At 60.9% G+C, this 114,834-nt stretch carries 112 protein-coding genes, 3 tRNA genes, 1 other RNA gene and 5 pseudogenes (2 of these 121 running past the window's edge); 61 read left to right on the top strand and 60 right to left on the bottom strand.

Annotation, left to right across the window (positions count from 1 at the left end):
* A protein-coding gene (locus tag F506_RS09850; RefSeq protein WP_083457726.1) for an indolepyruvate ferredoxin oxidoreductase family protein crosses the window boundary here: on the bottom strand, positions 1-2,865 show its 5' portion. 759 nt of this gene lie to the left of the window's left edge; 2,865 of the gene's 3,624 nt are visible here — the first part of the coding sequence; the start codon lies at positions 2,863-2,865; the stop codon falls past the left edge of the window.
* Between the two features lie 165 nt (positions 2,866-3,030).
* Between F506_RS09850 and F506_RS09845 the strand changes: the two genes are divergently transcribed.
* Complete coding sequence (locus F506_RS09845) at positions 3,031-3,498, top strand: Lrp/AsnC family transcriptional regulator (RefSeq protein WP_053201442.1); 468 nt, start codon at positions 3,031-3,033, stop codon at positions 3,496-3,498.
* 29 nt (positions 3,499-3,527) lie between these two features.
* Here the strand turns inward: F506_RS09845 and F506_RS09840 are convergent, their stop codons facing one another.
* From F506_RS09840 to F506_RS09810, 7 genes are all read right to left on the bottom strand, one after another.
* On the bottom strand, positions 3,528-5,111 hold the full coding sequence (locus F506_RS09840; RefSeq protein WP_053197027.1) for a methyl-accepting chemotaxis protein: 1,584 nt from the start codon (positions 5,109-5,111) through the stop codon (positions 3,528-3,530).
* Positions 5,112-5,161: 50 nt separating this feature from the next.
* Positions 5,162-5,935, bottom strand: a complete 774-nt coding sequence (locus F506_RS09835; RefSeq protein ID WP_053197025.1) for an ABC transporter ATP-binding protein — start codon at positions 5,933-5,935, stop codon at positions 5,162-5,164.
* Positions 5,935-7,737 carry a branched-chain amino acid ABC transporter ATP-binding protein/permease gene (locus F506_RS09830; RefSeq protein WP_083458250.1) on the bottom strand — a complete coding sequence of 601 codons (1,803 nt, stop codon included), beginning with the start codon at positions 7,735-7,737 and terminating at the stop codon, positions 5,935-5,937. Before F506_RS09830 ends, F506_RS09835 begins: the two co-directional genes overlap by 1 nt.
* A 10-nt stretch (positions 7,738-7,747) precedes the next feature.
* Entirely contained in the window at positions 7,748-8,800 is a 1,053-nt protein-coding gene (locus F506_RS09825; protein ID WP_053201440.1) for a branched-chain amino acid ABC transporter permease, read from the bottom strand.
* Positions 8,801-8,990: 190 nt separating this feature from the next.
* Positions 8,991-11,045 (bottom strand): phenylacetic acid degradation bifunctional protein PaaZ, encoded by a 2,055-nt coding sequence (gene paaZ, locus F506_RS09820; protein WP_053197021.1) that lies wholly within the window; start codon positions 11,043-11,045, stop codon positions 8,991-8,993.
* A gap of 136 nt (positions 11,046-11,181) precedes the next feature.
* Positions 11,182-12,294, bottom strand: a complete 1,113-nt coding sequence (locus F506_RS09815) for an ABC transporter substrate-binding protein (RefSeq protein ID WP_053201438.1) — start codon at positions 12,292-12,294, stop codon at positions 11,182-11,184.
* A gap of 161 nt (positions 12,295-12,455) precedes the next feature.
* On the bottom strand, positions 12,456-13,097 hold the full coding sequence (locus tag F506_RS09810; protein ID WP_053197019.1) for a TetR/AcrR family transcriptional regulator: 642 nt from the start codon (positions 13,095-13,097) through the stop codon (positions 12,456-12,458).
* Positions 13,098-13,491: 394 nt separating this feature from the next.
* Here F506_RS09810 and F506_RS09805 point away from each other — a divergent pair, with 394 nt between their 5' ends.
* From F506_RS09805 to F506_RS09750, 13 genes and pseudogenes are all read left to right on the top strand, one after another.
* Positions 13,492-14,094, top strand: coding sequence for a phenylacetic acid degradation protein PaaY (locus tag F506_RS09805; protein WP_053197016.1), 603 nt, complete (start codon positions 13,492-13,494; stop codon positions 14,092-14,094).
* A gap of 105 nt (positions 14,095-14,199) precedes the next feature.
* A complete protein-coding gene (gene paaA, locus F506_RS09800) occupies positions 14,200-15,189 on the top strand; it encodes a 1,2-phenylacetyl-CoA epoxidase subunit PaaA (protein ID WP_053201436.1) in 990 nt (329 codons plus the stop codon).
* A gap of 97 nt (positions 15,190-15,286) precedes the next feature.
* On the top strand, positions 15,287-15,571 hold the full coding sequence (gene paaB, locus F506_RS09795) for a 1,2-phenylacetyl-CoA epoxidase subunit PaaB (RefSeq protein ID WP_016836359.1): 285 nt from the start codon (positions 15,287-15,289) through the stop codon (positions 15,569-15,571).
* 22 nt (positions 15,572-15,593) lie between these two features.
* Entirely contained in the window at positions 15,594-16,346 is a 753-nt protein-coding gene (gene paaC, locus F506_RS09790) for a 1,2-phenylacetyl-CoA epoxidase subunit PaaC (RefSeq protein WP_053197014.1), read from the top strand.
* The gene (gene paaD / locus F506_RS09785) at positions 16,343-16,882 is read left to right on the top strand and encodes a 1,2-phenylacetyl-CoA epoxidase subunit PaaD (protein WP_053197012.1); all 540 of its coding nucleotides are present in this window, start codon (positions 16,343-16,345) and stop codon (positions 16,880-16,882) included. The genes paaC and paaD overlap by 4 nt, the downstream gene beginning before the upstream one ends.
* A 41-nt stretch (positions 16,883-16,923) precedes the next feature.
* Positions 16,924-17,997, top strand: coding sequence for a 1,2-phenylacetyl-CoA epoxidase subunit PaaE (gene paaE / locus F506_RS09780; RefSeq protein WP_053197010.1), 1,074 nt, complete (start codon positions 16,924-16,926; stop codon positions 17,995-17,997).
* A gap of 41 nt (positions 17,998-18,038) precedes the next feature.
* On the top strand, positions 18,039-19,697 hold the full coding sequence (gene paaN, locus F506_RS09775) for a phenylacetic acid degradation protein PaaN (RefSeq protein ID WP_053197008.1): 1,659 nt from the start codon (positions 18,039-18,041) through the stop codon (positions 19,695-19,697).
* A 17-nt stretch (positions 19,698-19,714) separates the two neighbouring features.
* Complete coding sequence (paaG, locus tag F506_RS09770) at positions 19,715-20,506, top strand: 2-(1,2-epoxy-1,2-dihydrophenyl)acetyl-CoA isomerase PaaG (protein ID WP_053197006.1); 792 nt, start codon at positions 19,715-19,717, stop codon at positions 20,504-20,506.
* Between the two features lie 2 nt (positions 20,507-20,508).
* Positions 20,509-22,053 (top strand): 3-hydroxyacyl-CoA dehydrogenase PaaH, encoded by a 1,545-nt coding sequence (paaH, locus tag F506_RS09765; protein ID WP_053197004.1) that lies wholly within the window; start codon positions 20,509-20,511, stop codon positions 22,051-22,053.
* Positions 22,046-22,573, top strand: a complete 528-nt coding sequence (paaI, locus tag F506_RS09760) for a hydroxyphenylacetyl-CoA thioesterase PaaI (RefSeq protein WP_053197002.1) — start codon at positions 22,046-22,048, stop codon at positions 22,571-22,573. Before paaH ends, paaI begins: the two co-directional genes overlap by 8 nt.
* A gap of 98 nt (positions 22,574-22,671) precedes the next feature.
* Positions 22,672-25,167: a penicillin acylase family protein gene (locus F506_RS09755; RefSeq protein WP_053197000.1), complete on the top strand. Its 2,496-nt coding sequence runs from the start codon at positions 22,672-22,674 to the stop codon at positions 25,165-25,167.
* A gap of 34 nt (positions 25,168-25,201) precedes the next feature.
* Positions 25,202-25,579: pseudogene (locus F506_RS22660) on the top strand (phenylacetate--CoA ligase); the annotation flags it as partial.
* Positions 25,549-26,415, top strand: a complete 867-nt coding sequence (locus F506_RS09750; protein WP_053196998.1) for a hypothetical protein — start codon at positions 25,549-25,551, stop codon at positions 26,413-26,415. The pseudogene F506_RS22660 and the gene F506_RS09750, both read left to right, overlap by 31 nt.
* A 29-nt stretch (positions 26,416-26,444) precedes the next feature.
* On the opposite strand, the gene F506_RS09745 is transcribed toward F506_RS09750, so the two are convergent.
* On the bottom strand, positions 26,445-27,761 hold the full coding sequence (locus F506_RS09745) for a putative bifunctional diguanylate cyclase/phosphodiesterase (protein ID WP_235471464.1): 1,317 nt from the start codon (positions 27,759-27,761) through the stop codon (positions 26,445-26,447).
* Here F506_RS09745 and F506_RS09740 point away from each other — a divergent pair.
* The 32 genes from F506_RS09740 (at position 27,735) to F506_RS09585 (ending at position 56,464) form a co-directional block, all read left to right on the top strand.
* On the top strand, positions 27,735-29,285 hold the full coding sequence (locus F506_RS09740) for an FHIPEP family type III secretion protein (protein ID WP_235471462.1): 1,551 nt from the start codon (positions 27,735-27,737) through the stop codon (positions 29,283-29,285). The genes F506_RS09745 and F506_RS09740 overlap by 27 nt on opposite strands.
* A gap of 140 nt (positions 29,286-29,425) precedes the next feature.
* Positions 29,426-30,421 (top strand): hypothetical protein, encoded by a 996-nt coding sequence (locus tag F506_RS09735; RefSeq protein WP_144424034.1) that lies wholly within the window; start codon positions 29,426-29,428, stop codon positions 30,419-30,421.
* Positions 30,422-30,488: 67 nt separating this feature from the next.
* The gene (locus tag F506_RS09730) at positions 30,489-30,935 is read left to right on the top strand and encodes a hypothetical protein (protein WP_235471460.1); all 447 of its coding nucleotides are present in this window, start codon (positions 30,489-30,491) and stop codon (positions 30,933-30,935) included.
* Between the two features lie 174 nt (positions 30,936-31,109).
* On the top strand, positions 31,110-31,520 hold the full coding sequence (locus F506_RS09725; RefSeq protein ID WP_053196992.1) for a hypothetical protein: 411 nt from the start codon (positions 31,110-31,112) through the stop codon (positions 31,518-31,520).
* Positions 31,521-31,580: 60 nt separating this feature from the next.
* A complete protein-coding gene (locus F506_RS09720; RefSeq protein ID WP_235471459.1) occupies positions 31,581-32,057 on the top strand; it encodes a hypothetical protein in 477 nt (158 codons plus the stop codon).
* A 152-nt stretch (positions 32,058-32,209) separates the two neighbouring features.
* On the top strand, positions 32,210-33,367 hold the full coding sequence (locus F506_RS09715; RefSeq protein WP_053196989.1) for an FHA domain-containing protein: 1,158 nt from the start codon (positions 32,210-32,212) through the stop codon (positions 33,365-33,367).
* A complete protein-coding gene (locus F506_RS09710) occupies positions 33,361-34,749 on the top strand; it encodes a FliI/YscN family ATPase (protein ID WP_053196987.1) in 1,389 nt (462 codons plus the stop codon). Before F506_RS09715 ends, F506_RS09710 begins: the two co-directional genes overlap by 7 nt.
* Positions 34,746-35,246 (top strand): hypothetical protein, encoded by a 501-nt coding sequence (locus F506_RS09705; RefSeq protein WP_053196985.1) that lies wholly within the window; start codon positions 34,746-34,748, stop codon positions 35,244-35,246. Before F506_RS09710 ends, F506_RS09705 begins: the two co-directional genes overlap by 4 nt.
* A 76-nt stretch (positions 35,247-35,322) precedes the next feature.
* Positions 35,323-35,856, top strand: coding sequence for a hypothetical protein (locus F506_RS09700; RefSeq protein ID WP_144424033.1), 534 nt, complete (start codon positions 35,323-35,325; stop codon positions 35,854-35,856).
* Between the two features lie 50 nt (positions 35,857-35,906).
* The gene (sctQ, locus tag F506_RS09695) at positions 35,907-36,977 is read left to right on the top strand and encodes a type III secretion system cytoplasmic ring protein SctQ (RefSeq protein ID WP_053196981.1); all 1,071 of its coding nucleotides are present in this window, start codon (positions 35,907-35,909) and stop codon (positions 36,975-36,977) included.
* Positions 36,971-37,630, top strand: coding sequence for a type III secretion system export apparatus subunit SctR (gene sctR / locus F506_RS09690; RefSeq protein ID WP_053196979.1), 660 nt, complete (start codon positions 36,971-36,973; stop codon positions 37,628-37,630). Before sctQ ends, sctR begins: the two co-directional genes overlap by 7 nt.
* A gap of 24 nt (positions 37,631-37,654) precedes the next feature.
* Entirely contained in the window at positions 37,655-37,918 is a 264-nt protein-coding gene (sctS, locus tag F506_RS09685) for a type III secretion system export apparatus subunit SctS (protein WP_083457723.1), read from the top strand.
* A 22-nt stretch (positions 37,919-37,940) separates the two neighbouring features.
* Positions 37,941-38,732, top strand: a complete 792-nt coding sequence (locus F506_RS09680) for an EscT/YscT/HrcT family type III secretion system export apparatus protein (RefSeq protein ID WP_053196977.1) — start codon at positions 37,941-37,943, stop codon at positions 38,730-38,732.
* A 43-nt stretch (positions 38,733-38,775) separates the two neighbouring features.
* Positions 38,776-39,891, top strand: coding sequence for a type III secretion system export apparatus subunit SctU (sctU, locus tag F506_RS09675; RefSeq protein ID WP_053196975.1), 1,116 nt, complete (start codon positions 38,776-38,778; stop codon positions 39,889-39,891).
* Between the two features lie 16 nt (positions 39,892-39,907).
* The gene (locus F506_RS09670) at positions 39,908-40,549 is read left to right on the top strand and encodes a hypothetical protein (protein WP_053196973.1); all 642 of its coding nucleotides are present in this window, start codon (positions 39,908-39,910) and stop codon (positions 40,547-40,549) included.
* An 87-nt stretch (positions 40,550-40,636) separates the two neighbouring features.
* On the top strand, positions 40,637-41,041 hold the full coding sequence (locus tag F506_RS09665; protein ID WP_053196971.1) for an EscI/YscI/HrpB family type III secretion system inner rod protein: 405 nt from the start codon (positions 40,637-40,639) through the stop codon (positions 41,039-41,041).
* Between the two features lie 75 nt (positions 41,042-41,116).
* Positions 41,117-42,043 (top strand): type III secretion system inner membrane ring lipoprotein SctJ, encoded by a 927-nt coding sequence (gene sctJ / locus F506_RS09660; RefSeq protein ID WP_235471455.1) that lies wholly within the window; start codon positions 41,117-41,119, stop codon positions 42,041-42,043.
* Positions 42,040-42,669 (top strand): hypothetical protein, encoded by a 630-nt coding sequence (locus F506_RS09655; RefSeq protein WP_053196970.1) that lies wholly within the window; start codon positions 42,040-42,042, stop codon positions 42,667-42,669. The genes sctJ and F506_RS09655 overlap by 4 nt, the downstream gene beginning before the upstream one ends.
* A 48-nt stretch (positions 42,670-42,717) precedes the next feature.
* Positions 42,718-43,416: a FliH/SctL family protein gene (locus tag F506_RS09650; RefSeq protein WP_083457717.1), complete on the top strand. Its 699-nt coding sequence runs from the start codon at positions 42,718-42,720 to the stop codon at positions 43,414-43,416.
* A gap of 25 nt (positions 43,417-43,441) precedes the next feature.
* Positions 43,442-43,675, top strand: coding sequence for a hypothetical protein (locus F506_RS09645; protein ID WP_053196967.1), 234 nt, complete (start codon positions 43,442-43,444; stop codon positions 43,673-43,675).
* Positions 43,676-43,678: 3 nt separating this feature from the next.
* Positions 43,679-44,086, top strand: coding sequence for a hypothetical protein (locus F506_RS09640; protein WP_053196965.1), 408 nt, complete (start codon positions 43,679-43,681; stop codon positions 44,084-44,086).
* The gene (gene sctC, locus F506_RS09635) at positions 44,083-46,152 is read left to right on the top strand and encodes a type III secretion system outer membrane ring subunit SctC (protein WP_053196963.1); all 2,070 of its coding nucleotides are present in this window, start codon (positions 44,083-44,085) and stop codon (positions 46,150-46,152) included. The genes F506_RS09640 and sctC overlap by 4 nt, the downstream gene beginning before the upstream one ends.
* 460 nt (positions 46,153-46,612) lie before the next feature.
* Positions 46,613-47,251: a toxin co-regulated pilus biosynthesis Q family protein gene (locus tag F506_RS09630; RefSeq protein ID WP_235471450.1), complete on the top strand. Its 639-nt coding sequence runs from the start codon at positions 46,613-46,615 to the stop codon at positions 47,249-47,251.
* Positions 47,251-48,984, top strand: coding sequence for a PilN family type IVB pilus formation outer membrane protein (gene pilN / locus F506_RS09625; protein WP_053196961.1), 1,734 nt, complete (start codon positions 47,251-47,253; stop codon positions 48,982-48,984). The genes F506_RS09630 and pilN overlap by 1 nt, the downstream gene beginning before the upstream one ends.
* 15 nt (positions 48,985-48,999) lie before the next feature.
* Positions 49,000-50,289: a type 4b pilus protein PilO2 gene (pilO2, locus tag F506_RS09620; RefSeq protein ID WP_053196959.1), complete on the top strand. Its 1,290-nt coding sequence runs from the start codon at positions 49,000-49,002 to the stop codon at positions 50,287-50,289.
* Positions 50,279-50,782 (top strand): type IV pilus biogenesis protein PilP, encoded by a 504-nt coding sequence (gene pilP / locus F506_RS09615; protein WP_053196957.1) that lies wholly within the window; start codon positions 50,279-50,281, stop codon positions 50,780-50,782. The genes pilO2 and pilP overlap by 11 nt, the downstream gene beginning before the upstream one ends.
* Complete coding sequence (locus tag F506_RS09610) at positions 50,779-52,395, top strand: GspE/PulE family protein (RefSeq protein WP_053196955.1); 1,617 nt, start codon at positions 50,779-50,781, stop codon at positions 52,393-52,395. The genes pilP and F506_RS09610 overlap by 4 nt, the downstream gene beginning before the upstream one ends.
* Positions 52,385-53,461 (top strand): type II secretion system F family protein, encoded by a 1,077-nt coding sequence (locus F506_RS09605; protein ID WP_053196952.1) that lies wholly within the window; start codon positions 52,385-52,387, stop codon positions 53,459-53,461. Before F506_RS09610 ends, F506_RS09605 begins: the two co-directional genes overlap by 11 nt.
* Before the next feature lie 25 nt (positions 53,462-53,486).
* A complete protein-coding gene (locus tag F506_RS09600; RefSeq protein WP_053196950.1) occupies positions 53,487-54,047 on the top strand; it encodes a type 4 pilus major pilin in 561 nt (186 codons plus the stop codon).
* 29 nt (positions 54,048-54,076) lie between these two features.
* On the top strand, positions 54,077-54,574 hold the full coding sequence (locus F506_RS09595) for a hypothetical protein (protein WP_053196948.1): 498 nt from the start codon (positions 54,077-54,079) through the stop codon (positions 54,572-54,574).
* A 65-nt stretch (positions 54,575-54,639) separates the two neighbouring features.
* Complete coding sequence (pilV, locus tag F506_RS09590; RefSeq protein ID WP_235471449.1) at positions 54,640-56,010, top strand: shufflon system plasmid conjugative transfer pilus tip adhesin PilV; 1,371 nt, start codon at positions 54,640-54,642, stop codon at positions 56,008-56,010.
* Between the two features lie 40 nt (positions 56,011-56,050).
* Entirely contained in the window at positions 56,051-56,464 is a 414-nt protein-coding gene (locus F506_RS09585) for a lytic transglycosylase domain-containing protein (RefSeq protein ID WP_235471521.1), read from the top strand.
* A gap of 6 nt (positions 56,465-56,470) precedes the next feature.
* Here the strand turns inward: F506_RS09585 and F506_RS09580 are convergent, their stop codons facing one another.
* Positions 56,471-57,172, bottom strand: coding sequence for a response regulator transcription factor (locus tag F506_RS09580; protein WP_053201427.1), 702 nt, complete (start codon positions 57,170-57,172; stop codon positions 56,471-56,473).
* 238 nt (positions 57,173-57,410) lie between these two features.
* Here F506_RS09580 and F506_RS09575 point away from each other — a divergent pair, with 238 nt between their 5' ends.
* From F506_RS09575 to F506_RS09555, 5 genes are all read left to right on the top strand, one after another.
* The gene (locus F506_RS09575) at positions 57,411-58,505 is read left to right on the top strand and encodes a type IV pilus twitching motility protein PilT (protein WP_053196942.1); all 1,095 of its coding nucleotides are present in this window, start codon (positions 57,411-57,413) and stop codon (positions 58,503-58,505) included.
* 346 nt (positions 58,506-58,851) lie between these two features.
* Positions 58,852-59,313: a CesT family type III secretion system chaperone gene (locus tag F506_RS09570; protein WP_053196940.1), complete on the top strand. Its 462-nt coding sequence runs from the start codon at positions 58,852-58,854 to the stop codon at positions 59,311-59,313.
* Between the two features lie 99 nt (positions 59,314-59,412).
* Entirely contained in the window at positions 59,413-59,817 is a 405-nt protein-coding gene (locus F506_RS09565; RefSeq protein WP_053196937.1) for a CesT family type III secretion system chaperone, read from the top strand.
* Positions 59,784-61,769 carry a hypothetical protein gene (locus F506_RS09560; protein ID WP_144424031.1) on the top strand — a complete coding sequence of 662 codons (1,986 nt, stop codon included), beginning with the start codon at positions 59,784-59,786 and terminating at the stop codon, positions 61,767-61,769. Before F506_RS09565 ends, F506_RS09560 begins: the two co-directional genes overlap by 34 nt.
* Before the next feature lie 29 nt (positions 61,770-61,798).
* Positions 61,799-62,320, top strand: coding sequence for a phosphoribosyltransferase (locus F506_RS09555; protein ID WP_235471448.1), 522 nt, complete (start codon positions 61,799-61,801; stop codon positions 62,318-62,320).
* 428 nt (positions 62,321-62,748) lie between these two features.
* Here the strand turns inward: F506_RS09555 and F506_RS09550 are convergent, their stop codons facing one another.
* Entirely contained in the window at positions 62,749-64,269 is a 1,521-nt protein-coding gene (locus F506_RS09550) for a protein kinase domain-containing protein (RefSeq protein WP_053196933.1), read from the bottom strand.
* Positions 64,270-64,455: 186 nt separating this feature from the next.
* Here F506_RS09550 and F506_RS09545 point away from each other — a divergent pair, with 186 nt between their 5' ends.
* Together F506_RS09545 and F506_RS23635 are read left to right on the top strand one after the other, a co-directional pair.
* On the top strand, positions 64,456-68,286 hold the full coding sequence (locus F506_RS09545; protein WP_144424030.1) for a hypothetical protein: 3,831 nt from the start codon (positions 64,456-64,458) through the stop codon (positions 68,284-68,286).
* Positions 68,287-68,551: 265 nt separating this feature from the next.
* Positions 68,552-68,903: pseudogene (locus F506_RS23635) on the top strand (IS110 family transposase); the annotation flags it as partial.
* Between the two features lie 117 nt (positions 68,904-69,020).
* Here the strand turns inward: F506_RS23635 and ssrA are convergent.
* The 3 genes from ssrA to F506_RS09530 all read right to left on the bottom strand — a co-directional run bounded on the left by ssrA (position 69,021) and on the right by F506_RS09530 (position 70,773).
* Positions 69,021-69,358: a transfer-messenger RNA gene (gene ssrA, locus F506_RS22655) on the bottom strand.
* Positions 69,359-69,541: 183 nt separating this feature from the next.
* A complete protein-coding gene (locus F506_RS09535; RefSeq protein ID WP_053196927.1) occupies positions 69,542-69,772 on the bottom strand; it encodes a hypothetical protein in 231 nt (76 codons plus the stop codon).
* Positions 69,773-70,107: 335 nt separating this feature from the next.
* Positions 70,108-70,773, bottom strand: coding sequence for a GntR family transcriptional regulator (locus F506_RS09530; RefSeq protein ID WP_053196925.1), 666 nt, complete (start codon positions 70,771-70,773; stop codon positions 70,108-70,110).
* A 396-nt stretch (positions 70,774-71,169) separates the two neighbouring features.
* Here F506_RS09530 and F506_RS09520 point away from each other — a divergent pair, with 396 nt between their 5' ends.
* From F506_RS09520 to F506_RS09505, 4 genes are all read left to right on the top strand, one after another.
* Positions 71,170-72,252, top strand: coding sequence for a BMP family ABC transporter substrate-binding protein (locus F506_RS09520; protein ID WP_144424163.1), 1,083 nt, complete (start codon positions 71,170-71,172; stop codon positions 72,250-72,252).
* Between the two features lie 72 nt (positions 72,253-72,324).
* Positions 72,325-73,746 (top strand): amidase, encoded by a 1,422-nt coding sequence (locus tag F506_RS09515; RefSeq protein WP_053196921.1) that lies wholly within the window; start codon positions 72,325-72,327, stop codon positions 73,744-73,746.
* A 29-nt stretch (positions 73,747-73,775) separates the two neighbouring features.
* Entirely contained in the window at positions 73,776-74,915 is a 1,140-nt protein-coding gene (locus tag F506_RS09510; RefSeq protein ID WP_053196919.1) for an ABC transporter permease, read from the top strand.
* The gene (locus F506_RS09505; RefSeq protein WP_053196917.1) at positions 74,912-75,844 is read left to right on the top strand and encodes an ABC transporter permease; all 933 of its coding nucleotides are present in this window, start codon (positions 74,912-74,914) and stop codon (positions 75,842-75,844) included. Before F506_RS09510 ends, F506_RS09505 begins: the two co-directional genes overlap by 4 nt.
* An 82-nt stretch (positions 75,845-75,926) precedes the next feature.
* On the opposite strand, the gene F506_RS09500 is transcribed toward F506_RS09505, so the two are convergent.
* Positions 75,927-77,249 carry a gamma-glutamyl-gamma-aminobutyrate hydrolase family protein gene (locus F506_RS09500; protein ID WP_083457714.1) on the bottom strand — a complete coding sequence of 441 codons (1,323 nt, stop codon included), beginning with the start codon at positions 77,247-77,249 and terminating at the stop codon, positions 75,927-75,929.
* A 505-nt stretch (positions 77,250-77,754) separates the two neighbouring features.
* On the opposite strand from F506_RS09500, the gene F506_RS23460 reads away from it, so the two are divergent.
* Positions 77,755-78,261, top strand: coding sequence for an ATP-binding protein (locus tag F506_RS23460; protein ID WP_053196913.1), 507 nt, complete (start codon positions 77,755-77,757; stop codon positions 78,259-78,261).
* On the opposite strand, the pseudogene F506_RS22650 reads toward F506_RS23460, so the two are convergent.
* A pseudogene (locus F506_RS22650) lies at positions 78,229-78,624 on the bottom strand (helix-turn-helix domain-containing protein); the annotation flags it as partial. The gene F506_RS23460 and the pseudogene F506_RS22650 overlap by 33 nt on opposite strands.
* Positions 78,625-78,919: 295 nt before the next feature.
* A complete protein-coding gene (locus F506_RS09490) occupies positions 78,920-79,414 on the bottom strand; it encodes a hypothetical protein (RefSeq protein ID WP_200907723.1) in 495 nt (164 codons plus the stop codon).
* 264 nt (positions 79,415-79,678) lie between these two features.
* Here F506_RS09490 and F506_RS09485 point away from each other — a divergent pair, with 264 nt between their 5' ends.
* Positions 79,679-79,999: a hypothetical protein gene (locus F506_RS09485; RefSeq protein WP_053196911.1), complete on the top strand. Its 321-nt coding sequence runs from the start codon at positions 79,679-79,681 to the stop codon at positions 79,997-79,999.
* 95 nt (positions 80,000-80,094) lie between these two features.
* Here the strand turns inward: F506_RS09485 and F506_RS23790 are convergent.
* The 37 genes and pseudogenes from F506_RS23790 to F506_RS09305 all read right to left on the bottom strand — a co-directional run.
* Positions 80,095-80,178, bottom strand: a pseudogene (locus F506_RS23790) (precorrin-2 C(20)-methyltransferase); the annotation flags it as partial.
* 20 nt (positions 80,179-80,198) lie between these two features.
* A complete protein-coding gene (gene cbiD / locus F506_RS09480; protein WP_053196909.1) occupies positions 80,199-81,374 on the bottom strand; it encodes a cobalt-precorrin-5B (C(1))-methyltransferase CbiD in 1,176 nt (391 codons plus the stop codon).
* Positions 81,361-82,275 (bottom strand): annotated as a pseudogene (locus F506_RS09475) (precorrin-8X methylmutase); the annotation flags it as partial. The gene cbiD and the pseudogene F506_RS09475, both read right to left, overlap by 14 nt.
* A gap of 113 nt (positions 82,276-82,388) precedes the next feature.
* A complete protein-coding gene (locus F506_RS09470; RefSeq protein ID WP_053196907.1) occupies positions 82,389-82,772 on the bottom strand; it encodes a response regulator transcription factor in 384 nt (127 codons plus the stop codon).
* A gap of 70 nt (positions 82,773-82,842) precedes the next feature.
* Positions 82,843-83,022 carry a hypothetical protein gene (locus F506_RS09465; protein ID WP_053196905.1) on the bottom strand — a complete coding sequence of 60 codons (180 nt, stop codon included), beginning with the start codon at positions 83,020-83,022 and terminating at the stop codon, positions 82,843-82,845.
* A gap of 48 nt (positions 83,023-83,070) precedes the next feature.
* Positions 83,071-83,625: a histidine phosphatase family protein gene (locus tag F506_RS09460; RefSeq protein ID WP_053196903.1), complete on the bottom strand. Its 555-nt coding sequence runs from the start codon at positions 83,623-83,625 to the stop codon at positions 83,071-83,073.
* A gap of 15 nt (positions 83,626-83,640) precedes the next feature.
* Positions 83,641-84,459 carry an adenosylcobinamide-GDP ribazoletransferase gene (locus F506_RS09455; RefSeq protein ID WP_053196900.1) on the bottom strand — a complete coding sequence of 273 codons (819 nt, stop codon included), beginning with the start codon at positions 84,457-84,459 and terminating at the stop codon, positions 83,641-83,643.
* A 1-nt stretch (position 84,460) separates the two neighbouring features.
* Positions 84,461-85,501 (bottom strand): nicotinate-nucleotide--dimethylbenzimidazole phosphoribosyltransferase, encoded by a 1,041-nt coding sequence (cobT, locus tag F506_RS09450; protein WP_053196898.1) that lies wholly within the window; start codon positions 85,499-85,501, stop codon positions 84,461-84,463.
* A 317-nt stretch (positions 85,502-85,818) separates the two neighbouring features.
* Complete coding sequence (locus F506_RS09445) at positions 85,819-86,769, bottom strand: chemotaxis protein (RefSeq protein WP_053196896.1); 951 nt, start codon at positions 86,767-86,769, stop codon at positions 85,819-85,821.
* Between the two features lie 286 nt (positions 86,770-87,055).
* Positions 87,056-87,131 (bottom strand) — tRNA-Gly (locus tag F506_RS09440).
* A 10-nt stretch (positions 87,132-87,141) separates the two neighbouring features.
* Positions 87,142-87,215, bottom strand: a tRNA-Cys gene (locus F506_RS09435).
* A 125-nt stretch (positions 87,216-87,340) separates the two neighbouring features.
* Positions 87,341-87,416, bottom strand: a tRNA-Gly gene (locus F506_RS09430).
* Between the two features lie 41 nt (positions 87,417-87,457).
* Positions 87,458-88,048, bottom strand: coding sequence for a CDP-diacylglycerol--glycerol-3-phosphate 3-phosphatidyltransferase (pgsA, locus tag F506_RS09425; protein WP_053196894.1), 591 nt, complete (start codon positions 88,046-88,048; stop codon positions 87,458-87,460).
* Positions 88,049-88,186: 138 nt separating this feature from the next.
* Positions 88,187-90,052: an excinuclease ABC subunit UvrC gene (gene uvrC, locus F506_RS09420; RefSeq protein ID WP_053196892.1), complete on the bottom strand. Its 1,866-nt coding sequence runs from the start codon at positions 90,050-90,052 to the stop codon at positions 88,187-88,189.
* Positions 90,053-90,073: 21 nt separating this feature from the next.
* Positions 90,074-91,072: a beta-N-acetylhexosaminidase gene (nagZ, locus tag F506_RS09415; protein ID WP_053196890.1), complete on the bottom strand. Its 999-nt coding sequence runs from the start codon at positions 91,070-91,072 to the stop codon at positions 90,074-90,076.
* A 71-nt stretch (positions 91,073-91,143) separates the two neighbouring features.
* Entirely contained in the window at positions 91,144-91,536 is a 393-nt protein-coding gene (gene acpS / locus F506_RS09410) for a holo-ACP synthase (RefSeq protein ID WP_016833557.1), read from the bottom strand.
* A 2-nt stretch (positions 91,537-91,538) separates the two neighbouring features.
* A complete protein-coding gene (gene pdxJ / locus F506_RS09405; protein WP_053196888.1) occupies positions 91,539-92,309 on the bottom strand; it encodes a pyridoxine 5'-phosphate synthase in 771 nt (256 codons plus the stop codon).
* Between the two features lie 4 nt (positions 92,310-92,313).
* Positions 92,314-93,561: a benzoate/H(+) symporter BenE family transporter gene (locus F506_RS09400; protein WP_053196886.1), complete on the bottom strand. Its 1,248-nt coding sequence runs from the start codon at positions 93,559-93,561 to the stop codon at positions 92,314-92,316.
* A gap of 14 nt (positions 93,562-93,575) precedes the next feature.
* Positions 93,576-94,466 carry a DNA repair protein RecO gene (gene recO, locus F506_RS09395; RefSeq protein ID WP_144424029.1) on the bottom strand — a complete coding sequence of 297 codons (891 nt, stop codon included), beginning with the start codon at positions 94,464-94,466 and terminating at the stop codon, positions 93,576-93,578.
* A 14-nt stretch (positions 94,467-94,480) separates the two neighbouring features.
* Complete coding sequence (era, locus tag F506_RS09390; RefSeq protein WP_053196884.1) at positions 94,481-95,395, bottom strand: GTPase Era; 915 nt, start codon at positions 95,393-95,395, stop codon at positions 94,481-94,483.
* Positions 95,392-96,432, bottom strand: coding sequence for a ribonuclease III (gene rnc, locus F506_RS09385; RefSeq protein WP_053196882.1), 1,041 nt, complete (start codon positions 96,430-96,432; stop codon positions 95,392-95,394). Before rnc ends, era begins: the two co-directional genes overlap by 4 nt.
* A 206-nt stretch (positions 96,433-96,638) precedes the next feature.
* Complete coding sequence (gene lepB, locus F506_RS09380) at positions 96,639-97,550, bottom strand: signal peptidase I (protein ID WP_053196880.1); 912 nt, start codon at positions 97,548-97,550, stop codon at positions 96,639-96,641.
* Positions 97,547-99,346 carry a translation elongation factor 4 gene (gene lepA / locus F506_RS09375; protein WP_053196878.1) on the bottom strand — a complete coding sequence of 600 codons (1,800 nt, stop codon included), beginning with the start codon at positions 99,344-99,346 and terminating at the stop codon, positions 97,547-97,549. Before lepA ends, lepB begins: the two co-directional genes overlap by 4 nt.
* A gap of 192 nt (positions 99,347-99,538) precedes the next feature.
* Positions 99,539-99,802, bottom strand: a complete 264-nt coding sequence (locus F506_RS09370; protein ID WP_053196876.1) for a glutaredoxin family protein — start codon at positions 99,800-99,802, stop codon at positions 99,539-99,541.
* A 110-nt stretch (positions 99,803-99,912) separates the two neighbouring features.
* A complete protein-coding gene (locus F506_RS09365; RefSeq protein ID WP_053201419.1) occupies positions 99,913-101,400 on the bottom strand; it encodes a DegQ family serine endoprotease in 1,488 nt (495 codons plus the stop codon).
* Between the two features lie 17 nt (positions 101,401-101,417).
* A complete protein-coding gene (locus tag F506_RS09360) occupies positions 101,418-102,443 on the bottom strand; it encodes a MucB/RseB C-terminal domain-containing protein (RefSeq protein WP_053196874.1) in 1,026 nt (341 codons plus the stop codon).
* A gap of 1 nt (position 102,444) precedes the next feature.
* Positions 102,445-103,128, bottom strand: a complete 684-nt coding sequence (locus F506_RS09355) for a sigma-E factor negative regulatory protein (RefSeq protein ID WP_053196872.1) — start codon at positions 103,126-103,128, stop codon at positions 102,445-102,447.
* Between the two features lie 131 nt (positions 103,129-103,259).
* Positions 103,260-103,862, bottom strand: a complete 603-nt coding sequence (gene rpoE, locus F506_RS09350) for an RNA polymerase sigma factor RpoE (RefSeq protein WP_053196870.1) — start codon at positions 103,860-103,862, stop codon at positions 103,260-103,262.
* Positions 103,863-103,977: 115 nt separating this feature from the next.
* Entirely contained in the window at positions 103,978-104,460 is a 483-nt protein-coding gene (locus F506_RS09345) for a protein YgfX (protein ID WP_053196868.1), read from the bottom strand.
* A 58-nt stretch (positions 104,461-104,518) separates the two neighbouring features.
* Positions 104,519-105,760 (bottom strand): beta-ketoacyl-ACP synthase II, encoded by a 1,242-nt coding sequence (fabF, locus tag F506_RS09340; RefSeq protein ID WP_053196866.1) that lies wholly within the window; start codon positions 105,758-105,760, stop codon positions 104,519-104,521.
* A gap of 30 nt (positions 105,761-105,790) precedes the next feature.
* Positions 105,791-106,030: an acyl carrier protein gene (gene acpP / locus F506_RS09335; RefSeq protein ID WP_007881445.1), complete on the bottom strand. Its 240-nt coding sequence runs from the start codon at positions 106,028-106,030 to the stop codon at positions 105,791-105,793.
* Positions 106,031-106,153: 123 nt separating this feature from the next.
* Positions 106,154-106,918, bottom strand: coding sequence for a 3-oxoacyl-ACP reductase FabG (gene fabG / locus F506_RS09330; RefSeq protein ID WP_053196863.1), 765 nt, complete (start codon positions 106,916-106,918; stop codon positions 106,154-106,156).
* On the bottom strand, positions 106,915-107,847 hold the full coding sequence (fabD, locus tag F506_RS09325) for an ACP S-malonyltransferase (RefSeq protein ID WP_053196861.1): 933 nt from the start codon (positions 107,845-107,847) through the stop codon (positions 106,915-106,917). Before fabD ends, fabG begins: the two co-directional genes overlap by 4 nt.
* Positions 107,848-107,895: 48 nt before the next feature.
* Positions 107,896-108,882: a beta-ketoacyl-ACP synthase III gene (locus F506_RS09320; protein WP_053196859.1), complete on the bottom strand. Its 987-nt coding sequence runs from the start codon at positions 108,880-108,882 to the stop codon at positions 107,896-107,898.
* Positions 108,879-109,973, bottom strand: coding sequence for a phosphate acyltransferase PlsX (plsX, locus tag F506_RS09315; protein WP_053196857.1), 1,095 nt, complete (start codon positions 109,971-109,973; stop codon positions 108,879-108,881). Before plsX ends, F506_RS09320 begins: the two co-directional genes overlap by 4 nt.
* Positions 109,974-110,120: 147 nt before the next feature.
* On the bottom strand, positions 110,121-110,303 hold the full coding sequence (rpmF, locus tag F506_RS09310; RefSeq protein WP_006463510.1) for a 50S ribosomal protein L32: 183 nt from the start codon (positions 110,301-110,303) through the stop codon (positions 110,121-110,123).
* A gap of 106 nt (positions 110,304-110,409) precedes the next feature.
* Positions 110,410-110,916 (bottom strand): YceD family protein, encoded by a 507-nt coding sequence (locus F506_RS09305; RefSeq protein WP_200907722.1) that lies wholly within the window; start codon positions 110,914-110,916, stop codon positions 110,410-110,412.
* A gap of 104 nt (positions 110,917-111,020) precedes the next feature.
* Between F506_RS09305 and F506_RS09300 the strand changes: the two genes are divergently transcribed.
* Positions 111,021-111,635 carry a Maf-like protein gene (locus tag F506_RS09300; RefSeq protein ID WP_053196854.1) on the top strand — a complete coding sequence of 205 codons (615 nt, stop codon included), beginning with the start codon at positions 111,021-111,023 and terminating at the stop codon, positions 111,633-111,635.
* Here F506_RS09300 and F506_RS09295 read toward each other — a convergent pair.
* The 5 genes from F506_RS09295 to F506_RS09285 form a co-directional block, all read right to left on the bottom strand.
* Positions 111,628-111,939, bottom strand: a complete 312-nt coding sequence (locus F506_RS09295; RefSeq protein ID WP_053196852.1) for an isochorismatase family protein — start codon at positions 111,937-111,939, stop codon at positions 111,628-111,630. The two genes, F506_RS09300 and F506_RS09295, sit on opposite strands and share 8 nt — an antisense overlap.
* 20 nt (positions 111,940-111,959) lie before the next feature.
* Positions 111,960-112,280, bottom strand: coding sequence for an isochorismatase family protein (locus F506_RS23730; RefSeq protein WP_053196851.1), 321 nt, complete (start codon positions 112,278-112,280; stop codon positions 111,960-111,962).
* Positions 112,281-112,396: 116 nt separating this feature from the next.
* A complete protein-coding gene (locus tag F506_RS22645; RefSeq protein ID WP_083457708.1) occupies positions 112,397-112,588 on the bottom strand; it encodes a DUF1289 domain-containing protein in 192 nt (63 codons plus the stop codon).
* 227 nt (positions 112,589-112,815) lie between these two features.
* Positions 112,816-112,944, bottom strand: coding sequence for a hypothetical protein (locus F506_RS23725; protein ID WP_268762599.1), 129 nt, complete (start codon positions 112,942-112,944; stop codon positions 112,816-112,818).
* 86 nt (positions 112,945-113,030) lie between these two features.
* Positions 113,031-114,230, bottom strand: coding sequence for an HPP family protein (locus F506_RS09285; RefSeq protein WP_053196849.1), 1,200 nt, complete (start codon positions 114,228-114,230; stop codon positions 113,031-113,033).
* A gap of 132 nt (positions 114,231-114,362) precedes the next feature.
* On the opposite strand from F506_RS09285, the gene F506_RS09280 reads away from it, so the two are divergent.
* Positions 114,363-114,788 carry a MarR family winged helix-turn-helix transcriptional regulator gene (locus tag F506_RS09280; protein ID WP_053196847.1) on the top strand — a complete coding sequence of 142 codons (426 nt, stop codon included), beginning with the start codon at positions 114,363-114,365 and terminating at the stop codon, positions 114,786-114,788.
* Positions 114,789-114,802: 14 nt separating this feature from the next.
* Here F506_RS09280 and F506_RS09275 read toward each other — a convergent pair whose 3' ends face one another.
* Positions 114,803-114,834, bottom strand: partial view of a GGDEF domain-containing protein gene (locus tag F506_RS09275; RefSeq protein WP_053196845.1) — the end only. 1,696 nt of this gene lie beyond the right edge of the window; 32 of the gene's 1,728 nt are visible here — the last part of the coding sequence; its start codon lies off the right edge, out of view; its stop codon occupies positions 114,803-114,805.

Genomic DNA, 114,834 nt, shown 5'->3' with positions numbered 1-114,834 from the left:
GAAGGCGCGCTTGTTCATGTCGACGGCGACGCCGTTCAACTCGATGGCGCGCATCATTGCCGGCAGGCCTACCGGCACCAGGCCGCGTTGCCAGGCGTAACCCATCAGCAGGATGTTGCCGCCGATCGGGTCGCCGAGGAAACGCAGCGCCGTGTCCTGTGCGTCAATTTGCACGACGTTATCGGCGCCGGCCGAGGCGGCCAGCTTGTCGAGCAGGCCTTCCTTGTTGATCGAGGCATCTGGGTTGCGCGTGAAATCGGCAGTCGGGATTTCGCGGTCGTTGGCGATCACTTTGGTGTGGCCGCGGCGCATGACCGACAAGCCTTCCGGCATGGCCGAGACCACCAGGTCGCAGGCGAACACGGCGTCGGCTTGCTGCAGGTCGATGCGGACCTGATTGAGCGCCGATGGCGACGCGGCGATGCGCACGTGCGAGAGCACCGCGCCACCCTTCTGTGCGAAGCCCATGAAGTCGAGCGTGGAGGCGCCCTTGCCTTCCAGATGCGCGGCCATGGTGATCAGCGCGCCGACGGTGACGACGCCGGTGCCGCCGACGCCGGCTACGAGGATTTCAAACGGTTTGGCGAAACGGTGCGGCGCCGGCGCCGGATAGGCGGCCAGCGTGGCTTCCAGGTCGGCGAGGGTGAGCTTGACGCTTTCCGGTTTCTTCAGCGTGCCGCCCAGCACCGAGACGAAGCTCGGGCAAAAACCTTCGACGCAGGAGTAATCCTTGTTGCAGGAGGATTGCTCGATCTGGCGCTTGCGGCCGAGTTCGGTTTCCAGGGGCAGGATCGACAGGCAGTTGGATTGCACGCCGCAGTCGCCGCAACCTTCGCACACTGCCGGGTTGATCATCATGCGGCGCGCCGGATCGGGGAAGGCGACATGGCCGGGCTTGTTCTTCTTGCGGCGGCGGCGCTTCTCGGCGGCGCAGGTCTGGTCGTAGACCAGCACGGTCACGCCGGGGATGTCGCGCAGCATGCGCTGGATGACGTCGAGTTCGCTGCGGTGATGCACGGTGACGCCGGCCGGCAGCTTGATCAGCGCGTAGTTCTCGGGAGCGTCGGTGACGACCACGACTTTCTTTGCGCCTTCGCTGGTGACCTGCTGCACGATCTGCGGCACCGACAGCGAGCCGTCGACCGGCTGGCCGCCGGTCATGGCGACGGCGTCGTTGTAGAGAATCTTGTAGGTGATGTTGGTGCGCGCCGCGATGGCCTGGCGGATCGCCAGCGAACCGGAATGGTAATAGGTGCCGTCGCCCAGATTCTGGAACACGTGCTTCTCGTCGACGAAGCGCGAGGAGCCGACCCAGTTGATGCCTTCGCCGCCCATTTGCGCGAGGTAGTTCGTATCGCGCTTCATCCATGTCGCCATGAAGTGGCAGCCGATGCCGGCCATCGCGCGGCTGCCTTCCGGCACGCGGGTGGAGGTATTGTGCGGACAGCCGGAGCAGAAATACGGCGTGCGTTTGACACTGTCGGCGTCGTTGGACAACAACTCGGCGGCACAGAAATCGGGCAGGAAGCGTTGCAGGTTCAGCGTCGGGAACCGTGGTCCGAACCAGCGCACCAGCGCCGGTGCGATACGCGACGGCCGCAGCTCGCCGAGCGCCGACAGCAGCGCTTCGCCGTGGGCGTCGGTCTTGCCGATCACCGATGGGCGACGCTCTTGCGGCAGGTTGTAGAACAGGTTCTTGAGCTGCTGCTCGATGACGGCGCCCTTCTCTTCCACCACCAGGATTTCATCGAGACCTGCGGCGAAGGCCGACAGGCGCGTGCGTTCGAGCGGATAGGTCAGGCCCGGCTTGTACAGGCGCACGCCGAGGTCTTCCAGCTGTTGTTGCGACAGGCCGAGGCGCGCCAGCGCTTCCAACAGGTCGAGGTAAGCCTTGCCGGCGCTGATGATGCCGATGCGCGCGTGCGGCGCCGGTACGATCAGCTTGTCGATGGAATTGACGCCGGCGAATGCCTGCACCGCCTTGAGCTTATCGTCGACACGCTGTTCCAGCGCGAGGCCGGGCAAGTCGGGCCAGCGGTTGTGCAGGCCGTCGGCCGGCGGCGTGTAACCGGTCGGCGCGGTGTACTGCGGCAGCGGTGGAAGTTCAACCACGGCGCCGCCTTCCACGGTCTCCGAAATCGCCTTGAAGCCGACCCACGCGCCCGAGAAGCGCGACAGCGCCCAGCCGTACGGGCCGAACTCCATGTATTCCTGGATGTTGGCGGGATTGACCACCGGCATGCCCCAGGCGATCAGCGCCTGTTCGCTCTGGTGCGGCATCGACGACGACACGCAGCCGTGGTCGTCGCCGAGAATCGCCAGCACGCCGCCGTGCGGCGATGAGCCGTAGGCGTTGCCGTGCTTGAGCGCATCGCCGGAACGGTCGACGCCGGGTCCCTTGCCGTACCACATGGCGAACACGCCCTGCACCTTGCGCGTCGGGTCGGCTTCGACCTGCTGCGAGCCGAGCACGGCGGTGGCGCCGAGTTCTTCATTGATTGCCGGCAGGAACTCGATGTTGTGCGCACTCAGCAAGCGGGAGGCGCGCCACAGTTCCTGGTCCACCGCGCCCAGCGGCGAGCCGCGATAGCCGCTGATGAAGCCGCCGGTATTGAGGCCGTTGGCGGCGTCGGCGGCTTTCTGCATGCACAGTAGGCGCACCAGCGCCTGGGTGCCGGTCAGGAAGACGCGGCCGCTGCTGCGGGTGAGGTTGTCTTCCAGGGCGTAGTCCGGATCTGCAAGCGCGTGATCTGCAAGCGCGGAAACCAGCGATGCCGTCGTTTCAAGTGGAGCGGCCGGCAGATTTGCAGGCTGGGCCGGCGCCGTAGCGGCCGACCGGAAGGGAGGGATTGTCACCGAGTTCATCGTTATCGTTATCGTCTCAATAGGGGGCGGGAAGCTGCCGGAAAACCCGTCAAAAACCGGGCATTGATGAGAGAAAGGATATGACTTCGAACCGGAAAAATTATTTCTATTTATGCCTTTATAGTCGCTAAAATGGGAATTATCTTTCCAGATCAGACCTTCAAAATGAAAAACTCACCTCTCGATCCCGCATCGCAAAAGATCCTCGCGGAGTTGCAGAAAAACGCCCGGATTTCATCGAACGAACTGGCGGAAAAAGTCGGCATGTCGGCCAGTCCGTGCTGGCGCCGGCAGAAGGAATTGGAGGACAACGGCTACATCGTGCGCTACACCGCCGTGGTCGATCGGCGCAAGCTGGGCCTGTCGGTGTGCTGCCTGGCGCACATCTCGCTGCTGCGTCACGCCGAGGGTGTGGTGGAGAAGTTCGAGGAAGCCATGCGCATGCGTCCCGAAGTGGTCGAGTGCTACGAGACCACCGGCACCGCCGACTACATGGTCAAGGTCATCGTGCCCGACATGGAGGCGTATCACGACTTCCTGCACAACGTGCTGGTCAAGCTCAACGGCGTCTCGCAGGTCAACACCAGCGTGGCGCTACGCGAAGTGAAATACGAAACGGCGCTGCCGATCTGAGGCGGCGCGAGACTTTTTATCCCTCGTATTTATCCTTTGTAGATACCGCAGCCGATCACCAGGCCGTTGACCTCCTCGATGTAGGTAGTTTTTTCTTCCAGCACGGCGGTGACGGGGTTCGGCCAGCGGTAGTCGATCCAGCCTTTGCCTGCGCCCGTGGCGGTGTCGACGAATTGCTTGATGAACAGCTTGCCGTCGGCGTCTTTCAGGTCGATCAGGTTGCGCCCGATCAGCTTGGCGTTTTCGCCGTGGGCGAGCGTGTTGCCGTTGAGGTCGATGACGTTGATGTAGAGATCGCGCTGCTTGAATTCCGACGTGGGGCGGCTGAAGTCGGCCAGCGCCGCATCCTTGCCCTGCTGCTTCACATGCTGCACCGCGCGCCTGACCATGGCCACGGCGTCTTCCGTATGGTTTTCGAGGCGGAAGGCGCTGACTGATTGCGCCAGCGAGGTCGCCAACTCCTGCATCTTCACCGCTGACGAGGCGGCCTGCTCGACCATGGCGGCGTTCTGCTGCGTCATGCGGTCCATCTGCGTGATGGCCTGGTTGATTTCGCCGATGCCGCTGCTCTGCTCGCGACCGGCCTGGGTGATTTCGGAGATGATGCGTTCGACGTGCTGCACCGAGTCGACGATTTCCTTCATGGTGCCGCCGGCCTGGCCGGCCAGTGCGTTACCGCTTTGCACCTGCTGCACCGAGTCGTCGATCAGGGTCTTAATCTCCTTGGCGGCGACGGCCGAGCGTTGCGCCAGGTTGCGCACTTCCGAAGCGACCACGGCGAAACCGCGGCCCTGCTCGCCGGCGCGCGCCGCTTCGACCGACGCGTTGAGCGCAAGGATGTTGGTCTGGAAGGCGATGCCGTCGATCACGCTGATGATCTCGACGATCTTGCGCGAGCTGTCGTTGATCGAACCCATCGTGTCGAGCACCTGGCTCACTACCTGACCGCCTTTGACGGCGAAGCCGGAAGCCGCCTCCACGATCTGGTTGGCGCGCACCGCATGGTCGGCATTCTGGCTGACGGTGGCGGTCAGTTGTTCCATCGACGACGCGGTCTGCTCCAGCGAGCTGGCCTGCGCTTCGGTGCGCGCCGACAATTCGCTGTTGCCGGTGGCGATCCGGCCGGACGCTTCCGAAATCACCTGAGTACCGGAGCGCACTTCGCCGACGATCTTGAGCAGGCTCTGGTTCATGGCCTGCAAAGCGCCCAGCAAATCGCTGACTTCATCGCGCCCTTCCACCACCACTTTAGATGACAGGTCGCCGGTGGCCACGCGCCGCGCAATCGACACGGCGGCCTGCAAGGGCCGCGTGATGCTGCGGCTCAGGCGCCATGCGGCCAGTGCGCACACCAGCATCAGCGCCACGCCGGCGATGATCGCGAATTGCATCAGCACGCCGCGCGCTGCGTCGGAATTGGTCAACGCCGTGGCGATGGCGCTCTTCTGCGCCGCCGGTACGTTCGCCGCAATCTGCGTGAGCTGCTGCGACAAACCGTTTTGCAGCGACGCCGCCTGAATAGCGACCGCCGCGCCGAGCGCGACCAGCAAAACGAACATCAACGCAAAGCCGCCGCCCAGCCGGGCACCGATAGAAAACCGACGCAGGTTCATTGTCTCCACTCCTGTTGCTTGTTGTTTTGCGATCTCCGTCGCTATGTTTTTTAATGCTTCGCGAAACCGAGATAGCTCTCGATGATCTGCTTGTTCGCAGCGAGTTCGGACGCCGGACCTTCCATCACCGGCTCACCCATTTCCAGCACGTAGGCGTAGTCGGCGACTTGCAATGCCGCGCGCGCATTCTGCTCGATCAGCAGCGTGGCGACGCCGGTCTTGCGCAGCTCGCTGATGATGTGGAAGATTTCCTTGGTGATCAGTGGCGCCAGGCCCAGGCTCGGTTCATCGAGCATCAGCACCTGCGGCTTGGCCATCAGTGCGCGGCCGACCGCCAGCATCTGCCGCTCGCCGCCGGACAAGGTGCCCGCCGCCTGCTTGCGCCGTTCCAGCAGGCGCGGGAACAAGGCGTAGACCGAGTCGATCTGGTCCATGTAATTGGCTTCGCCGTTCTTCTTGCGCTTGTAGGCGCCCAGCTGCAGGTTGTCTTCGACGCTCATGGTGGCGAACAGCTCGCGCTTTTCCGGCACCAGGCAGAGGCCGCGCGCGACGCGGTCCTCGACGTCCATGCTGCTCAGTTCCTGGCCCAGATACTTGACGCTGCCGCTGGCCGATCCGCTGGTCGGCAAGGCGCCCATGATGGCGTTGAGCAGGGTCGACTTGCCCGCGCCGTTGGGACCGATGACGGTGACGATCTGGCCGGCGCGCACTTGCAGTCCGGCGCCGTGGAGCGCTTCCACCTTGCCGTAGCGCGCATGCAGGTTGCTGACGTCGAGCAGGACTTCGCCGTTATTGATGATGGTGTTGGCTTGGTTGTTGCTCATCACTCCACTCCTCCCAGATAGGCTTCCAGCACGGCAGGATGGACCTGGATCTGGGCCGGGGTTCCCTCGGCGATCTTGGTGCCGAATTCCATGACCACGATGTGATCCGTCAGTTGCATCACGAAGTCCATGTCGTGCTCCACCAGCAGCACGGCCATGCCTTCGGCGCGCAGTTTCCTCAGCAGTTCGGACAGCGCTTGTTTTTCCTTGTAGCGCAAACCCGCAGCGGGTTCATCCAGCAGCAGCAAGGCCGGATCGCAGCACAGCGCGCGGGCGATCTCGAGGATGCGTTGCTGGCCCAGCGCCAGGCTGCCGGCGGGACGATACAGCATGTCGCCGAGGCCGACACGTTCGAGCTGGCGCTTGGCTTCAAGCAGAATCTTGTCTTCTTCCTTGCGGTTCAGGCGCAGGATGCTGGCCAGCGCGCCGCCTTGTGCCGCACGGTCGCTGCGCAGGTAGGCGCCCATGGCAGCGTTCTCGAGCACGCTCATGCCCGGCACCAGGCGCACGTGCTGGAAGGTACGCGCGATGCCGCGGCTGGCGATCTGGCGCGACGACAAACCGGCGATCGAACGGCCGCGATAATCGACAGCACCGCTGGTGATCGGCAGCACGCCGGTCACCAGGTTGAAGGTGGTCGATTTGCCGGCGCCGTTGGGGCCGATCAGGCCGACCACCTCACCGGCCTTGACCGAGAAGCTGACGTCGTTGACCGCCACCAGGCCGCCGAACTGCTTGCGCGCGTCCTTGACGTCGAGGATGACTTCGCCGGCGGCGGGCTTGTCCTTGTGCGCCAGCGCAGGCGCGTCGTCCGGCGCCCTGGCGGACGGACGGCCCGGGAAGCGCGCCTGGATGAACGGCCACAGGCCTTCGTTGGCGTATTGCAGGAACAGCACCAGCGCGATGCCGAACACGATGGCTTCAAAGTTGCCGCCGGTGCCGAGCACGGCCGGCAGCCATTCTTGCAGGAAGTTACCGAGCAAGGTGATCAGGCCGGCGCCGAGCAGCGCTCCCCAGACATAACCTGCGCCGCCCACCACCACCATCAGCAGATAATCGATGCCGTACTTGAGGCCGAACGGAGTCGGGTTGACCGCATGCTGCAAATGCGCGTACAGCCAGCCGGACACGCCGGCCAGCATGGCGGCGTAGGCGAAGATGACGATCTTGAGCCAGACCGTGTTGACGCCCATCGCCTCCGGCATGACGTAGCCGAACTTGAGCGCACGCACGGCGCGTCCGGTGCGCGAGTTGAGGAAGTTCTTGACCGATACCAGCGCGAGGATCGCCACCACCCAGATCAGTACATACATCGACTTGCCGCTGCTGAACTCAAAGCCGAACAGCGAAATCGACGGGATGCCGCCGATGCCGTCGTACTTGCCCAGGCTCTCCAGGTTGCCGAACAGGAAGTACAGCGACAAGCCCCAGGCGATGGTCGACAGCGGCAGGAAATGGCCCGAGATGCGCATCGTCACCGCGCCGATCAGCAACGCCGAGACGCCCGTGATGAGCAGTCCGGCCAGCAGGCCGATCCACGGCGACAAGCCGAATTGCGTGGTGACGTAAGCAGTGGTGTAAGCACCGATGCCGACGAATGCAGCCTGGCCGAACGAGGTCAGGCCGGCAACACCGGTCAGCATCACGAGGCCGAGCGCGACGATGCTGTACAGGCCGACATAAGATAACAGCGTGATCCAGAACGGCGGCACTGACAGGAACGGCAAAGCCAGCACCAGCAACAGAAGGACGACAGGCGCAATCGTAGAAAGAGCGGCCGAGAAAACGAATTTGTTTTTCATGTGTTCCACCTCAGGCTTCTTCATCGACGTGATTGCTGGTGAGCGAGCGCCACAGCAAGACGGGGATGATCACCGTGAAGACGATGAGGTCCTTGAACGAGCTGGCCCAGAACGAGGAGAAGCTCTCGATCAGGCCGATGCCGACCGCGCCGGCGGCGGCAATCGGATAGCTGGCCAGGCCGCCGAAGATGGCGCCGACGAAACCCTTGAGCGCAATCAGGAAGCCCGATTCGTAATTGATGATCGTGAACGGCGCAATCAGGATGCCGCACAGCGCGCCGATGCCGGCGCTCAAGGTGAACGACAGCTTGCCGGCCTGGTTGGTGCCGATGCCGACCAGGCGTGCGCCCAGGCGGTTGACGGCGGTGGCGCGCAGGGCTTTGCCGGACAGCGTGCGTTCGAAGTAGAAATAGATGCCGACGATCAGCGCGACCACGGTGCCGATCACGATCAGGCTCTGGCCCGAGACGGTCATCTCGCCCATGGCGAATTGTGCATCGGTGAAGGGCAAGGTGTTAGAGCCTTCCGGACCGAACATCAGCAGGCCCAGGCCGACCATCGCCAGATGCACGCCGAGCGAGACGATCAGCAGCACCAGGATACTGGCATGCGCCAGCGGCTGGTAGGCCAGGCGATATACCATCGGTCCCATCGGCACGACGATGGCCAGTGCCAGCGCGATCTGCACCAGCATCGGCAGATCCTTGAGCGGGACAGTCAGCGTCACGGCGTAGACGGCAATCGGAAACAGCAGGTATTTACCCGCCAGTAGCGGCAACCGGCCAAGCAGCTTGCCGCGGCGATCGGCACGGCGCAGGTTGCCGGCCACTTCGCAGAAGATGGTCGCCACGCCCAGCGCCACCATCAGCAGCGCACTCTGGGGCGCCTGGCCGGCCTGGATTGCCGCCAGGGTCAGTGCGCCGAAGGCAACGAATTCGCCTTGCGGCAACAAGATGACTCGCGTCACCGAAAAAACCAGTACCAATGCCAACGACAGCAAGGCGTAAATTGCGCCCGTCGTAATGCCGTCTTGCACCAGGACCGCAAAGATACTTGCGTCCACGTCCATCCTCCTTGGGTGCACGGCGGCGCGCGCCGTGCAGATTGAAATAGTATTGTGGAAGGCGATGTCGACAGGTCAATCGATCGCGACCGCCGCCTTCCGCCCTGCGTGCGCGTTTCCGAAAAATCGGGAGCGCCGCCGCAGGCTTTTTGTTATCTGGTATTGCCGGTGTTGCCCGGTATTGCGAAGATCAATTCTTCTTGGCGACCAGCGTCAGGATGTCGTACGACGCCACCAGTTCACCGTCCTGGTTGGTCACTTCGACGTCCCATGCGACCACGCCCTGGCCGACGCCGTTGGCGTCCTTCTTGTTGCGGTCGATCTTGCGTTTGCAGGTCAGGCGCGCGCGGATGGTGTCGCCGATGCCGACCGGCTTGACGAAGCGCAGCGTGTCGAGGCCGTAGTTGGCCAGCACCGGACCCGGGGCCGGCGAGACGAACAGCCCGGCCGCAGCCGACAACACGAAGTAGCCATGCGCGATGCGTTTGCCGAACGGCGATTCCCTGGCGGCGATCTCGTCGAAGTGCATGTAGAAGTAGTCGCCCGACAAGCCGCCGAAATTGACGATGTCGGCTTCGCTGACGGTGCGGCGATGAGTCAGCAGCGAGTCGCCGATCTGCAGGTCTTCGAAGTGATGGCGGAACGGATGGATGTCCGATTCGCGCACCGCCGCGCCGCGCACGTGTTCGCCGGTGACGGCAGCCAGCATGGTGGGCGAACCTTGCACCGCCGCACGTTGCAGGTAGTGCTTGACGGCGCGTGCGCCGCCCAGTTCTTCACCGCCGCCGGCGCGGCCGGGGCCGCCGTGCTTGAGTTGCGGCAAGGGAGAACCATGACCGGTGGATTCCACCGCCGCTTCACGGTCGAGGATCAGCAAGCGTCCGTGCCATGCGGCGGCGATGGGGATCGCCTTGGCGGCGACCTTGGGATCGTGCGTCACGAGGCTGCCGACCAGGCTGCCGCGGCCGCGTGCAGCCAGGTCCAGCGCAGCGTCGAAGTCGTCATAGGCAATCAGCGTGCTGACCGGGCCAAAGGCTTCGACATCATGCACCGCCGGATTGGCGACGCCGTCCCGGCACAGCAGCAGCGTCGGCGCAAAGAAGGCGCCCTCGCCGACCGCATCGCCGACCGGGCTGAAACCGTCGCCGGCGCCGAAGATCTGTTCATTGCCAGCCTTGAGCAGGGCCAGGCGTTCGGCCACGTCATGCTGTTGCGCCTTGGACGCCAGCGGCCCCATGCGCACCTGTTCCAGCGCGGGATCGCCGACCACGGTCTTGGCCAGGCGCGCGCGCAGGCGCTCGGCGACGGCGTCGATATGTTGGCGCGGCACGATGGCGCGACGGATCGCGGTGCACTTCTGGCCGGCCTTGGTGGTCATCTCGCGCGCCACTTCCTTGACGAACAGGTCGAACTCTTCGTCGTCCGGCGTGACGTCGGGACCGAGGATGGCGCAATTGAGCGAGTCGGCCTCCGCGTTGAACGGAATCGACTGGCGGATCAGGTTCGGATGCACGCGCAGCTTGGCGGCGGTGTCGGCCGAACCGGTGAAGGTCACCACATCCTGGCCTTGCAGGCGGTCCAGCAGATCGCCGGTGCCGCCAATGATCAGCTGCAGGCTGCCGGCCGGCAGCAGGCCGGAGGCATTGATCAGGCGCACCGCCGCTTCCGTGAGGTAGCTGGTCGCGGTGGCCGGCTTGATCAGGCACGGCATGCCGGCGAGGAAGGTCGGCGCGAATTTTTCGAGCATGCCCCAGACCGGGAAATTGAAGGCGTTGATGTGCACGGCGACGCCGCCGCGCGGCACCAGGATGTGCGTGCCGGCGAACTTGCCTTGCTTGCCCAGCGGGATGGCCGGACCTTCATGCACCAGATTGCCGGACGGGAATTCGTTGCCGCCCACGCTGGCGTAGGCGAACAAGGTGCCGGAACCGCCCTCGATGTCGATCCAGCTGTCGGCGCGCGTGGCGCCGGTGTGCGCGGAGACGGCGTAGAGCTGTTCCTTGTGTTCGTTGAGGTATTTGGCGAGCGCGCGCAGGATGCCCGCGCGCTGCTGGAAATCGAGTGCCAGCAATGCCGGCAATCCCTGTTTGCGCGCATAGGTCACGGCTTCGTCGAAGTCGATGCTCTCGGCATGCGTGGAAGCGATCAGACGGCCATTGACGGCGCTGTTGAGCGGCGTCGCGGCGGTGGAACCGATCCAGCGGCCGCCGATGTAGCTTTGCAAGAGTGTGGATTGTGCTGTCATTGCTGTTTCCGTTATTTACTCGAAAATGCTGAGAACCTGAGGCCGCCGTGACGACAAAAAACGGCAAGGCGCCAATGTCAGCCGCCCTGCCTTTTTTTCATCACATTGCCGGTGAAGATCGTTGAAGATGCCGGGCTTACGGCTGATACTTCCATGCACCGTTGACGATCTTCACCATCACCGATGCGCGTTGATCCAGGCCAAGGTGGTCGGTGGCCGACATGTTGTAGACGCCATGGACGCCGTTGACATTTTTGGAGGCTTCCAGCGCGTCGCGCAGCGCGGCGCGGAATTCAGGCGTACCGGGCTTGCCCTTCTTCAGCGCTTCCGGCGCGGCCGCCTGCAGCAGCAGGCCGGCGTCCCAGGCATAGCCGCCGAACAGCGAGACGCTGTCCTTGCCATGCACCGCCTCATACTTGACGGTGTAGCCCAGCGCCACCTTGCGGATCGGGTTGTCGGCCGGCAGTTGCGCCGCCACCAGCACGGGACCGGCCGGCAGCAGTGTGTTCTCCAGCAGCTTGCCGCCTACGCGCAGGAAGTCGGCATTGGCGACGCCGTGGGTCTGGTAGATCTGGCCCTTGTAGCCGCGTTCGGCCAAGGCGCGCTGCGGGACCACGGCCGGGGTGCCCGAGCCGGCGATCAGGATCGCATCAGGCTTGGCCGAGATCAGTTTCAAGGCTTGCGCGGTGGCCGAGGTATCGGTGCGTGCAAAACGTTCGTTGGCGACGACTTCGACCTTCTTCAAAGCAGCGGCCTTGCTGAATTCGGTGTACCAGCCTTCGCCATAGGCATCCGCAAAACCGATGAAGCCGACCCGCTTGTAGCCGCGCGCGACCATGTCCTTCACGATCGCCAGCGACATCATGATGTCGTTTTGCGGGGTCTTGAAGACCCATTTCTTTTTCGCGTCCATCGGTTCGACGATGCGCGCCGAGGCGGCCAGCGAAATCATCGGCGTCTGCGCTTCAGCGACCACTTCAATCATGGACAGCGAGTTCGGCGACACGGTCGAGCCGATGATCAGGTCGACATTGTTTTCGGAGATGAAGCGGCGCGTGTTCTTGACCGCCTGCGTCGTGTCGGAGGCGTCGTCCAGCACGATGTAGTTGACCTTCTGGCCGCCGATGGTGGTCGGCAGCAAGGCGATGGTGTTCTTTTCGGGGATACCCAGCGATGCCGCAGGGCCGGTAGTCGAGAGGTTCACGCCGACGTTGATGTCGGCTTGCGCTGCGCCGGCGAAAGCCAGCATTGCCAATGCAACCGACGTGGTCAGGGCGTTGAGTTTTTGGACGAATTTCACTTGTGGTCTCCTTGGTTGATTTTCTGGTCACTTCCTGCCCGGATGAGACGGCTTCAACCGTCCCTCCCCGTCTCTTGCGCAAAAATGACAGGCCCTCTCTGGAACCTTGTTCATTCCTGCCGTATCTTTTTCCCTTCTTCCGCCTGGCCGATATCTTCCAGCCTGACTGCGCCGATGCCGCCGAACAGCAGGTCCGACACCACCATCGCCATGCGTTCGTGGGTCAGTTCGCCATCCGGCTTCAACCACATGAACATCCAGTTGATCATGCCGAACAACAGCATCGTCAACGGCTTGGCCATCTTGCTGGCGTCCAGCTCGGGCCGCACGCCGATCATTGCCTGCGCCATCGCCCCGACCACCTTGCGCTCGCCGGCGAAGATGCGCTGCTGGTCTTCCTCTTTCAGGAAGCGCACATCTTCGGTCAGCACCCGATGCTCGTTCTGGGCATCTGCGTACTCCTCGACAAAACGCTGCACCATCAGGCGCAGGCGCGGTTCCGGCGCCAGGTCCTGCTGCGCCACTTCATCGACCAGAGCGCACAGGCGCTCGATATGGCCTTCGCAGATAAACATCAGCAACTGATATTTGTCCGACATGTAGTGATACAGCGATGCCTTCGACAGACCGCATGCCTCCGCCACTTCATTCATCGACGTGCCGGGAAAACCATTGCGCGCGAACAATGTCGCCGCCTGCTCTATGATCAGGTCGCGCTGGTTGTCAAATCCTGCTGCACGCTTGCGTGGCATAGTTTTCTTCCTTTCAACAAATTCCAAGAAGCCGTGATTGTGCCGTAAATCGGGCCCAATTCAGCTTCGCCTATCGCTCTCACCGGCTTGCATTCACTCGTCGCTGCGCAAGTTCGTGCTGGCATTCCGGCATGTCGCGACATGCTGAAAGAACGTCAAACTATCTCCCGGTCGTTTTTACAATGGCTCGCTCTTCCGCTCTGGGCGCGGCTTTGGCGCGCACTCCTGCACGCCGTAGACGCAACACAAATAGCGAAAATAGTTCAAAACATTATTGACCGACCGGTCGGTTGAATTTATTATTAACCAAAATCGGATGCCAGGCAAATGTTTTTTGAAACGCCCCGCCCCGCAAAAACAAAGCAGGAACCTGAGGTAATCAAGGAGACAAGCAATGCCGTGTTATTCGATAGAAGGCGTGATCCCGGTAGTGGACCCCAGCGCCTACGTTCATCCGACCGCCGTCCTGATCGGCGACGTGATCGTCGGACCGGATTGCTATATAGGACCGGCTGCCTGCCTGCGTGGCGATTTCGGCCGCATCGTCATGCATCGCGGTTCCAATGTGCAGGACACCTGCGTGGTGCATGGCTTCCCTGCGCATGACACCGTGATCGAAGAAAACGGCCACATCGGCCATGGCGCCGTACTGCATAGCTGCGTCGTGCGCCGCGACGCGCTGGTCGGTATGAATGCAGTGGTGATGGATGACGCCGAAGTCGGCGAAGAAGCCATTGTCGCCGCCAGCGCCTTCGTCCGCGCGGGCATGAAGGTGCCGCCGCGCTCGCTGGCAGCCGGCGTCCCGGCCAAGATCCTGCGCGAACTGAGCGAACAGGAAATCGCCTGGAAACGCGAAGGCACGCACACCTATCAGGACCTGACCAAGCGTTGCCTGGCCAGCATGAAGGAAGTCCAGCCGCTGCAGAAGATCGAAGCCGGCCGGCCGTCCCTGAAAGCACCCGCGGTGGAGCCACTGATCGCGGCGAAACGAAATTAGGCGAAACCGCAGCAGCCCCGTCCCCGTATTTGAAACAAGCAGTCGCGCCGCAGCGAATCAATGATCACCGCCTGCGGCCCAATCACCTCAGTGGAGATGAACATCATGTATGCACAACTGGTAGAGACCGGCCTCAAGAACGTGCGCTCGCTCGATGAGATGAGCCCCGAAGAACGCGCATTCCAGGCGCGCATCGACGACGGCGTCAAGATCGAGCCGAAGGACTGGATGCCCGATGCCTATCGCAAGACGCTGATCCGCCAGGTGTCGCAGCACGCGCACTCGGAAATCGTCGGCCAGTTGCCGGAGGCGAACTGGGTCACGCGCGCGCCGACGCTGGAGCGCAAGGCCGTGCTGCTGGCCAAGATCCAGGATGAAGCCGGTCACGGCCTGTACCTGTACAGCGCCGCCGAAACCCTGGGCGTATCGCGCGATCAATTGCTGGCCGACCTGCACTCCGGCAAAGCCAAGTATTCCAGCATCTTCAATTATCCGACGCTGTCGTGGGCCGACATGGGCGCCATCGGCTGGCTCGTCGACGGCTCCGCCATCATCAACCAGATCCCGCTGTGCCGCTGCTCTTACGGTCCGTATGCGCGCGCCATGGTGCGCGTGTGCAAGGAAGAATCCTTCCATGCGCGCCAAGGCTACGACATCATGATGGCGCTGTGCAAAGGCACGCCGGAACAAAAGCAGATGGCGCAGGATGCCCTCAATCGCTGGTGGTGGCCGTCGCTGATGATGTTCGGCCCGTCCGATGCCGCCTCGGTCAACAGCGCGCAGTCGGCGCAATGGCGCATCAAGCTGTTCTCCAATGACGAGCTGCGCCAGCGCATGGTCGACCAGACCGTGCCGCAAGCCGAATACCTCGGCCTGACCGTGCCGGATCCGGACCTCAAATGGAACGAGGAAACCGGCCGCTACGACTTCGGCCAGATCGACTGGGAAGAATTCCACAACGTCCTGCGCGGCAACGGCCCTTGCAATCGCGAGCGCCTGCAGACGCGCAAGAAGGCCTACGACGACGGCGCATGGTTCCGCGATGCGCTGGTCGCCCACGCCGAGAAAAAGCAGACGGCACAAGCCGCCGCATAAGTATCTGCACAAATACGCAATCCAATACAACACAGCCACGACCGGCCACCTGTTACCTGTTTTCAGCGCGGGCCGGTCCAGTCCAAAGGAAAAGATGATGAGTAAAGAATGGCCGCTATGGGAAGTTTTCATCCGCAGTCAGCACGGCCTGGCGCACAAGCACGTCGGTAGCCTGCACGCGCCTGATGCCGAGATGGCGATCAACAATGCGCGCGACGTCTACACCCGCCGCAACGAAGGCGTCGGCATCTGGGTGGTGCGCGCCGCCGATATCGTTTCCAGCAGCCCGGGCGACAAGGTCGCACTGTTCGAGCCGGCCAACAACAAGGTGTATCGCCACCCGACCTTCTTCCCGATGCCGGAAGAAGTGAAGAACCTCTAACCCTTGCGCTCAGGAAATCGGCATGTCAGATAAAACAACCTATGTACGCCGCCTCGGCGACAACGCGCTGATCCTCAGCCAGCGCCTGTCCGAATGGTGCGGCAAGGGCCCGGCCCTGGAAGAGGATATGGCCTTGACCAACGTCTCCCTGGACCTGATCGGCCAGGCGCGGATGTGGCTGTCGTACGCCGGCGAACTCGAAGGCGCCGGCCGCGGTGAAGACCAGCTGGCCTTCCTGCGCGACGCCCACCAGTTCAGCAACGTGCTGCTGGTCGAACAACCCAACGGCAACTATGCGGATACGCTGGTGCGCCAGTTCTTCTTCGACGCAGCGCATTACTTCCTGCTGGAAGCGCTGACGACCTCGACCGATGCACGCATCGCCGAGATCGCACAAAAGTCGATCAAGGAAGTGACCTATCACGTGCGCCGCAGCGGTGACCTGATCGTGCGTCTCGGCGACGGCACCGAACTGAGCCATCGCATGGTGCAGCAGGCTGTTGACTATCTGTGGCCGTACACCGGTGAACTGTTCAGCAGCGACGCCACCGACCTGGCCATGCAACAGGAAGGCGTTGCGCCTGCGCCGGATAAAATCCGTGCGCAATGGCTGCAGCACGTGCAGGAAATCCTGACTGAAGCCACCCTGCAGACACCGCCGGCCGACGCCTGGATGCAGAGCGGCGGCAAACAAGGCAAGCACACCGAACACCTCGGCTACCTGCTGGCGGAAATGCAGTTCCTGCAGCGCGCCTATCCCGGAGCTACCTGGTGAACGCGAGCGCTTCCAGCCTGTCGGCCGAGCAGCTCCAGGAACAGATCTGGAGCTGGCTGCACTTGGTCCCTGATCCCGAAATCCCGGTGATTTCGGTGGTGGACCTGGGCATCGTGCGCGACGTACAAGTCAGCACGGACGACCAGCAGGAAGTGCAATGCACCGTCGTGATCACGCCGACCTATTCCGGCTGCCCGGCCATGCAGGTGATTTCCCAGGAGATCATCGCAGTGCTGGCGCAGCACGGCGTTGCCGGCGTCAATATCCAGACACGGCTGTCGCCGGCCTGGAGCACCGACTGGATGAGCGAGCACGGCAAGAGCCGGCTCAAGGGCTACGGCATCGCACCGCCGGCGCAACAGGTGATCGACATCAGCGGTATAAGCCGCAAACGGCAGCAGGTGCCCGAGGTAGCCTGCCCGCATTGCGGATCGATGCACACCGTGGTCGTCAGCCAGTTCGGTTCAACCTCCTGCAAATCCCTGTACCAGTGCAAGGATTGCCTGGAGCCGTTCGATTATTTCAAGGCCCATTGATACTTCAACAGGCGCCTCAGCACATCAGGCAGACACCCATCATGAGCAAATTTTATCCTCTGACCGTCGGCAACGTGAAGAACGAGACCCGCGACACCATCGTCGTGTCCTTCGACGTACCGGCCGAACTCAAAGAGACCTTTCAATACAAACAGGGCCAGCACCTGACGCTGCGCTCGGAAATCAACGGCGAAGACCTGCGCCGCTCGTATTCCATTTGTTCAGCGGTGCAGGACGACCAGCTGCGCGTGGCGATCAAGCGCACGCAAGGCGGCGTCTTCTCGACCTGGGCCAACGATACGCTCAAGCCGGGCCAGAGCCTGCAAGTGATGCCGCCGATGGGTCACTTCAACCTGCCGCTGGACGCCGGCAATAAAAAGCACTACCTGGCCTTCGCGGCCGGCAGCGGCATCACGCCGATGCTGTCGATCGTCAAGACCACGCTGCTGACCGAACCGGACAGCCGCTTCACGCTGGTGTACGGCAACCGCGCATCGTCGTCGGTGATCTTCAAGGAAGAACTGACCGACCTGAAGGACACTTACCTCGAACGCCTCAACGTGGTCTACGTCATGAGCCGCGAACAGCAGGATGTGGAGCTGTTCAACGGCCGCATCACACGCGAAAAGTGCGACCAGTTCTTCAAATCCTGGATCGACCTCGACGACATCGACGCTGCCTTCATCTGCGGTCCGGAAGACATGCTCAACGCCGTCAGCGAATCGCTGCAGGCCAACGGCCTGGACAAGTCCGCCATCAAGGTCGAACTGTTCGCCGCCAGCATCCCGAAACACAAAGCCGTGGCAGCGCGCCCGGTGGTCGGCAAGCAGGAATGCGAAGTGACCGTGATCGTCGACGGCTACCACACCGTCTTCACGATGGAGAAGGAAAAGGAATCGCTGCTCGACGCCGGCCTCAAGCACGGCATCGACATGCGCTATTCGTGCAAGGGCGGCGTCTGCGCCACCTGCCGCTGCAAGATCGTCGAAGGCAAGGTCGACATGGATGCCAACTACTGCCTGGAAGACTATGAAATCGCGCGCGGCTTCGTGCTGAGCTGCCAGAGCTTCCCGGTCACCGACAAGCTGCTGATCGACTTCGATCAGGACAACTGACCCGCACCTCGTCGACCACACATAATCATTCAGGAGACCACATGTCGACCACCTTCTTTGACCGCCACCGCGCCACGCTGGATAAAGCTGTACAGGCGATTGGCGAACGCGGCTACTGGAGTCCGTACAGCGAAAGCCCGAGCCCGCGCGTCTATGGCGAAACCGCCGCCGACGACGGCAAGGCCGCTTACGATGCGCGCCTCAACCGCCCGTTCGAGATTGGCCAGGCCGGCACCATCGGTCGCACCGGCAATGAAGTCTCGCCATACGGCCCGGCGCTCGGCATCACTTATCCGAAGGCCGACATCGATCAGCTGCTGCAAGGCTCGGCCGCGGCAGGCGTGGCCTGGCGCAAGGCCGGACCGGAAGTCTGGGCCGGCGTCGCGCTGGAGATTGTCGCGCGCCTGAACGCCCGCAGCTTCGAAATCGCCCACGCCGTCATGCACACCACCGGCCAGGCCTACATGATGGCATTCCAGGCCGGCGGCCCGCATGCGCAGGATCGCGCCGTCGAAGCGATTGCCTACGCGTGGCAGGAAACCAGCCGCATTCCGGCCAATGCGTTTTGGGAAAAACCGCAAGGCAAACACGATCCGCTGAAGATGCGAAAGCACTTCCGCATCGTGCCGCGCGGTATCGGCCTGGTGATCGGCTGCTGCACCTTCCCCACCTGGAACAGCTATCCCGGCCTGTTCGCCGATCTGGCGACCGGCAACACCGTGATCGTCAAGCCGCATCCGGGCGCGATCCTGCCGCTGGCGATCACCGTCGAGATCGCACGCGCGGTCATCGCCGAAGCAGGCTTCAATCCCGACGTCGTCACCCTGGTCGCGCATGAAGCCGGCGACAAGGTCGCCACCGAACTGGCGCTGCGTCCCGAGATCAAGCTGATCGACTTCACCGGCAGTTCCGCCAACGGCAACTGGCTGGAGCGCAACGCGCTGCAAGCGCAGGTCTTCACGGAAAAATCCGGCGTCAACCAAATCGTCATCGACTCGACCGCCGACTTCAAGGGCATGGCGCGCAACATCGCTTTCTCGCTGGTGCTGTACTCCGGCCAGATGTGCACCACGCCGCAAAACATCTACATCCCGAAAGACGGCATAGCCACCGCCGAAGGCCATGTGAGCTTCGACGCCGTGGTGGCTGCGATCGCCGACGCCATCAACAAGCTGACCGGCGATCCGGTCAAGGCGGTGGAATTGCTGGGCGCGATCCAGAACACCGCCGTGCTCGACCGTATCGATGCCGCCCGCAAGATCGGCGAGGTCGTGCTCGACAGCACCTCGCTGCAGCATCCGCAATTCCCCGATGCGCGCATCCGTACGCCGTTACTGGTGAAGGTCGCCGACGGCAAGGCTGTGACGGAGGAATTCTTCGGCCCGGTCTCGTTTGCCGTCGCCACCGACAGCACCGCCGTGAGCATCAAGCTGGCCGAGAAAACCGTACGCGAACATGGCGCGCTGACGCTGTCGGCCTACACCACCGATGCGGCGGTCAAGGAAGCGCTGGGCGACGCCGCAGCCGAAGCCGGCGTGGCGCTGTCGCTGAACCTGACCGGCGGCGTGTTCGTCAACCAGTCGGCGGCTTTCAGCGACTTCCACGGCACCGGCGCCAATCCGGCCGCCAACGCCGCGCTGGCCGATACGGCCTTTGTCGCCAGCCGTTTCCGCGTGGTGCAAATCCGCGAACCTGTCTGATCATTGAGGAAAATGCCATGCAATACGAATCCATCCTGTTTGAAAACACCGGCGGCATCGCCGTCATCACGCTGAACCGGCCTGACAAGCTCAACAGCTTCACCGTCGCCATGCATCTGGAAGTGCGCGACGCGCTTGAGCGCATCAAGGCCGATGCCGGTGTGCGTGTATTGCTGCTGACCGGCGCCGGACGCGGCTTCTGCGCCGGACAAGACTTGTCCGACCGCGCGGTGAAGCCGGGCGACGGCGCCGTCGACCTCGGCGAATCGATTGAAAAATACTACGGCCCGCTGGTGCAGACGCTGCGCTCCCTGCCCTTCCCGGTGATCTGCGCGGTCAATGGCGTAGCGGCGGGCGCCGGCGCCAATATCCCGCTGGCGTGCGACATCGTGCTGGCGGCGCGGTCGGCCAGCTTCGTCGAAGTGTTCTGCAAGCTGGGCCTGCTGCCGGATACCGGCGGCACGTATTTCCTGCCGCGCCTGGTCGGTACGGCGCGCACCATGGGCCTGGCGATGCTGGGCAACAAGCTGAGCGCAGAACAAGCCGAGCAATGGGGCCTGATCTGGAAATGCGTCGACGACGACAAGCTGCAGACCGAAGCGCGCGCCATGGCGCAGCATTTCGCCTCTGCGCCGACCAAGGGTCTGGCGCACACCAAGGCCGCGATTTATCAAAGCCCGGCCAATACCCTGACCGAACAACTGGCGCTGGAACGCGACAGCATGCGCGCGCTCGGCTACAGCCGCGACTACAAGGAAGGCGTCACGGCCTTCCTGGAAAAGCGCGCGCCGCTGTTCACCGGAGAATGAGCATGTCCGGCATCAACCAATCCCAAGCATTGCCACCTTCACGCACGGTTGCCGTCATCGGCAGCGGCGCCATGGGAGCAGGAATCGCCCAGGTGGCGGCAGCGGCCGGCTACAGCGTGCAGTTGTTCGACACGCGCGCCGAGGCGGTGGTCAAAGCCATCGCCGACATCGGCGGCATGTTCGACAAGCTGGCCGGCAAAGGCCGCATGACGGCTGCTGAAGCAGGCGCCGCCAAGGCGCGCCTACGTCCGGCGTCGGCCTTGTCCGAACTGGCCGAAGCCGGCCTCGTGGTCGAAGCCATCGTCGAAAACCTCGACGTCAAACGCAAGCTGTTCGCCGACCTGGAAGCGGTGGTGGCGGACGATTGCATCTTCGCCAGCAACACGTCGTCGATTTCCATCACCAGCATCGGCGCGGCGCTGCGGCTGCCGCAACGCCTGGTGGGCATGCACTTCTTCAACCCGGTGCCGTTGATGGCGCTGGTCGAAATCATCAGCGGCCTGGCCAGCGATGCGGCCGTGGCCGGGTGCGTGTACGACACCGCGCTGGCCTGGGGCAAGAATCCGGTGCACACCAAATCGACGCCGGGCTTCATCGTCAACCGCGTCGCGCGTCCGTATTACGCCGAAGCGCTGCGCATCCTCAACGAGCAAGCGGCCGAGCCGGCCACCATCGACGCCATCCTGCGCGAAGCCGGCGGCTTCCGCATGGGGCCGTTCGAGCTGATGGACCTGATCGGGCATGACGTCAACTTCGCGGTGACGCAATCGGTGTTTCATGCTTACTTCACCGATCCGCGTTTTACGCCGTCGCTGATTCAGCAGGAGCTGGTCAACGCCGGCTTCCTCGGACGCAAGAGCGGGCGCGGTTTCTATCGCTATGGCGACGCTGCCGCCATGCCGGAACCGGCCACCGAAGCTGCCGCGGCACGCCCTTCCGGCGTAGTGCAGCTGCACGGTACGGGACCGCTGGCCGAAGCGCTGGCAGCGCGTCTGGGCGGCATGAGTGTCGAACGCAGCACTCCCTCCGGCGTCGACAATCTGGTGCTCCAATGCGGCAACGCCAAGGCCTATCTGACCGACGGCCGCAGCGCCACGCAGCGCGCCGCCGACAACGGCCATGCCGATACCGTGCTGATCGACCTGGCGCTGGACTTCAACAAGGCCACGCGCGTGGCGGTGACGCGCGCCGATCAATGCAGCGATGCCGCATACGCCGCCATCGTGGCGCTGCTGCAGGCGGCCGGCTTCGCGGTGTCGCGCCTGGACGACGTGCCTGGCATGGCGGTCATGCGCACCGTGGCGATGCTCGCCAACGAAGCCGCCGACACCGTCAACCAGGGCGTATGCAGCGCCGCCGACGCCGACATGGCGATGCAGAAAGGCGTCAACTATCCGCGCGGGCCGCTGGCCTGGGCCGACGCCATCGGACTCGACACCGTTGCCGGCGTGCTGTCGCACCTGGCTGCCGCCTATGGCGAAGACCGCTATCGCGTGTCGCCGCTGATCATGAGAAAAACCGCAAGTAAAGGAAAGTTCCATGCCTGAAGCAACCCTCAACGCCGTTGCCGTTGTGCCCGCTGTTGCACTGAATCCTGAAGAAGCACAAGCCCTGGCCGAAGCCACCGCCAAGTCCATGTATGCGCGCGATAACGCCACGCAGGCGCTGGGCATGAAGATCCATGAAGTGCGTCCCGGCTATGCGCGCCTGTCGATGCTGGTGCGTTCGGACATGCTCAACGGCCATGCATCCTGCCACGGCGGCTTCATCTTTGCGCTGGCCGACAGCGCATTTGCTTTTTCATGCAACAGCCGCAACCAGGCCACGGTCGCGTCCGGCTGCAGCATCGAGTACCTGGCTCCGGGTGCGGTCAACGACGTGCTGACGGCGGAAGCCATCGAGCAATCGCTGGCGGGACGCACCGGCGTCTACGACATCACCGTCACCAACCAGGACGGCAAGCGCATCGCGCTGTTCCGCGGCAAGTCGTATCGCATCAAGGGCGAAGTCATCGCCGGGCTCGATGCGACGGCGCTGGCGAAGAATGCAGCGGTATCCGTGTCCTGAGCATTACCACTTACCACGTACCACCTTCCACAAGCGCAGATTCAAAAGCGCCCATTAGAAACGATCACTCACCGAGCTGATCACGTACGGAGACCGTCATGCAACGACGTTACAGATTGATCCCCCGCGCTTGTGCCGCGCTCACGCTGCTCGCATGCGCCGCCTTCGCGTCCACTGCATGCGTCGCGGCGGACCAAGCGGCAGATCGGACGCCGGACCAGGTCGCCGTCCCTGCCGGCAAGATCACGATCAAGCGCGACAACTATGGCGTGCCGCATGTGTACGCCAACGATGTGCGCGGCCTGTTTTACGGATTCGGCTATGTGGTCGCCGAGGATCGCCTGTTCCAGATGGAAATGGCCCGCCGCGCCGTGCTCGGCACCGTCTCCGAAGTGATGGGGCCGGCCTATGTCGCGCTCGACAAGGGCAGCCGCTCGGGCTTCACGCCCGCGTCCATCCGCGCCCAGATGGCGGCCCTGTCAGCCGATGACAAAGCGATCTTCGACGGCTATGCCGCCGGCTTTAACGCGCGTGTCAACGAGGTTCTGAAGGCGCAGGCGACACTGCTGCCCAAACAGTTCAGCGATGCCGGCTTCACGCCGAAGGCCGACTGGACGGGTTACGACGTGGCCATGATCTGGATCGGCACCATGGCCAATCGTTATTCCAACGTGAGCAGTGAAGTCGCCAACCTGCGCTTGCTGGATCAACTGCGCAAGGCAAAGGGCGAAGTCGCCGGACGCCGGCTGTTCGACCAGATCCGCTGGGTGGAAGACCCTCTCGCACCAACCACGGTGCCGCGCACGGTAGCGCCTCTCAAGACGGCGTCAGCGCCGCTCGATGGCAACGCCGTTCGCCTGGCGCCTGTCTCGCCTGAATTACTTAGCGCCCGCAACGACATTGATGCAGCCCGCCGCGGCGTCGCCGAACCATGGACCCGTCCGATCGCCAGCAACCTGTGGATCGCCGGCCCGGGCAAGACCACCGACGGCAGCACGGTATTCATCAACGGCCCGCAGTTCAACTGGTTCAATCCGTCCTATGTGTTCGGCATCGGCCTGCATGGTGCAGGCTTCGACGTCACCGGCAATACCCCGTTCGCGTATCCGGTGGTCCTCTTCGGCACCAACGGCAAGATCGCCTGGGGCGCTACCGCCGGCCCGCTGGACGTGAACGACATGTATCAGGAAAAGCTCAATCCTGCCAACCCGCACGAGTATCTCTTCAACGGCGCCATGCGCCCGATGACGAAGCGCACCGAGGTGATCCGCGTCAAAGGCCAGGCTGACGAGAGCGTCGACATTTACGCCACCACCCATGGCATCGTCACCAACTTCGATTTGCCGAATGGCGCCGCTTATACGATGAAGCGCAGCTGGGACGGCTACGAACTGGAGTCCTTGCTCGGCTGGATCCATTCGATGCAGGCGACCAGCTGGGACCAGTGGCTGGCGCAGGCCTCGCGCGTGGCCATCACGATCAACTGGTACTACTCGGACACCAGCGGCAACATCGGCTACGTGTCTCCCGGCCGCCTGCCGATCCGGCCGGCCGCGCAGGACATCCGGCTGCCGGCGGTGGGCGACGGTTCGATGGAATGGCTTGGCATCCGCCCCTTCAGCGACAACCCCAGGACTTTCAATCCGGCGCAGGGATACATCGCCAACTGGAACAACCAGTCGGCGCCGGGCGCAGTCAGCGACGGCGGCAACTACTCGGTGGTGGACCGCGTGCGCGAGTTCACCGCGCGCCTCGAAGCCAAGCCCAGGCTGACGCCGGACGAGCTGTGGGGACTCAATCGCATCACCGCCTACGCGGACACCAACGCCCGCTATATCGTGCCGTTCGTCCTCGAGGCCACGCGCGGCCTGGCAGCCGGCGATCCTGCCCGGCGTGCGGCGCAACTGCTGGCCGACTGGAACATGCTCAACGACGATCCGGCCGAGCGCGGCGTCTACGACAGCCCCGCCACCACGCTGATGATGCATTGGCTGCCCATCCTGTATAAGAAGGTGCTGGCCGACGACCTGCCCCCCGAGGTATTGGCCGCCTACCTGGACAGCGGCTATGCCGGCGACACGCAGGTAGCCAGCATCCGGCCCGGCAATGGCATGAAACTGATCTACAACGCACTGCTGGGCGCCACGGCCGGTGTTCCACAGACCTACGACTTCTTCAACGGAGAAGACAAGAACGCGGTGCTGCGCGCCACACTGGCGCAGGCCATGGCCGAACTGGAGACGCGCCATGGCCGCGACACCGCGACCTGGCGCACGCCGGTGGTGAAACACAAATTCCTCACCAGCAACTTCATCGGAGCGCCGCAAGCCGGTGCGGACGAACTGCTGACACTGCCCAGCTTCATGAACCGCGGTTCGCAAAACGACAAGATGGTGCTCGGCGCGCGCGGCGTCACGCTATGCACGGCCGCGCCGCCCGGCCAGAGCGGCTTCATCGCACCCGACGGCCGCAAATCGGCGCACTATGCCGACCAGATGTCGCTGTTCAAGGACTTCGGCTGCAAAGCCGAGGCGCTGACACCCGCCGAGGTTGATCGCCATACCGAATCGACCAAACAACTGACAAACAATTAGCCAACCATAGAACAGATCCCTCACGGAGACCACCATGCCACAACGCACCCCACAACCAGGCGACCTGGAAGCCATCGAAACCGCCAGCAAGGACGAATTGCAGGCCTTGCAATTGCAGCGCCTGAAGTGGTCACTCAAGCATGCCTACGACAACGTGCCGCACTACCGCGCGTCATTCGACGCCGCCGGCGTACATCCGGATGACCTGAAGACGCTGGCCGACCTGGCGAAATTCCCCTTCACCGGCAAGAAGGACCTGCGCGACAACTATCCGTTCAACATGTTCGCGGTGCCGCGTGAACAGGTCGTGCGCATCCACGCCTCCAGCGGCACCACCGGCAAGCCGACCGTGGTCGGCTACACCCAGAACGACATCGACACCTGGGCCACCGTGGTGGCGCGCTGCTCGCGGTGTCGTTGGCGGTGTGCGCCTCCGCCCTGGCCGCCGAATCCTCCGGCGGCCCTGCCCTGCAGGAAAAATACCAGGCGCTGCAGCCGCAATTGACGAACAATCAATTTGCGCGTCCGCTGTATCTCAATTCGACCGAAAGCTCATCCAGCATCAAGGGCGACATCTATGCCGTGATCGATTATCCGTTTGCCCAGGTGCGCAACTCGCTGACCACGCCGGCGCACTGGTGCGACGTGCTGATACTGCATCTCAACACCAAATACTGCCGTCCAGGTCCTGGTCAGAATCCCGCCACGCTGAGCATGCGCGTCGGCAAGAAGCACGATCAGGCCATCGACGACGCCTACCGGATCGACTTCAACTACCGCGTGCCGGCCAACGGCGACGACTACTTCGACGTCCGCCTGGCCGCAGACAAGGGACCGATCGACACGCGCGACTATCGCATCCAGCTGGAAGCAGTGCCGCTCGGCGACGGCCGCAGCTTCCTGCATCTGACGTATTCCTACTCGTTCGGCCTGGCCAGCCGCGTGGCGCTGCGCGCCTATCTTGCCACCGCCGGCAGCGACAAGGTCGGATTCACGCAGGATAAGTCCGACAAGAGCGGCTATATCGGCGGCATGCGCGGCACGGTGGAACGCAATACCATGCGCTACTACCTCGCGATTGACGCCTTCCTCAGCGGTCTGGCGGCACCGCCGCAGCAGCAGCTGGAGCAACGCTTGCAAACCTGGTTCAGCGCCACCGAACGCTACCCGCGCCAACTGCATGAGGTCGACAAGAACGAATATCTGGTCATGAAACGCAAGGAATATGCGCGGCAGAACAGGGAGTGACGCGGCAGACAGGCAATGGAAGCAGCGCGTCAGGTCTCCGCCTGTGCACCGCCGAGATACCAGTGCTGCTCGATTTCACTGGCCGTCAGCGGTTGCGAATGCAGATAACCCTGCACCATGTCGCAGCCGGCTGCACGCAGGAAATCGTGCTGCTCCTGCGACTCGACGCCTTCGGCAACCACCTTCAGATGCAGCTTGTGGGCGATGGCGACGATGGCCTCGGTGATGGCGACATCGTCGGCGTCGGCTGGGATGCCCTTGACGAAACTGCGGTCGATCTTGAGCGTATCGAGCGGGTATTGCTTGAGACTGGCCAGCGACGAATAGCCGGTGCCGAAATCATCCACCGAAATCGTCACGCCCAGTTCACGCATGCGCTGGAGCAGCACCACCGCTTCCTGCGGATTCTGCATGATCGCACCTTCGGTGATTTCCAGCTCGAGCATGGCCGACGGCAGGCCGCTCTGATCGAGCGCATTGTCGATCGTGGCAAGCAGGTCGTCCGATGAAAACTGGCGCGGCGACAAATTTACCGCAATGCGCCCGAACTGATAGCCGCGATCCAGCCAGGCCTTGCCTTGGCGGCAGGCTTCGCGCAGCACCCACGCGCCCAGCGGCACGATCAGGCCGGTCTGTTCGGCCAGCGTGATGAACATGCCCGGCGTCACCAGCCCGCGCGTCGGATGACGCCAGCGAATCAGCGCTTCGGCGCCGCAGATGGCGCCGTCCTGCGCCGAAAACTGCGGCTGGTAGTACAGTTCGAATTCCTTGCGTTCGATGGCGTGGCGCAGGCTGTTTTCGAGCAGCATCTGCTCGAGCGCATGATTGCTCATTTCCTTGTTGAACAGCTGGAAGGCGTTCTTGCCGCGATCCTTGGCGTGGTACATCGCGATGTCGGCATTCTTGAGCAGCGTGATGGCGTCTTCACCGTGTTCCGGATAAGCCGCGCTGCCGATGCTGGCGCTGATGAACATCTCGTGGCCGTTGATTGTGAACGGCTGCAGGATGCTGTTGATCAGGCGCTGCGCAATGGCCGCAATCATGGCCTGTGGAGGCGAGCCGCCCAGCACGACGACGAACTCGTCGCCGCCGAAGCGCGCCAGCACGTCGTCCGGGCGCAACTGCTCGCGCAGCCGTTCAGCGGCCGCCACCAGCAATTGATCGCCGGCGTGATGACCGAGCGTGTCGTTGACGGTCTTGAAGCGGTCGAGGTCGACGAAGAACAAGGCCAGCGTCTCACCGGCCGCCTGCGCCGCTTCAATCTGCTGCGCGAAAATCCGCATCAGGCTGCTGCGGTTGCGCAAGCCGGTCAGGCTGTCGTGATCGGCCAGGAAAGCCAGTTGCACGGCGCCATGGACGGCGCCATGAAATTCGTCAAGGGCGACGCCATCGCGGGCCTGTGCATCGTCGCCATCAACCTGATCGGCGGCATTTCGATCGGCATCATCCAGCGCAACATGGACGCCGCCGAAGCCATGCGTGTCTATTCCATCCTGTCCATCGGCGACGCGCTGATCGCCCAGATTCCGGCGTTGCTGATTTCGCTGGGCGCGGGCATCATTACCACGCGCGTTACCAACGATGATGAAGGCGAAGGCGAAGAGAAATCCAACGTCGGCCGCGACATCGTCGCGCAGCTGTTCGCCGAACCCAAGGCCTTGCTGACGGCGGCCGGCATCATGTTGCTGTTCGGCCTGATTCCGGGCATGCCGACCGGGGTGTTCATCACGCTGTCGCTGGCGCTATTCGTCTCCGGCGTGGTGGGCTTGCTGAAGCCGCTGGCCGATGCCGAGATTCAGCGCGAAAACGAAGAGCTGGAGCGCAAGAATGCGGGCATCGTCGATCTCACCAATTTTTCCGCGACCACGCCGTTCATCCTGCGCATGCCCGAAGCCCTGCGCGCCACGCCGCAAGCCGAAATGATCCGTAACGCCGTGCGCGTCATGCGCAACGGCATGCTGGAGCGGCGCGGCATTCCCGACCTGAAGCCGATCGAATTCGAGTTTTCGGAAACCATGCCGGATAATCGCGTGCATTTCCTCATGGCCGAAGTGCCGCTGGTGGACAATGAAATCATGATCGGCTGGGGCGCCACGCGCGAGACCCTGGATCGGGTCACCGAACTTGGCTTCCAGGCGGTCGAGCGCAATATCTCCGGATCACGCCGCCGACGCGTCTGGTTGCGCCTGGACGACGAAGCCCGGCTGACCGAACACGGCGTCATGGTGCAGCGCTGGGAAACCGTGTTTGCCGCCGACATCGAGGTGGAGCTGCTGCGCAATTGTCAGATGTTCGTCGGCGTCAACGAGGTTATCCGATTCACGCGCTGGGCCGAGCGACGCTATCCGGAGCTGGGCAAGGAAGTGTTGAAATCGGTGACCCTACCTCGCCTGACCGAAGTGGTCCAGCGACTGACCAAAGAAGGCGTGTCGCTGCGCAACGCGCGCCTGTTGCTGGAAACCACACTGGACTGGGCGCCCAAGGAACGCGATCCGGACGTCATCGCCGATTACGTGCGCCTGGCGTTCAAGCGGCAACTCTGCTTCGAGGCTGCACGCGACGGCCTGATCGAAGTGATCCTGCTGTCGCCTGAACTGGAAGACCAGTTGCGCAACGCCATGCGCCAGACCAGCCAGGGCAGCTATCTGGACATCGATTCCGAACTGGAGCAAATGCTGCTCGACAAGCTCAACGATCTTTCCACCAACGTCTGTACGCCGATCACGCCGCCCGTGCTGGTCACCGCCGCCGACATCCGGCGTTCGGTGCGCAAGCTGATCGAAGAAGAGTTCTTCCCGGTGCCGGTATTTGCTTTTTCGGAGTTGACCCAGCATGCCAAGGTCAAGCCGGTGGGCATGATCGAGGTCTGACGATACCGCGGAACCGTCGCCCGGCCGGCGACATATAGCTATATCGGAGGCCGCGGCGCAACGCCGCATGTCGCGACATGCGCCGGCCTCATTCCTGATCCCGTCGCAACGGGATCCGCAAGAATCCATCGGAGCAATCCATGCCACACAGTCATTGGAACCCTTCGGCATCGTCGGCCGGAGCAACCGGCTTTCACACCGAGGACGATCACCAGCGGCACGCCGCAACTCCAGCCGCGCCGCGGCGGTCTTTTTTTTATCCGCGCTGGGCTCAAAAGCTGCAGGTGGCTTCTGCCCAACACAGCGCCAGCAGCCTGAATGGCATCCTCAACATGGGCCTGACCGCCGACGGTACGCGCATCGGCTACCCGGCGCAACTGCTGGGACCGGAGCATATTGATCGACGTGATTTCAACGCTGGGCTGCAAGGCATCATCAACGGCATATTCAATCAGATAAAAGGCGGCGAGCAGACGTTCGGCGATGCGTTGGAAAGGATGGTGAACGTCGGCCGGGCCGGAGTACAGCGCCATGACGAACGGCAAGCGCGGCCGCGCCCACAAGAAAGTCGCACCGGCGCCAGCCACGCGCCGGAGGAGCATGCGGAAGATGCGATTGAAGAAGAAGCGCCGCCGCTGCCGCGAAGAGCGGGCAGCACCCGGTCCCAGCGATCTGACCCGTCCACCGCCATCCATGAGGAAGCAGTGCGTGCCTACGCCGCGTCGGGCGGCAGCCTGGAGGCGTGGCGGCGCGGGCTGGATATCGCCGAGCCACCGCAAGAGCAGCCGCCGCCGCGCACTCACGCAACGGAGCTCAGCGTCGTTGACGATGCCTCGGAGCCGCCGCCGGCATTGCCGCCACGTCCGCATGCGTACCAGGCCGCGCCCATCGATACCAAAGAACAAGAGGATGCTCTCCGTGCCTATAACACGCTGCGTGGGGGCGGCATTCGCAACTCGCTGGCACTTGCCGGCGCGCAGGCCACCAGTGGGCATCACACTACGAGCAGGAACAATCTTGCCGGCCAGTCTGAACATGTCCGCGAGGTACATCATCACCATGGTTCCGCGACGTCGGGCTCTGCCGATGGCGACGGCGACGAAGAATTCGATGACGACGACGGGCAGCAATTCTGAACTTGTCCGCGCGGCCGGCAAGCACCGGCCGCCTTGGTCGGCCTGACGACTGTCCTGGAGCGCAACCATGAATCTTCCCACGCAGCAGATGGCATCCCCCGAAGCTGCTTTTCCCATGACCCGCGACGAGGCGATGGCCATCGTTGCGCGCGCCGCGCAAGACAAATATCTGGCGCAAGAACTGGATCATTTGCGCGAGAAATGTTGTCGTTTCGTTGACGACATCATGCACCGGGTCAACCGGGAAATGGCGGACCAGGACCAGCGCACGCCAGCCTTGCTGCAAGCCGATGCCTGCGACGTACTGTCTCTGCGCAATGCCGCGCGCGGACGTGAAAAAATTGCGCAGCAACGCCGCGAGTTGGCCGAAGCAATGGTCATCGGCGCGTTGTTCAACAGCGACAATCCGGACTGGAATCCGCTTAATCCAGACAGCCGGGGCACCGGGCAGGGCAGCTTGTTGCTGGCGCTGCTGCAGACGCCGCCGGATATTGCCCGGCGCGGCGAATTTTGACCGGCGCGGCGGAACCGGCACCGTCGGCGCGACATACAGAGATAACGGATCGGTGCGTCGCATGACCGCCGCAAGGCGGCGCGGGTGCCTGTCCATCCCTGCCCGAGCAACGTTTGCCGGGTGCGCGACCGGCCTCTCGTCCGAGGCCCGCACGAACAATTACCGGAGCACATCATGCCAATCAATCACGTCGACGGGGCCGCTGCGGCGACCGGCGCGACTCCTTTCGAACCTGCCGGCGTCGCCAGGCAGCGCCCGGCCCAATCACCTGTTCCACCTGCAGTTTCCAAAATGAAGCAGCAGATTCAGGATTTCTCGCCACGACACTTGCAGTCGTCGGCGGAACAGTCGCCGGAACTCGCTGCCGAGGTGAAGGCTACACTTGGTTCAGGCGAAGGATTTTTTTCGGCTGCGTTGAGAAGCATCGGCGATCAGCTGCTTGCGGTGACCGTATCACCCCAGCGTCCCGCGTCCCGCGATGGCGACGGCATCGATCAACTGCGGAAGAGCATGCTGGAAAGAGGGCGCGCGCAAGCCCTTCAACTGGTCGGAGGAGGCGACGATGACGACAAGAAGACCACCTGACCGCAGCCTCCTGCATCCGCATATTTTCTTCCGATCGACGACCTTCCCCGGAGCGTAGCCATGAGTCTCACCGTCCAAGAAACATCGCCACACGCGCAGGTATTGCCGGTGGCGTCCGCCACCCCCCGCGTCGTCGCGCACACCATGACGCATGATGAAGCGCTGGACATCATCGAGCGCGCCAGGAAGGACAAATATTTGGCGCAGGAACTGGAGCAATTGCGCGAAAAATGCTGCCTGTTCGTCAGCGACGTCATGCACCAGGTCAACCTGGCGCTGATCGAAAAGGAGAGACGCATGCCTGCACTGCTGCGCGGCAAGCCGGACGAATCGCTGTCGCTGGCGGCTGCGGCACGGGGGCGCGAACAGGCGGCCAGGCAGCGTCGCGAGCTGGCCGAGGCAATGGTGATCGGCGCCTTGTTCAACAGCGACAATCCCGACTGGAACCCGCTCGATCCGGCGACGCATCGCAGCGCCGGCAAAGGCAGCCTGTTGCTGGCGCTGATCCGCGCGTCGCTCGAGCCGGTGCGTAGCTGAGGAGCTGCCGCCACGGCGACACGATGCGCAATGGAACCGCCCTTTGCAGGCGTTCGACTCATACGTGAACCCTGCGCCGTCCCGGGTCGCATTCAGGTTTGCTGCGTGCTCGGGACGGCAATCACATCTGAATTCGCAACTGGAGCATAACCATGTACGAACTGCGCGTACTGAACGGCTATCATCGCGGCGCAAGCCTGCCTCTGCTGGATGAGGCCTTGACCATAGGCGCCGCTGACGATGCCGACGTCGTCCTCGCCGATCCCGGCATTGAATCCCGCCACGCCGAGGTGGCGCTAACGCCTTCCGGCTGGACCCTGCGCGCGCTGGACGGCGCGGTGCGCGACGCCGACAGCAACCGGGGCGTAACCATCCTGATGCTGGCGCCCGGCGCTTTCGCACGCGTCGATCATGTGTGGTTGAGCGTGGTCGGGCAAGGCAGCGCCTGGCTGGAGCCGCCGCGCGAGCCGGCAGATGAGGCGGAGGAGCCGGTAGCGTCCGGGGAGCCCCAAACCGGGCCGGGGCAAGACGCTGCCCCTGCATCGGTCGAAGCCATGGACGCATCGCATGCATCATCCGCTGTTGCGGACGCGCCCGGCTTCCTGTCGCGCAAGCGCACCCTGGTCCTGGCGCCGCTGGCGCTGGCCGGCGTTTTGTCAGCTGCCGCCGCCTATGCGATGACGCGCAGCTACCCTCCGCTGAGCGCTGCCGACGGCGGCAACGACATGCTGGCGGAGGCATTGCCGGCGTCCTCGGCGCGAGTGGAAATGGAACGCATGGCGCGTGAAAACAAAATGGCAGCGCCCGAGCGCATGCTCAAACTACCCAAGGCCAAGGGCCACGGCGACGAAATCCCGCAGCATCCGATGAAAATGCAGGATCCGGGCGTATTCAAAGCGGTATCGTCCTCCTCCGCGCCGAAGCTGTCGCCGGAACAACTGCGCCATGCTTTCCGGCAACGGCTGGCTGAGGTCGACTTGCTCAAGCGCTTTAACCTGCAACTGGAAGACCGCTCCTGGTCAATGCAAGCCGCACTAGAAGAAGAGGATGCCGAACGTTTCCAGCGCATGCTGAGCGCCTTCATGGCGAAATACGCCATCGACTTTCCGGTGGAAGTGAAGATAGGGGGCGCCGAGGCGATGTTGCCGTTCAAGATCCAGCAGGTGGTGTCAGGCACTAATGCCAGCATCGTCACCGATGACGGCCGTCGCCTGTATGTCGGCGACGAATATCGCGGCATGAAGCTGGCAGGCATCGAAGGCAACCAGCTCAGCTTCACCGGCAAGCGTTCGATCAACGTGACATGGTGACGCCCGGCGCCGCCACGGCTCTGCTCGACGGTATCGACGACAGGCTCACGCGGCTGCGGCAGCGCCTGCCGGAGTGGCTGGAACGCCTCCCGGCCAAGCCGGGCTTCACCAGCCACGGCAAGGTATCGCAGGTGCTGGGCACCCTGATCGAGGCGCACATGCCGCCGGTTCAGATCGGCGAGCTGTGCAACCTGATCAATCCCGACGTGAGCGGCAAGGACATGCTGGCTGAAGTCGTCGGCTTTACCGACAAGGCCGCGATCCTATCCGCGCTCAGCCCGCTCGAAGGCGTGTCTACGCGCACCGTGATCGAGCCGTTGCGGCGCGCCCATTCGATCGAGGTGGGCGACCACCTGTTCGGCTGCGTGCTGGACGGTTTCGGACGCTGGATGTTCCGCGCCCCCGCCGCGCGCGACAACCAGTCGACCTGGCGCGCTGTAGCGCCGGTCATGCGCGATGCTCCCAAGGCGACAGACCGGCCGCGCATCGCCACGCCGCTGGCAACCGGCGTGCGCGCCATCGACGGCTTGCTGAGCATGGGCGTGGGCCAGCGCATCGGCGTGTTCGCCGGTCCCGGCTGCGGCAAGACCACGTTGATGGCTGCCATCGCACGCGGCTGCGAAGCCGAGGCCATCGTGTTCGGCCTGATCGGCGAACGCGGGCGCGAACTCAACGAATTCCTCGAGCACGAACTTGATGCCGACCTGATTCGCAAGACCGTCGTCGTGTGCGCCACCTCCGACCGCACGTCAATGGAGCGCTCGCGCGCGGCGTTCACCGCCACGGCCATCGCCGAGTCGTTTCGCGAGCGCGGCAAAAGCGTGCTGCTGTTGATCGACTCGCTCACACGCTTTGCCCGCGCCCAGCGCGAAATCGGGCTGGCCGCAGGTGAACCGCCGGCGCGGGGCGGCTTCACGCCGTCGGTGTACACCATGTTGCCGCGCCTCATCGAGCGAGCCGGCGCCACCAGGGAAGGGTCCATCACCGCCATGTATACCGTGCTGGTGGATGGCGAGTCGGCCTCGGATCCGATCGGCGACGAAGCCAAGTCCCTGCTGGACGGCCATATCCTGCTCACGCGCAAGCTGGCCGAGCAAGGGCACTATCCCGCCATCGACGTATTGGCCAGCATCAGCCGCGTGATGAGCAACGTCACCACGCGCGAGCATCGCCAGGCGGCGTCGAGTTTCCGCGAACTGATGGCGCGCTACCAGGAAATGGAATTGCTGATCCGTCTCGGCGAATACAAGGAAGGAGCCGATCCGGTTGCCGACCGCGCGATGCAAATGCGCCCTGAACAGCTGGATTTCCTGCGCCAGGACACCAGCACCAGTTCTGATTACCGACAGACGCTCGCGCGCATCCAGGAGATGCAGGCATGATCGGCGCCTCCGGACAGGGGCTGGGGCCTCGGCGCGGCAAGCGCGAAGTGATCGAGGTGGCCGAGCGCAAGGTCCCAGACAAGCGCCTTGACCAGCTGCTGCATGTGCGCAAGCAGAGGTTGAGCCGGCTCGAGCGCGAGCGCCATGAGGCCCGTCAGGTCTGGCGTCGTCGTCGCGAAAAATTCCATGCCGCCAAGTTGCGCTGGCGCGAGGCCGTCGCGAAGACCCAGGAGCAATGGCAACAGGCGCGCCGACAATTCCTCGACATGACCATCACCAGCGGCCAGTTCCGCAGCGCCAAGGCCGCCTACGAACGCATGAAACGAGAAGTCGCGCAGTTCTATCTCGATTGCCAGAATCAATTGCAGCGCTGTCGCGAAGCCGGCGGCAAGTTTTTCGAGGCGCGCTGGGCAGTGCTGGACGCCAACCGGCAGCAGGAAAAACTGAGTTTGCTGCGCGATGAAATGCGTACCCTCGAACAGCCTGCGGAGAACTGAGATGGCGCTCGATCCCCTCGTCGCGGCGTTGCTGGCGTCGCCACCGCCACCACCCAAACGGCCCAGGCCGCGCAGCGTGCAGTTCGTCTCCGTACATGCGCCGTCGTCGCAGTCGTCGTCGCGGCCGCTCCAACCGGCCCGGCCGGCCCCGCAGAGAGCGTCGCCACGGGCTGCCGACGATCGCGAACCGAGGAGGCTTGCGCGCGGCGAACAACAGGGCGGCGACAAGGACGGCTGGATTTCCGCGTGCATGCCGGGTTCGCCCGACCGCAGCGGTGGCGGAAACGGCGACGGCGACGGCGGCCGGGAAGAGCGCCAGGGCGACGGTGAGCGCTGCGCGGCAGCGCTGGCAGCCGGCGACGAGGCCGATTATTCCGACGACCTGATCCTGGGGTTGCTGCCGGCGCCGCAGGCCAGCGGCATCTTCGAGGTGCTGTTCCCGGACGGCGACACCATGGGCGTGATGGTCGACGTCGGCGCCGACAGCGCCAGTTTCATGCTCGCGCCCGGCACGCAGGGATTGCGCAACTTGCTGCGCCGCCGGCAGATGGAACTGGAGCAGGGCCTGGCGCGACGAATGAGCAAGTACGTCAGGCTTACCGTGTTGTAGTTTGGCGCGGCCGGCTTGATGCCGACCGACGCGCCGGACCGACACCCCTCATGCAAGCCACCGACTTTCCCGCGCAGTCTGCCACGGCAGGCTGGAAAAAAATCGATCTGCGCCGCGTCGCACCGCGCGTGACCAAGGCTCATGCCGCTCTGACGCGGCTGGTGGGACAGGGTCTGCAATTGCCGTTGTCCATGCCGGGCGCGGCCCTGACCCTGCGCCAGATCCCGGCGCAGGACCTGACGTGGTCCGCACCGCTGCAATTGGCCGGACCGATGGGACGCATCGAACTCGGGCAGGGCGCGCGCCTGCTCAATGCCTTGACCGGCATCGACCCGGCGGCGATGCCGACCGACGACGGCTATCCGGAGTGGTTCGTGGCGGCGCTGACCGGTCGCCTGGGCGGCACCGCGCTGCAGGGATTCCACCGTATCGAGGCAGGCGGGCAACCCGACCCCGGCGCCAGCGTCCTGCAACTGAGCCTGTCGCAACAGGGACATGAATTCGCCGTGCCGGCCAGGGCGACGCCCGCTACCTGGCTCAGCCTGATCGAGGCGACGCGGCGCCTGCCGCTGCGCTTGCCGCAGGCGCCTTACCTCGAACTCGCCGTTGACGCAGTCGTTCGCGTCGCACGGCATCGCCTGCCGGCGTCGGTGCTGCACCGCCTCGAGGCCGGCGACATCATCTTGCCGCATGGCTGCCATTTCGCCCCCGACGGCACCGGCGCGGTGCGGCTGGGCGGTCGTCACTGGCGCGTGCGCTATGCGGCACCTTGCCATTTGCACCTTATCTCTACGGAGGAAAACTTGGATCACGAACACACGGAAGAAACTGCCGGTCTTGCAGGCGCGGCACCGGAGCCGGAGGTGCAACCGCAAGGCGCCGAAGCCGCCGTACTCGACGAGGTGCAGATGACGATCAGTTTCGAACTGGGGCGTGTGAGCATGTCGCTGGGCGCCTTGCGCAGCCTGGGGCCGCATACGGTACTGACCTTGCAGGACGGTGCGCCGGAGTCCATCGCCCTGGTCTGCGGCGGCCGCACGGTGGGCCGCGGCGAAGCGGTCGATGTCGACGGCGTCCTGGGCGTACGCATCACGCAGTGGAGCGGGAGCGGGGGATGCTGAGCAGCCAGTACGATGTCGTCTCCTTTTCGGTGATGCTGGCGCTGCTGGCGCTGATCCCTTTGCTGGTGGTGACGACAACTTCCTTCCTCAAGATCTCTCTGGTGCTGCTGGTGTTGCGCAATGCCGTGGGCGTGCAGCAGGTGCCGCCGACGCTGGCCATCTATGGCATATCGCTGGCCTTGAGCGTATTCATCATGGCGCCCACGGCGCAGGAAATCGGCAAGCATGCGCTCAGCTTCGATACCGGCGCCAACAGCGCGCGCGCCACGCCGCTGCTGGTCAAGGCGCAGGAGTCGTTCGAACCGATGCGCAAGTTCATGCTCAAGTTCAGCAAGCCGGAACAGCGCGAACTGTTCCTAGCCTCGGCCAGGAAACTGTGGCCCAAGGAAGCCGCCAGGGACGCCCGCGCCAGCGACGCGCTGATCCTGATCCCGGCCTTCGTCGTGTCCGAACTGCAGGCCGGCTACGAGATCGGATTCCTGATCTACATCCCCTTCGTGGTGATCGACCTGCTGGTGTCCAACCTGCTCATGGCGCTGGGCATGCAGCAGGTCAGCCCGCAGACCATCACGGTGCCGCTCAAGCTGCTGCTGTTTACGCTGGTGGGCGGATGGGCCAAGCTGCTCAACGCGCTGGCGATGTCGTATGCATGATTTCTGCAAACAAGGGAGATAGCGGTGGCCGATACAATCAATTTTTTCCAGCAGGGCCTGTGGATGGCCATCATGATGGCGGCGCCGCCGCTGGTGATCGCTACCGCGTGCGGCCTGGTGGTATCGCTGGTGCAGGCGGTGACGCAGATCCAGGACCAGACCCTGCCATATGTCGTCAAGCTGGTCGCGGTATCGGTGACGCTGGCGATGATGGGCCGCTGGATCGGCGTCGAGATCATCCGCATGACCGACCTGGCGCTGACGATGATTCCCGATGCGGGCCGCTGAGCATTGATCCCGGGATGCGCCGATGAACGCTTCCTTGTTGCTGGACATGCAGGCGGTCATGCTGACCATGGCTATCGTGACCCCGCGCGTGCTGGTGTGCCTGGTGATCCTGCCGGGCTTCGGCCTGAACGTGCTGACCGGCATGGCAAAGAACTCGGCGGCCATGGCGATCGCCTTGCCGGCGGCCTTGCCGACCTTCTATTTCGTCCAGAAGACGCCTCCCGATTTTCTCTTCGCGGGCATGCTGGCTTTCAAGGAAGCCATGATCGGCCTGATGTTCGGCGTGCTCATGGCGATCCCGATGTGGGTCGTGCAATCGGTGGGATCGATCTTCGACATGCAACGCTCGCCGATTCAGATCCAGGCCAATAATTCCACTGTGGACCGAGACGCCAGCGCGATCGGAGCCATGCTGATCCAGGCGGTGGTGGTGCTGATGGTGCAGGCTGGATTGTTCTCCGCGCTGGCGCGCATCCTGATCGAAAGTTATGCGGTATGGCCGGCGTTTGCACTGATGCCGCCGTTCGAACCGGGCCATTTCGACGTGCTGGTGAAGCGCTTCGGCGATCTGCTCTGGTACGTCGTGGTGTATGGCGCACCCGTAATCGTGCCGCTGTTGCTGATCGAGTTCGGCTTTGCCGTGGTCGGCGTGTTCGCCTCCAACCTGCAGGTTTCGTTCGCCTCCGCGCCGATCAAGAGCCTGACCGGCCTGTTGATCCTGCTGGCCTACTGGTCGACGCTGTCGCACTATGTGACCAACGATTTTGCGCATTTGCTGGAACTTGCGGCCAGCCTGATCGAGGTGAACAAATGAGGTCGTCGCCGGCGGGCATGCGTCGACCCGGCCGGGAGCGGGCATGAGCGACGACAAGAACGAAGAACCCACCCAGAAAAAGATCGACGACGCGCGCGAGAAAGGCCAGATCGCAGTCAGCCGCGACCTGGCCAAGCTGGCTACGCTGGTGGCCGTGGCGGAAACCGCTTTCGCCAGCCAGTCGTTGTGGCGCGGCGCCTTGAGCAACCTGTTCGACACCGGCATCCTCGACGTCAACCGCGATTTTTCACTGGCGATGAAGCAAATGATGACCACCGCCGGGATCCTGTTGCTGGTGGTTTTCTGCACCTGCTTCCTGATTTGTATCCTGGTCTCGGTGGCGGCGCACTGGGGGCAGTTCGGCGCTCTGATCGCTCCCGAGGCGCTCACGCCCAAGTTCGATAAGCTCAATCCGGTCAATGGCGTCAAGCAGTTGTTCTCGAAGAAAAAGCTGGTCGAGCTGCTGACCACGATAGGCAAAGCGACGCTGATCGGCGGTATCGTCTACAGCCTGACGCGCAGCCATCTCGGCACGATCATTTCGCTGTCCAACGGCGAGCCCAAGGATGTCTACGACGTCTTCGTCGAGCTGCTGCGTTCGATCTTCCATGTGATCGTGGTGGTGTGCCTGCTGCTGGGGCTGATCGACTACGCCATCCAGCATCATTTCCATAAAAAGGAGCTGATGATGGACAAGGAGGAAATCAAGAAGGAACACAAGGAATCCGAAGGCGATCCGCTGATCAAGAACCAGCGCAAGCGGCTGGCGCGGCAATGGGCCAACGAAGGGCCGGAAGCCAAGACCGAGGATGCCAACGCGGTGGTGGTGAACCCGACCCACTTTGCCGTGGCGTTGTACTACGATGCGGCGGAACTGATGGTGCCGGTGGTGCTGGCCAAGGGCAAGGACCAGGTGGCGCAGGCAATGATCCGGCGTGCGCGCGAGTGCGGCATCCCGGTGATCCGCCATGTATGGCTGGCGCGCACCTTGTATGCAACTTGCCCGCCGGATACGGCGATTCCGAAAGCCAGTTACGAGGCGGTCGCGCAAGTTTATGCCGTGGTGCATGAACTGATGGCCAGCGACCGTAGCGGGCAAGACGTCGAACTGGAAAGCCACGGCGAACCGCCCGGCGCGTCGTCGCCGACCCCAGGATGAGAAACGGAAATCCGACATGAACACCAAAAACCAGGCCATTGCGGCCGCTGCCGGCGAAGCCGCTGCACGCGACATGCGCGTGAAGCAGACCGTCATCGAGGCCGAACGCCGTGCCCAGTCATTGCGCAGTTGCGTGTCCGCTAGATTGAAGTCCGGGCGCGACGGCGAGGAGATGCCGGACGATTGCACAGCGGCCGACCCGTTCATCGGCGCGGCCGTCGCCGTCGGGCTTGAGGGTTGCGCCGATGCCGCGCCGGGCAGGCCGTCCCATCGCAGCGGTGACACCGACGGCGGCGACATGTTGCTGGAAGACAGTGAGCCAAGCGACGAAGTCATCATCGGTAGCGGCGACCGCGCCCAGCACATGGCGCTCAAGAACGCCTTCGTGCCGTTTTCAGGACGACCGTCGCCGGTGGCCCGGCGTCCCGCGACGTTGCCGCCGCTGCGTCCAACCTCGCGGGCGGAATGCGGGCGTCGTTGCGGCAAGGGCGGCTTTTGCGATCCGTCCTCCGAACTCGGTTGCGGCGGCGAATATTGCGGCAACCGTTACGTCATGCCCTCGCCGGAGGATATCGCACCGGCCGCGAAGGCAGGGGAGCCGGCAGCCGAAGACGCCGCGACGCCGCATCGCGGCGGCGAGGCCAACGAGATCGACTGAGACGGTTGTCGTTGCACGGGTGGAACCTGCGGCCGCGCCGCGACCACCTACCAGCGGACATTCGATGCATTTCATGGAGCCGGGACTATGGACGCGACAACGCAGGTAGCGGCATTTTCTGAGACTTCTGCGCGCGGCGCGGAACAGAAAAGCCGGTTTTCTTTGGACATACAGGCGTTCGATGCCAATGAAGGAGCGCAGTTTCGCGCTGCGCTGGAACGCCGCATGCAACAGCAGGCCATCCACATCCCGCCTGATAGCAGCTCGCTGGGTACGGCCATCGCAGGCCGCGCCAACAATCTTGCCTCGCAAGTGCAGAAGGATCAGCTGTATGTCTCCAAACTGCTCGAACATGCCACCCGTACCGGCGATTCGCTACAATTGATGAAAGCCATGATGGCGCTCAACGATTACCAGTTGCGCGTGCAGACCATTTCCAAGACGGTATCGAAGGCGGCGTCGTCGGTCGATTCCCTGACCAAGCTGCAATAAATCGCCGGTTGTCGCAGATTCGTCCCGGAGAGCCTTCCCGGGAATTCGTTCCGTAGATCGTCTTTTTCCATGATCATGAAAAACCTAATCAGCTGGACGTGCACCGTCGGCTTGCTGGCCTTGCTGGCGGGATGCGGCAAGATGGTCGTCTTGCAGGCCGGCCTCAACGATGGCGACGCCAATGAAATTGTCCTGGTGCTCAATCGCAAGGGCATGGAAGTTGAGAAGCAGAAGAACAAGGAAGGCGTGACCCTGCTGGTCAAGGACCAGGACCTGTCGCGCGCGACCGAGGCGATGAACGTCGCCGGCTTGCCGAGACGCACCTTGTCCAACCTCGGCGAAGTGTTCAAGAAGCAAGGCATGATCTCGACGCCGATGGAAGAGCGCATTCGCTATATCCATGGCCTGTCGGAAGAACTGGAAAATACCTTGCAGCAGTTCGACCACGTGGTGTCTGCGCGGGTGCATGTGGTGCTGCCCGAACGGATCGCGCCCGGGGAGCCGATCCAGCCCTCGTCGGCGGCGGTATTCGTGAAATATCATCCGCCGCTCGATGAAGACGCCGTGACGCCGCGCATACGGCGGCTGGTGGCGTCCAGCATCCCGGGCCTGTCCGGCGAGGACGGGCGCAACAAGGTGTCGGTGGTGATGATGCCGGGCGAGCCGCCGCCTGCCGGTATCGAATGGACTACCGTCGGACCGTTCATCGTCGCGGTCAGCTCGGCCGGCGGACTGATGTTTACGCTGCTGGCAATGACCGCGCTGGCCGCGACGGCCCTTGCTTATACCGGAGTGCGCGCCGCCATGCGCAATCCGCGGGTGGCGCAATGGGTGATGCAATTGACCATGCGCTGGGCCGCCCAGCGCACCGCTTCGCGTGAAAAGGCGGCTGCCAAAGCTGCAGCCAGGACGGCGGCAGCGGCGCAATCCCTGATGGCGACCATGCATAAGGAAGCGACGGCCGCACCTAGCAAATCAACGCCCGAGGCGCCCAAGCCATGATTGCCGTCTCGCCGCCGTCGCCGGCCGCGCTGGCGCCGTGGTTCCTCGATTGGTGGTTCACGCCCTGGGACTATGCCGCAGAACGGGAGAACTTGCTGCCGCAGGCGACCGGATTGGCGGCGCAGCGAGACGGTTATCGCCTGTGGTGCAGCCGGGCCGGCATCGCGCCGGATTTGCCGCCGCATTTCGACGCGTCCTGGCAGGTCGTGGTGCTGCGAAAGCGCAACGATTTCATGCGTTGCGCCCGTCTGTTCGGCGGCTTGTTTGCCGCCCGCGAACATGACTTCGACGAGCTCGGTCGATTGCCCCGAGAGATCCGGCTCTGGTGCCTGAGCGTGGCGTTGACGCAACCCTTGCAAACGGCGCGGCCGCGCTCCCGGCGAGAGTCGTCGGACGGGATCGAGGCGCGCGGCCTGCTCGAACTGGCGCTGAGGCTGGAGCAGGGCTTCCCGGGAATGTGGCCGCGCCTGGCGTTGATGTTGCCGCCTCCGTTGTCGGCGTTGCTGGCGTCGGCGCTGGCGATCTGCAACGACGCAGCCTCGGCTGAGTTTGCCGGCCCGGAACGGGCGCGCCTGCAGCGTTGCTGGAAGATTTGCGCGGCGCGGGCGAAGACCGTCGTTGCCTGAACCGGTTTAAGCGGTGCCGGTTGATCTACTCCGAACAGGAATGAACACATGAGAGATTTTTGCATTGAGTGCATCGCCGTGCCGCCCGCGCTGCGCGCCGAGCACGGCGTGCTGCGGGCTCCCTCGTTGCGGGTCGCCGCCGATGCCGGGCGCGCGGCCGATCAAATCTTGCGAGAGGCACACGAGGAGGCCGCGCGGGTGCGGGCGTCGGCGCAAGAGGATGCCGGCAGGGCGGTGCGCCAGGAGCAGGAGCAGGTAGCGGCGCGAGGCCTGGCGTTCGTGGCTGACCTGATGGCTGTCCAGCAGGAGTTGCTGGGGCGAGTGGAGGAGCTGGTCGGCGATCTGGCGCAGCAGACCTTTGACCGCCTGGTGCTGGAATCGACGCCGCGTGAACGCATCGACGCCATGGTGCGCAGGATTCTTTTGGAAGCACCCGGCAAGCTGGTGGCGCCGGTGTTGTCGATGCATCCCGACGACATCAGTGCGGCGCCGGGCGGCGCCTGGGAGCTTAGGAGCGATGCCGGCCTGACGCCCGGAACCTGCAAGCTCGAAGCGGCAAGCGGCGAGTGGCGCGCCGATTTCGAGCTGGCTGCGGCAGCCTTGCGTACGGTGCTGGGCACGGTTGCACAAACGCTCCGCACCCCCGTCGCCAAAGCTGACGCTGATGCGGCTGCCGATCAGGACGAAGGCGTCATAAATCTTGAGGATTCCGATGGAGACTTGGCGCCGCAAGGAACCACTCACTAGCACTATTCGCCGAGGAGAAGACGTCATGTCGAGCAATCACAACCCCGTATTGCAGAATTTGCGCCATTTGAATCAGAAGTTCGATGAAGTCACGGGCCAGCTCAACGACTTCAGTCGTCGCCAGGCAGACGGTGAAATTCCAAATCCTGCTGAATTCACCGCCTTGCTGCAAAAGCAGTCGGTGACCAAAAGCGCCATGACGGCGCAGTTCAACCTGTTGCAAAAGCCGTTGAAGACGGTGCTCAACGAAACCAAATAGGCCATGTCCGCCGATAACCTGGAACAGTGGCTGGAAAACCTGCCGCTGGACGAGCCCGTCGAGATCGACGGCGAGACGGTGTTCCTGAAAATCCGCGGGCAAGGCGCCGAACTGGGCGTCCTGCTGGTCCTATCGTATACCGACGCCTTGCTCGCGGATGCCTTGCGCAATGGCTTCCAGAGTGCGCTCGATTTCGATGCCGGCCTGGCGATCGATGGCGAGGACCTGATACTGACGCAATGGCTCCCGTACGTCGGCGCATGGCCCGAGGCCGCCGAGGCGTTGGAAAACATCCTGAATCAGGCCGCCATGTGGCGTGCAGCGATGGCCTATAGCGGCCCGGCGCGCAGCGACGCCACCACGCGCCACGAAGACCGCGTCCGAAAAATATTTTCCGGGGAAATGCGATGAGATTCCGTGAATTGCTCAAGTCGTGGTGCATGGGCTTGCTGGTGGCGGCGCTGCTGCTGTGGGGCACTACCTTGCACGCGGCCGTGCCCGCGACGTGGAAGGATACCGGCTTTTCCATCAATGCAACCAGCATGACCTTGCGCGGCGTCATGGAAGAGTTCAGCCGCACCTACGGCGTGCGCCTGTCCATGACGGCGACCGGCGACCGGCTGATCAAAAGCCGGCTCAAGGCCGACAACGGAGTGGAGTTCCTCAACCGCTTGGCGGCGACGTCCAAGTTCCACTGGTTTGTCTATAACAACACCTTGTATGTGGTGCCGGCCGACGACAATACCTCGGTACGCCTCGAGATCGGCGAGGACGCCGTGCAGGATGCCAAATCGGCGCTGATCGGCCTGGGCCTGTTCGACGATCGCTTCGGCTGGGGAGAATTGCCGGACGAGGGAGTCGTCATCGTCGGTGGTCCGCGCAGCTACGTGGAGCTGGCGCGCACCATCTTGCTGCCCGATGAAAAGAAGGAAACACGCAAGGGTCGGCAGATCATGTTGTTCCGCCTGAAGTACGCAACCGCAATGGACCGCGTGATTACGTCGCGAGGAAAGAACGAGACCATTCCCGGCATCAAGACCATCCTCAGCAACCTGTTGTTCGGCGCCCATGCGGCGGGTGAGAAGGTGACGGGTTCGTCGCCGTCCGGGGCGTTCGACAGCGACAGCAGGAAACGCTCACGCACGCCGAAGAATGAGAGAGGCGTCGCCCGCGACGTCGGCAACGAGCGCTTCGTGCCGCTGTTCAACGCACCTGCCGCCGACGGCAAGAACCAGGTTCCGCCAGGCGACGATGCCGGTGGCCGATACGACACCGGCAGCAGCAGCGGCGGACACGAGAATCCGCGCATCGAGGCCGATCCTACACTCAACGCGATCATGATTTATGACGACATCAAGAAAAAAGACATGTACGCATCGCTGATCGCCCAGCTCGACGTGCAGCCGCAGCAGATCGAGATCGAAGCCCTGATTGTCGATATCGATCGCAGCAAGTTGTCCGACATGGGCGTCGAATGGGGCGTACGCGCCGGCGCCGTCAACACCTTGGTCAACGGCATGGCGGTTGATTCGGCCGGGACCAATCTTCCGCTGCCCGGTGCCACGCTGCTCATCAGCAATGCCGCGCGTTTCTACGCGCGTCTCAAAGCCATGGAATCCAACGGCGAGGCGCATGTGCTGGCGACGCCGACCGTACTGACCTTGGACAACGTGGCGGCGGTGCTGGACCTGAGCCGCAGCGCCTATGTCTCGCTGATCGGCGAACGGGTGGCCGACATGTCCGATATCACCGCCGGGACCATGCTGCGGGTGATCCCGCGCATCATCCATGAAGGCGGCCAGACGCGTGTGCGCCTGGAAGTGGACATCGAAGACGGTTCGCTCGACAGCACCGATAACAATGGTTCCTCAAAATCCTCCGGCAATACCGGGACCATTGCAGCGAATGTGACGCGTTCGACCATCAGCACGCAGGCAATCATCGACATGCAGCAGACGCTGATGATCGGCGGCTATCGCGCCGAATCGCTGACGCGCAACAAACAGAAAGTGCCGGTGCTGGGCGATATCCCGGTGCTGGGCGGATTGTTCCGCAGCGAATCGCAATCGACCAGCACGCGCGAACGCCTGTTCCTGATCACTCCTCGCATCACCGGAACGGACGGCGTGGCCGCCAATACGGTGTCGAGGACCACGGATCGCGCCAAGGAAACTGCCAAGGAGCAGCGCGCGGCCGCCCGTCGGGCCGCAGCCGGCCTGCCTCCGGTAGCGGTCGCAGCGACGACTGCCGCCGCTGCACCGGCGACGGCGACCGCAGCGGCGCCGTCGCCAGACTCAGGCGTATCGACCCTCAAGGAACCGTTGCCTGCTGCGGTTTCCTCGGCAGCCGGCGCCCCCGACGCCAACGCGCCGCTGATGGCGGATGCACCCTTGGCCGGCATGTCGATGGGCAGCGGAGTGCGTGTGCCCTTGCGCGCCAAGGCGCCGACTTGCGCCAGGCCCAAGCGTGTCTATTGAGCGGCGCGCGCAGAAGAGTTTTGGGATCTCAAAGCTTGTCTTAATTTCATTTTTTCTTCGGTCATATTTGTTGAGAGTTTTTTTCTGTGACTTCGCTAACATCAGAAAAAATTCATCGCAGCACATAAAAGTAAGAACGTAAAACACGGCACGGCCAAGGATCCGGAACGGCAAATATCTCTTTTGCCGCCAGGTGGTTGGGAATGACAGTAACGCAGACAGGACCGGGGGGGGAACGGTTGCTTCGGCCGGCGCTTGCAGGCCGGTCGGTTCTTCGTCCGGAAGTCGCCAACGTCAGGTCTTCATTCGTCGGCGCCATTGGTTGCAGCAAGGTGCGGAGGCGTCATCGCGGCGCGTCGTCCGGCGTCTGCGATCGCAGTGGAATGCGCTGGTTGGCTTTTTCATTTACGCGGCAGAGAAGGGTAAGGTTATGTATCTCACAAGCTTATTCAACAGGCGCATGGGTCGGATCGGGAACAGCCCGCGCCGCGCGCAGTCGGCGATCGTCCCCCTTGTTTTCACTGCCTTGCAGGCGTTCTTTCCGCTCGCTCATGCTGCCGGCCCGGCAGCTTCCGGCGTGGCGACGATGCGCTATCCGTCAGGCGCAGGTGCGAGCGGCGTGAACTTCGACCTGCTGGCAGCCGACGGAGCCTTCGGCGACGATTGCGATCCGCCTCTGCTGGCATCGGCCGCAAGTGAAACGAGCGACGTCGACACGATTCTCCTGGCCAAGCTGGACGGCGAAAAGAAGAGCACGCGCGCCACGCGCACCAAGTCCGCCGCCGCGCCTGCTCCCGCAGTTGCGGCGAGCGTGCCGTCCAGGGTGGAAGCCAGGCCGGTCGATCCGACCTGGGAAATCGTTGTCGCCGACAAGACGCTCAATGCCGCCATGGCGCGGTGGGCAGCGCAGGCCGGCTGGCAATTGCTGTGGGAGCTGCCGGTCGATTATGCGGTGGAGGCGCGCACCACCGTGCCCGGCTCGTTCGAAGAAGCGGTCAGCACGGTCGCAAAGAGCATGGAGGGCGCGGAAATCCCGATGAAGGCCGTGTTCTATCAAGGCAACAAGGTTTTGCGCATCATGTCCAAGGGGAGTGAATAATGTCGCTGAAACTTACTGCGCTGGTTCCGGCCATCTTGCTGGTCGGCGGATGCACGGGCTTATCCGGCAAGATCGATTCCGATATCAGCCAGGCCGACGACAAGGTGCGCAACCTGGTCAAGGACGTTGGCCGCACCGCGCCCGGGGCGGTGATACCGGCCACGCCGCTGGTGACGCACGACACCGGCATCTGGCTCGGCAAGAACGTGGTCAAGCTGGGGCAACCGGCCTTGCCACCGATTTTCTACGAACCGACCACCTTCGATCGCACCATCAATTCGTTGTCCGAGCTGGCTGAGCGCATCACGCTGCGCTCGGGGATTCCCAGCAAGGTGACGCCGGACGCGATAGCTGTGGCGGGGCATGCGTTCCGCACGAGGATCGGCTTGCCGGGGATGGCGGGGGCGGGCGCTGCGCCAGGCATGCTGCCGTTGCCGCCGGGACTGCCGGGCGAGGCTGCGGCTGCACCTGCCGGCGCAGCCGGCCGCGCTGCGGCAGCCGTTCCGTCCGGGACTGCCGGCAACAGCATTGCGGACATGCCCAACGGCGTGCGCATTTCCTATGGCAACGGTTCGTTGAAGGGGCTGCTCGACACTTCGGCGGCGCGCTTCGGCGTGTCATGGAAATACGTCGACGGCGTGATCCAGTTCTTTCATACCGAATCGCGCAACTTCCAGATCAGCGCGATCCCCGGCGACTCCACGTTTACCGCAACGGTGACCAGCGGCGCCAGTTCGACCGGCGGTGTGTCGGGCGGTGGCGGAAGCGGAGGCGGCGCCGGCGGCGGCAGCACTGGAGGCGGCAGTTCGGTGTCCGCCAACAACTCGCAGAATACCGGGGTGGCGTCGAAACTGTCGGTCTATACCGGCCTGGAAAACGCCATCAAGGTCATGCTGTCTCCTTACGGCAAGGTGTTGGCTTCCCCGGCAACGGGCGCTATCACGGTGGTCGATACGCCGGATTCGCTGGATCGTGTCGCCGCCTATATCGAGGGTGAGAACAAGGCGCTGTCGCGTCAGATCGCGATCAACGTCACGGTGTTGTCGGTCAGCCTGCGTGACGCCGATGAATACGGCATCAACTGGTCGGCCGTCTACAACAGCCTGAACCGTCGCTATGGCATCAGCAACAGCTTTGCCCCGTCCGACGGCGCGGTGGGCTTCACCGCCGGCATTGTCGGCGGTTCAAAATTCTCCGGCAGCAAGGCGGTCATCAATGCGTTGTCCGAGCAGGGCAAGGTGCGACGCCAGACGACCGCTTCGGTGGTGACGCTGAACAACCAGCCGGTCCCGGTCCAAGTGGCGCGCCAGACCAGCTACCTGCAGTCGTCGCAGACCGCCGTGGTGGCTCAGGTCGGCACCACCACCACGCTGATTCCGGGGGTGGTGACGGCAGGCTTCAACATGAGCATCCTGCCGCACGTGCTGACCAACGGCACCGTGATGCTGCAGTTCTCGACCGATATCTCGACGCTGCGCCAGATCCGCAACATCGACAGCAACGGCACGCACATCGAATCGCCCGAGCTGGATACGCGCAATTTCCTGCAGCGCGTGTCGATGAAATCGAACGAGACGCTGATCATCAGCGGCTTTGAACAGACCGACGACAATCTTGACTATCGCGGCGTCGGCACTCCGAAGAACTTCGTGCTGGGCGGCGGGATGAACGCCGCCACCAACAAGGAAGTCATCGTCGTCCTGATTACGCCGGTAACAATGGCGGCTTTGTGAGATAGCGGGCGCGCCATGGCATTGCACATCACCCAGATAGAGAAGCACAAGTTCGTATGCGGTCTGTTCTGGCAGTCGCTGTCCCGTCCGCGCGAGCTGGCCAGGGAGGCGGCCGACCTTGGCCGCAAGATCGACTCCGACCTGATGGTCATCCGCATGGACCATTCAACCGCCCAGGCCGGTTTTGCACAGAGCAAGGAGGGCGTGCGCAGAGGCATGTTCTCTCTCGCTGCGGTCGTTTCCAAGACGCTGGCGCTGGAAGGCGCCTTCTACGACGGCGAACAGCAGCCGGTGCATAACTGGCTGGGCGCCTTCGAACTGCCGGACGGAATGTGGGCGTATTTTGCGGTGCGCGACGCCAATTTCCTGCCCAACGGCGATTTCGCCGGTCCGCGCCAGGAGGTGATGGAGCGCTTGCAAAGCGACTATGCGATGGGAGGCTGGAACGTCATCATCGGCGACAGCACGCTGGCCGATCTCGATTTCCACAATTTCAACGCGCGCGATATCCGGAGCTTCATCCCGCATCGCAAGGATGGTTCGATCCGGGTGCATGCCTGGTGGGGACTGCGTCAGATCGACGGCACGCCGGCCTGGGCCAAGGCGATGGCGGCGGCGACGGTGGCCGGTCTGGTCGCCGTCGGCGGCATGTACGGTTATCGCTACTACCAGCAAAAGCAGGAAGAGCAGGCGCGCGACCGCGCTATCGCCGCGGCACGCGAGAACATGTTGCGCGAACAGTCGGCGGCGTCGCGGCCGTGGACCGGCAAGCCGGTTCCGCTGGCCTTGGTGCGCTCCTGTCACGCACATTTTGGCCATATCACCGCCGGCGGCTGGCTGCTCGACTCCTACAGCTGCACGGCCGACCAGCAGAGCTACGCCTGGTCGCGCGGCAATTCGACGGTGGCCATGCTGCATGAACAGGTGCCGGGAGCGCTGGTAGACCCGAGCGGCGACAAGGCGACTTACGTGAAGGCGCTCAAGACCCAGGCCGGCGTCAACGACGCGCTGGTCGAACAGCGCAGCCTGCTGGAGTCGATTGTGTCGCCGCTGCAGTTGATGGGGTTGTCGGCCAGGATCGCGGAGATCGATCCGCGCAAGGGGCAAGCGACGCCGCAAGCCGGCGCCGGCGGGCAGGCCGGCCAGTGGCGACCGAGCTGGAAATCCTTTTCATTCATGCTGAACGCGCACGGGGTCGAGCCCGAGGCGATCGCATCGATTCTTGCTCGTCCGGGAGTCCGGATCGAGAAGCTGACTTATCGCGGTTCCGAATGGCTATTGGAGGGAACGATCTATGCAAAATAAACTGGTGATCCCATTCGCAATATGGGTCGGGTTGGCGGGGGCCGGCGCGCGCGCCGAAAGCACGTCGGACAGCTTGACGAGAATCGAGGCGGAGACGCTGGTGCTCAAGGCGCGAGAGAAACAGCTGGAGGTGCAGGCCAATATCGTCGGCAAGCAGAACGAGATCGCGGCCAAGCAAAGCATCACTTCGGCCATCACCCAGACCACCGTGGTTGGTGATCCGGTGATCCGCGCCATCGAGGGTATCGGCAGCCGCATGTTCGCCACGCTGCAGCTGAGCGACGGCAGCATCGTCGATGTTCAGCAAGGCGACACGCTTGCGACCGGTATGAAGATCGTATCGATCGGACCGCGCGAGGTGGTGGCGCAATCGAAGAACAATCAGCGCGTCCGCCTGGCGACCTACAGCCAGGTCAACAACGGTTTCAATCCGAGCTTCCCCGGCCCAGGCTTGTCCTTGCCTGCGCCGCAGCTGCGGGGAGCGGCAAGATGAAACTGCGCATCGCGAGGCATAACGAGCAGACGCAGCAGCATACCTACAACATGTCGTTCGCCGACATCAACGATGTCAGCAGCGCCGACATCCTCAGCAACACCGGCGCATTCGAAGCCAGCGAGGAGGAGCGAAAGCTGCTGTGCCTGCTGGCTGACGGCAGGCTACTGGTAGTGGCGGGGCAAAACCTGAATCCGCACGTGATGTCCTATCAGGGCCGGCTGGAACGCATGGGGCGCAAGCACCATGTGGTGTTCACCTCGGTCGAGGTAATCAGTCGCATCAACCAGAACAGCAATTCATCTGTGGCGGACCGTCATCAGGAACATTCGATGATGCAGGTCACGGCCAAGGACCTCTTGACTAAGGCTTGGCGTGCCCGTGCTTCCGACGTGCATATCCGGGTACGGAAGAACTGCACCGAAATCTACTTCCGCATCCACAACGACCTGGTGCCCGTTGGCGGCCAGACGCGTGAATACGGCGAACGGCTGCTGGCTACAATGTACGGCGCCATGACGTCGGTCTCTGACAGCTCCTACAAGCCGACCGAGCGACAGGACGCCAGCATCGCCGACCGCGACAAATTACCGCCGGGATTGTATGGCGTACGCATCGCCACGGTGCCGACCAACGAGGGCAGCGTGATGGTGCTGCGCCTGCTGTACAACGACGCCGGCGAAAACACAGATCTGCGGCCCCTCGGCTTTTCCGATGCGCACGCGGCCGCCCTGCAACACCTCAAGGAGCAGCCGGTCGGAATCAACATCATCAGCGGACCGACCGGCTCGGGCAAATCGACCACGCTGCAACGTATCCTGACCGGCGAGATCATCGAGGCCGGCGGCAAAATGCACGTGCTGACGATCGAAGATCCGGTGGAATACCCGATCGAGGGTGCGGTGCAGACCGCCGTCACCAACGCCGGTACAGAAGAGGAGCGTTCGCGCCTGTTCGCCGCCGCGATCTCCAACGCCATGCGGCTCGATCCCGACACCATCATGATCGGCGAGGTGCGCGACAAGGCGTCGGCGCAAAACGCCCTGCGGGCCTCCATGACCGGTCACCAGGTGTGGACCACGGTGCACGCCAACAGCGCGCTGGCCATCATGGACCGGCTGACGGACCTGGGCCTGCCGCCCAACCTGACGGCAGACTATACGGTCGTGACCGGGCTGATCAGCCAGCGCCTGGTGAAGACCTTGTGCCAGGACTGCCGGCTGCCGCTGGCGACGCACCAGGACCAGCTGCCGCCAGCTGTGCTGGCGCGCGTCAAGCAAGCGGTCTCGCCTGCGCTGGAGGGAGTATGCATACTCGGCCCCGGCTGTCCGACCTGCGGGCATCACGGCACCATCGGCCGCACCGTGGTGGCGGAAATAATCATCCCCGACGACGAGTTTTTCCGTTATGTGCGCCTGGGCGAGAAGACGCTGGCCACCAACTACTGGCTGCGCGAGCTGGGCGGCCGCACCATGCTGGACCACGCTATCGAGAAAGTCGCGGCCGGCCTGATCGATCCGCGCATGGCGGAGAAGGTGGTGGGCTATTTCAGCACCGCTGCCCAGCTGCCGGCGCCGGCCTTGCATGTGGTGGAGGGCGGCAATGCTACCTGACATCAACCGCTGGTGGGCCAGGACGCAATTCATCGATACGGTACGCCTACGCCTGTATCGCAAGATCGCCAAAATGCTGTCGAACGGACTGCCCTTGCTGAAAATACTGGAGGAGCTGCATGCACGCGCTTCGGAGCAGGGCAAGAAGTCCAAGGAGCCGTTGGCGATTATCCTCGACGATTGCCGCCGCACGGTGCAGAACGGCCGCTTGCTGTCGGAAGGACTGGAACCCTGGGTGCCGAAGTCCGAGCAGATGATCCTGATGGCCGGGGAGCAATCCGGCCGACTCGAGACGGCGTTGCTGTCGGTGGTCACGGTGGTGCAGGCCGGTAAGAAGATCAACAGCGTGATCCTCGGCGGCATTGCGTATCCCATCACGGTGCTGTGCCTGACGGCGGTCTACATTTATCTGTTCGGCACGCAGGTGATCCCGCAATTTACCCGCATGATCGATCCGACCACCTGGCACGGTCCCGCCAGGTCGTTGTACCTGATGTCCGAATGGGTGCAGCAATGGATGCTGGTGTCGATCGCCGGGGTGGTAGCGTTGTTTGTCCTGCTGATCCTGTCGATGCCGCGCTGGCGCGGCAGCTTGCGCATCTTCGCGGACCGTTATCCGCCATATTCGATCTACCGGTTGAAGGAAGGAAGCAGCTTCCTGATGGCGTTCGCAGCGCTGCAGTCGGCCGGCGTGACGGTAGAGAAAGCACTGATGCGCCTGGCCGACATGGCGCATCCGTGGCTGCGCGAACGGCTGGCGGGCGCCTTGCTGGGCGTGCGTTCCGGCCTGAACTGCGGCGAGGCGCTGCGCAATGCGGGATATGAGTTTCCTTCCCGTGAGGTCATCGACGATCTTTGCGTCTATGCCGAATACAGAGGATTCGCCGAGGCCCTGAAACTGATGGCGGATGAATGGATGGAAGAGGGGGTGGAAATCATATCGCTGAGGATGAAGCTGCTGAACGGAATTTCCATCGTCGTGCTGGCGGTGGTCATAGGCTGGCTGGTTACCGGATTTTTCGGCATCCAGCAGGAAATTGCTGCCATCACGCGCAGCGTTCATTGAAATCTGACTTTTAGAGGAATGCACCATGAAACGTATACCTGCTTTGAGCCTGAAGAATTCTCCTTTGCGCAACGACAGCAAGCTGGCGCGCCAGCGCGGCGCCTCGCTGCTGGAAGGCATCGCCTACCTCGGCATCGCGGCGCTGGTGGTGCTGGGTGCGGTGTCGTTGCTGACAGGCGCTTTCAGCAGCGCCAAGTCCAACCAGGCCAATGAAGAAGTCATCGCCCTCAGAACTGCAATCCGCAAGTTGTATATCGGCCAGGTTTATCCCGCCGACATCATGCCCGGACTGGTGGCGGCCAACGCCGTGCCGGGTACCCTGATCAAGGCGGCGGACGGTACCGTCACCAACAGCTGGGGCGGCGCGGTGACGGCCAGCGCCGATTCGTCCAGCAACGGCTTCAACCTCGTGTACCAGGCGGTGCCGCAAGACGTCTGCGTCAACATGCTGAGCGGTGCCAACGGCTGGGTCTCGATCGCCGGCACCACGACGATCACCACCTTCCCCGTGACCACTTCGGCGGCGACGGGGACCTGCACGGTTACCACCAACGCCGGAAATACGCTGACCTTCAAGGGCGTCTGACGCGCCGAAAGCAGGGACTGGAGGATGCCATGTGGAATATCGCGGTATTGGCGGTGATGCTGGCGGTGGCGGGAGCGTATGCCACGCGCAGCCTGCAAACCGGCGACCGGCTGCAGCACCAGGCGGTGATCAGCCTGGCCAGGGAAATGGCGATGTACCGCGAGGCTGTCATCCGTTATTTCGAGATCTACGACATCCATGACGCCAGCGTCAGCTACGCCACGCTGGCGGCAAGCGGCGCGTTACCCGGATGGACGCGGATGGCGCAAGGTACGAGCTCTGCGATCTGGAACAACTACCGCGATGCCGCAGGCATCATCTACATCTATGCATCGTCGTTGCCGGCGCAGAACATTGTCGGCGAACTGGTCGGGGTATCGCACCAGTCCATCCTTGTCGGCACCTACCAGGCCACGGCATCGACCCTGCAGTCGCCGTTGTTCGGCGACACCAATATTCCGCTATCGGCGTTGACGGGAAAGTCTGTTCCCGACGGCGCTCCAGTATGGATTGCGATGACAAAATGACGACCTCCTTACGTTTTTCCCGGTTGCCCCGGCGGCATCCCCAACACCGACAACGCGGCATCGCAATGATCGAATTGTTGGGCGCGCTGGCGATCGGCACGATGATCCTGCTGGGACTGTCGACGATGATGGATGGTTCGGTGGACGACATGAAGGGCCAGCAGGCCGGTTACTACCAGTCGCAAGTGGCGGCCGCCGCGGAAAAATACATCAGCGCCAATGCCGCGACGCTGCAAGGCCTGACGCCAACGGCAGCGTCCGTGGCGACGGTATCGCTGGCGCAACTGAAGACCGGCAGGTTCCTGCCCGGCGGCATGGCGGCCACCAATGTTTACCGGCAGACGCCTTGCGTGCTGGTGCGTCAGCCCGATCCTGCAGGCGCTCCCGGCAAATTCGACGTGCTGGTGGTGACCACCGGCGGCGGCGTCATTCCCGAAAAAGACCTGCCTGCGGCGGCGATGAATGCCGGCCCGGGAGGCGGCTATATCAGCACCGGCGATACTGCCAATGCCAAGGGCGCCACCTGGAGCCTCAACACCTCGGCGTATCGTTCCACCGCTTGTCCCAGCGCCAGCGCGTTGTCCGGCGGCGCGGCCGACGGCGGCCACCTGGTATCGAACCTGTTTACAGACGGCAGCGGCATGTTGTCGACCGACTACCTTTATCGCAACGCGGTGCCAGGCCATCCCGAGCTGAACCGGATGAACACGCCGATCCGCATGGCCAACGCCGCGCTGGTCTCCAATGGCGCATCGTGTCTCAACGCCAGCGGAGTGGCGGAACCAGGCGTCGCTCTGGACAGCGGCACGCGCGCGCTGTTGACCTGCTCGAGCGGAGGCGTCTGGTCGAGCTACTCGCAATGGAAGGAGCCGGTATCTACCTATGCGTCGTTGCCTTCGGGTTCGGTGGGCGACGTGCGAATGGTGACGTCGCTGGCGCGGGCGTTCATGTACGACGGTTCTTCTTGGCGTCCGCTGGCGATCGATCAGGACGGCAACTTCGATGTGCCCGGGCGCATCACGACGACCACCCTGGATGCCTCGCAAGACATCACGGCGCGGCGCGTCGCGGCGTCGCAAAATATCAGCGCCGGTGGAACTATCACCGCCTCCGGAGACATTAGTTCAGGAGGGTCCATGTGGGCGGGTTACGACGTCAACGCCGTGCACGCCGTCAACAGCTTCGACGTCAATGCCAGCCACAACGTGGTGGCGCAAGGCGTCCAGGCACTCCGTTGGATGGAGAGCGAGGCCATTACGATTTTTACCGTCATGACGCCCGGAACTCCTTGCCACTACCTTCAATACGATCCGATCGATGCAACGTCCTATATCAACTACCCGATGGGCACGATCGTCATGGATGCGAATTACCGGCCGCTCATTTGCGGCGCGGACAAGACAATGAGATATGCAAATGGTACTTATAGCCCTTAAGAAATTTTTCCTCGACAGAAGGTTGCGGCTGCTGCAACCGATGCTGACGGCCGCTTCACTGTGCTTCTGCGTGCCGGCCAGCGCTTGCTGGGAAGAGGTGGCGGCCTGGTATGGCGTGAACGTCCATCTCTTGTATGCGATCGCCAAGACGGAGTCGAACCTCAACCCCGTGGCGATGAACCGGAACAAGAACGGCTCGTACGATATCGGCCTGATGCAGATCAACAGCAGCTGGCTGCCGACGTTGAAGAAATACGGCGTCGACGAGAAGACCTTGAAGGATCCTTGCATCAATCTGCAAGTGGGTGCGTGGATCCTGTCGCAGAACATGCAAAGGCTCGGAACCACCTGGGAAGCGGTCGGTGCTTACAACGCACACAATCCTCAATTGCGCCTGAAGTATGCGCGTAAGGTATACCGGAACATCCCGACCGAGGTATTGGCCGGACGTTGACTGGTATCACGAGTTCGCTGCGTCGTTGCCGCTGCAAAGCTCCAGCCGATAGCCGTGGCTGCAGGCGGTACGGATCATGACGACCTGGCGGTCGTCGACGACGAGTTTCTTGCGCAGGCTGCAGATGTGCTGCTCGATGATTCTGCCGGGGACTTCGTTTTCTGGATTACCGATCGCGTTTCCGAGGGCCTCGCGTGAAATAGACCTCCCTGGTGAGGAAAAGAACAGCCAGGCCATGCAGAACTCGCGGGTGGTCAGAGCAATCGGCTTGCCCCGGAAGCTGAATTGCGCCGTATCGCAGTCGAGCGAGAATCCGGCAAATTCGACGGTGCGAGGTACGCCGGAAGAGATGCAGCGCCGTATCAGCGTATTGATGCGGAGGATCAGTTCGATCGACTCGAAAGGCCGCAGCAGGAAGTCGTCTGCGCCTTTGTCGATCGCTTGCGCCACCAGCTCTGCGGTGCGCAGCGGGGACAATATCAATGTCGGTATGCGCTCGGTGCGGACGTTGAGCCAGGAAAAAATGCTGTCGCCCTCGGATGCAGCGTTGGCAATGTCGATGACGACAATATCAAAGGCATGTCGTTTCAGGGTGCGCAAGAGCGAGATTTCGGAATCGAAATGAATTGATTCAAAGCCTGACCGTTGCAAGCAGGTCTGTACTTGTTCCAAGGCAAAGATGTTGCGGATGTAACAGGCAATTTTCATGATCGGGACCAATTGAGTTGCATTGCATCGCCGGAATTTTTTGTTTTATTCATGCAGATCCAGGATTGTCGCGGGAAGGGACTCCAAATAGTGCGTTTCGTTTCGACGATCAGATACAGGCGTTCATGTGCATCTCCTTTCATCGGACATCATGTTGTCTGCCGCTTCACAAAGCAGAAAGCCGGCCGTTGAAGCAAGTACTCCGTTCCAAAACATTTTTCAGAATTCAGGTGCCTGAATGTCAAACAATCCCTTTCGGACGCGCGACCTCCAGCAAGAAATCCTTTCGCTGATGAAGGCGCGCCAAGCCTTTTCCGACATCCATATCGAGCAAAATGAAATCATCATGATCAAAACTCCCCGCGGATGGATCCCGGTCGGGGAGCGGGCGGTCACGATCGCGGACATGCGGCCCTTGCTCACCGCCATCGACGACGACTGGGAAGACAAGATCGTCGACAAGGCGCTGGATTGCCCTCATGTACTGGAAGACTGGCGGTTGCGCTGCAACATCTACCGGATGGAGCGCGGCAATCGGGTGGCGGTGTCGATGCGGCGTTTCCCCTTGCAGCCGCTCACGTTGGAGCAAACCGGTCTGCCGGTCTATGTCAGGACCATGATGGAAGCCACCAAAGGCATCATCCTGATCACCGGACCGACCGGCGCCGGAAAGACCACCACCATTGCCGCCATGCTCGATTACATCAACACCACGCGGCAAGGGCATATCGTCACCATAGAAGAGCCGATCGAATACGAACTGCGTCGCAAGCAGTCAATCATTTCCCAGAAAGAAGTGCCGACCGACACTGCCAGTTTTTCCAGCGGCCTGCGCGAAGCCCTCCGTCAAAAGCCGGACGTGCTCATGGTCGGTGAAATACGCGATTTCGACACGGCGGACACCGTACTGCACGCCGGCGAGTCGGGACATCTTGTGTTGGCAACCTTACATACCAGCAGCGCCGTTCGCGCCATCACCAAGTTGCTGAGTTTCTTTCCGCAAGACCAGCGCAACCAGCGCGCTGCAACGCTGGCCGATTCGCTGGTCGGCGTCATATTCCAAAGCCTCCTGCCTTCGGAGGACGGGGAGAACCACGTCATGGCAAGCGAAATGGTATTCAACACCTATCAACAGATATCGCCGTATATGCTAGACGCCAGCAAGATGCACCTGATCGCCGAATTCATGAAGCGCAAAGAAGACAATATGTCGCGCAACCTGAACGAAGTCCTGCTGCAATTGGCGACAAAGAAGTCCATCAGCGCACGCGATGCCTTGCGGGTGGCCTATAACAGGCTGGAACTGCATGACATGCTTAACAGCAAACGATAAGAGAGGTCTCCGGATAGTTCGCCGGCTCTCTTCAGGGGCAATGTTTCCCGTCCCTTTGTCTCTTTGATTTTCACTATTTTTGACGCTGTCTTTTGCGACAGCTGATTTCGTCCATGTTAACGCAAAATTGCCGTGTGCCATTGATTCTACGGACGATAAACCGATGGTATTAATCAAAGACGACGATTAGAAAAGACTATCAAACGCTTGTTCCATTGTGGCTCCATTGTCGCTTCGCCACCGGAAGATGACGGAAATGCAATAAAAATAATCTCGGGCCAGGCGTGGAACCGACCATCCGTGGCGGCGACCCATTAGGACGCGGCAACAAGTGAAAGACTGACCCATGGAGAACCACATCTTCCGCAGCTTCGTGGACGCCATCGCCGCGCTGGCGAACGTTCCTCGCCCCGTCGGACAACGTGACCACGCCCGGCTGGAACTGGACGGTGTCATCTTCACGTTGATGGAGGGGTCGGGACTGGACGCCGGCACCGTGGCGTACTTGTGCGACTTCGGCGCGCTTCCCGACACGCCCGACCGCGCCGAGATCCTGCAGTGCCTGCTCGAGTGCAATCTATTGATGTTCGGCGTCGACACGCCCGCGTTCGCAGTCAATTCTGAGACCGATCACGTCATGCTGACAGGCCGGGCCAGGCTGGCGGGCATCGATGCGCGGAAATTGCTGGCGGCCTTCGTGCATTTTTCGGCACAGGCCAGGCGATGGCAGAAGACATATTTCCTTGATGGGAGGCGCAAGGTGCGCTCGAAGACGCAGCATCGTTTGCTTGCCGCCTCGGAAAACTGATGCCGGCGCACAGGGCGGCAGCGGGAACCCTTGAGGGTCGAGGTTCCACATACAGGCGACAGACGCCGCCGTCGGCCTATTCAGCAGAGGAAAAATACCATGTCCAAAGAGATGTTCGTTGAACTTGCCAACGGTTTTTGCCGGTTGGCCAATCTGGCCGAGCCGGAGCGACTCATGGCAGGCCACCCCATCCAGATGGACGGGGTGGATTTTTATCTCGGTTACGACGAGGACGCGGAACCCGACCACGTTGTCGTTTACTGCGATTTCGGCCCGCCGCCGCAAGACCGGTTGCTGAAGGCCTATGAGGTACTGTTGGAATTCAACCTGGCGATGTACGGCAGTCATTCGCCGGCCTTCATGTTGTCGCCGTCGAAGGCGGTGACGCTGGGGTATCACTATCGCCTCGGCGAAGTCGATCCGGAACAACTGATCCATCTGATGAACAGTCTGGTCGACCAGGCTAAGCAATGGCGTCTGCATCACTTTCTGGATGCGGCCTGATCTCATTCTTCCTCTTCCTTTTCGTCCTGACATTTTCATTCATCAACGCCGGATCTTCCAGCGCCGCCTCGCACCAGGAGAGCATCATGCCCTTTGGCATTTCCAATCCCAACCAACACTATTACCATCTGGAAGGCGACGCCACCCAGATGAAGACCGCGCAGCGAGGCACGTTCGTTCCGACCGCGAGCAACAAGCTTTCCAATCGATTCCTGCAAAGCGACAACAAGCTGGTGCGCGGATTCGGCGGCTTCATCAAATCGATGCGGCAGACGGATCTGACGTTGCGCGGCGCCGGTAACCGGGTGAGATCGGGCGTGCAGGGCGCAAGCATCAATTGTCGCGCTGGTTTCGAAAAGATGTCCGGCGATCAGGAAAAGAAGGCAGCGGCGGAAGAGAAGCGGCAGTCGAGCCAGGCGTCGCTGAAGCTGAAGACAGATCTCAAGCATGAACGCCTGAACTACAAGAAAACGATCAATGCCGCCGAACCGGGCAAACTGGACGATGTCGTTGCCGAAAGTACACGCCTCTTTCAGTCAGATCTGGAAGACAAGGGATTCGAGCCCTCCGGCGGATTGGCGCAGCACACCTTGCCGAGGCATGACAAGCGATACCTGCGCAATGACGACTTCCATGCGGTTGCAGGCAATTACGCCACGCCTGGACAGCTGCGACAGCGGGTCGCGACGGCAGCGAGCCGACAGCATGACAACGGCGATATGGGAACGGTGCGGGCGCTCAAGCGCAGCATCCAGTATGGCGCAATCGGCGTCAGCAACGGATTCCAGCTCGGCAAGCAGGGCATGTACGCCATGGCCGCGACACTGGCGCCGGCGCAAAGTGAAGAACGCGACAGTTTTTCCCGCGCGGCAGACAAGGCGCGCGACCAGCGACATCTGGGCAGCGCCGCACTGGACGGCAACATCGCGCTGACCCACGCCTTCAACGACATCGGCTCGCGACGAAGCGCCGACGTCGAGCAACAGCTCGTGCCGAAAGGCTACCGCCCGGTGCAGGGTGAAACCGGCGCACCGCCGCGCAGAACCAGTTACCTGGCGCGCAAACTCAACACCTACTTCGCCAGGCCCGGCGCTCTGGAGGAGAATGGCAGCGAGACCGCATCAGTCCGGTCGGCAGGAAGTTCTACGACCGTGTCCGCACCGGCGGAAGCCGGCGACAGCATGAGCAAGCGGCGCAAAGCCGCGTCATTTCTGGTATCCCTGGCCAACGTCAAGCCTCACTTGTCGGCCGTGTACCACGGTAAACGGGCCCGATGGGCCGAGCAGACCGCAGGCGATCCCGGCCATCCGGAAGCGCGGCAGGGGGAAGGCCGCCGTGCCTATCATGCGGCCAAGCGCGACAACGCAAATTTCATCGCCAACATGAATCGCGCCGCGGTCCAGGGCCGGTTGCGCGAAGCGCTGCAGGAACAGCAGGAGCTGCAGGACGAGGAATTGAAAGAGGCAACGCAGGAGCGGACACTGCCATCGGATGCATTCGCCGGCTACTACGAAACAGACATGAAGCAGCAGATCGCGGATCAGACTGAAGATAATGCCGGTTTTGAGTATGACGAGGCTGCCAGATTGGCCGCGTACGCACAGCTGCTTCCAGCCAAAAAACCGGCACAACGGCAACAGTCGACGTTCGAACGAACCCGACATGAGGAAGCGATGTCTCCGCGCATGGCGACACCATTGTCGGTCACGCCGCAGAATCCCTGGACGAATGAGCCTGATTTCTCGCTGGTCGATTTTGATGAGGACAATTTTTTTGAGGAATTTCCCGAGTCGCGCCAGCTCGCGTCGCAGATGGCGCTTGACGCTACGGGAAGGCAACCGCGGCAGACCGGCGTGATTGCCGACTCGGAACACAGGTACGGCGATGGGCAGGATGTCAGTTCTCCGTGGAGCGATGTGCCCACCCGACGCGGAGGCAAGGATGATGCCTGAGACATTGCCGTCGGCGGCGCGCTTGGAAGATGGGCATCATCATGCTTGACCTGACGCGGGACCAGCCGCCCGAATGGATGCAGTTTGCGCGGACCGCGCATGTCCAGTGGCAGGAAATCGACGCCATGATCGAGCGTACGCATGCAACGGTGAGAGCGCACAGCACCTTACTGGTGGCGATCTTGCGTGCCGGCAGTCCGATCGCCGCCTTGTTGGCGCGCAAGACCGGGCTGCCGTTGGATTACCTCTTGTGCAGCCGGAGCAATCCTGCTCCCAGCTTCATTGGCGGGGAGGGGCGAGCACCGCGCGGACACGATATCCTGCTGATCGACGATGTCTGCGGCAGCGGTTGGACGTTCGAGAGAGCCAAAGCATATTGTGAAGCGTTGGGCAATCGGGTCAGAACCTACAGCGTCTATCGTTGCGAAGGCACCGAGATGTACCGCCCTGACTACAGCATGAGCATGGACGCCGGCACCTATTTACGTTGGCCCTGGGAATACCAGAGGGAGTCGGAAATGCCCTTGACGCAAGAAACGCAGATCGCTTGATGCGTCACATGTTTGCCTGTTGAAAACCGTGCCATTTTGGGTCGTGGATGTTCCGGGCGGAGGTAGCGTAGCGGGATTGCGTGCGCCCCTGCAGCGGGCCTGCATTTCTCTTTTTTGCCGGGCGGGATGAAACCAGACCCGCTCAGGAAAGCAGGAGGGGATTACCCTGGCGTCTTCTCGGCATGGGCAAGTTGTTTTCTGGCGCCAGCAATCCGCTTGCTGTTTCGTGAAAATTCCCTCAATTTCTCAGCAATGCGGCGGATTAGCGCAACAGCGACGCGCAGCAAGTTGAGGCCGGGAAATGCCCGTCAGCCGGCGCGCCAGGGAGGCCGGGAAAGGATGATGGCCTCACTGGCGATTTCCTGAAAAAGGCCGTCAGGAAGGCGGCCTGCGCAATACAGATGAAAAGGCAACGGTTAGGGCTATGATCAGGCGGCCTGTTGTTGTTCTTGCTGCAGTTGCTGGTGCAGTTGCTCCAACGCGTCGCTCATCATCGCCTTGACGTCGTCGTCGCTCATTTCCGGGGCGCCGGTATCGGTGGTATTAAGATAAGGGTGCTGACGCGCCGCGGCCAGCGAAATACGCTGATCTGGATCGAGCTTCATCGCCACCGAAAAGAACTGGCCACGCGGCGTGTCTTCGGAGGCAGGATGACGTACCGACGGCGTTTGACTTGGCGAATGGTTATAGACCAGATTGGGCCAGACCAGCTTGGTGTGCCCTTCCTCGACCACGTACAAACCTTGCTCGCCGTGCATGGCAGCAACTGTCGTCGCACACAAGCTGAACAGGTCTGCGCTGGCGGTCACGCCTCGTTCGTCATCGGGGTCGGCTTCCGGCGCGCCGTAGATGGGCGTCTTTCCCTCGGCCGGGGCGCCGCTTTCGCTCCACATGCCTAGGTCGCCGAAGATGGGCTCATGCTCGGCATCGAAGACGATGTTGTCCGGTTTGAAATCACCTCCAACAATGCCGGCCTCGGCCAGATGGCCCACCACCGACAGACCGCGCCGCATGAAATACTTGAAGACGCTCTGAAATTGACGCTCGCTCAACAGGCCACGCTGCCGGCATTGTCGCAGTTCGGCGAAACGCACCTGTCCGTTGGGGCCGTCGACATGGCCAAGCAATAGTCGACGCTTCCTGTCAACCTTGCCCAAGCCAATCGGCACCATCATGTTGCGATGCAAGCCGGCTTTGTCCAGAACGCGCTTGTAGCCCTCGAATTCGATGGTCAGCACGTCACTGCTGCTGTTTCTCGATTTGGCTGTCTTGACGGCAAAGCGCTGGCCCTGGCTTTCATAGGGCGACACGGTGCCATGCTCACCTTCATGCGACGGGCCAGGCAAGGCGTTCAGGTTCTCGAAGTCGCAGTGGCGTATCCATACCATCGGGCTTTGAGCTTCCCACTTGACGGCACCCTTTTTCAGGTCCATGTACCAGCCAGCTTCCTTATACAGCGCCGTGAGGTGCTCGCTGATCTCGTCGTAGGCTGATTGCAGATTGAGCGTAGCGTGGTTTTCGTCGTCTGGGGCGGATGCGTCCAGGCGTTCAGCCTGCGCGCTCAGCCGCGTCAGGTCGAACGCTTGCTCGGCCTGCGCCAGGTGCTGCGCATGATAACGCTGCAGGTCTGCGGTGGTCATGCGCATCGGCATGCCGGCGAAGGCTTGCGGCATGCATGCATCGAGATGCGCGATGGCCTGTTGCTTGCCCAAGTCAAGGGCCTGGTTGAGTTCCGCCAATGACATGGTCGGGGAGACCGGACGGCTGGCGGCATGTTCGCTCTGCAGCTGATGCGCAATGCCCTGGCCTTGGCGGGTGATGGAGGCAGGTGAATGAGATGCGCGCAGCGGCGGCTGCGTGGACGATGGCGCCGCATTCCGGTTGGGATGCGGCTGTTCAGTGTTGGAAAGCGAATAAGGATCGTTTCCCGCGATAGGTGTCGATTTCATGATGATTCATATGAGGTGGTGAGTGGGCGCGCTCAGGCGCGAATAGTCACAGATATGTCACATGCGCGCGCGTCAGGGTTCCTGAACGCAGCAAATTCGATTTGTCACTGGCGAGCGTCCTCGACACTTTTTTCGATGCCATGCAACTTTATGGTGCGTCACCTCCACAGATGGGGGCGCATTTCAATGCAAGCGCACCGAATATTCACCACGGTTTCGAAGTTGGCATGGTGTGCGGTCGATGGCCGGAGCACATTGCCACGGAGCCTATTTATAAGAGAGACAGTCATGGCTTTTACTCCCGCTGGGCATACCCAGCAATCAAGCTTGGGTTATTTTGTAACCCGCGATGCCACCAGTGTGCGGCACGAACAACCACGCAGCGAACAGACCAAAGAGATGATCGAGCAAGCCTACGATCCTTTGCAAAAACGCCCGCCACGCAGCACCTCCGCCTGGCAGGCGATGCTGCTGGCCAACACCACAGATTTCCGCAAGGATATCGAAAACATCGAACAGGAAGTCAACAAGCTGCTTGACAACAGTGCTGCCAAGAGCAAAAGCCGCTCGGCCGGCAGCATGCTGCGCCGCGCCGCTGCGGACGTGGCTTCCATTCCCGACAAGGGGAACGTCAAGGCCAATACCAGCAAGGCGGTGCATCTGGGTAAGGGACCGCAGCCCAATAAGCTGCAAAAGAAAAATTCGCCTTTTGCCAACGTAAAGCTGCAAGACGGCTACGCTCCCATGCAGACCTTCCTCAATGTGCAGTCCACCGCGCGCCGCCAGAAGAAGATCGAACTGCTCAGGCAAGAGACCAGCGAGCTAATCGAGGTGCTCCAGGACGCGTTGAAACAGGCTGGCGACAATCGCAAGGTAGGCGCGTTGAAGCACGACGCCGCCAAGATCGAGCTAGAGTCCTTAAGAAAACAGTTGCCGGAGGCACCCGATGCGGCGCAGAAGGCGCTCAAGCTAAGCGCGGAACACTGCGAAGAGCTCGAAGGTAAGATCAAGAAACAAGAAGACAGGATCAAGAACGATGTCAAGCTGGGGCGCAATGTCGCCAAGCTGAAGGAAGATCTCGCAAAAATGAAGGTCCAGCTCGAAAAGCAGCAGGAGCTGCGCAAGGTGGCGCTTGGCCTGCAGGCACTGCAGGAGGCTAATCCGATGATCAGTCATCTGGAGAAGATGAAGGTCTCGCTGGATCGTCTGTCGGCCAATACCGCCGCGGACCTCGAAACCGAACTCGCCGACCTCAAGGAAGCCAACGCCACAGAGGTCGAAGCTTCGCTGACCGGCCTGATCGGACTGGAAGGCTACAAAGACAAGGATCAACTGCAAGCCTTCGTGCGCGACAAGCTGCAAAAGGTCATCACTAGCGAATTCGATCTCAAGAAGCATGCGATGCCGGCACCCATGGTGGTAGACATCTATATCGGTGCATTGGCCAAGGCCTGGGAGATGGAAGGCGCCGAAAGTGATCTGGACGAAAGTGATCTGAATGAGCTGCATGGCGAGGCTATGCAGGTGGTGTTGTCACTACCAGGTGGCTTGCTGGCGGCCGAACAGATCAATGGGGCTGAAATTCCAAAGGAATTGCGTAGCGCGTTCCGAGTCGAAGCGCTCGCCACAACCACCATGAAGCGACTGGAAGAAGCATGGGACGGAGACGGAGATATCGAAGACACGCCGCGCTATTCCGCGCTGAGCGCGGCTGACGACGCGGCCAAAGCCATCAAGAAAGAAGGCAATTATGAAAGCCGCACCGACGTAGAGCGCGGCTGCTACAACGCCGTGCGCAACAAGTTCTTCACCGCCACCGAGAATACCGACACCGCGATTGATCCCAAGCTGATCGATGTCAACCAGCGTCTGGAGAAGATGCTTACCGAGTGGATTACCGACACACAGAAAAAAGGCTTGCGCAATCCTTCCAAGGACAAGACCCCGTTCAGCGATAAGACACTGGATCTGGCCTCGAAGACCTCCACTCTGGGTTACGACGTGCCGGCTCGCCCGATGTCGAGGCTGGACAAAAACTTGCGCCAGGCCGTGCAACGCCTGCGTGATCTGGTGCCGCAAGAAGCGCTGGATGTCATCACCGAGGATCCGTCCTCCAGCAAGGCGGTCGACAATTTGCAGACCGCGGTAAGCTCAATCGCTCCTGGTTCGCTCAGCGGCGACCAAGCCCTGATGCTTGGCGGCATTCTGCTGGCGGGTGACAAGAGCAAGGAAAACAAGGATGTGCGCCCAGGCCACATCTCGCTGGAAGCCGACGACGCTCAGGCATTGACCCATCTGGTGCAAAACCGCCTCGGACGTCTACTCGCCGCCGACGCAAAAATCGACGCTACTAGCGTGAACGACTTCATCAAGACGCATGGCGAAAAGGTAGCTAATCCCCACAACGTAATCGACCTGTTCGATGACATCAAAGAGCATATCGTCATCGATGACTCGCAAAAATCCTCCGCTGACCTGGGTAGGGAATTGCAGACCAATATATCGGTGATGCGCGCCATGACGGCGGTCGAAGAGGTGAAGAACATCCGTTCGCTCGATGACCTCTACGACTATCTGGCGCCCAAGGTCTATCAGTTCGAACTGCGCGGCAAGCTCAAGACCAGCGAAGGCGGCGTCATGGGGGGCAGCACCAAGGCCTTCACCTGGCCGCTGTCGCTCGATCCGGGCACCATCTCGGTGGTGCTGCCAATACGTGGCGAAATCAAGGGGTCTGCCACGCGCTGCGCAGTATTCGAAATCGGCTTCTCGACCACGGGTTTCGAGATTTTTGTCGGCACAGAAAAGCGCACCATGAAGGGGGGCGGTGGCGGCGTCGGCGTCCGGGTCGGCTATGAATCCATCTTGAGTTCAGGCGGCGGCGTCGACAAGACCGTGACCTTCGAGCGCTCTGACACCAATGGCGTATGGCTGCGCCTGCCGCGCGCCGGCGACGACGAGGCTACCCGCGATCAGGCCCTGGCGGTATTGCAAACCTTGCTCGGCCGCGACGAAAAGCCACGCGGAAACGCCCCGGACACACGCATTGGCAAGTTCATGGAAGATGAGGAGGGCGTGCAGGTGATGCCGCAGCTCATCGGCGAATTACTGGCCAATCACAGCAACCTGTCGGTCAGCGCGGTAGGGACCTATCGCGAAGAAACCGTGCGCAACGAGATCGCGCCTAATGTATCCGCGCTGACCCTAGCCGGCGGTACCGGCGACAATGCTTCGCGTATCCAGATCCTGGGCGCCGGCTCGAAATCGGAGCGCCGCAGCAAGCTGTATCGCCAGAGTGACAAGTCGGGCTGGATGGAAGTCACGCGCTCTAACGCCTTATCCGGCGGCAATGCTTGGGGTCAGGCTGGCGTGGTCAGCGTCAATGGGCTGTTCGCCATGGACCCGACTGCGAAATCCAGTGAATCCTACGGTGGCCTGGCGTCAGGACACCGGCAGTTCCAGGAAAGCGGCGTAGATACCAAGCTACGCTACATCGTGCGCGATGGCGAGACCAACGCGGTCGATACCCGTATCGACATCGAGGACGTCAACATCAAGAATCATGTTCATCGAGTCAACCAAAATCAGCGTGAACTGGTCGCCTTGGGCGCCGAGCAGTTGTTCAAGAGTGCCGCCGAAAAACCGCCGGTGCATGAGCAGATGCGAGTGGCCAAGGGTTGGCTGTATGACATCTTGAAGCAGGCCGAGGAAAAGTCGGAAGGCAATTCACGCCACGTCTTCTCGATCAGCAACTGTCTCAATCCGTCGCCGGCGGCGGTCATGGATGGCCTGGCCGCGAAGGCAGAGCTGGAGCGCCTACACGGCAATGCCGTGCAGGCCAAGCATACCGATGAACAGCGCGATGTCGTACTGCGCAGCCCCGACTCCTTCAAACCATGGAAGGTGACCACCAGCGAACGCACCTCGGAAAACCGTCAGTTCGGCTGGACCACCGGCGTAACCTACGCCAAGCTGCAAAAGACCGAAGGCCAGCGCGGCACCAGCAGCTATCCTGCCTAATCGCGCCAGCTTCACTCTCCCCATGCCGCAGGTCAGCGTGGCATGCCAAAACCCCGCTTTCGAGGTAATGGCGTTCTGTTAAGACAGAACGCCATTTTTCTTTTGTCGATTTACCCAGCCGCCCCGACACGACAAATAGGATCAAACCAGCGTTTCATCTAATCTAAGCGGGGAGGTGTGTCATGGATATCCGACATTCTCGGAATTGACCTGGCTGAACGGATGTTCCAGTTACATGGTGGATCGCGCGTGCGTTAATTGCTGGGTACATCAATGTACAGCCTTGATCAACCAAACCAGGGGAGAGGGACGGGTAACGAAGCGTATTCATTGCGCAGAAACCTGTAGCATTCAAACATGCTGCACCTTCCGCGCTGGCCCAGTGCGAGATCGATATAAGAAGTACCTTCGGCGCTATTTTGATCGAGCTGCCGGAGCACATTCGTGTCGTGAAAGAACGCATTGATGTACCAATCAATGGATGGGGCATTACGGCGAATTCGGCGTTGTGTCAGAAGATTCAGGCAATGGATGGCCTGGAAGCAATTACCGCGACGGCGATGGTCGCGGCTGCAGGAGACGTGAAGGAATTGAAGAACGGCAGACATCTGTTTGCCACGAGCCTGCTTCTTTGCCGGAAAAAGCCCCCAATGTACAGGTTGCACCCTCTACGGATACCGATAATGAGAACCTCCGAAATTCTCGCTTCCGCCCGGTTTTTCTCTCGCTGCAAACGACAGAGTTGGTCCGGCCATTCTGTTCCCAAGCCTTCTTTCGAAGGGGCCGGTTCCTCGGCTATCGGTTTTTAGGTCCCGACAGCAAGATATTGCGATTCATTTGCAATTATCGATTTGCGCTATTTACGTCAGACGCGTGACGTGGTGTATCTCCGGTTACTGATCGCTCTGTCGAAACCTGTTCACCCCCTTCAAATGGAGGCGTATTCTCGAGAGCATAAACATGCCAACATTTGGTGGAGGTGGGGGGAATCGAACCCCCGTCCAAAACGATGTTTACCTTCAAGTTCGCGATGTTTTGCATACACCAATACTGTTTATATGTTGGTGCAATGGAAGAAGTTCCTTATTGAAGAACCTTGAACAATCAATCGCCGCCCAGCCAATTCGGCTGCGCATCTAGCGATCGTACGTAGCACAGCGATCACCGTAGCGGCCGGGTCGGCCGAGCTGCTCAAAGCGCACTGCGTAGCGGTAATCAAACATGCGGTATCTTAGCTGCATGGTCAGTGCAGGGCTTACTCAGGTTTTGTGGCATGCTCGATTCGTAGGATGGCGGGAATGTCGGTTACTCCGCTCAGATCGGAAAAGGTATTTGCAATCTCTTCCCATTCGCTGGCTTCACGGCGTTCGTACTCCTTGTCAGCCTCGTAGAAATAAAACAGTCCAAACAGGAATGCGCCCGCGAGGATGCACAACATCGTGAAGAAATGCGGGTCTTCGTTGAAGAATTCGAAAAACAGATTCATGTCTGCACCCAGAAAGAAGGAATGTTGTTCCTTGGTGGCAGCAGTCCGGGCGCTGGTTCGTGAAAATTCTCACAATTGCTCAGCAATCCTCGATTTAGCCTGGCAACTCGTTATCGACGTGGTTGGCGCGTAAGGGCAAGGCCCTTGCGCGTAAGCGGTATCAACAATTCGGCTTTCTGGGGGAAGGGTGCTTTGAGAGGCGCGCCAAGATTGCCGGCGGTCTGGATTTAACCGATCTGATAGGGACGACATGGCGGGCTACCTTCCAGCAAACGGAAACTCTCTCTTGGGTACGGGCCAGGCTGAGAAACGCGCACATCATGCAGGAGTACAGATCAAGCAGGACCAAAGATCAAGGGTATATTTACTTCATCGGGCTCGCCATTTTTGAACTGATAGCCCCGGATCACCAGTTTGTAATGGTCAGCTAGCTTGTCCTTGGCCTCTTGCACCTTGCCCTCGGCCAAGAAATCCACCACTGCCATATGGTCGCCCTGCAAGCAGTCATAATCAAAATCGGTTTTAAACAACGCAGTGATGAGCGCCTGTTGCTTGAGTAATTGGCTATGCGCTTTAATGATTAACGCATTGTCGACGAAGCCGACAAACAGAGCATGAAAGTCGCGAGCCAGATCGTTGGCGACCTCATGGTCGCCCGCTTGGGAGGCCGTATGCTCATCCTTGACATGTTGTTTGAGGCGCTCCATCTGGGAGGTGCTGATGCTCTTGGACAGCCGTTCAATGGCTGCGCCTTCCATCATGGCGATGGCGTCGAACAACTGATGCGCCTCTTCAATGGTCGGCTTGGAAACTGTGGTCGCGCGTTTAGGCGAAATCGTGACCAGTCCTTCCTGCTGAAGGCGGCTCAAGGCCTGGCGTACGATGGTGCGGCTTACGCCGAAGGCATCGGCCAGCTCGCGTTCATTGATTTTCGCGCCCGGTACCAGCTTTCTGCTGACTATCGCGTCAAACACGCGATCTTGTATTTCCTGCGTTTTCATTGCCAACCTCGTTGATTCATCGAACTCATCGCATAACTGCGGTCAGTGTAGTGGCCCTCTGCCGAACGTTCCATCCTGGCCCCTTGCGCGCACCGTTGCCGGGAACCCTTGGCCAATCCGGTGCAATGCAGGGGGGCTTGCTGGCCGGGAGCCTGCGTCAACTCAACGCAGGCGATCGCATCCTCTACTGGTATACATTTTATATGAATCTGGCATACCATTTGCTTGAAATATCTGGCATCCCAGATTTTCATATTTGGAATGCCAGATATTTGCAATGTAAGGACTTTCCGTTGACCAACAATCACTGTGCTGCCACCAATCGAGCGTAAGGACGGCACATTACCAACCCAAGGGAAGAAAGACATGATGATGAACCGAGCACGGATCAACCAAATGGCAATTGTCGGCGTCGCGACGATACTGGCAGCAGGATTCAGCCTGGCCCGAGCCCAGCAGCCTCAGAGAACGGCATTGCCCTCGCCATTGCCGATTGCCTTCGTCTATCTGGGCAATCCCGGCGATGCCGGCTGGACCTATGCGCACGATCAGGGCGCGAAGGATGCGGAAGCCAAATTCGGCAGCAAGGTGAAAGTCACGCGGGTCGAAAACGTGCCTGAGTCTGCCGATGCAGAGCGCGTGATTCGCGACCTTGCCAGCAAAGGCAACAAAATCATCATTGGCACCAGTTTTGGGTTTCAGGATTTTGCATTGAAAGTGGCCAAGAATTTCCCCAATACGGTATTTCTGCAGAGCGGCTACAAGCTTGCGAAGAACTACGGCGCCTTCGACGTCAGAATGTATCAGGGGGCGTACCTGGCCGGAGTGCTGGCCGGCGCCAAGACCAAGACCAATACACTCGGTTTTGTAGCATCGATTCCAATCCCGGAAGTCGTGCGCAACATCAACGCCTATACGTTGGGCGCTCGCTCAGTCAACCCCAAAGTGCAGACCAAGGTAGTGTGGATCAACAGTTGGTACAACCCCGGCAAGGAAAAGCAGGCTGCCGAGACCCTGATCGGTCAAGGCGCCGATGTGCTATTGCAAAACACGGACTCGACTACCGTACTGCAAACCGCCCAGGAAAAGGGAGTATCTGGTTTCGGATGGGATTCCGACATGCAGAAATTTGCTCCCAAGGCGCATCTGGCGTCGGTGGTGATCAAATGGGGGGCCTATTACAACACCGCTGTGCAAGACGTCATGGACGGCAAGTGGAAGAGCGAGCACATCTGGTGGGGCATGCCTGAAAAAGCCATCGCCATGGAAAAGGTCAATGACCAACTGCTTCCTGCGGATGGAATAAAGTCGTATGAAATGCAATTGGCCAAAATTGTTGGAGGCTGGTCACCGTTTACCGGCCCGATCAAAGATCAGGCGGGTGTCGTCAAGGTAGCTGCCGGTGTCAGCTTAAGCGATGCCGAATTGGTGCCGATGAATTGGTTCGTTGAAGGCGTTCAAGGCAACCTGCCCAAGTAAATCCGATGTCTTGCTTCGCCGCTGCATCAGCCATGCACGGCGGTATTGTTGTCACTACTCAGGAACGACGTTATGGACTATTGCGATATGTCGGCTCCCGCACTGTTGGCGGGTTATCGAAACGGTGATTTTTCGCCGGTGCATGTGATTGCTGATTTCTTGGCGCGTATTGACCGCCTTGATCCGCTCTACAAGGCATTCCGGATTGTCGACTACGAAGGCGCCATGCAAGCAGCCGTGGCGTCCGAACAGCGCTGGCTGGCCTGCGCACCACTGAGCGCTTTTGACGGCTTGCCTGCATCGTTGAAGGATCAGTGGCCCCTGCGTGGTTTTTCCACGCGCAGCGGCTCGGTCACTACCGACCCCGCAAGGCTGGCCACCGAAGATGCGCCGGCGGCACAGCGGCTACGCGAAGGCGGCGCCGTCTTCGTTGGCAAAACCAATCTGTGTGAATTTTCCTGGAATGGCGTCACGCGCAGCACCTTGAGCGGCGAAAGCCGCAATCCGTGGAACGCAGACAAGAACTGCGGCGGCAGCAGCGGCGGCGCTGCAATTGCTGCGGCGGCGCGTCTGTCGATACTCAACATCGGCTCCGACGGCGCCGGTTCGATCCGTATTCCGGCGGCATTCTGCGGCGTGTTCGGCTTGAAGCCGACCTATGGCCGCGTACCAGCGTATCCGCAAGGACTGCTGATCAATTGTTCGCACACCGGTCCGCTGACCAAGACGGTATTTGAAGCGGCCTTGATGATGGACGCCATCACGCACTATGATCCGCGTGAATGGCTCGCCACCGGCGATCCAGAGCCTCGTTATGCGGCCGACCTCGATGCCGGCATCGCCGGCTGGCGCATCGGCTATTGCCGTACACTGGGCGGTGCGCAGGCCGACCCGGAGGTGTTGCAGGTGGTGGAAGAGGCGCTTAAGGTATTTGTCGAGCAAGGTGCCATCGTCACTGAAGTGAAAGATGAATTTACCGATCCTCGCGCGGCTTTTGAAGTCATCTACGAGTCCAGCCTGGCGGCTAGCCTGGATAATTTCAGCCCGCAGCAACAGGCCTTTCTCGATCCAGGCCTGGTGCGCAATGCGAAGCGCGGCGCGCGGCATAGCGTACAGACATTGATCCGCGCATTTGGCGCGCGCGAAGAAATGGGACGCGAGATGAACCTGTTCCACGAAAAATTCGACCTGCTGATAACGCCGCAACTGGCGGTCACGGCCTTCGATTGCGGCAGCGACGTACCGCCGGGGCGCGGCATGCGCGAGTGGCTCGACTGGAGTCCGTTCACTTACATGTTCAACATGACTCAGCAACCGGCGGCGGCGGTGCCTTGTGGATTTGATGTCAACGGCTTGCCGGTGGCCTTGCAGATTGTCGGTCCCCGCCACGGCGATAAACGGGTATTGCAGGCGGCGCGGGCGTTTGAACAAATCCGGCCATTCGCGCTGCCGTTCTTCCCGGGGGAAGTCTCTCCAATCACTGCAACGCCATGACGCACCGTCCTCTCTATCAAAGCAGATCCATGTTCCTGCCGTTTCGCTTGGAACCGCGAACATCTCCTTCGCGCGTCATGCAATTTCTTTCGCCGCTGGCGGCCGGGGTGATCACGTTCGTGATCGGCTGGATCGTATTCGGCGCACTCGGCCAGTCGCCATCTGCGGCGATGCGGGTCTTTTTCATCGACCCGTTGAGCGACCGCAACGGTTGGGCTGAACTGCTGTTGAAGGCGGCACCGCTGTGCCTGATCGGGATCGGCCTGTCGCTTTGTTATCGTGCCAATATCTGGAACATCGGCGCCGAAGGCCAGATGCTGGTAGGTGGCATGGCGGCCAGCGGCGTGGCGCTATTCTTCAAGCCGGATTCCGGCGCCTGGATCATGCCGATCATGCTGGCTGCCAGCGTTCTCGGAGGCATGCTATGGGCAGCGATACCGGCCTTGCTGCGCACCCGTTTCAATACCAATGAAATTCTGGTGAGTTTGATGTTCACCTATATTGCTGCCAATCTGCTGATCTATCTGGTCAGCGGTCCCTGGCGCGATCCTCAAGGCATGAATTTTCCATTGACCAAAGAATTTTCTGAACAGGCCACCTTTGCGTTGCTGCCGGTAGATTGGCACTGGTCATTCTGGGAAGGCACGCGTTTAAACAGTTCGGTGCTGATCGTATTGCTGGTGTTGCCAGTGGCGTGGATTTTCATGCAACGCAGTTTCATGGGGTACCGCATGACGGTCGGAGGAATGGCTCCCATGGCCGCACGTTACGCCGGCTTTTCCGATGCCGGCGCGGTTTGGCTCGCCTTGCTAAGCAGTGGCGGTTTGGCTGGCCTTGCCGGCGTCAGCGAGGTAGCCGGCACCATCGGCCAATTGCAGTCAAACTGGTCACCTGGCTACGGCTTCACTGCGATTATCGTGGCCTTCGTTGGTCGTCTGCATCCTGTCGGCGTGGCGTTGGCAAGTTTGTTGATGGCCTTGCTGTATTTAGGCGGTGAAGCTGGACAGACTGCCTTGCAGTTACCCAAATCGATCAGCTCGGTATTCCAAGGTTTGCTGCTCTTTACCTTGCTAGCTTGCGATTTGCTGATCACCTATCGGTTGCGCCGGGTGCCGGCAACCCGAACTGCGTCTACAGCCATCTCGTACGCCGGGGAGCAGGCACCATGAACTCAACACAAGCGATCGTGCTGCTGTCAAACACGCTGGTGATTGCGGTGCCGCTACTGCTGGCCGGTTTGGGGGAACTGGTGAGCGAGCGCTCTGGGGTACTCAACCTCGGCGTCGAGGGCATGATGCTCATTGGTGCCGTGACCGGTTATGCCATAACGGTAGTGAGCGGCCATCAATGGCTCGGCTTGTTGGCAGCCGGCATGGCTGGCATGTTGATGGCGGCGCTGTTTGGTTTGCTGGTGCTGGTGATGCTGGCGAATCAGGTTGCCGTCGGTCTGGCATTAAGCATGCTCGGTATAGGTCTATCGGCTTATGTCGGCCAGCCGTTTACCGCTGCGACCATTCAGCAGACCATTTCGCCATGGTCGATTCCCTTGCTGGTAGATATTCCGGTGCTTGGTCCAGCCTTGTTTCATCAAACGCCGCTCGTCTATCTGGCGTTGCTCACTGTCCCTGCGATCTGGTGGTTTCTCACCCGGACACGCGCCGGACTTGTGTTGCGCGCGGTCGGAGAGTCGCCTGATTCCGCGCATGCACTGGGCTATTCGGTAGTGCGCGTGCGCTTTGGTGCCACCCTGTTCGGGGGCATCATGGCAGGTCTCGCCGGCGGATATTATTCAGTCGTGTATCTGCACCTGTGGCAGGAGCAAATGACCGTCGGTCTGGGCTGGATTGCCCTCGGGCTTGTGGTGTTTGCGACCTGGCGTCCGGGGCGCCTGCTGCTAGGGGCCTTGCTGTTTGGCGCATTGATGGCCCTGCAATTTCAACTGCAAAATTCGCCCGTCCTCAGTATTCCGACTCCATTGCTGGCCTCGCTGCCGTATCTGGCAACCGTGGTAGTACTGGTGGTGATTTCCCGCGACCCACAACTGATGCGCAAGAATGCACCGGCATCATTGGGAAAACCGTTCTTTCCCGGCAGTTAGAAAACCTGCGTGACGATGCGGGCGCGGCATGATGCATTCCACGCCCGCTGTCACTTCTCTCAATTGGATCCGAGTCGGTCGATTATTCCGAGGTCACAGGGGCTTTGGGAATCTGACCAGTGGCGACTTGCTCCTTGAACTCGCGTGTCATTTCACGACGTGCGGCATAGGCGTCGCCAGTCTGCGCCATGGCATTGATCTGTGCCACCGCACGACTACGCTCGGTTTCATAATCGGCATCGACGAATCCCGAGGTCGAAGGGAGCCCCTTAGGATGTTCTACCGGGCTGCCCGCCAGTGCCTCGGGATGCCACTGGACCGCCAGTATCGGGGCACCGTGACGTGATTCAAAACCTTCTATCGTCGCGCGGTTCGGTTCGTCTGAACTGATCTTGGCATTGATGTCGAGCAGCTCGCTGGTAGGTCGCCGGGAAACAGGGTCCGTACCAGCGATACCGACCTGAGTTACCGCATTTTCATCCTGATAGTGGGTACTGAGTACTTCCGACCAGTGCACCGAATTGACATTGATATCCTGCGCGGCGCCATCACGGCGCATGGTCTGAGCCAGCAGCGAATCCTGCTTTACGCTGATCGGATGTTGCATGATGGTGCCATGGGCGACACCCATTTGTGCCGAGGAGCCGTCCGCGGAAGGGATAGGCACAATCGAAGGCATGTCGGCGGTATGATGCGCCTCGTAATCGGGAGAGGTCACGGTATTGCCGCCAAAAGCGCTGACCACGTGCCACGAACCACCGCAGATTGCCATAATAGGCTGGCCGTTCAGTCGCGCATCGTCGACCAGATTTCGCTGATGTGCCAATCGCTCAAGGGAAGAGCGTCCACGTGCCTCAGTCTTAGGCGGATAACGCAATGTGCTTTGCTCTCCCAAGTGATTTGCATCCGGCATGCCTGGCGTGCCGTTGACCTCTGTCGGCAAGCTCACTGGGCCGCCAGGAATTAACAGCAGGCCCTCTCCCGATTTACCATCTTCGCGTACTTCCGGAGTACCGACCTTGAAAGGAACATTGCGCTGATGAGACCACTGGAACGGCTTGAGGGGGATGCCTTTACTTTTGGCAAATTCGGTTGCGACATCGACTTCCAGGTCTTTCTGTTTAGGCGATGCCACGATTACCGTTTCGCGGCCGCTCAGCTCCTGAATCGTTTTGTGATCCCAGTCACGGCCGCCGCCGTTGGCGTCGTCGCGATTGGCGATATTGATCTTGGTGGTCAAATTGCGAGCCCGCAGTTGCCGCGCGATAGCACTGTTTTTTTCCATGCTGGTTGCATTCTTCGGCACAGTCAGAGGAGCAGGGCGCCTGGTGTTCTCCGAAGGTTCGGAGGCGGCCTGCGTGTAGTCTGCATGGCTGGAAGAAGATGGGGTGATGCTGATAGTCATGATGGAGCCTTTAAATGTGAGGTAATGTTCTTTGCAGTATCTGTATTACGCCTGTTGCAGGGATTATGGATACTGCACCAAGCAGCATCGAATTTCAGCTGCTTATGGCTCTGTGTCATGATCTTTAAGAGCACGGTTCCTGCCACATTTTTGTGCAATCAATCACGCACCGAATTGTGCAAAAAAACACTTTTTCGGTGATGTTTTTTTTCACTCAGAATTCACCAAGGAGGTGAATTTTCAGATGAGTTTTCGCACTAAAAAGACACAAAAAAAAATTAAAATTTTTATCTTGGAAAAAGTTTATTTCACGCGCAGAGGCAAATTTTTACGAAATTTTTCAGCAAAAAAATTACTAAAATTGTTTTTCAATATTGTGGATAAAAAATGTGATGGACGATTGTGAAACGCTACGAGCTCAACAATGGACTTTCATAAGATGAGAGAATTGAGCGGCAAGTGCTGTTGAGAAAAATCAAAAATCCATCGCAAAGGGGGAGCTCACATGGCCGTTCTACAAGATATTCTTGCATGGTCGCAGGCTAATCTGAAACCGTGGCAGCAGGATGCAGTCCGTCGACTATTCCATCAGCAGATGACCGCGGATGATCTGGATGACCTCTATGCCATGCTCAAAGCTGGCAACGGAGTTGCGGATCCACAAAGTCGTCAACCGCAGCCTTTGGCAGCAGAACACCTGCCCATTGTCGCAGCCAAGGCCGATGCCGCTGTGCTCGTCTCCATGAGCAACGTGAGTAACGTCAACAGGCTTGCGCCGGCACAGACGCTTACCTTCGCTCCAAAGGGAATGACGGTCATCTATGGCCCAAACGGAGCTGGTAAATCGGGTTATGCGCGGGTTCTAAAGAGAGCTTGTCGAGCCAGAGACATCACGGAGGATGTGCGCTCCAACGCTTTCGAGAAGCCAGAGGCAGGCCGGCTTGCCCAGGCAGATTTTCAAATAACGAGTGGGGCTGACACCAAGACTGTTTCTTGGGTGAAAAATTGTTGATTTGCTCGCGGAACTGACCCTCTCCAATTGATCCACCTTCCACCGTCTGGCGAAGGCTGCGACACGATCATACGACCCCTCATACCCCAATGCTCGCAGCTCCAAATGGAGCTGTTTTAACGTCCGGCGTTGCTTGCGTGACTTAGCCGCTTCGGTCTTTAACCAAGCCGAGAGTTTGAATGTGTACTTGTCCAAAGAGCTTCGGGGACGCCTGTCTGCATAGGCTGGCTCAATGGTTTCCGCGCGAATGTATCGCCTGACGGTGTTACGTGAGATACCTAAACGCCTGGCGATCTCTCGCAATGGGACCTGGTCACGAAGGTGCCAGCGTCGAATAATTCCAAGTAATGCCACGTCTATCACTCCGATCTCCTGCTTACGGTCATAAGCAGAATTGTGTTCTATACGTGGGTCAATTCTCGGTGCAAATTATGCGGCTAAGTGGGTCAGTTTTCGACGCAAATCAACAGCGTTTTAACGTGACGAATAGAAATGGAACTAAGAATGGCTTTGACGGCGTCGTTCGAAAAAGGATTGGCAACCGTCGACCGTCGGCAAGTCGTGAAGAATATATTTGCATAGCCATATATTGACGCTTGGTCACATCAGGGCAAGCAAGTATTTTCAAATAATTATTAAATCTTTTAAATTCAATTGCTTACAGACTTTTGTGAACAATTGAAAGATTGGAACCTATGTGAATAGGGTCATCTTTCAAACATAATAAAATCAAAGGGATAGCGTCGCTGGCGAACATATTAAACATTGGAGCAAATTTTACATAATGTAAATCGTTCGGACCTGCGGCATGGCTTAGTGACGCGGCTTCCGAGGGGGTAGGCGACAATAAAAGAGTGACACCGCCCAAAACAACTGCACCGGTTGCCATCGCGGCTTGTTTCGAAAAAACTTCCCACAATGACTTATGGCCGCTGCGTTCTGCTCGGTCTAAGTCTGCCGCCATGATGATCTTCATCGGATCATCTTCTAGTGCGATAGCGAGGGCAATACACGCCTCGTTATTCATTATGTTTTTGCCGGATCGGTATTGACTGATTTGGCCTGACGACCATCCCAATTCTTTGCATACGGCCACGTCATTCTTCAGGCCTTTTTTCTCGATCAGCAGGTCGATAAATTTTACGCTTTTCATGACATACCTCTTGACAATCTAATGATCGTTAAATATTCTCATGGTCATTAGATTTAACGATCATGAGTTTTCGTAAACATAGCACATCTTTATCGGAAAACCGATAAAGCAATACCGGGGGGTATGTATGCGTTCATCTGCTAAGCGAATTTGTGGCTTCCGCGCCTACTGGAAGCAACTCCCCCTTCTCTATACCGCGTCCTGCGGATTCCGTCGCCCACAAAGGGCTTTCCATCGTAGTTCTCACCCATAAAGGGGTAAATCATGTCTGCAATCGATAACAAACATCTGATCGATATTCTCGCGATCAATCAATCGTCTGGCGTCAGCATCAAAAGCGGGAAGGCGTGGGAAATGTTTCGCGCTCAATGTGTTGTCAGCGGTCCAGATAACTCAACCAAGATTGGCGAGTTGCTGTTACCGCGCGATTTGAAGGAAACGATTCCTGGGCGCTATCTCGCTGAGTTCGAACTCGACGTGAGTTTTGATCGCCTCGTCGTTCCGCGCATCACTGCGCTGCATCCTCACGGTTCCGGTAAGCCAGTCGCAAAGCCTGCCGATGCCTCCAAGACTGCGGCAACCTGATCATGCCGCGCTACGTCCTCTACTGCTCGCAGGATGCCGCGCCGACTGTTTCGGCTAACGGCACGCTGTCCTGCGACGGTGGCAACGCCTCAATTCAGGTCGGCCTGCTGCAAAGCCTGCATCGCCGCCAGCGGCAGATAGCCTGCCGGGCCGGGACCGACGCCGATGCCCCAGAACATGCCGAGTTCATTGTTTGCGTTCATGCACGACCTCCCAGCAAATTGCCGTCGAGATCGAACAGACGCACCTCGACGCGTTTCACCGCCGGCACGCGCGTCTGCGCCAGTGCGGCGATGCGCGCTTCGATGGCGCGCCACAGCGCGGCCGATCCGGACTCCTGCCTCAAACGTTCGATTGCTGCTTCCACCGTATTTGCACTTTCTATCTCGGCGATCAGTGCTGCGGAAAACCCGAACTCCGCCGCCAGTTCCGACGCCACGCGGGCTACACCGCCCATCGCCATATTGCTCTTGCTCGAATGCGTATCCCATACGCCGTCGAGCACCTTGGCCAGCTTGCCGGGATGACCCGCCAGCCATAACACATCCAGTTCCGCGCCCTGCTCGGCCAGCGCCGACTGCGTGAAGTCGAGCGCGTCGCCGAGGAAGTTGGCGATCTGCACCGAGCGCGCTTCCGGCAAGCCCAGCTCGTCACGCGCAAAAGTGCGGCCGATCTTGCCGGGCAGGTACGCCACGCAAGTCGCCACGCCGTTCGGCTTGCTGTCGTCCGCCAGGGCGACGCGGATATACACTTCTATCGACGCGATCCATGACGCCAGCGACATCGGTTCGACAATGCCCGACGTGCCGAGGATGGAAATCCCGCCGACGATCCCGAGACGCGGATTGAAGGTTTTCTGCGCAATCTTCTGGCCGTCTTCGCAACCGATGGCGAGATCAAAGCCGGTCTCGCCATTCACGTTCAACTCTTCCAGCACTTCCGCCACCGCCAGCCGCATCATCTGGCGCGGCACCGGATTGATGGCCGCTTCACCTACCGCTACGCGCAAACCGGGCCGGGTTGCGGTGCCGACGCCGGATGCCGCCTTGAAGCGAATGTCTCCCGTATCGTTGCGCGCCACTTCGGCGAAAATCGTCGCACCGTGCGTGTTGTCCGGGTCGTCGCCACCGTCCTTCAGTACTTCCGCGCGGATGCGCTTGTCGTCCAGTTTCTGCACATCCTGTATCGGCACCAGCAGGTAATGCTTGCCGTCCGGCAGGCTGACTTCGGCCTTGTCGATCCGCTCTCCGCACAACAGCATCGTCAACGCCGCCTTCACTGCCGCCGTGGCGCAGCTGCCGGTCGTCCTGCCACGCCGCAGACCGTTGGGGGCCGGCACGGTGAGGTCGAATTCGGCGCGCTCAAGCTCCTGCATCTGTTTTCAGCTCCGCCGCCTGTGCGGCGATGACCTGTCCGATGGCGTCGATCATCAAGGCGTTGACCACTGTCGCCGCCCACGGCGATCCGCCGCGCGTACCGCTGTTGGTAATGCGCGGCACCTGCAGGCAGCGGCGCAGCTCGTCCTTGCTTTCGCGCGTGCCGACGAAGCCGACCGGCAAGCCGATCACCAGCTGCGGCCGCCAGCCATGCTCGCGGATCAGGCGCGTGGTCTCGACGATCGCGGTCGGTGCGTCGCCGATGGCGAGAATGATGTCGTTGCCGAATTTTTCCCACGCGCGGCGCACGCCCGCGGCGGAGCGCGTGATGCCCTGCGCCTGCGCCAGCAGATGGGTCTCGCGATCATGCACGCCGCACCAGGTTTCGACGCCGAGCTGCTCGACCAGTGCGCGCTTCAGGCCTGTCTGCACCATCGTCACGTCGGTCACCACGCGCTTGCAGCGCAGGATGGCGCGGATGCCTGCCTCGATCGCACCGGATGAAAAATAGATGTCGTCGACCGCGTCGAAGTCGCCGCTGGTGTGCACCAGCCGTTGCAGCGCCGTCAGGTGCGCCGGCGGAAACACCGACCAGTCGCGACCGGCGGCGATGATCTCGAAGCTTTCCTTCTCGATCGGATGCGGCACATAGGGTGGGAAATCGACTTTCGCTTCGGCCGCGAGCGTCTCGCGATTGAGCAAGCCGCGCACCTGCAAATGATGGGCGCGCTGCGGTTCGCCGATCTGCTCCTCGAAGCCGACGATCTGCACGCGGTATTTGCACAGGCTGCAATTCATCGCCGCGCGGCCTTCGACGGCTTCGCGCGCGCGCTCGAGCAAGACGTCGGCAACGTGCCGGTGCACACCCAGATAGCCGGCCTTGAGCACTTCGATGGACGGCACCGACAGCATGACTTCTTCGCCCACGATTTCACTCAGGCTGAGCGCCGCCCTGCCAGCACCGACGTTGAAGACTTCGGTCAGCGCGTCGACCTGGATCTCGGACAGGACCCTCACACGCCCACCGCAAAATGGCCGATCGCCAGGGCGATGGATTTTTCCGTCACCGGCTTGGCGACGAACAAGGCGCCCAGTTGCTGCGCGCGCGATTGAGCGGCTTCCTGGATGTTGGCCGAAAAAATCACCATCCGAAGTTGCGGATGTCGGGCAAGGATGATTTCAGCGGCGTCGGTGCCGAGCATGCCTGGCATATTAATGTCCATCGTGCAGTAATCAGGCAGGTCGCGCTCGATCGCACTGATCGCCTCATCGCCGCTGGCGGCCTCTTCTACGCGCCATTCGGGATAGGCGGCGAGGATGTGCGCCTTGATGACCATGCGCGAGACTTTGCTGTCGTCGACGATCAGGACTTTCTTCGGTAATGGAGTGGCGAGCATGTCTGCATTCATGGATAAAGTTGTCTTTTTTTCTACATTTTACTATTTTTAAATAGAATATTTTTAAGTGTTACAGAAACACCGGCAAAATCAACATGCTTTTTTCGACGAAATCTTGCGTTAAAACAATGACTTGCCAAAAATCATCGTTGAACGTGTTACACCCCACCTGCAACGTCAGGGGCTGACGAACGCGCGTAAAAAAGGAAGTCCGCAGACTTCCTCGAATCGGGCCGATCTGGCAGCGCATGTGGGCCTCCGCAACACAACAAGCCGGGAGTCGCGCCGCGCGGTGTTCCTACAGCTTCAGCGTCAGCACTTCGCCGAACGCAATCGCATGCGCATTGATCGCCGCATGCTCCGCCATCTTGGTGACCGCCAGACCGAGTGCGCGCGCCTGCAACAGGCGAATCGTGCCGGCGTGGCACACCACGATAGCCTGGCTCTGGCCGCGCTGCTGCAGGTCGCTGCAAAAGGCGTCGACGCGTTGCGCCACGTTCAGAACATTTTCGCCGCCGCCGGGACGATAGCCGACGACGTCGCTGGCCCATGCATCGATTTCCGCGCGCGGCAAATCGTCCCAGGCGCGCTGCTCCCAGGTGCCGAAGTGCATTTCCATCAGACGCGGATCGTAGCGCACAGGACCGGCATTGAGTGCCGTGGCCAGCGGCTCGGCCAGGAATACGCAGCGCTGCAACGGACTCGAATACACCGGTACGTGCGGCGGCAAGGCAGGTTTGACCTGCTCGAGCACCCTGGCGCATTCTTCTTCGGTCACGGCCAGGTCGCTGCTGCCGTAGCAAAGGCCTTTGTCGATAACGGGCTGGGGATGGCGGATGAGATGCAGCAACATGGTCGACCTTTCTGTTTATGAATGGGAAGCCGGCGACGCTGACACTGCGGCCAGCAGGCCCAGGTAGATTGCGGCTTCGCTGAATTGTTGGACGGCGCCGAGACAGTCGCCGGTATAGCCGCCGATGCGGCGCTGGAATTTTCGCGCGAGAAACCAGGCCGCCGCGCCGCCGAGCAACACGGCCAACAGCGACGCCCGCAGCGCCAGCCATCCGGCCGCGACACACAGGATCAGCGGCAGCGCGGCAGTGACAACGGCCACGGCGAATTCGCCGGCGCTCATGTTTTGCGCCAATGGCTTGACCTTGCCCTCTTCGCGTACATACGGCATGCGCCAGATCAAGGCGGCGGCGAAACAGCGCGACAAGGGATGGGCGACCAGCAAGGCCGGCATCACCTGCAGCGCCGGCAACGATGCCAGCCCGGCGATCTTGGTCCCCAGCAGCAGCGCAATGCCGATCACGCCATAGGCGCCGACGCGCGAGTCGCGCATGATCTCAAGCACGCGCGACGGCTGCATGCCGCCCCCGAAACCGTCGCAGACATCGGCAAAGCCGTCTTCATGGAAAGCGCCGGTGAGGTAGATCCCCGCAGCGGTCGACAACAGCACCGCCACCACTTGCGGCAGCCACAGCGCCGCCACCCAGTACACGGCGGCGCATGCGAAGGAAACAATGATCCCGATCGCCGGGAAATAACGCGACGCGTGCTGCAGCCAGGCGGCGTCGAATCCGACCCAGCGCGGCGCCGGCAGGCGCGTGAAAAATTGCAGCGCCGTGAAGAACAGCTGCAGCTGATAGCGCAGGCCGGTCGAGGGCGTTGGCGCGGCATCCATGTCAGGCGCTCTTTTCGCTGACTTGCGCGGAGGAAAACGTCGCCATCTGCGCCAGGAAGTTGACCGCGGCATGCAGCAGCGGCAAGGCCAGTGCGCTGCCGGTGCCTTCACCGAGACGCAGGTCGAGTTGCATCAGCGGTCGCGCGTCGAGATGCTGCAGCATGCGGCGGTGGCCGTGCTCATCGGAGCAGTGCGAGAACAGGCAATAGTCGAGGATGGCCGGTTGCAGTTTTGCCGCCACCAGCAATGCCGAAGTCACGATGAAGCCGTCGATCAGCAGCACCATGCGGCGCTCTCCCGCCTTGAGCATGGCGCCGACGATCATGGCGATTTCGAAGCCGCCGAAGGTGCGCAGTATTTCCAGCGGTGTATCAGCGTGGGCGTGTGCGTGCAATGCAACCGCCCGCTCGATCACCTGCTGCTTGCGAAGGATGCCGTCGGCCGCCAGGCCGGTGCCGGCGCCGACGCACTCTGCGACGGCAATGCCGGTGATCTTGTGCATGATGGCAGCCGCCGCGGTGGTGTTGCCGATGCCCATTTCACCGAAGCCGATGACGTCGACCGGCATTGCCTCAACCAGGTCCATGCCGTACTGCAATGCCTGTTCGCATTGCGCCGCGCTCATGGCCGGCTCTTGCGCGAAGTTGCGCGTGCCCGGTCCGAGCTTGCGGGCGACCAGTCCTTCGCGCTCGCCGAACTCATGATTCACGCCGGCGTCGACGATATGCAGCGCGCAATCATTCTGGCGCGCGAACACGTTGATCGCGGCGCCCTGCTGCAGGAAATTCTCCACCATCTGCCAGGTCACGCTTTGCGGATAGGCCGAGATGTTCTCCGCCACTACGCCGTGATCACCCGCGAACACCACGACCGCTGCACGGTCGATGCGCGGCGTATGCGATTGCTGGATCAGACCGATACGATGCGCGACGAACTCGAGCACGCCGAGGCTGCCCTGCGGCTTGGTCTTGTTGTCGATCGCTGCTTGCAGGGCCGAGGCCAGCGCAGCGTCGTGCGTGGAAGCTAAGTGTGGAATGCGCATAGCGGGATCACGATGCCGTGACCAGGAAATGGGAACAGGTTTGAAAGGACGTCAGTATAAGAGATAGCGGCGTCCTGCGAGCAAAGTGCGGCGACGAAGTCCCGATCTTTACATTTCGAGGCGCTCAGCCGGGTTTCAACGCAGGTCGCCGGGGCGACGCCGATGAGGCAAGGGCCAGCTCTTGCCTTGCGCCATGCTTTCCGGCCTCCAGGCAGCGCGCCAGTGGTGTCGCCAGGCAACTAGCCTTTTGAGGAGCCGGCCGCTTTCCGGCGCGGCGGCGCCCTCATTTAAGGGGCCGCGGCGGCGCCGCCAGCGATTTATTTAGCCAGCGCCTTGATGAGGGCGGCAGTCAGATCTTCGATGACGAACTTCGCCACATAGCCGTCGGCGCCGATGTTCTTGACGTGATCTTCATTAGCGGAGCCCGACAGCGACGAGTGGATCACCACCGGGATGGCTTTCAGCCCGTCGTCGCGCTTGATGTTGCGCGTGAGCGTGAAGCCGTCCATCTCGGGCATTTCGAGGTCGGTCAGCACCATCGCCACACGATCGGTGATCGGCACGCCCTGGGACTTGGTTTCCTTGTAGATTTCCTGCAGCTTTTCCCAGGCTTCCTTACCGGTCTTGCACATCACGAACGGCAGGCCAAGCGCCTTGAGTCCGCTTTCGACCAGTGAACGGGCAACTTTGGAGTCGTCCGCCGCGAGAATGACCGAACCGGGCTTGAGCTTGATATGTTCGAGGCCCGCCATTTCCATATCGCGCTCGGTCGGCATGATTTCGTGCAGGATCTGCTCGACGTCGAGCACCTGCGCGAGACGTCCGCTGCTGATGTCGTCATCCAGACGCGCAATGCTGGTGACGAAGTTGCCGCCGGCCTTGGATTCGGCCGACAAGACCTGGCTCCATTCCAGCCGCACGATTTCATCGACCGACTCGACCGCAAACGCTTGTGTGCTGCGCGCGTATTCGGTGACCAACAGGATGTTGAGGCCGCTCTTGGGTACGCAACCGACCACTGCCGGCAAATCGATCACGGAGATGATCTGGCCGCGGATATTGACCATGCCGAGCAGCGGAGAGCGCGTGCCGGCAGCCTTGGTGATCTCCGGCATCGGGACGATTTCGCGGATCTTGAATACGTTGATGCCGAACAGTTCGGAGCGCACGCCATAGGGGTCTGTCCCCAGACGGAACAGCAGTAGTTCGAATTTGTTGGAACTCGTGAGATTGGTTCTCTCGTCGATTTCTTTTTGAAATGCATCCATTTGCCTGCCCCCTGTTTGTTGTTAACCACCCTCGTCGACCGAAATATCAATGTAGAGTGTAATTGCTTAAAAAACAATTACATCCGACGAAATGCGACATAAAAGTGCCGGTGCGCAGGCGATGGGGCAACACCAGGCCGGAAATGAGACGGCGATGTGCGCGTAACGCAGGTGCAGCAAGGGATGGCAGGAGCAGGAAGATAAAGTGGGACAACTACGGATGGCAACGTGAAAAACGAGCCGGGAAAGAAAAAAGGAAGCTCATTGCTGAGCTTCCTTTTTAATTTGGAGCGGGAGAAGAGGCTCGAACTCTCGACCTATACCTTGGCAAGGTATCGCTCTACCAACTGAGCTACTCCCGCATGGAGTGTTTGGAGGCGGGGGTCGGGATCGAACCGGCGTAAACGGCTTTGCAGGCCGCTGCATAACCACTTTGCTACCCCGCCAGGGGACACTGAAACTGCTGTCAATTGCGATGTGTTTTCAACCGGGCTTCCGAAGAAGTTTTCCAGCTGACGGTCAAACTCTCACAATGAAAAAAGGAAGCGTTTTGCGCTTCCTTTAGTAATTCTGGAGCGGGAGAAGAGGCTCGAACTCTCGACCTATACCTTGGCAAGGTATCGCTCTACCAACTGAGCTACTCCCGCATCAACAACAGAACGCTATTATAGAGCTTCCATAGGAGAAGTCAAGCACCGCTTTTACTTTCCTGCACTTTTTTAATGAGCGGCCAGGCCTTGCGCAGGTAGTACAGCATCGACCACACCGTCAGCACGGCGGCGATCAACAGCAGCCAGTGGCCCCACGCCCGCGTGTCGATCACGCCGAACAGATCCGAGTAGAACAGCAGCATCGGAATGGCGATCATCTGCGCCGTGGTCTTGATCTTTCCGAGCGAGCTGACGGCCACCGATTTGGAAGCGCCAAGCTGCGCCATCCATTCACGCAGCGCCGAGATGGCGATCTCGCGGCCGATAATGATGAAAGCGGTGATCGGATGCACGCGGTCCAGATGCACCAGCACCAGCAGCGCGCCGGTGACCATGAGCTTGTCGGCGACCGGATCGAGGAAGGCGCCGAACGCCGAAGTCTGGTTCCAGCGGCGCGCCAGAAAGCCATCGAACCAGTCGGTGGCAGCGGCGACGATGAATATCGCCGTGGACGCCACGCCCTGTTCGAAGCGCGACAAGCCGAGTTCAGGAACATAAAACACGCCGACTACCAGCGGAATCAGGGCGACACGCAACCAGGTGAGCAAGATGGGAAAGTTGAATGGCATACGTTTATTTGTTGTCGTCGACGGGTACGCGGATTGAAATTTAACGAGATAGTATCAGAGCCGCCCCTTAAAACCTGCTACTGCGGGAAATGAGGCTGCCGCATGGCACTTGCAGGCGAAGCGAGGGAAATCAATAGCTCAATGCAGCTGGCGATAGATTTCTTCCGCCAGCAGGTGCGAAATCCCCTCCACCGACGCCAGTTCATCGATGCTCGCGTCAGCCACGCCGCGCAAGCCGCCGAAGCGGGCGAGCAGTTTTTGGCGACGCTTGGCGCCGATGCCTTCGATCTCTTCCAGGCGAGACGTCTGACGCGCCTTGGCGCGTTTGGCGCGCATGCCGGTGATGGCGAAGCGGTGCGCTTCGTCGCGGATCTGGGCGATCAGCATCAGCGCGGCGGATTCCTTGCCGAGCTCTTGCGGCGCGCGGCCGTCGACGAAGACCAGGGTTTCCAAACCGACCTTGCGCCCTTCTCCCTTGGCCACGCCGACGATGAGACCGATGTCGAGACCAAGCTCGGTGAAGACCTGGCGCGCGATTTCAACCTGGCCCTTGCCGCCGTCGATCAGCACGATGTCGGGCATGGTGCCGTCGCCGTTGGCGACTTTTTCATAGCGGCGCGTGAGCACCTGGCGCATCGCGGCGTAATCGTCGCCGGGCGTGATGTCGTTGATGTTGTAGCGACGGTATTCGCCGTTTTGCATCGCGTGATGATGGAACACCACACATGACGCCTGGGTCGCTTCGCCTTGCGTGTGGCTGATGTCGAAGCATTCCACGCGCAGGGCTTCGATGTCTTCGACTTCGGTACCGAGCGCCTCGACCAAGGCGCGCGTACGCGCCTGCTGCGAGCCCTGTTCGGACAACAAGCGCGCCAATGCAATCTCGCCGCCCTTGTGCGCCATCTCCAGCCATTGGCGACGCTGGCCCTGCGGCTGCAGCGTGAGCGTGATGCGATGGCCGCATTGCTCCATCAGCGCCAGCATCAACGCAGGGTCGTCGAATTCGGTGTTGACGATCAGGTTGCCGGGGATGAATTTCTCGATGTAATGCTGAGCGATGAAGGCCTTCAGTACTTCGGCCTCGATCGACTCTTCGCCATCGGGAATGGCGCCGTCGACGTGCGTCGGGAAATACGCGCGGTCGCCCAGGTGCCGGCCGCCGCGCACCATGGCCAGGTTCACGCAGGCGCGGCCGCCCTGCACGATCACGGCAATGATGTCGATGTCGGCGTCGCCGCCGGTTTCCATGGTTTGCTGATGCAGCACGCTGGAGAGCGAGGTGATCTGGTTACGCACCGCTGCGGCCTGCTCGAACTTGAGCTCGCCGGCATAGGCATGCATTTTTTTCTCCAGCGCGTCGAGCACTTCGCTCTGGCGGCCGCGCAGGAACTTGGAGGCGTTCTCGACGTCGAGCGCGTAGTCCTCGGCATTGATCAGCTTGACGCACGGACCGCTGCAGCGATGAATCTGGTGCAGCAGGCAAGGACGCGTGCGGTTGGCGTAGACCGTGTCTTCGCAGGTGCGCAGCAGGAACACCTTCTGCAGGATCTGGATCGACTCCTTGACCGCCCAGGCATTCGGGAATGGGCCGAAATACTGGTTCTTCTTGTCCACCGCGCCGCGGTAATAGGCCATGCGCGGAAAGGCGTGGCCGGTGATTTTGAGGTACGGGTAGGACTTGTCGTCGCGGAACAGGATGTTGAAGCGCGGCCGCAACGTCTTGATCAGATTGTTTTCCAGCAGCAGGGCCTCGGCTTCGCTGCGCGTGACGGTGGTCTCCAGCCGCGCAATGCGTTCGACCATCATGGCGATGCGCGGGCTGCTCAGCGTCTTCTGGAAATAGCTCGATACGCGCTTCTTGAGGTCGCGCGCCTTGCCGACGTAGAGCACGTTGTCTTCCGCATCGAAATAGCGATACACGCCGGGCAGGTGCGGCAGTTTGGCGACCGTCTCGAGGACGATCTCACGTGGATCCGGTGGCGAAGGCGGCTGGGTATCGGACATGCTGGCGAAGTCAGGAAGAAATCATGCGAGCGGCTGCAGCAGCTTTTTCGCTGCGAGGAAACGCTGGTCCTGCTGCAACTCGTCCCATTCCGGCGCCGCGCCTTGCGGCACCAGCGCAGCAATGCGGGCAGCCGAAGCCGGCGACACCCTGGTCTGCAAACCGCTCAGCAACTGATCCGCCTTGTCCGGCGAATTGCACATCAGCACCATATCGCAACCGGCATGCAGCGCGGCGTTCGCCCCATCGAGCGCACCGCCGGCGACGCTGGCGCCGTGCATGCTGAGGTCGTCGCTGAAGATGACGCCCTGGAAGCCGAGGTCCTTGCGCAGGATCTCCAGCCACTTCTTCGAGAAACCGGCCGGATGCTTGTCGACCTTGGGGTAAATCACGTGCGCGGGCATCACCGCGGTCAGGCTCATGCCGAGCCAGTCGTAAGGCGCGGCGTCGTCGCCCAGGATGTCCTTGAGGGGACGCTCGTCAACCGGCAGGTCGACGTGCGAATCGGCCGTCACATAGCCATGGCCAGGGAAATGCTTGCCGCAATTGGCCATGCCGGCCAATGCCAGGCCATGGTTGAGGCTCTTGGCCAGCAGTGTGACCACGCGCGGATCGCGATGGAAGGAACGCGTGCCGATGACCGACGATCCGCCGAAATCGAGATCGAGCACCGGGGTGAACGACAGGTCGACGCCGCAGGCGCGCAATTCGGACGCCAGCACGTAGCCGGCGGCAGTCGCCACCTTGGTCGCCTGCAACACGTCGCGATCCCACAGTTCGCCCAGCGCACGCATGGGCGGCAAATGCGTGAAACCGTCGGTCCGGAAGCGCTGCACCCGGCCGCCTTCATGGTCGACGGCAATCAGCACGCCGGGACGCGCGGCATGGATGCCCTGCGTCAGCGTCATCAATTGTTTGCGATTCTCGTAGTTGCGTGCGAACAGGATCACGCCACCGGTCAGCGGATGCCGGATGCGGCGGATGTCTTCCGCCGTGAGCGTGGTGCCGACCACGTCCAGCATGACGGGGCCGAGCGGCTGGCGTGACTGAAGTGACTGAAGTGATTGATGTGATTGCTGCACCTGACCTGCCTTCATGTTTTCTCCGCGATGACAAATGCGACCGCATAGTCCACCTCGTCGGTGATCGAGACTTGTGCGGTCAGTCCCTTTTCTTCCATCCAGACCTTGAGTTGGCCGCTGCAGACCACGATGGGCTTGCCGCTCGGCGCGTTGAGCGTCTGCATTGAACGCCATGTCATCGGCATGTGCATGCCCAGGCCGATTGCCTTGGAAAACGCTTCCTTGGCGGCGAAACGTGTGGCCAGGAAACTGACGCCGCGAGCTTCCACCTTGGCCTTGCGGCTAAGGTACTTGACCATTTCTTCCGGGCCGAGAATCCTTTCAGCGAAGCGGTCGCCGCGCCGCGCCAGCGTCGCCTTGAGACGTGAAATCTGCAGGATGTCGGTGCCGATGCCGTAGATCATGATCAGGCTTTTCCGACGGCGTCGAGACGCGCCTTGAGCATGATTGCCTTCATGTCGCTGACCGCCTTGTGCCAACCGACGAACACGGCTTGCGCGACGATGGCGTGGCCGATGTTGAGCTCCGCGATATCGGGAATGGCAGCGATGGCTTGCACGTTGGTGTAGTGCAGGCCGTGGCCGGCATTGACCTTGAGGCCGCGACGGATGCCTTCGCGCACACCGGCGCGCACGCGCTCCAGTTCCTTTTCCATACTGGCCTGGTCATGCGCCTCGGCATAGCGGCCGGTGTGCAATTCGATCACCGGCGCACCGGTTTCGGCGGCGGCCTTGATCTGCTCGTCGTCGGGATCGATGAACAGGCTGACGCGGATGCCTTCGGCCTGCAACTGCTTCACCGCCGCTTGCACCTGGGCGAAATGCGTGACGACGTCGAGCCCGCCTTCGGTGGTGATTTCGGTGCGCTTCTCGGGCACCAGGCAGGAATCCTGCGGCTTGATGCGGCAGGAAAAATCAATCATCTCGCTGGTCACCGCCGCTTCCAGATTCATGCGCGTGCGCAGCAGCGGACGGATCGCCTCGACATCGGCATCGCGTATGTGGCGACGGTCTTCGCGCAGATGCAGCGTGATCGCGTCGGCGCCGGCCTCTTCCGCCTGCAGGGCGGCCTGGATCGGATCCGGATAAGTGGTGCCGCGCGCATTGCGCAAGGTGGCGACGTGATCGATATTGATACCCAACTCAAGGGCGGGGCCGACGGGATTCAGGAAGCTCATGGAATTATCGCGATGTGCTGGGGGTGGAGGATCTGGATGGGGCGGAAGGCGCGCGTGTTTCCCGGGCGTCGCCGGTGTCGGTGGCAGTGCTGCGCTTCCAGCGCCCGTTGAACGCCAGCAGCGCAAGGCCGCCGGCGACCAGGCCCCAGAAGGCGGTGCCGATACCGAACAGCGACACGCCGGAAGCGGTCACCAGGAATGTGATGAGCGCCGCTTCACGCTGCTTTTCATTGGCCATGGCCACCGTCAGGCCGTTGGCGATGGTGCCGAACAGGGCCAGGCCGGCAATCGCCATGATCAGCGCCTTGGGGAAGGCCGCGAACAAGGCCACCACCGTCGCGCCGGACACGCCGGCGATCAGATAGAAGACGCCGGCGGCGACGCTGGCCATGTAGCGCCGAGATGGGTCTTCATGCGCTTCCTTGCCCATGCAGATGGCGGCGGTAATCGCAGCCAGGCAGATCGAAAAACAACCGAACGGCGCCAGCACCAGCGTGGTCAGGCCGGTCCAAGTGATCAGCGGCGACACCGGCGTGTTGTACCCGGAGGCGCGCATGATCGCCACGCCGGGCGCATTTTGCGACGCCATGGTGACGACGAACAGGGGAATGCCGACGCCGAGCAGACTGGTCAGCGTGAACTCGGGCATGACGAACTCGGGCGTGGCGAGCGCGAGGTGGAAGCTGTCGAACTTCAGCAAGCCTTGCGCGCCGGCGAAGGTGGTCCCGAGCGCCAGCACCACGATGATCGCGTAGCGCGGCAGCCAGCGCTTGCCAAACAGATAGGCCGCAAACATCAGCAACACCAAACCGAATTCGAGTTTCATCGCGACGAACACGTCCATGCCGAAACGCGCGAGGATGCCGGCCAGCATGGCGGCGGCGATCGAAATCGGGATGCGGTTCATGGCGCGTGCGAACAGGCCGGTCACACCGCAGATCGTCACTAGTGCGGCGGAGAACATGAATACGCCGATCGCCTGCGGCATGCTCAAGCCGGCCAGACCGGTGATCAGCAAGGCTGCGCCGGGCGTCGACCAGGCCGTCACCACCGGCGTGCGGTAATACAGCGACAGGCCGATGCAGGTCACGCCCATGCCCACGCCGAGCGCGAATATCCACGAACTGATCTGGCCGGGCGTCGCGCCGGCGGCAGCCGCGGCCTGGAAGATGATGGCGGCGGAACTGGTGAAACCGATCAGCACGGCGACAAAACCCGCCGCCGCGCCAGACCAGGAAAAGTCTTTGAACACGTGGATTCCCGAACTCAGAGTTGCGACAGATCGATCAGAATCTGACGCGTATTCAGTTGGGTGCCGCCGAGGTGGTGCGACAGCAGCGAGCGCATCAGCAATTTGCTCTGGCTCTGCGTGGCGGCGTCGCTGTAGTCTTCCTTTTCCATGTCCAGCAAGGTCTTGCCGGACACTTTGGGCCAAGCGTCGGACAGCCGCGGAAAACGTACGCCCTGTTCCGGATCGACGACGTAGGTGTCATCCGGCGCGACCGGCTTGCCATTGGTGACGCAGACGGTCCAGTCACCGGCCACGCCGGTTTCCTTCAGCAAGGCGCGCTCGAACTTGCGCAGCACGATGGGCGTCGATTCGCCGTGCGCCAGCTGGTTCAGCGTCGAGACGTAGTGGTCGAACAATGCCGGATGCGCATCCTCGCGCGCCAGCAATTTGACCAGCAATTCATTGAGGTAGAAGCCGCACAGCAAGGCCGACTTTTCCAGCGGCAGCAGGCCGCCGACCCACTCGGCCGCCGTCAGCGTGCGCACTTCGGACTTGCCGCTCCAGCTCACCGACAGCGGCTGGAAAGTCTGCAGCACGCCGCGCAGCTTAGAGAGAGGACGTTTTGCGCCCTTCGCCACCAGGGCCATGCGACCGTGATCGCGCGAGAAAACGTCGACGATCAGGCTGGTTTCCTTGTAGGGATAGCTGTGCAGCACGAAACCGGGCTGGGCCTGGACACGCGTGTCTTTTTCGGGAATCTTGGGACGGCGTGTCGTACCGGTCGCACTGGCTGCACGCGGCGAGCGCCTGGGGGCAGCGGAATTTTTGGCGTTGGCCAGCACAGACTCGGCGGCCGCAGCGCTCAGGGCTTCGGCATCCGGTGTTTGAGGTTGACCAACAGCAGAATCAGCGATGATCGCAGCCATAGAGTATGTGTTTGCTATTCGTAGCCGTAGGCGCGCAATCCGGCTTCGTTATCAGCCCAGCCGGATTTGACCTTGACCCAGATTTCCAGATAGACCGGACCGCCGAACAGGCGCTCCATGTCCAGGCGCGCCTGCGTCGAAATTTCTTTCAGGCGCGCGCCCTTGTTGCCGATCACCATGGACTTGTGGCCGTCGCGTTCGACCAGGATGGCGGCGAAGACGCGGCGCAGATTGCCTTCCTGCTCGAATTTCTCGATCAGGACGGTGCTGGTGTATGGCAGTTCTTCACCGACGAAACGGAATACCTTTTCGCGCACGATTTCAGACGCCAGGAATTTTTCGCTACGGTCGGTGATGTCGTCTTCGTCGAACATCGGCGGATTGACCGGCAGCAGCTTGCGAATCTCGTCCTGCAGGGCGTCGAGCTGGAAACGCTGCTTGGCCGACACCGGCACCACGGAAGCGAAATTGTGCTGCGACGCGACTTCCTGCGCGAACGGCATCAGCACCGATTTGTCTTTGCTGCGATCCGACTTGTTCATCACCAGAATGCACGGCACGTTGGCCGGCAACAACTCCATGACCTGCTTGTCGGCCGGCCCGAAGGTGCCTGCTTCGATCACGTACAGGATCACGTCGGCCGCAGTCAGCGTGGAGGTGACGGTGCGGTTCAACGTCTTGTTCAGGGCGTTGCTGTGACGCGTCTGGAAACCCGGCGTGTCAACGTAGACGAATTGCGTGTTGTCGATTGTCTGGATGCCGGTAATACGGTGGCGCGTGGTCTGCGCCTTGCGCGACGTAATGCTGACTTTGGCGCCGATCAGCACATTCATCAATGTCGATTTGCCGACGTTCGGGCGACCGACAATGGCGATGTAACCGCATCGATAATCTGACGATGCGTCGGAAGGGGCGTTGAGTTCTGTCATGCGGTTTTGCTTTGTGTTGCGGAGAGCGTCGAGGCCGGCGCCTCGGTGCGGGAATCGTTCAGATCGGCGGCGGCCTGGGCCTTGGCGTCGCTTTTTCCTTCGGTCGTTTTTGGTTCGGATTTCAGGTCTGCTTTTGCCTCGGCCCTGGTTTCCGCCTTCGCTTCAGCTTTCAGGTCGGGCTTGGCCTCGCTTTTGGCGGTCTTGACGGCAACCGGTTTTTCCAGCTTTTCCGGCTTGGCGGCAGGCGCCTCGGGAACCGGCGGCAACTCCTCGTTCGGTGCGTCAGGCTGGATCGTGGCAATGCCCGCCAGCTTGAGTTGCGTAGTGCGTGCGCGCGGTTTGCGTGTCGAGGCAGGCGTCTTGACCAAAGCGGCCTGGACCGCTTCCAGCGCCAGTTTGGCGGCGGCCTGTTCACCTGCGCGGCGGCTGCCGCCGGTGCCGAAGACCTGGATTTCCAGCTTGGGTACCAGGCATTCGATTTCAAATTCCTGATTGTGCGCCGCGCCGTGCGTAGCCACCACATTGTATTGCGGCAGCGGGATTTTCTTGCCTTGCAGGTATTCCTGCAGCAGCGTCTTGGCGTCCTTGCCGAGGGTCTTCGGATCGACGGTATCGAGGATCGGAATGTACAGCGAACGGATCACGTCGCGCGCGGCATTGAAGCCGGCGTCGAGGAAAATTGCGCCGAACAGCGCTTCCAGCGTGTCGGCCAAAATCGACGGACGGCGGAAACCGCCCGATTTCAACTCCCCTTCGCCGAGCCGCAAAAACTGCGACAAGTCGAGGCGCTGGGCGATTTCATATAGCGATTGCTGCTTGACGAGATTGGCGCGCAGGCGCGACAGGTCGCCTTCATCGATCTTGTTGTAACGGTCGAACAGGAGCGAAGCGACGACGCAGTTGAGGATAGAGTCGCCGAGGAATTCGAGGCGTTCGTTATGCAAGCTGCTATGGCTACGATGCGTCAAGGCCTGCTGCAGTAACGTAGCGTCCTTGAAGTTGTGCCCCAGCCGATTTTGCAATACTAATGGATCCATTTATTCATCCGTCGCTTAGAGATGCGAACCCGGCTGCGTTGCTCTGCCGCCTTTCGCAGACCTCCCAGGCCATCCGGCCCGTTACCTGCAACCCGCCGCCGCTACAGAATACGCCGGCCGGCTGGTTGTGGGATTTTCCTGGAACAGAGAAAAACACCGGGAAAATGCCGTGTTCCGCCTCCGAAGAATTGATGCCTGACAGAAACTTAATGGAAACTGCCGATCCGTTTCAGATTACCCAGATTCATCCAGACAAAAAATGCTTTTCCGACAATGTTCTGATCCGGTACAAAGCCCCAATAGCGGCTGTCCAGGCTGTTGTCACGGTTGTCGCCCATCATGAAGTACTGGCCGGCGGGCACGGTGCAGGCAAAGCCTTCCGTGTTGTAGCTGCACAGCTCATGCTGAGGGAAAGCGTCCGGGTTCGGAACAAAATTGGGAGCGCGCTCATCCGTCAGTATCTTGTGGTCGACGCCGGTCAGGTCTTCCTGCCATTGCTTATAGTACGTCAGATTCTCATCATCCAGATAATCTGGCAATGGCTTGTAAGAAACTTCTTTACCATTTACGGTTAGGTGCTTGTTTTTATAGACAATTTTATCACCGGGTACGCCCACGACTCGTTTGATGTAGTCAACCGCCGTATCCTTCGGATATTTGAACACCATCACGTCGCCGCGCTGCGGCTCGTTGATGCTGATGATTTTCTTGTTCACGATCGGCAGGCGAATGCCGTAGGTGTACTTGTTCACCAGGATCAGGTCGCCCACCAGCAGGGTCGGGACCATCGAGCTCGACGGGATCTTGAACGGCTCGTACAGGAACGAGCGCAGGAAAAACACCAGCGCGATGACCGGGAAGAAGCTGCCCGAATATTCAATCCAGGTCGGCTGACGCAGCAAGTCGGCTTCGATCTTGGCGCGGCTGGAGGTATCGCTCTTGACGCCGTCGCTGGCGTTCTTGGCGATGCGCGCATCGAACTCGGCCAGTGCGGCATCCGCCTTCGCGCGACGCTGCCGGGACCAGAAATACGTATCCATAAACCAGATGACGCCGGTCAGCACCATCAACACAAACAGAATCAGCGCGAAATTGCCTAAGAGGGCCTGCAGGTTCATTTTTCGTCCACTTGTAAGATTGCCAGGAATGCTTCCTGTGGAATTTCCACCGAGCCGACCTGTTTCATGCGTTTCTTGCCGGCCTTCTGCTTCTCGAGCAGCTTGCGCTTGCGGCTGATGTCGCCGCCGTAGCATTTGGCCAGCACGTTCTTGCGCAGCGCCTTGACGTTTTCACGCGAGATGATGGTGGCGCCGATGGCGGCCTGGATCGCCACATCGAACATCTGGCGCGGGATCAGTTCACGCATCTTCGCCGCCACGGCGCGGCCGCGGAACTGGCTGTTGGCGCGGTGCACGATGATGGCCAGGGCGTCGACCTTTTCGCTGTTGATCAGCATGTCGACCTTGACCACGTCGGCCGAGCGGTATTCCTTGAATTCGTAGTCCATCGACGCATAACCGCGCGAGGTCGACTTCAGGCGATCGAAGAAGTCGAGCACGATTTCCGCCATCGGCATTTCGTAGGTCAGTTGCACCTGCTTGCCGTGGTAGCTCATGTTGATCTGCACGCCGCGTTTTTGCGTACACAGCGTAATGACCGAGCCGACGTATTCCTGCGGCATGTACAGATTGACGGTAACGATAGGCTCGCGCACTTCTTCGATCCTGGACGGCTCCGGCATTTTCGACGGGTTGTCGACCATCAGGATGGTGCCTTCGCCATCGCGCAGCACGACTTCGTACACCACCGTCGGTGCAGTCGTGATGAGGTCCATGTCGAACTCGCGCTCGAGCCGTTCCTGCACGATTTCCATGTGCAGCAAACCGAGGAAGCCGCAGCGGAAGCCGAAGCCCAGCGCTTGCGACACTTCCGGCTCGTACATCAGCGCGGCGTCGTTGAGCTTGAGTTTTTCCAGCGAGTCGCGCAGTGCGTCGTATTGATTCGCCTCGACCGGGAACAGACCGGCAAACACTTGCGGCTGCACTTCCTTGAAACCCGGCAGGGGTTCCGCGGCCTTGTTGGCGGCCAGCGTCACGGTGTCGCCCACCTTGGCTGCCTTGAGCTCCTTGATGCCGGCGATGATGAAGCCGACCTGACCGGCCGACAGCGTTTCGCGCACTTGCGACTTCGGCGTGAACACGCCGATGCTTTCGGTAAGATGGGTCGATTCGGTCGCCATCAGGAAAATCTTGTCCTTCGGACGCAAGGTGCCGTTGACTACGCGCACCAGCATCACCACGCCGACATAGTTGTCGAACCATGAATCGACGATCAGCGCTTGCAACGGCGCAGTCGGATCGCCCTTCGGCGGCGGCACCTTGGCGATCATCGCTTCGATGACGTCTTCCACGCCCAGGCCGGTCTTGGCCGAGCATGGCGTGGCGTCGCTGGCATCGATACCGATGACTTCTTCGATTTCGCTCTTGGCGTTGTCCGGATCGGCCGACGGCAAATCGATCTTGTTGAGCACCGGTATCACTTCCACGCCCAGTTCCAGTGCAGTGTAGCAATTGGCGACGGTTTGCGCTTCCACGCCTTGCGATGCATCCACAACCAGCAATGCGCCTTCGCATGCCGACAGCGAGCGGCTGACTTCATAGCTGAAGTCGACGTGGCCCGGCGTATCGATCAGGTTGATGTTGTAGATGACGCCATCGCGCGCCTTGTAATGCAAGGCGGCGGTTTGCGCCTTGATCGTGATGCCCCGCTCACGCTCGATGTCCATCGAGTCGAGTACCTGGGCTTCCATCTCGCGGTTGGAAAGGCCGCCGCACAACTGGATGATGCGATCGGCGAGCGTGGATTTGCCGTGGTCAATATGGGCAATGATCGAGAAATTACGGATATTGTTCATTAAATTGCGGAAAACGATGAAAAAAGGCGCTCCAGAATGGGAGCGTCTCCCAATTGAGCGCCTTTACAACAGCTTTTGTTCAACCCGTCATTCTACCGGATTTCAGAGGGTAAAACCCGAATAAGCCATGGATGGCATGCGGTCCGGAGCGATTCTGTGGCCTCACGATTGCCCGGTGTCCGAAATATCGGATTAATTACTTTTCAGCAAGAATTTTTCAACACCCGCGACATCCAGAAAATAGTGGCACAGCTGCACCGCCTGCTGCCCTTCCCGCTGCCCCACAAGTACGGGCACCAGTTCGTCATAGCGCTGCACCAATGCTTCGTCGGCATCCACGTCGATGATCGCCACGGTGAAATCGTGCGTGGGACGGAATTTTTCCAGCGCATTCAGCATGTCCTCGCACAAATGGCAGTAAGAACGGGAATACAGGGTGAAATGGGGAGAGGACATCGGACGTTCCGGTTCAGGCGCGAAGATCACGAAATAAAGGCTGCAACCCGTCGGGATATGCAGCCTTCATGCTGGGAAAATAGCGTGAGCAAGGGCTTGCGCCCGCATTCTCAGTTGCCGCTGGCGCTTGGGCGCAGAGGCACGAACTGCGACGAGTCGCCGCGGCGCACCAGCACCGCTGCGCGTTTTTTTGAATCCAACTTGGCCACCAGGCCATTGAATTGCTTGGCGTCCTTAATGTCGACGTCGTTGAGCCGCTGGACCACATCGCCGGCACGCAAACCTGCTGCAGCTGCCACGCCGACCGCAGACTCCACCAGTACGCCGCCATCGACCTTGAGTTCCTTTTTCTGCGCATCGGTCAGGTCGCTGACCACCAGGCCCAGGGAGTTCGGCGTCGCTTCCTGCTTCGGCTTCTTCTCTTCCGTCTTGGCCGGTTTGTCCGCTTCGATCTCCACCACGGTCACGGCGATATCGCGGGCACTGCCCTTGCGCCAGATGTTGACCGTCGCACGTGAACCCGGCTTGGTGGCGCCGACCATGCGCGGCAGATCGCTCGGCCTCTCGATGGCGGTGCCATTGAATTTCAGGATAATGTCGCCGGCTTCCAGGCCGCCCTTTTCTGCAGGACCACCCGGCTCGATACGCTGCACCAGCGCCCCTTGCGCCTTGGCCAGACCCAGCGATTCGGCCACATCCTTGGTGACTTCGCCGATCTGGACGCCGATACGACCGCGCGTCACGCGACCGGATGCCTTCAATTGATCGGACACGCGCAGCGCTTCATCAATCGGCACCGCAAAGGAAATGCCCATGAAACCGCCCGAGCGGCTGTAAATCTGCGAATTGATGCCGATCACTTCGCCCTTCAAATTGATCAGCGGACCGCCGGAATTGCCTGGATTGACCGCAACGTCGGTCTGGATCAGCGGCAGGTAATCGCCGGTATCGCGCGCCTTGGCGGAAATGATGCCGGCGGTGACGGTGTTTTCCAGGCCGAACGGCGAGCCGATCGCCAGCACCCATTCACCGGCTCGGATCTTGTCCGAGTCGCCGATCACCAGGCGCGGCAGGCTGTTGCCGTCAATCTTGAGCAACGCCACGTCGGTGCGGGTGTCGGAGCCGATGATCTTGGCCTTGAATTCGCGCTTGTCAGTCAGGGTCACGTAGACGTCGCTGGCGCCCTCGACCACGTGAGCATTGGTCATGATGTAACCGTCTGCCGAAATGATGAAACCGGAGCCGACGCCGCGCGGCACTTCTTCCTGCTGGGCGTTGCCCCCCTTGCGGTTAGGGCGCGGCGTATTCGGTGTATTGGGTTGCTGCTGGCGCGGCATCGGCACGCCGAAGAAGCGGCGGAAAAACTCCTGCATCTCTTCGTCGTCCGCACCGGCTTGCGGCTGGCCGGTCTTGACACGCTCGGTGGTGCGAATGTTGACCACACCCGGACCGGTGCGGTCAACGATATCCGCGAAGTCAGGCAGGCCGGCCACGGCAGGCGCCGCGACCGCAGTGCTCAGGCCGGTCAACGCCGGCGACAGGGCCAGAACGGAAGCGCTCAGTAACGACGACAACAAGATTTTCTTGGCGGGAATCATCATTGGTATTTTTCGTATTATTTGGATTTGAATTCTATGGAATTCGATACTTGCCGGATCGCAGGACCCGGCACTTCACCGACTACGGTGAGCCAGTAATCGCCTTGGCGACGGCCCACGATATTCATTGCGCCCTGCTGCATGGAGCCTTCGGTACGGCTCTGCGAACCCGGTTCGATGAACACGGAAATCGCCGCCAGTCCGTCGGAAAACACGATCTGCGACACTTCTCGCTGTGTCGTCACACCATGCTGCGCCGCGGACGTGCCGGTGTTCTGCGTATCGGAAATCAGGCGTTTGACTTCCTGGATCTTCTTGAAGCCCGGCGGCGGCGTCACTGACCAGCCCGACAGGTTGACCTGGCTCATGACCGAATTTTCGATATGCCAGCCATTGGTGTTGGTGATGCTCGGCTTGACGCGATTGTGATCGATGTTGCCGATCTCGATCTGGGTGAAGGAAATCTGCTCCACCACTTCATTCTTGGCGTCGAAGGTCTGCGCGCGCAACAGCAGGCCGGTAGCCTTGTCGGCCCACAGCTTGTAACCGTAGCGCAGCTTATCCTTGGGTTCGAGGATCACAGCCTGGCAATCGTGCCCCGCCACACGGCCGGTCTCCCCCATTTTGACGCTGTAGTAATCCACCAGATCGGTGGGATTGGCGGCAAGGATGGCGGGAAATACATCGCGCGTCACGCGCTTTTCGATCAGGACGGTTTTCGCTTCGGGAACGTAACAGGCGACATCGTCATTGTTGCGGATATATTCACGCGGCTTGCCATCGAGGACTTCCAGTTTCTCGATTTCGTTTTTACCGGACAGGATGTGCGTGATGCGCGAAGTGCGCATCTGGTTGGACTGCTGGTAGACGAACGTACCTGAATAATTGAGCCGCTGCGCTGCGGATTGGATTTTTTTTAGTAAGACCTGCGCATCCTGATTGTTGCTTACTTTTGCCGGCAATGCATTCTCCGCCTTGACGGAGAATGCTACGACTGCCGAAAGAAAAAGAACGACCCGGAGCAAACCTTGTCTCTGCCGCATATTATTTATCTGAGTCAATTGCGAAAGCCGCCGAACGGGCATATTGGGCCGAGCTGTACATCGAAGGCGAGAAGCGCTGATGCGCCAACAGGTAGTCATCGATACGCGGATCGCGTGCGACTTCGCCCTGCTGCGCCAGACTGCTGATCGACGCTGCGCCTTGCGGTGCAGCCGATGTTGCAGCCACCGTCGTGATTGCCGAGGGCACAATCGCCGTCGCCGCCGTCCCCGCAACCGGAGCCGAAGCACTCGCCAATGTCGCCGACTGCTGAGGTCCCGTCACCAGCACAACGGCAACGATCGCCGCCGCCGCTGCAGCGCCGGGCATCACGAAGCGACGCACGAAACGCTTGCGCATCGGCGCCAGCGACACGACATTGGAAGCCGTCGCGTCATTCACCGCGACCGGAACGATGATCTGTTCGGCAGCGGCCGTCATCAACTGTGGGGCAATGATCGTCGGCTCGGCATCGAGACGCGCGCTCATCTTGGCGGCAAAGCCGTCGCTGAGCGAAAACGCCATTTCTTCCGAACGCATGACATCGCCGATCTGATGGTACAGATCCCACGTCACGTGCTCTTCCGGCTGGCGTAAAACGGTCAGCGCCATGTTGACATGCGCGTCAACCAGCTCGCCGTCGGCCAACGCCGAAATTTGTTCTCTGCTAATTTCTTTGGTATCCATAAGTAGTCACCCGGCCACAAAATTTCAGTTCCATCACCCGCTCTTATTTTTATGTCTTTTACTGACGCCTATGACGTCACATAACGCATAACTCCCGTGCTTCACATACAGCTCAAACAGCTCAAAGCAGCCTACCAACGCTTGTCCAGCGCCGTTCCAAGCAGCGGCCTCAGCTTCTCCGCAATCGCTTCGCGCGCCCGGAAGATCCGGCTACGCACCGTGCCGATAGGACATCCCATGGCCTCGGCGATCTCGTCGTAGCTCAAACCCTCTATTTCACGCAGGGTAATCGCAGTCCGCAACTCTTCCGGCAAGGCCTCCATCGCAACATTGACCGTCTGGGCAATCTGCTTGGTCGCCAGCATCGACTCGGGAGTATTGATGTCTCTTAGGTGCTCTCCGTCGTCAAAAGTTTCAGCCTCTTCTGCATCTGCTTCCGTCGACGTCGGCGCCCTTCTGCCCATGGTCACAAGGTAGTTCTTGGCCGTGTTGATACCGATCCGGTACAACCAGGTGTAGAACGCCGAATCGCCACGGAATTGCGGCAGCGCGCGGTAAGCCTTGATGAAGGCCTCTTGCACGACATCTTCCGCTTCCGCCTGATCTCGCACCAGGCGCGATACGAGCCGCATCAGTTTCCGTTGATATTTGGCAACTAATAGCTCGAACGCCTTCTTATCGCCACGCTGCACACGCTCGACAAGCAGTTGATCAATTTCGCGTTCCGTCGTCAAATCCAGTTTCCTTGTTTTTTTATCATTTCTGCGCAAACCGAACCATTGATCCAATTCGAAGCAATAAATTCAATAAGCGTACTATCTTTTCGATTTTTTTGTGGAGTGCATGCCCTCAGGCGTCGTTATTATGACTCGCAACCCATCGACAAGCCACTTGCAGCGCCCGAAAAGTTTCCCGGGGGACAGAATCGGGCAAGATCGGGATAGTTCGCGTCCGGCCATTTTCCAGCCTCAGCCTCAACAACAGCAGATTCGGCCAGACGGTTGAACCGGCCAGCAATTGCGCCAGACCGCCGTTCATCACTTGCGAACCGGGCTTGGCGCGTACCGCTACGTGATGCTCGACCAGACGGATCTGTCCAGTGCCGGAAATATGCAGCCAGACGGCCGTGCGGCTTCTCAGCACCAGCCAGAACGCCAGGATCGCGGCGACAACACATGCGCCGGCAAGCGACATCCTGAAGACAAAAGACAATTGCCCGACCAGGGCGAAGGCAAAAATGACGCCGATGAGGGCAACAACGATAGCCGCTGCCGCCATCGTGATCAAAAGCAGACGGGAAGGTTTGATATCCGCAGAGACTGCTATCGACATAGGAATGGGGAGTGGAAAAGCAAAAACCCGGCTTTCTGTCGAAAGCCGGGCCAGGTTCTTACACCTTGCCGAACACCAGAGTGCCGTTGGTGCCGCCGAATCCGAAGGAATTCTTGACGGCGATATCGATCTTCATGTCGCGCGCCTGGTTGGCGCAGTAGTCAAGATCGCACTCCGGATCCTGATTGAAGATGTTGATCGTCGGAGGAGATATCTGGTTATGCAGCGCCAGCACGGTGAACACCGACTCCAATCCGCCCGCGCCGCCCAGCAGATGGCCGGTCATGGACTTGGTGGAATTGACAACCATCTTGTAAGCATGGTCGCCGAAGGCAGCCTTGATTGCATCGGTTTCATTCTTGTCGCCCAGAGGCGTAGATGTACCGTGTGCATTCAGATACTGGACTTCGTCCGGATTCACACCCGCATCGCGCAAGGCCGACACCACGCAACGACGCGGGCCGTCCAGGTTCGGAGCGGTCATGTGGTAAGCGTCGCCGCTCATGCCGAAACCCAGCACTTCTGCATAGATTTTGGCGCCGCGCGCCTTGGCGTGCTCGTACTCTTCCAGCACCATCACGCCCGCGCCTTCACCCAGCACGAAACCGTCGCGGTCCTTGTCCCACGGACGGGACGCAGTTGCCGGATCGTCATTGCGGGTGGACAACGCGCGCGCCGAAGCGAAGCCGCCGATGCCCAGCGGCGAAACGCTGGATTCAGCGCCGCCGGCAATCATCACGTCGGCATCGCCGTACTGAATCATGCGGCTGGCGGAGCCGATGCAATGCAAGCCTGTCGTGCAAGCAGTCACGATGGCCAGATTAGGACCCTTGAGACCGTACTTGATGGACAAGTTGCCGGAAATCATATTAATGATCGAAGCCGGGATGAAGAACGGGCTGATGCGGCGTGGACCGCGGTTGGTCAGCTCTTCATGGGTCTGCTCGATCAGCGGCAAGCCACCGATACCGGAACCAATGATGACGCCGATACGCTCGGCGTTTTCATCGGTGACTACCAGGCCGCTGTCCTGAAAGGCCTGCATGCCCGCCGCCATGCCGAAATGGATAAAAGTATCCATATGGCGCGCTTCTTTGGCGGGGATGTAATCTTCGATGTTGAAGCCTTTCACTTCTCCCGCAAAATGCGTAGAAAAAGGAGCGGCGTCAAACTTGGTGATAGTGGCAATGCCCGACTTACCTTCTTTGACCGCGCCCCACGCGTCGGCAATCGAATTGCCAACGGGCGAAATGCAACCAAGACCGGTAATGACTACACGACGTTCACGTGAGCGGCTCAAGCAATTCTCCTAGAGTCGTTCAAAACCAGCTTAGGCCTTGACGTGTGCCTTGGCGTAATCGATCGCCTGTTGCACGGTTGTAATCTTTTCAGCTTGTTCGTCAGGGATTTCCATTTCGAACTCATCTTCCAGCGCCATGACCAATTCGACGGTGTCGAGGGAGTCAGCGCCCAGATCGTCCACGAACGACGATTCTGTCTTGATGTCTGCTTCTGCGACGCCCAGTTGTTCAGCGACGATTTTTTTAACGCGTTGTTCGATATCGGACATAAATGCCTCCAGTGGATAGGTTACAAAAGTGCGCGCATTTTATCAGGTTTGCACGCCAAAAATTTACTTTTAAGTATTCTCAGCAAGAATAAGTAAGTTGCTACGATCTGCGTCCAAAGACGCTTAATTCATATACATGCCGCCATTGACATGCAAGGTTGTGCCGGTGATGTAGGCCGCCTGTGGCGACGCCAGGAACGCTACGGCGGCTGCAATGTCCTCCGGAGCCCCCAGACGGCCCAGCGGAATCTGCTGCAGCAAGGCGGCGGTCTGCTGCTCGCCCAGCACCTTGGTCATGTCGGTATCGATGAAACCCGGCGCGATGCAGTTGACGGTGATGTTGCGGCTGCCGATTTCACGCGCCAGCGCGCGGCTCATGCCTGCCACGCCGGCCTTGGCGGCGGCGTAGTTCATTTGCCCCGAATTGCCGGCCGAACCGACCACCGATGTGATGTTGATGATGCGGCCGTTGCGCGCCTTCATCATGCCGCGCAAGACTGCGCGCGACAGACGCCCGACCGCGGTCAGGTTGGTCGCGATGACATTATCCCACTCTTCGTCTTTCATGCGCATGGCCAGCTGGTCTTGCGTGATGCCGGCATTGTTGACGAGGATGGACAGGCCGCCAAATTCTTTTTGCATGTCGTCGATGAGGGCGCTGCAGGCAGCGGCGTCGTTGACGTTGAGGACCACGCCCTTGCCGCAACCAGGCTGCGCCTGTTCGAGGTATTCGCTGATGGCCGCAGCGCCGGCCGCCGAAGTTGCCGTACCGACGACTTTTGCGCCCTGGCGCACCAGTTCCAGCGCGATGGCGCGTCCGATGCCGCGGGAAGCGCCGGTCACCAACGCGATTTGATTTTGCAGATTTTGCGAACGTTGATCACTCACTTCAGCAGCTCCAATACTTTGTCCAGGGATGCCTGATCGACGATTGCCTCGCCCACCAGATCGCCGTTGATACGCTTGGTCAAACCGGCCAGCACCTTGCCGGGACCGCATTCGACCACATGAGTGACGCCTTCCGCCGACATCTTCTGCACGGTCTCGACCCAGCGCACGGCGCTGGCCGCCTGACGCACCAGCGCATCCTTGATGGCGGCGGGATCGTTGACGATGGCGACGTCGACGTTATTGATCAGCGGAATCTGCGGCGTGGAAAACGGCACGCCGGCCAGATATTGCTGCAGGCGATCCGAGGCAGGCTTGAGCAGCGACGAGTGGAACGGCGCCGAAACCGGCAGCACCAGCGCGCGCTTGGCACCCTTGGCCTTGGCGATTTCGCAGGCGCGCTCAACCGCGGCCTTGCTGCCGGCGATCACCACTTGCGCGGGGGAATTGTAATTGACGGCTTCGACCACGTCGCCCTGCGCGGCTTCGGCGCAGGCAGCGCGCACGTCATCATCTGAAAGACCGAGAATAGCCGCCATGCCGCCCTGCCCGACCGGCACGGCTTCCTGCATGGCTTGCGCACGAAAACGCACCAGCGGCACCGCGTCCTTAAACGCGATCACGCCGGCCGCCACGAGCGCGGAATATTCACCGAGGCTGTGACCGGCGACCAGCGCCGGCGCCTTGCCGCCGGCAGCCAGCCAGGTGCGGTAAAACGCCACGGCCGCAGTCAGCATGACTGGCTGGGTATTGGTGGTCAGGTCGAGGTCTTCCTTCGGACCTTCGGCGATCAGCTTGCCGAGATCGAATTGCAGCGCGTCGGAGGCTTCTGCAACAGTCGCCTTGACCACTTCATTGTCGGCAAATCCATTCAGCATTCCGATGGCCTGCGAACCCTGGCCTGGAAAAACAAAAGCAAATGTTGTCATGCTCTATTTTGTCGTTGAAAAATCAGTTCAAAGCCGGCTGCTGCCGACTTACATGCGCGCCAGCACGGCGCCCCAGGTGAAACCGCCGCCGACGCCTTCCATCATGACGTTCTGGCCCGGCTTGACGCGACCGTCGCGCACCGCCTGGTCCAGCGCCAGCGGAATCGAGGCGGCCGATGTATTGCCGTGTTCATCGACTGTCACCACCATTTTTTCCAGCGGCAGGCCGAGCTTCTTGGCAGTGCCTTGCATGATGCGAATATTGGCCTGGTGGGGAATCAGCCAGTCGATTTCTTTCGCATCCACTTTGGCGACTTCCAGCACTTCGCGCGCCACCTTGTCGAGCACGGACACCGCCAGCTTGAATACCGCCGGGCCGTCCATGTACAAGTAGGCATTGCCGGCGACCGCGCCGTCATTGACGTTGCCCGGCACGCACAGGATATGGCCGTGGCTGCCATCGGCATGCAGTTTTGCAGCGAGGATACCGGGCTCTTTTGACGCCGTCATGACGATCGCACCGGCGCCGTCGCCGAACAGCACGCAGGTGGTGCGGTCTTCGAAATTCAGGATGCGCGAAAACACTTCCGCGCCGATCACCAGCACGTTCTTGTGCATGCCGGTCTTGATGAAACTGTCCGCTACCGACATCGCATACACGAAGCCGCTGCACACCGCCTGCACGTCCATCGCGGCGCCGCCGTTGTTGATGCCCAGCTTGCGCTGCACGACGCAAGCCGTGCTCGGGAAGCCGCCCAGATGGTCCGGCGTCGATGTCGCCAGGATAATCAGGTCGATGTTGTTGGCTTGCAAGCCGGCCGCTTCCAGCGCACGCTGCGAGGCCGCCACGGCGAGGTCGCTCGACAGCACGTCGGCTTCGGCATAATGGCGCGCGGAAATGCCGCTGCGCGAAAAAATCCATTCGTCGGAAGTCTCGATCCCCTTCTTTGCAAGCTGCTGCGCCAACTCGTCGTTGGTCACGCGCTTGGGAGGCAGGTAACTGCCGGTGCCGACAATTTTGCTATAAAGAGTCATACCGTTTTCTGTTCTGTTAGATCGGTTGATGATGTGATTGCAGTGACGCGCTCGGCCGCACTTTCTGCCTGCGGAATCAGCTCGGCGATCGTGGTCGTGATGCGCGACAGGACGTCATATTTGGCGGCATCGTACGCGCGCTGAATGGCCCATTCGAAGGCATAGGCATCAGCACCGCCATGGCTCTTGAACACCAGGCCGCGCAAACCAAGCAGGCTGGCGCCATTGTAGCGGGAGGGATTGAGGCGGCGCGACAGGGCCTTGATGGCGCCATACGCGATCAGGGCACCGAGCTTGTTGAAGAAGCCTTTTTTGAATTCGGTCGTGAGCACGATCTTGACGAAACGGCCCAGGCCTTCGGAGGCCTTAAGCGTGACGTTGCCGACAAAGCCGTCGCACACCACGATGTCGGTGGTGCCTTCAAAAATGTCGTTGCCTTCGACGTTGCCGTAGAAATTGATGAGACCTTTTTCGTGATCCGCATGGAGCAGCTCGGCGGTCTGCTTGACCACTTCATTGCCCTTGATTTCTTCTTCGCCCACGTTGAGCAGCCCGACCGTAGGACGCGGCTTGCCTTCCATGGCCGACACCAGCGCGGAACCCATCAGCGCGAACTGATGCAAATGCTGCGGCTCGCAATCGACGTTGGCGCCGAGGTCGAGCATGTAGGTCGGACCGTCTTTCTGATTGGGGAGAATCGTGCAGATCGCCGGGCGATCCACGCCCGGGATAGTTTTCAGCACGTAACGCGACACCGCCATCAGCGCGCCGGTATTGCCGGCGGAGACGGCAGCGCTGGCCTGGCCGTCCTTGACCAGGTTGACCGCGACGCGCATGGACGAATCCTTCTTGCGGCGCAGGGCGACCTCGATCGAGTCGTCCATGGTGACGACTTCGGCGGCGTGCTGAACGTGCAGACGTGAAATGTCGCCTTGCTTGTACTTGCGCAAAGCGGCGCGCAACGCTTCTTCCTGACCAACCAGAATCAACTCGGCGTCAGGCTCGCGCTGCAAAAACGAAATGGCGGCTGGGATAGTAACTGACGGGCCGTGATCGCCGCCCATGCAGTCAATGGAAATTTTGATGGTCATTGTTTTGATTCAGAGCCTTGCCAACCCGCATTATGGGGCAGATTTGGCGCGATTCAAAATGACGCGCTAAGCTGAAGCAGCATATAAAAAGCGGCGCCAATTGAAAAAATTCATTGCGCCGCATTCCGCCTTAACAGCAATTTCCGATTACTCGTCGTTCTTGGTCTTCAGGACCTTGCGACCACGGTAGAAACCGTTCGGGCTGATGTGGTGACGCAGGTGCGTTTCACCAGTTGTCGGCTCGACTGCCAGCGGTGGCGCTGTCAGGAAATCGTGTGCACGATGCATACCGCGCTTCGATGGGGTCTTTTTGTTTTGCTGAACAGCCATGATAACTCCTAAACCTTAAGTTCTAAAATTTTAACATATCCGGCCAGCAAACTCACTGCCCAACCGAGAATCCTTACATCCGGCAGGAAAAACCCGCCGCCTACTTTTACTGCTTCAAATTCTTGAGTACCGAGAACGGCGATACTTTCTCGGTCGCCGCCGCTTCCGCCCCGGAGCCAGGCAAGGCCTGCGCAGGGCAGGATTCATGCTTGGGCGCCACTGGTAAGGCAAGCAACGCCTCATCCTCGACCAGATAACCAACATTGAACTCGGCCTCGCCGACAATCACGTCAACCGACTCGTCGTCGAGCACTTCTTCAATGGCGTCGGCGGATTCTTCATCCTTGGCCAATACCAGCACCGACTCGGACGACACCTCGAAAGGCATCGCAGTGAGGCATCGCTGACACACCAGATTGACCTGGCCGGATACGGAAAGCTTCAATTGAGGATGGCCGAGCTTGTCGGCGCCGCCGCTCAGCGACCACTTGATGGTGCCGGCACGATCAACCGTTTCGCCCGCCAGGCGCGCCATATCGGCCACCGCGAGTTCGCCCTCGGCCTGCTCCTTGAGCCGACTAAATTCAAATGCGTCGATCACAAAAGCACTCATGGCGAAAGCTGAATCCGGAAAACCTGCGATAATAACAGCGTTTTCCCTTATTCGTCAAAGTGTTAGCGTATTTTTTGCGAACACTGCCACCTCGCTGTCGCATAATGCCAAAAACTCTTGCCCTGCCCCGCCTCATCCTGGCCTCCAGCTCGGCCTACCGGCGCGAACTGTTGTCCCGGCTGCAACTGCCTTTCGAGGTGATCGCACCCGACATCGACGAAACCCCGGCGGCGGGCGAAAGTCCGGAAGCCACCGCTTTGCGCCTGGCGCGCCTGAAAGGCGATGCCGTCGCGCAGCACCATCCCGACGCACTGATCATCAGCTCGGACCAGGTCGCCACGCTCGACGGCGAACAAATCGGCAAACCCGGCAATCACGCCAATGCCATGAAGCAACTTGTCAAGATGCGCGGCCGCCGCGTGATTTTCCATACGGCGCTGTGCCTGTCGGATCATCGCAACCCCGCTGCACCGGTGATTCAGATCGAGAATATCCAGACTTTCGTCACCTTTCGCGATCTGCCGGATGCCGAGCTGGACGCCTACCTGCGCATCGAGCAGCCTTACGACTGCGCAGGCAGCGCCAAGAACGAGGGCCTGGGAATCGCCATCCTGGAAAGAATCGACAGTACCGATCCGACCGCCCTCACCGGGCTGCCGATGATTGCATTGACCGGCATGCTGCGCAATGCAGGCATGCCGTTTTTCGGCGTCACCTGAACGTAATCAGATCGCCGCGGCTCAGCGTCACCTTCTTGTCGGCCAACGGCGTATTCGCGGCATTGATAAAGCCGGGCTGGTTCAGCAACTGATAACGCGCCAGCACGGTATTGATCGGGGTCGGGCTCGAAATGCCGTCTTCCGCTACCACCACCGTAAAGCCGCGCGTGTTCGCATGGAACGAGGTGTACATCACGGCGCCGTTGGCGGCGCTACCGACGATGACCAGCGTTTCCGCCTTCTTCTGCTTTAACAGCTCTTCCAGATTGGTGCCGGTGAATTTATTGGCGCGTGTCGAGACCACCGGCTCACCCGCCTGTGGCGCTACGCCGGCCAGCGTCGGGGCGGTCCGGACGGGCTCACCGTCGTCGAATACAGCACCGGCACATTCGCCGCGCGCGCCTTGGCGATCAGTGCAGCAACTGCCGGCACCGTGCTCATGCAGGCCGGATTCGGCTGACATACGGCGGAATTGATATCGAGCACCAGCAAAGCGGTGGTCGCCGCCGGCAAGCTAACCTGCGCCGGCGCGGGAATTTCGGGGATGCTGTTGGCGCTGGTCGCGGCCGGCATCGAACCGCAAGCGGTCAAGACAGCGAGCAGCAAAGCCGAGGCGGCGGTACAGGCGATTCGTTTCTGGATCATGCGGTCTACTCCGTTGGTTGTGATGCGTTGCGCACGCAGACGCAGAGTCCGCCCATGCTTCCATTCGAGGATCGCTGCCTCGCAGCAAGGTCGCGAACAGACTCCAAGAACAGACGCTAAGACTTGCGGCGCGGATATCCCTCGGCAGTGATGCGTATCCAGACCGCATCCTTCTCCTCCTCGGTCATGAACACCCAATGCGCGACTTCCGACACAGTGCGGCCGCAACCGCGGCAAACATCGTCAAAAGTGGTGGAGCAGACGGCAACACAAGGGGTATCGGGACGTTCGGGAGGAGACTGGGACATGGATATCTTTACAAGGGCTTGCCGACATCTTACCAAGAAGCGCGAAACCATTCCCGGCATACAAATTTCGAGACAAAAAAAAGCCCGCGAACCAGAGGTTGCGGGCTGAATCCAATCTTCTTAAGGAGGAGAATTGGAGGAGACAGGTGTAACTATAGCGACGCGCCCTCTCCTCGTCTGCTTTATTGTTCCAATAGCAGATATTCACAAAAACAATAACTCGCCTCTCAAGCCGGAATTTGTACGGCAGGTCCCATCGATACCGTCGGCGTGGGCGGCTTGTCCTTGCGCTGGCAGGCCGTCAGCACGGCGATGGCGACGACGGCAATCAGAACGGCGCGACTGGCATGACGCATGGCGGTCTCCTGTTTGGGTGTTGTACGGACTCCCTCTCCTTGTATTCCTGCATTTTAGACGCCGCCCGCCCAAATGGTTCGCCGACCTACGAAGCCACCGCCCGCAAACCTCCGCGCGCACGCGTGAGATTATTCACGTACAAAGCAGCCACCATGTCCGACTGCGTCACCATGCCCGCCAGCCGGCGCTCGTCGTCAATGACCGGAATCTGATGCACGCCCTCGTCCGCCATCAACGGCACCAGTTGCACGATGGGCAGGTGCACCGAGGCTGTTTTCACCGACTTGCTCATGATTTGCCCGACCACTTCCGCCTTGATCGAATGGGTATGCGGCGTGCGCTGCAGGAAGGAGCGCAACTTGTCGCCCAGCTTTTCGTAATCATGGGTGCCGGCATGCTGCAGGAAATCCGTCTTGGTCACGATGCCGATCACGCGGCGCGCGCGATCCACCACCGGCAAGGCCTGCAGGCGGTGCGACCGCATCTGCCGCCAGGCCTCGGCCAGCTCGGTCGAGAACTCCACCGCCACAACATCGGCGGACATGATGTCGGCGCACACGGTCTCGCCGAAGCGGCGCCGGTAGGCTTCCATCTCGGTTTGCTGGAGGATCTCTTCAAGGTCGTCGCGGCTGATGTCGAGCACCTGATTGTAGCGGCGCAGCACCGCATCCAGGTCTTCATGCGTAAACCCCAGCCGCGAACTCGGCGCGACATCATGGGTCTGGTGGACGTTGTTGCGGTGCTCGCTCTGCTGCGCGTGCGGATAGCGGCGGCGCGTGGCGTTGTTGAAAAACAGCGCCATCGCCAGCAACAGAAAGGAATTGAGCAGCACCGGCGACAACACGAAGCCATAGCCCATCCCGTGCACCGCCGGCCCGCCCAGCACTGCCGTCAACGCCACCGCGCCGCTGGGCGGATGGATGCAGCGCAGCGCGAACATGCAGGCGATTGCCAGTGCGATGGCCAACGCCGCCGCCAGCGCCGGTTCGCCGATCAGCTTGGCGCACGAGACTCCGACCAGCGCCGCCACCAGATTGCCGCCGATGATCGACCAGGGCTGCGCCAGCGGGCTCGATGGCACCGCAAACAGCAACACGGCGGAGGCGCCCATCGGCGCGATCAACCAGACCGTGGCGGCGCTGTGGGGCAGGATCACGTAGCTCAGCAAACCCGTCAGCAGGATTCCGAACAAGGCACCCGCGCTGGCGCGCATGCGCTCGAAGCGATCCACCGCGGTTTTTTGCGGAATGAAACTTCTCAGCCATTGCAGGATAGAATCGCTCATGCTCCAACCCATTTCGGAATAACGTCAAACCGCAATTACATCACAAGATGATACATATTGCTGTTTTTCGCTTTATTTCGATCCGCTCATTCGCTTATTTACCCGCCTATTTGCAGCACCCGACCTTTGCCAATGAAAACACCCCCACGACTGCAAAAAGACGACTTCGAAGCGCTCTCGGAATTCCGCTACCAGTTGCGCCGCTTCATCCGTTTCAGCGAAGATGCCGCGCAAAGCGAAGGGCTGACGCCGCTGCAATACCTGTTGATGCTGCATATCAAGGGGTTTCCCGGGCGCGACTGGGCCAGCATCAGCGAACTCGCCGAGCGCCTGCAGTCGCAGCATCACGGTGTGGTGGCGCTGGTGACCCGGTGTGAAAAAGCGGGATTGGTGACACGCACCCAGGACGATAAAGACAAGCGCCTGGTTCAGGTGCGGCTGACGGAAACCGGCGAACAATACCTGCATCGCCTGGCGCAATTGCATCGCAACGAACTGCATTCGCTGTCGAGCGTATTCCAGGTCTCCCACATCTCGGCCTTCAACGACCGCGACTGAAATCCCCGCAAAAATCAACCGGCCCGCTCGACCCGGTTGCGCCCCT

This window comes from Herbaspirillum hiltneri N3 (genome assembly GCF_001267925.1).
GTDB lineage: Bacteria > Pseudomonadota > Gammaproteobacteria > Burkholderiales > Burkholderiaceae_D > Herbaspirillum > Herbaspirillum hiltneri.
Note: the sequence above shows the minus strand (reverse complement) of the source record. Positions and strands in the feature narration are given on the sequence as shown.

Bases quoted from the DNA above. Each gene is read 5' to 3' on its own strand.
- sctC (WP_053196963.1), top strand. From the start codon at position 44,083: ATGAGATTCCGTGAATTGCTCAAGTCGTGGTGCATGGGCTTGCTGGTG.
- uvrC (WP_053196892.1), bottom strand. From the start codon at position 90,052: ATGTCCGATACCCAGCCGCCTTCGCCACCGGATCCACGTGAGATCGTC.
- F506_RS09670 (WP_053196973.1), top strand. From the start codon at position 39,908: ATGAACACCAAAAACCAGGCCATTGCGGCCGCTGCCGGCGAAGCCGCT.
- paaH (WP_053197004.1), top strand. From the start codon at position 20,509: ATGTCCGGCATCAACCAATCCCAAGCATTGCCACCTTCACGCACGGTT.
- F506_RS09755 (WP_053197000.1), top strand. From the start codon at position 22,672: ATGCAACGACGTTACAGATTGATCCCCCGCGCTTGTGCCGCGCTCACG.
- F506_RS09840 (WP_053197027.1), bottom strand. From the start codon at position 5,111: ATGAACCTGCGTCGGTTTTCTATCGGTGCCCGGCTGGGCGGCGGCTTT.
- F506_RS09805 (WP_053197016.1), top strand. From the start codon at position 13,492: ATGCCGTGTTATTCGATAGAAGGCGTGATCCCGGTAGTGGACCCCAGC.
- F506_RS09500 (WP_083457714.1), bottom strand. From the start codon at position 77,249: ATGACTATCAGCATCACCCCATCTTCTTCCAGCCATGCAGACTACACG.
- F506_RS09560 (WP_144424031.1), top strand. From the start codon at position 59,784: ATGGCGTCTGCATCACTTTCTGGATGCGGCCTGATCTCATTCTTCCTC.
- F506_RS09530 (WP_053196925.1), bottom strand. From the start codon at position 70,773: ATGAAAACGCAGGAAATACAAGATCGCGTGTTTGACGCGATAGTCAGC.
- paaB (WP_016836359.1), top strand. From the start codon at position 15,287: ATGAGTAAAGAATGGCCGCTATGGGAAGTTTTCATCCGCAGTCAGCAC.
- F506_RS09485 (WP_053196911.1), top strand. From the start codon at position 79,679: ATGTCTGCAATCGATAACAAACATCTGATCGATATTCTCGCGATCAAT.
- F506_RS09355 (WP_053196872.1), bottom strand. From the start codon at position 103,128: ATGGATACCAAAGAAATTAGCAGAGAACAAATTTCGGCGTTGGCCGAC.
- F506_RS09680 (WP_053196977.1), top strand. From the start codon at position 37,941: ATGAACGCTTCCTTGTTGCTGGACATGCAGGCGGTCATGCTGACCATG.
- F506_RS09455 (WP_053196900.1), bottom strand. From the start codon at position 84,459: ATGGATGCCGCGCCAACGCCCTCGACCGGCCTGCGCTATCAGCTGCAG.
- recO (WP_144424029.1), bottom strand. From the start codon at position 94,466: ATGGCTGCGATCATCGCTGATTCTGCTGTTGGTCAACCTCAAACACCG.
- nagZ (WP_053196890.1), bottom strand. From the start codon at position 91,072: ATGCTGGACGTGGTCGGCACCACGCTCACGGCGGAAGACATCCGCCGC.
- pilN (WP_053196961.1), top strand. From the start codon at position 47,251: ATGTCGCTGAAACTTACTGCGCTGGTTCCGGCCATCTTGCTGGTCGGC.
- F506_RS09460 (WP_053196903.1), bottom strand. From the start codon at position 83,625: ATGTTGCTGCATCTCATCCGCCATCCCCAGCCCGTTATCGACAAAGGC.
- paaZ (WP_053197021.1), bottom strand. From the start codon at position 11,045: ATGACAGCACAATCCACACTCTTGCAAAGCTACATCGGCGGCCGCTGG.
- F506_RS09715 (WP_053196989.1), top strand. From the start codon at position 32,210: ATGTACGAACTGCGCGTACTGAACGGCTATCATCGCGGCGCAAGCCTG.
- F506_RS09655 (WP_053196970.1), top strand. From the start codon at position 42,040: ATGATTGCCGTCTCGCCGCCGTCGCCGGCCGCGCTGGCGCCGTGGTTC.
- F506_RS09370 (WP_053196876.1), bottom strand. From the start codon at position 99,802: ATGTCCTCTCCCCATTTCACCCTGTATTCCCGTTCTTACTGCCATTTG.
- F506_RS09830 (WP_083458250.1), bottom strand. From the start codon at position 7,737: ATGAAAAACAAATTCGTTTTCTCGGCCGCTCTTTCTACGATTGCGCCT.
- F506_RS22645 (WP_083457708.1), bottom strand. From the start codon at position 112,588: ATGTCCCAGTCTCCTCCCGAACGTCCCGATACCCCTTGTGTTGCCGTC.
- lepB (WP_053196880.1), bottom strand. From the start codon at position 97,550: ATGAACCTGCAGGCCCTCTTAGGCAATTTCGCGCTGATTCTGTTTGTG.
- fabD (WP_053196861.1), bottom strand. From the start codon at position 107,847: ATGACAACATTTGCTTTTGTTTTTCCAGGCCAGGGTTCGCAGGCCATC.
- F506_RS09470 (WP_053196907.1), bottom strand. From the start codon at position 82,772: ATGCTCGCCACTCCATTACCGAAGAAAGTCCTGATCGTCGACGACAGC.
- F506_RS09305 (WP_200907722.1), bottom strand. From the start codon at position 110,916: ATGAGTGCTTTTGTGATCGACGCATTTGAATTTAGTCGGCTCAAGGAG.
- F506_RS09280 (WP_053196847.1), top strand. From the start codon at position 114,363: ATGAAAACACCCCCACGACTGCAAAAAGACGACTTCGAAGCGCTCTCG.
- F506_RS09845 (WP_053201442.1), top strand. From the start codon at position 3,031: ATGAAAAACTCACCTCTCGATCCCGCATCGCAAAAGATCCTCGCGGAG.
- F506_RS09630 (WP_235471450.1), top strand. From the start codon at position 46,613: ATGGGTCGGATCGGGAACAGCCCGCGCCGCGCGCAGTCGGCGATCGTC.
- F506_RS09545 (WP_144424030.1), top strand. From the start codon at position 64,456: ATGCAAGCGCACCGAATATTCACCACGGTTTCGAAGTTGGCATGGTGT.
- F506_RS09580 (WP_053201427.1), bottom strand. From the start codon at position 57,172: ATGAAAATTGCCTGTTACATCCGCAACATCTTTGCCTTGGAACAAGTA.
- pgsA (WP_053196894.1), bottom strand. From the start codon at position 88,048: ATGCCATTCAACTTTCCCATCTTGCTCACCTGGTTGCGTGTCGCCCTG.
- F506_RS09815 (WP_053201438.1), bottom strand. From the start codon at position 12,294: ATGCTGGCTTTCGCCGGCGCAGCGCAAGCCGACATCAACGTCGGCGTG.
- cobT (WP_053196898.1), bottom strand. From the start codon at position 85,501: ATGCGCATTCCACACTTAGCTTCCACGCACGACGCTGCGCTGGCCTCG.
- F506_RS09515 (WP_053196921.1), top strand. From the start codon at position 72,325: ATGGACTATTGCGATATGTCGGCTCCCGCACTGTTGGCGGGTTATCGA.
- F506_RS09505 (WP_053196917.1), top strand. From the start codon at position 74,912: ATGAACTCAACACAAGCGATCGTGCTGCTGTCAAACACGCTGGTGATT.
- pilV (WP_235471449.1), top strand. From the start codon at position 54,640: ATGATCGAATTGTTGGGCGCGCTGGCGATCGGCACGATGATCCTGCTG.
- sctQ (WP_053196981.1), top strand. From the start codon at position 35,907: ATGCAAGCCACCGACTTTCCCGCGCAGTCTGCCACGGCAGGCTGGAAA.
- sctU (WP_053196975.1), top strand. From the start codon at position 38,776: ATGAGCGACGACAAGAACGAAGAACCCACCCAGAAAAAGATCGACGAC.
- lepA (WP_053196878.1), bottom strand. From the start codon at position 99,346: ATGAACAATATCCGTAATTTCTCGATCATTGCCCATATTGACCACGGC.
- paaE (WP_053197010.1), top strand. From the start codon at position 16,924: ATGAGCAAATTTTATCCTCTGACCGTCGGCAACGTGAAGAACGAGACC.
- acpS (WP_016833557.1), bottom strand. From the start codon at position 91,536: ATGATCTACGGCATCGGCACCGACATCCTGCAGATTTCACGTCTCAAG.
- F506_RS09345 (WP_053196868.1), bottom strand. From the start codon at position 104,460: ATGTCGATAGCAGTCTCTGCGGATATCAAACCTTCCCGTCTGCTTTTG.
- paaN (WP_053197008.1), top strand. From the start codon at position 18,039: ATGTCGACCACCTTCTTTGACCGCCACCGCGCCACGCTGGATAAAGCT.
- rpmF (WP_006463510.1), bottom strand. From the start codon at position 110,303: ATGGCTGTTCAGCAAAACAAAAAGACCCCATCGAAGCGCGGTATGCAT.
- F506_RS09575 (WP_053196942.1), top strand. From the start codon at position 57,411: ATGTCAAACAATCCCTTTCGGACGCGCGACCTCCAGCAAGAAATCCTT.
- F506_RS09835 (WP_053197025.1), bottom strand. From the start codon at position 5,935: ATGAGCAACAACCAAGCCAACACCATCATCAATAACGGCGAAGTCCTG.
- F506_RS09600 (WP_053196950.1), top strand. From the start codon at position 53,487: ATGAAACGTATACCTGCTTTGAGCCTGAAGAATTCTCCTTTGCGCAAC.
- F506_RS09610 (WP_053196955.1), top strand. From the start codon at position 50,779: ATGAAACTGCGCATCGCGAGGCATAACGAGCAGACGCAGCAGCATACC.
- plsX (WP_053196857.1), bottom strand. From the start codon at position 109,973: ATGACCATCAAAATTTCCATTGACTGCATGGGCGGCGATCACGGCCCG.
- F506_RS09645 (WP_053196967.1), top strand. From the start codon at position 43,442: ATGTCGAGCAATCACAACCCCGTATTGCAGAATTTGCGCCATTTGAAT.
- F506_RS23725 (WP_268762599.1), bottom strand. From the start codon at position 112,944: ATGCGTCATGCCAGTCGCGCCGTTCTGATTGCCGTCGTCGCCATCGCC.
- sctR (WP_053196979.1), top strand. From the start codon at position 36,971: ATGCTGAGCAGCCAGTACGATGTCGTCTCCTTTTCGGTGATGCTGGCG.
- F506_RS09445 (WP_053196896.1), bottom strand. From the start codon at position 86,769: ATGGATGCATTTCAAAAAGAAATCGACGAGAGAACCAATCTCACGAGT.
- F506_RS09465 (WP_053196905.1), bottom strand. From the start codon at position 83,022: ATGCGCTGCCAGATCGGCCCGATTCGAGGAAGTCTGCGGACTTCCTTT.
- F506_RS09490 (WP_200907723.1), bottom strand. From the start codon at position 79,414: ATGAAAAGCGTAAAATTTATCGACCTGCTGATCGAGAAAAAAGGCCTG.
- paaG (WP_053197006.1), top strand. From the start codon at position 19,715: ATGCAATACGAATCCATCCTGTTTGAAAACACCGGCGGCATCGCCGTC.
- F506_RS09595 (WP_053196948.1), top strand. From the start codon at position 54,077: ATGTGGAATATCGCGGTATTGGCGGTGATGCTGGCGGTGGCGGGAGCG.
- F506_RS09665 (WP_053196971.1), top strand. From the start codon at position 40,637: ATGGACGCGACAACGCAGGTAGCGGCATTTTCTGAGACTTCTGCGCGC.
- F506_RS09550 (WP_053196933.1), bottom strand. From the start codon at position 64,269: ATGAAATCGACACCTATCGCGGGAAACGATCCTTATTCGCTTTCCAAC.
- F506_RS09285 (WP_053196849.1), bottom strand. From the start codon at position 114,230: ATGAGCGATTCTATCCTGCAATGGCTGAGAAGTTTCATTCCGCAAAAA.
- F506_RS09365 (WP_053201419.1), bottom strand. From the start codon at position 101,400: ATGATTCCCGCCAAGAAAATCTTGTTGTCGTCGTTACTGAGCGCTTCC.
- F506_RS09320 (WP_053196859.1), bottom strand. From the start codon at position 108,882: ATGACTCTTTATAGCAAAATTGTCGGCACCGGCAGTTACCTGCCTCCC.
- F506_RS09555 (WP_235471448.1), top strand. From the start codon at position 61,799: ATGGGCATCATCATGCTTGACCTGACGCGGGACCAGCCGCCCGAATGG.
- F506_RS09725 (WP_053196992.1), top strand. From the start codon at position 31,110: ATGCCAATCAATCACGTCGACGGGGCCGCTGCGGCGACCGGCGCGACT.
- F506_RS09535 (WP_053196927.1), bottom strand. From the start codon at position 69,772: ATGAATCTGTTTTTCGAATTCTTCAACGAAGACCCGCATTTCTTCACG.
- sctJ (WP_235471455.1), top strand. From the start codon at position 41,117: ATGAAAAACCTAATCAGCTGGACGTGCACCGTCGGCTTGCTGGCCTTG.
- F506_RS09640 (WP_053196965.1), top strand. From the start codon at position 43,679: ATGTCCGCCGATAACCTGGAACAGTGGCTGGAAAACCTGCCGCTGGAC.
- F506_RS09650 (WP_083457717.1), top strand. From the start codon at position 42,718: ATGAGAGATTTTTGCATTGAGTGCATCGCCGTGCCGCCCGCGCTGCGC.
- F506_RS09585 (WP_235471521.1), top strand. From the start codon at position 56,051: ATGCTGACGGCCGCTTCACTGTGCTTCTGCGTGCCGGCCAGCGCTTGC.
- acpP (WP_007881445.1), bottom strand. From the start codon at position 106,030: ATGTCCGATATCGAACAACGCGTTAAAAAAATCGTCGCTGAACAACTG.
- F506_RS09520 (WP_144424163.1), top strand. From the start codon at position 71,170: ATGGCAATTGTCGGCGTCGCGACGATACTGGCAGCAGGATTCAGCCTG.
- F506_RS09570 (WP_053196940.1), top strand. From the start codon at position 58,852: ATGGAGAACCACATCTTCCGCAGCTTCGTGGACGCCATCGCCGCGCTG.
- rnc (WP_053196882.1), bottom strand. From the start codon at position 96,432: ATGGATCCATTAGTATTGCAAAATCGGCTGGGGCACAACTTCAAGGAC.
- F506_RS09360 (WP_053196874.1), bottom strand. From the start codon at position 102,443: ATGCGGCAGAGACAAGGTTTGCTCCGGGTCGTTCTTTTTCTTTCGGCA.
- F506_RS09810 (WP_053197019.1), bottom strand. From the start codon at position 13,097: ATGCCACGCAAGCGTGCAGCAGGATTTGACAACCAGCGCGACCTGATC.
- F506_RS09605 (WP_053196952.1), top strand. From the start codon at position 52,385: ATGCTACCTGACATCAACCGCTGGTGGGCCAGGACGCAATTCATCGAT.
- pilO2 (WP_053196959.1), top strand. From the start codon at position 49,000: ATGGCATTGCACATCACCCAGATAGAGAAGCACAAGTTCGTATGCGGT.
- F506_RS09730 (WP_235471460.1), top strand. From the start codon at position 30,489: ATGAATCTTCCCACGCAGCAGATGGCATCCCCCGAAGCTGCTTTTCCC.
- pilP (WP_053196957.1), top strand. From the start codon at position 50,279: ATGCAAAATAAACTGGTGATCCCATTCGCAATATGGGTCGGGTTGGCG.
- F506_RS09705 (WP_053196985.1), top strand. From the start codon at position 34,746: ATGATCGGCGCCTCCGGACAGGGGCTGGGGCCTCGGCGCGGCAAGCGC.
- cbiD (WP_053196909.1), bottom strand. From the start codon at position 81,374: ATGCAGGAGCTTGAGCGCGCCGAATTCGACCTCACCGTGCCGGCCCCC.
- F506_RS09300 (WP_053196854.1), top strand. From the start codon at position 111,021: ATGCCAAAAACTCTTGCCCTGCCCCGCCTCATCCTGGCCTCCAGCTCG.
- era (WP_053196884.1), bottom strand. From the start codon at position 95,395: ATGACAGAACTCAACGCCCCTTCCGACGCATCGTCAGATTATCGATGC.
- F506_RS09720 (WP_235471459.1), top strand. From the start codon at position 31,581: ATGAGTCTCACCGTCCAAGAAACATCGCCACACGCGCAGGTATTGCCG.
- F506_RS09510 (WP_053196919.1), top strand. From the start codon at position 73,776: ATGTTCCTGCCGTTTCGCTTGGAACCGCGAACATCTCCTTCGCGCGTC.
- paaI (WP_053197002.1), top strand. From the start codon at position 22,046: ATGCCTGAAGCAACCCTCAACGCCGTTGCCGTTGTGCCCGCTGTTGCA.
- F506_RS23730 (WP_053196851.1), bottom strand. From the start codon at position 112,280: ATGATCCAGAAACGAATCGCCTGTACCGCCGCCTCGGCTTTGCTGCTC.
- paaA (WP_053201436.1), top strand. From the start codon at position 14,200: ATGTATGCACAACTGGTAGAGACCGGCCTCAAGAACGTGCGCTCGCTC.
- paaC (WP_053197014.1), top strand. From the start codon at position 15,594: ATGTCAGATAAAACAACCTATGTACGCCGCCTCGGCGACAACGCGCTG.
- F506_RS23460 (WP_053196913.1), top strand. From the start codon at position 77,755: ATGGCCGTTCTACAAGATATTCTTGCATGGTCGCAGGCTAATCTGAAA.
- F506_RS09565 (WP_053196937.1), top strand. From the start codon at position 59,413: ATGTCCAAAGAGATGTTCGTTGAACTTGCCAACGGTTTTTGCCGGTTG.
- pdxJ (WP_053196888.1), bottom strand. From the start codon at position 92,309: ATGAGCTTCCTGAATCCCGTCGGCCCCGCCCTTGAGTTGGGTATCAAT.
- F506_RS09710 (WP_053196987.1), top strand. From the start codon at position 33,361: ATGGTGACGCCCGGCGCCGCCACGGCTCTGCTCGACGGTATCGACGAC.
- F506_RS09735 (WP_144424034.1), top strand. From the start codon at position 29,426: ATGCCACACAGTCATTGGAACCCTTCGGCATCGTCGGCCGGAGCAACC.